General features: G+C 38.2%; 115 protein-coding genes and 3 pseudogenes (2 of these 118 only partly in view). 25 read left to right on the top strand and 93 right to left on the bottom strand.

All coding sequences use genetic code 11. The features are described from left to right. Positions 1-177, top strand: a pseudogene (locus tag ACN6NE_RS18825) (KGG domain-containing protein) (its annotated part extends 27 nt beyond the left edge of the window); the annotation flags it as partial. Between the two features lie 81 nt (positions 178-258). Here ACN6NE_RS18825 and ACN6NE_RS18820 read toward each other — a convergent pair. The 3 genes from ACN6NE_RS18820 to ACN6NE_RS18810 form a co-directional block, all read right to left on the bottom strand. Further along, on the bottom strand, positions 259-675 hold the full coding sequence (locus ACN6NE_RS18820; RefSeq protein WP_474326503.1) for a hypothetical protein: 417 nt from the start codon (positions 673-675) through the stop codon (positions 259-261). A gap of 196 nt (positions 676-871) precedes the next feature. Beyond that, positions 872-1,018, bottom strand: a complete 147-nt coding sequence (locus ACN6NE_RS18815) for a hypothetical protein (RefSeq protein ID WP_165351703.1) — start codon at positions 1,016-1,018, stop codon at positions 872-874. Between the two features lie 68 nt (positions 1,019-1,086). After that, entirely contained in the window at positions 1,087-1,227 is a 141-nt protein-coding gene (locus ACN6NE_RS18810; protein WP_013082478.1) for a hypothetical protein, read from the bottom strand. 217 nt (positions 1,228-1,444) lie between these two features. Between ACN6NE_RS18810 and ACN6NE_RS18805 the strand changes: the two genes are divergently transcribed. Together ACN6NE_RS18805 and ACN6NE_RS18800 are read left to right on the top strand one after the other, a co-directional pair. Next, positions 1,445-3,118 (top strand): ribonuclease J, encoded by a 1,674-nt coding sequence (locus tag ACN6NE_RS18805; RefSeq protein WP_129707423.1) that lies wholly within the window; start codon positions 1,445-1,447, stop codon positions 3,116-3,118. A 227-nt stretch (positions 3,119-3,345) separates the two neighbouring features. Next, complete coding sequence (locus ACN6NE_RS18800; protein ID WP_013056278.1) at positions 3,346-3,498, top strand: YpzG family protein; 153 nt, start codon at positions 3,346-3,348, stop codon at positions 3,496-3,498. A gap of 45 nt (positions 3,499-3,543) precedes the next feature. On the opposite strand, the gene ACN6NE_RS18795 is transcribed toward ACN6NE_RS18800, so the two are convergent. The 3 genes from ACN6NE_RS18795 to ACN6NE_RS18785 all read right to left on the bottom strand — a co-directional run bounded on the left by ACN6NE_RS18795 (position 3,544) and on the right by ACN6NE_RS18785 (position 5,852). Next, positions 3,544-3,684, bottom strand: a complete 141-nt coding sequence (locus ACN6NE_RS18795) for a hypothetical protein (RefSeq protein ID WP_164797559.1) — start codon at positions 3,682-3,684, stop codon at positions 3,544-3,546. Positions 3,685-3,754: 70 nt separating this feature from the next. Next, positions 3,755-5,098, bottom strand: coding sequence for an amino acid permease (locus ACN6NE_RS18790; protein WP_129707421.1), 1,344 nt, complete (start codon positions 5,096-5,098; stop codon positions 3,755-3,757). 127 nt (positions 5,099-5,225) lie between these two features. Beyond that, positions 5,226-5,852 (bottom strand): LysE family transporter, encoded by a 627-nt coding sequence (locus tag ACN6NE_RS18785; protein WP_129707419.1) that lies wholly within the window; start codon positions 5,850-5,852, stop codon positions 5,226-5,228. 171 nt (positions 5,853-6,023) lie between these two features. Between ACN6NE_RS18785 and ACN6NE_RS18780 the strand changes: the two genes are divergently transcribed. Continuing rightward, entirely contained in the window at positions 6,024-6,260 is a 237-nt protein-coding gene (locus ACN6NE_RS18780; protein WP_129707417.1) for a hypothetical protein, read from the top strand. 137 nt (positions 6,261-6,397) lie between these two features. On the opposite strand, the gene ACN6NE_RS18775 is transcribed toward ACN6NE_RS18780, so the two are convergent. The 16 genes from ACN6NE_RS18775 to ACN6NE_RS18700 all read right to left on the bottom strand — a co-directional run bounded on the left by ACN6NE_RS18775 (position 6,398) and on the right by ACN6NE_RS18700 (position 26,595). Then, a complete protein-coding gene (locus ACN6NE_RS18775) occupies positions 6,398-7,246 on the bottom strand; it encodes an MBL fold metallo-hydrolase (RefSeq protein ID WP_474326496.1) in 849 nt (282 codons plus the stop codon). A 152-nt stretch (positions 7,247-7,398) separates the two neighbouring features. After that, positions 7,399-8,838, bottom strand: coding sequence for an aldehyde dehydrogenase family protein (locus ACN6NE_RS18770; RefSeq protein ID WP_474326494.1), 1,440 nt, complete (start codon positions 8,836-8,838; stop codon positions 7,399-7,401). Positions 8,839-9,334: 496 nt separating this feature from the next. Next, a complete protein-coding gene (locus ACN6NE_RS18765) occupies positions 9,335-9,625 on the bottom strand; it encodes a putative quinol monooxygenase (RefSeq protein ID WP_474326492.1) in 291 nt (96 codons plus the stop codon). A gap of 204 nt (positions 9,626-9,829) precedes the next feature. Further along, positions 9,830-10,495, bottom strand: coding sequence for a type 1 glutamine amidotransferase domain-containing protein (locus ACN6NE_RS18760; protein ID WP_474326489.1), 666 nt, complete (start codon positions 10,493-10,495; stop codon positions 9,830-9,832). 266 nt (positions 10,496-10,761) lie between these two features. Then, positions 10,762-11,982, bottom strand: coding sequence for an MFS transporter (locus tag ACN6NE_RS18755; protein ID WP_474326486.1), 1,221 nt, complete (start codon positions 11,980-11,982; stop codon positions 10,762-10,764). Between the two features lie 354 nt (positions 11,983-12,336). Beyond that, on the bottom strand, positions 12,337-12,801 hold the full coding sequence (hutP, locus tag ACN6NE_RS18750; protein ID WP_013056267.1) for a hut operon transcriptional regulator HutP: 465 nt from the start codon (positions 12,799-12,801) through the stop codon (positions 12,337-12,339). A 210-nt stretch (positions 12,802-13,011) separates the two neighbouring features. Next, complete coding sequence (locus tag ACN6NE_RS18745) at positions 13,012-13,971, bottom strand: L-threonine 3-dehydrogenase (RefSeq protein ID WP_028408109.1); 960 nt, start codon at positions 13,969-13,971, stop codon at positions 13,012-13,014. Positions 13,972-14,008: 37 nt separating this feature from the next. Further along, positions 14,009-15,199 carry a glycine C-acetyltransferase gene (locus tag ACN6NE_RS18740; RefSeq protein ID WP_474326482.1) on the bottom strand — a complete coding sequence of 397 codons (1,191 nt, stop codon included), beginning with the start codon at positions 15,197-15,199 and terminating at the stop codon, positions 14,009-14,011. Positions 15,200-15,675: 476 nt separating this feature from the next. Next, positions 15,676-17,136, bottom strand: a complete 1,461-nt coding sequence (locus tag ACN6NE_RS18735) for an MDR family MFS transporter (RefSeq protein ID WP_129707403.1) — start codon at positions 17,134-17,136, stop codon at positions 15,676-15,678. Positions 17,137-17,437: 301 nt separating this feature from the next. Further along, positions 17,438-17,872, bottom strand: coding sequence for a ferritin-like domain-containing protein (locus ACN6NE_RS18730; protein WP_013056263.1), 435 nt, complete (start codon positions 17,870-17,872; stop codon positions 17,438-17,440). A 107-nt stretch (positions 17,873-17,979) separates the two neighbouring features. Further along, entirely contained in the window at positions 17,980-19,545 is a 1,566-nt protein-coding gene (locus ACN6NE_RS18725) for a glycoside hydrolase family 32 protein (protein ID WP_474326478.1), read from the bottom strand. A gap of 96 nt (positions 19,546-19,641) precedes the next feature. Further along, positions 19,642-21,096: a glycoside hydrolase family 68 protein gene (locus ACN6NE_RS18720; RefSeq protein WP_129707399.1), complete on the bottom strand. Its 1,455-nt coding sequence runs from the start codon at positions 21,094-21,096 to the stop codon at positions 19,642-19,644. 588 nt (positions 21,097-21,684) lie between these two features. Next, positions 21,685-23,373, bottom strand: coding sequence for a gamma-glutamyltransferase (gene ggt, locus ACN6NE_RS18715; protein WP_129707397.1), 1,689 nt, complete (start codon positions 23,371-23,373; stop codon positions 21,685-21,687). A gap of 230 nt (positions 23,374-23,603) precedes the next feature. Next, entirely contained in the window at positions 23,604-24,320 is a 717-nt protein-coding gene (locus tag ACN6NE_RS18710) for a YjjG family noncanonical pyrimidine nucleotidase (protein WP_474326475.1), read from the bottom strand. Positions 24,321-24,356: 36 nt separating this feature from the next. Continuing rightward, a complete protein-coding gene (locus ACN6NE_RS18705; protein WP_013056257.1) occupies positions 24,357-25,049 on the bottom strand; it encodes a Crp/Fnr family transcriptional regulator in 693 nt (230 codons plus the stop codon). Between the two features lie 172 nt (positions 25,050-25,221). Beyond that, on the bottom strand, positions 25,222-26,595 hold the full coding sequence (locus tag ACN6NE_RS18700; RefSeq protein WP_057238408.1) for an amino acid permease: 1,374 nt from the start codon (positions 26,593-26,595) through the stop codon (positions 25,222-25,224). 290 nt (positions 26,596-26,885) lie between these two features. Here ACN6NE_RS18700 and ACN6NE_RS18695 point away from each other — a divergent pair, with 290 nt between their 5' ends. After that, on the top strand, positions 26,886-27,500 hold the full coding sequence (locus tag ACN6NE_RS18695; protein WP_474326471.1) for a LysE family translocator: 615 nt from the start codon (positions 26,886-26,888) through the stop codon (positions 27,498-27,500). A gap of 184 nt (positions 27,501-27,684) precedes the next feature. Then, on the top strand, positions 27,685-28,827 hold the full coding sequence (locus ACN6NE_RS18690; RefSeq protein WP_013056254.1) for a SpoIIE family protein phosphatase: 1,143 nt from the start codon (positions 27,685-27,687) through the stop codon (positions 28,825-28,827). Positions 28,828-28,855: 28 nt separating this feature from the next. Here the strand turns inward: ACN6NE_RS18690 and ACN6NE_RS18685 are convergent, their stop codons facing one another. The 11 genes from ACN6NE_RS18685 to ACN6NE_RS18635 form a co-directional block, all read right to left on the bottom strand. Then, positions 28,856-29,710, bottom strand: coding sequence for a CheR family methyltransferase (locus tag ACN6NE_RS18685; protein WP_129707386.1), 855 nt, complete (start codon positions 29,708-29,710; stop codon positions 28,856-28,858). Positions 29,711-29,728: 18 nt separating this feature from the next. Then, complete coding sequence (locus ACN6NE_RS18680; RefSeq protein ID WP_474326467.1) at positions 29,729-32,482, bottom strand: CHASE3 domain-containing protein; 2,754 nt, start codon at positions 32,480-32,482, stop codon at positions 29,729-29,731. A 497-nt stretch (positions 32,483-32,979) separates the two neighbouring features. Continuing rightward, the gene (locus ACN6NE_RS18675) at positions 32,980-34,032 is read right to left on the bottom strand and encodes a pyruvate kinase (protein WP_129707382.1); all 1,053 of its coding nucleotides are present in this window, start codon (positions 34,030-34,032) and stop codon (positions 32,980-32,982) included. A 140-nt stretch (positions 34,033-34,172) separates the two neighbouring features. Then, entirely contained in the window at positions 34,173-35,054 is an 882-nt protein-coding gene (locus ACN6NE_RS18670; RefSeq protein ID WP_129707380.1) for a glycine betaine ABC transporter substrate-binding protein, read from the bottom strand. Between the two features lie 21 nt (positions 35,055-35,075). Continuing rightward, positions 35,076-35,939 (bottom strand): ABC transporter permease, encoded by an 864-nt coding sequence (locus tag ACN6NE_RS18665; RefSeq protein ID WP_474326463.1) that lies wholly within the window; start codon positions 35,937-35,939, stop codon positions 35,076-35,078. A 2-nt stretch (positions 35,940-35,941) separates the two neighbouring features. Next, positions 35,942-37,195 (bottom strand): quaternary amine ABC transporter ATP-binding protein, encoded by a 1,254-nt coding sequence (locus ACN6NE_RS18660; RefSeq protein WP_474326460.1) that lies wholly within the window; start codon positions 37,193-37,195, stop codon positions 35,942-35,944. An 80-nt stretch (positions 37,196-37,275) separates the two neighbouring features. Further along, positions 37,276-38,424, bottom strand: coding sequence for an aromatic ring-hydroxylating oxygenase subunit alpha (locus ACN6NE_RS18655; protein WP_129707374.1), 1,149 nt, complete (start codon positions 38,422-38,424; stop codon positions 37,276-37,278). A gap of 66 nt (positions 38,425-38,490) precedes the next feature. Next, positions 38,491-39,651: an N-methyl-L-tryptophan oxidase gene (gene solA, locus ACN6NE_RS18650; RefSeq protein WP_129707372.1), complete on the bottom strand. Its 1,161-nt coding sequence runs from the start codon at positions 39,649-39,651 to the stop codon at positions 38,491-38,493. Between the two features lie 30 nt (positions 39,652-39,681). Further along, positions 39,682-42,105: a GcvT family protein gene (locus ACN6NE_RS18645; RefSeq protein ID WP_474326661.1), complete on the bottom strand. Its 2,424-nt coding sequence runs from the start codon at positions 42,103-42,105 to the stop codon at positions 39,682-39,684. Positions 42,106-42,467: 362 nt separating this feature from the next. Continuing rightward, complete coding sequence (gene hxlA, locus ACN6NE_RS18640) at positions 42,468-43,109, bottom strand: 3-hexulose-6-phosphate synthase (protein WP_474326455.1); 642 nt, start codon at positions 43,107-43,109, stop codon at positions 42,468-42,470. 202 nt (positions 43,110-43,311) lie between these two features. Then, a complete protein-coding gene (locus tag ACN6NE_RS18635; RefSeq protein ID WP_129707366.1) occupies positions 43,312-43,677 on the bottom strand; it encodes a winged helix-turn-helix transcriptional regulator in 366 nt (121 codons plus the stop codon). A gap of 164 nt (positions 43,678-43,841) precedes the next feature. Here ACN6NE_RS18635 and zwf point away from each other — a divergent pair, with 164 nt between their 5' ends. Both zwf and ACN6NE_RS18625 read left to right on the top strand, forming a co-directional pair. Beyond that, positions 43,842-45,356: a glucose-6-phosphate dehydrogenase gene (gene zwf / locus ACN6NE_RS18630; RefSeq protein WP_474326452.1), complete on the top strand. Its 1,515-nt coding sequence runs from the start codon at positions 43,842-43,844 to the stop codon at positions 45,354-45,356. A 158-nt stretch (positions 45,357-45,514) separates the two neighbouring features. Then, positions 45,515-45,694, top strand: a complete 180-nt coding sequence (locus ACN6NE_RS18625) for a hypothetical protein (protein WP_474326450.1) — start codon at positions 45,515-45,517, stop codon at positions 45,692-45,694. An 83-nt stretch (positions 45,695-45,777) separates the two neighbouring features. On the opposite strand, the gene ACN6NE_RS18620 is transcribed toward ACN6NE_RS18625, so the two are convergent. From ACN6NE_RS18620 to ACN6NE_RS18595, 6 genes are all read right to left on the bottom strand, one after another. Then, complete coding sequence (locus ACN6NE_RS18620) at positions 45,778-46,026, bottom strand: group-specific protein (protein WP_129707359.1); 249 nt, start codon at positions 46,024-46,026, stop codon at positions 45,778-45,780. A 38-nt stretch (positions 46,027-46,064) separates the two neighbouring features. Further along, on the bottom strand, positions 46,065-46,550 hold the full coding sequence (locus ACN6NE_RS18615) for a PaaI family thioesterase (RefSeq protein ID WP_129707357.1): 486 nt from the start codon (positions 46,548-46,550) through the stop codon (positions 46,065-46,067). Between the two features lie 139 nt (positions 46,551-46,689). Then, positions 46,690-47,532, bottom strand: coding sequence for an aldo/keto reductase (locus ACN6NE_RS18610; protein ID WP_129707356.1), 843 nt, complete (start codon positions 47,530-47,532; stop codon positions 46,690-46,692). 117 nt (positions 47,533-47,649) lie between these two features. Then, positions 47,650-48,894, bottom strand: coding sequence for a Bcr/CflA family efflux MFS transporter (locus ACN6NE_RS18605; protein ID WP_129707354.1), 1,245 nt, complete (start codon positions 48,892-48,894; stop codon positions 47,650-47,652). Between the two features lie 205 nt (positions 48,895-49,099). Further along, positions 49,100-50,287 carry a methionine gamma-lyase gene (megL, locus tag ACN6NE_RS18600; RefSeq protein WP_474326445.1) on the bottom strand — a complete coding sequence of 396 codons (1,188 nt, stop codon included), beginning with the start codon at positions 50,285-50,287 and terminating at the stop codon, positions 49,100-49,102. Positions 50,288-50,440: 153 nt separating this feature from the next. Continuing rightward, positions 50,441-51,490, bottom strand: a complete 1,050-nt coding sequence (locus tag ACN6NE_RS18595; RefSeq protein WP_129707350.1) for an NAD(P)/FAD-dependent oxidoreductase — start codon at positions 51,488-51,490, stop codon at positions 50,441-50,443. 189 nt (positions 51,491-51,679) lie between these two features. On the opposite strand from ACN6NE_RS18595, the gene ACN6NE_RS18590 reads away from it, so the two are divergent. The 4 genes from ACN6NE_RS18590 to ACN6NE_RS18575 all read left to right on the top strand — a co-directional run bounded on the left by ACN6NE_RS18590 (position 51,680) and on the right by ACN6NE_RS18575 (position 55,494). Further along, entirely contained in the window at positions 51,680-52,474 is a 795-nt protein-coding gene (locus tag ACN6NE_RS18590; RefSeq protein WP_045291492.1) for an ABC transporter ATP-binding protein, read from the top strand. After that, entirely contained in the window at positions 52,475-53,398 is a 924-nt protein-coding gene (locus tag ACN6NE_RS18585) for an iron-hydroxamate ABC transporter substrate-binding protein (RefSeq protein WP_129707348.1), read from the top strand. Positions 53,399-53,479: 81 nt separating this feature from the next. After that, positions 53,480-54,490, top strand: coding sequence for a FecCD family ABC transporter permease (locus tag ACN6NE_RS18580; protein WP_303530256.1), 1,011 nt, complete (start codon positions 53,480-53,482; stop codon positions 54,488-54,490). Next, complete coding sequence (locus ACN6NE_RS18575) at positions 54,487-55,494, top strand: FecCD family ABC transporter permease (protein WP_474326440.1); 1,008 nt, start codon at positions 54,487-54,489, stop codon at positions 55,492-55,494. Before ACN6NE_RS18580 ends, ACN6NE_RS18575 begins: the two co-directional genes overlap by 4 nt. A 112-nt stretch (positions 55,495-55,606) precedes the next feature. On the opposite strand, the gene ACN6NE_RS18570 is transcribed toward ACN6NE_RS18575, so the two are convergent. Beyond that, on the bottom strand, positions 55,607-55,774 hold the full coding sequence (locus ACN6NE_RS18570) for a YfhD family protein (RefSeq protein ID WP_129707342.1): 168 nt from the start codon (positions 55,772-55,774) through the stop codon (positions 55,607-55,609). A 128-nt stretch (positions 55,775-55,902) separates the two neighbouring features. Between ACN6NE_RS18570 and ytzI the strand changes: the two genes are divergently transcribed. Further along, positions 55,903-56,037, top strand: a complete 135-nt coding sequence (gene ytzI, locus ACN6NE_RS18565) for a YtzI protein (protein ID WP_474326437.1) — start codon at positions 55,903-55,905, stop codon at positions 56,035-56,037. 29 nt (positions 56,038-56,066) lie between these two features. Here ytzI and ACN6NE_RS18560 read toward each other — a convergent pair whose 3' ends face one another. The 4 genes from ACN6NE_RS18560 to ACN6NE_RS18545 all read right to left on the bottom strand — a co-directional run bounded on the left by ACN6NE_RS18560 (position 56,067) and on the right by ACN6NE_RS18545 (position 59,098). Further along, complete coding sequence (locus ACN6NE_RS18560) at positions 56,067-56,264, bottom strand: helix-turn-helix domain-containing protein (protein ID WP_474326435.1); 198 nt, start codon at positions 56,262-56,264, stop codon at positions 56,067-56,069. Positions 56,265-56,309: 45 nt separating this feature from the next. Further along, on the bottom strand, positions 56,310-56,738 hold the full coding sequence (locus ACN6NE_RS18555) for a MarR family winged helix-turn-helix transcriptional regulator (RefSeq protein ID WP_129707336.1): 429 nt from the start codon (positions 56,736-56,738) through the stop codon (positions 56,310-56,312). 62 nt (positions 56,739-56,800) lie between these two features. After that, positions 56,801-58,423 (bottom strand): DHA2 family efflux MFS transporter permease subunit, encoded by a 1,623-nt coding sequence (locus tag ACN6NE_RS18550; RefSeq protein ID WP_474326432.1) that lies wholly within the window; start codon positions 58,421-58,423, stop codon positions 56,801-56,803. A 36-nt stretch (positions 58,424-58,459) separates the two neighbouring features. Beyond that, the gene (locus ACN6NE_RS18545; protein WP_474326429.1) at positions 58,460-59,098 is read right to left on the bottom strand and encodes a biotin/lipoyl-containing protein; all 639 of its coding nucleotides are present in this window, start codon (positions 59,096-59,098) and stop codon (positions 58,460-58,462) included. Positions 59,099-59,380: 282 nt separating this feature from the next. On the opposite strand from ACN6NE_RS18545, the gene ACN6NE_RS18540 reads away from it, so the two are divergent. Beyond that, the gene (locus tag ACN6NE_RS18540) at positions 59,381-59,842 is read left to right on the top strand and encodes a MarR family winged helix-turn-helix transcriptional regulator (protein ID WP_129707332.1); all 462 of its coding nucleotides are present in this window, start codon (positions 59,381-59,383) and stop codon (positions 59,840-59,842) included. A gap of 49 nt (positions 59,843-59,891) precedes the next feature. Here ACN6NE_RS18540 and ACN6NE_RS18535 read toward each other — a convergent pair whose 3' ends face one another. The 8 genes from ACN6NE_RS18535 to ACN6NE_RS18500 form a co-directional block, all read right to left on the bottom strand. After that, entirely contained in the window at positions 59,892-60,695 is an 804-nt protein-coding gene (locus ACN6NE_RS18535; protein ID WP_474326426.1) for an endonuclease I family protein, read from the bottom strand. Beyond that, positions 60,692-61,651: a S8 family peptidase gene (locus ACN6NE_RS18530; RefSeq protein ID WP_129707328.1), complete on the bottom strand. Its 960-nt coding sequence runs from the start codon at positions 61,649-61,651 to the stop codon at positions 60,692-60,694. The genes ACN6NE_RS18535 and ACN6NE_RS18530 overlap by 4 nt, the downstream gene beginning before the upstream one ends. Positions 61,652-61,853: 202 nt before the next feature. Beyond that, positions 61,854-62,594 (bottom strand): DsbA family oxidoreductase, encoded by a 741-nt coding sequence (locus tag ACN6NE_RS18525; RefSeq protein WP_474326423.1) that lies wholly within the window; start codon positions 62,592-62,594, stop codon positions 61,854-61,856. A 200-nt stretch (positions 62,595-62,794) separates the two neighbouring features. Then, on the bottom strand, positions 62,795-62,986 hold the full coding sequence (locus ACN6NE_RS18520) for a DUF3231 family protein (protein WP_474326420.1): 192 nt from the start codon (positions 62,984-62,986) through the stop codon (positions 62,795-62,797). Between the two features lie 35 nt (positions 62,987-63,021). Then, complete coding sequence (locus ACN6NE_RS18515) at positions 63,022-63,228, bottom strand: DUF3231 family protein (RefSeq protein ID WP_474326418.1); 207 nt, start codon at positions 63,226-63,228, stop codon at positions 63,022-63,024. A 66-nt stretch (positions 63,229-63,294) separates the two neighbouring features. Beyond that, complete coding sequence (locus tag ACN6NE_RS18510; RefSeq protein WP_474326415.1) at positions 63,295-63,726, bottom strand: DUF3231 family protein; 432 nt, start codon at positions 63,724-63,726, stop codon at positions 63,295-63,297. A gap of 534 nt (positions 63,727-64,260) precedes the next feature. Continuing rightward, complete coding sequence (locus ACN6NE_RS18505; protein WP_474326413.1) at positions 64,261-65,181, bottom strand: oxidoreductase; 921 nt, start codon at positions 65,179-65,181, stop codon at positions 64,261-64,263. A 154-nt stretch (positions 65,182-65,335) separates the two neighbouring features. Next, positions 65,336-65,707, bottom strand: coding sequence for a thiol-disulfide oxidoreductase DCC family protein (locus ACN6NE_RS18500; protein ID WP_014460871.1), 372 nt, complete (start codon positions 65,705-65,707; stop codon positions 65,336-65,338). A 419-nt stretch (positions 65,708-66,126) separates the two neighbouring features. Here ACN6NE_RS18500 and ACN6NE_RS18495 point away from each other — a divergent pair, with 419 nt between their 5' ends. Then, a complete protein-coding gene (locus ACN6NE_RS18495; RefSeq protein ID WP_474326410.1) occupies positions 66,127-67,350 on the top strand; it encodes an MFS transporter in 1,224 nt (407 codons plus the stop codon). 28 nt (positions 67,351-67,378) lie between these two features. On the opposite strand, the gene ACN6NE_RS18490 is transcribed toward ACN6NE_RS18495, so the two are convergent. The 11 genes from ACN6NE_RS18490 to ACN6NE_RS18440 form a co-directional block, all read right to left on the bottom strand. After that, a complete protein-coding gene (locus tag ACN6NE_RS18490; protein WP_474326407.1) occupies positions 67,379-67,558 on the bottom strand; it encodes a hypothetical protein in 180 nt (59 codons plus the stop codon). A gap of 120 nt (positions 67,559-67,678) precedes the next feature. Further along, entirely contained in the window at positions 67,679-67,801 is a 123-nt protein-coding gene (locus ACN6NE_RS18485) for a hypothetical protein (protein ID WP_474326405.1), read from the bottom strand. 150 nt (positions 67,802-67,951) lie between these two features. Continuing rightward, positions 67,952-68,875 (bottom strand): MFS transporter, encoded by a 924-nt coding sequence (locus ACN6NE_RS18480; RefSeq protein ID WP_474326402.1) that lies wholly within the window; start codon positions 68,873-68,875, stop codon positions 67,952-67,954. A gap of 103 nt (positions 68,876-68,978) precedes the next feature. Then, positions 68,979-69,887: a UTP--glucose-1-phosphate uridylyltransferase GalU gene (gene galU / locus ACN6NE_RS18475; RefSeq protein ID WP_474326399.1), complete on the bottom strand. Its 909-nt coding sequence runs from the start codon at positions 69,885-69,887 to the stop codon at positions 68,979-68,981. A 44-nt stretch (positions 69,888-69,931) separates the two neighbouring features. Further along, positions 69,932-71,134 (bottom strand): macrolide family glycosyltransferase, encoded by a 1,203-nt coding sequence (locus tag ACN6NE_RS18470; RefSeq protein ID WP_474326397.1) that lies wholly within the window; start codon positions 71,132-71,134, stop codon positions 69,932-69,934. 289 nt (positions 71,135-71,423) lie between these two features. Further along, entirely contained in the window at positions 71,424-72,869 is a 1,446-nt protein-coding gene (locus ACN6NE_RS18465; protein ID WP_474326394.1) for a LysM peptidoglycan-binding domain-containing protein, read from the bottom strand. 217 nt (positions 72,870-73,086) lie between these two features. Continuing rightward, positions 73,087-73,308: a spore germination protein gene (locus ACN6NE_RS18460; RefSeq protein WP_346254471.1), complete on the bottom strand. Its 222-nt coding sequence runs from the start codon at positions 73,306-73,308 to the stop codon at positions 73,087-73,089. 84 nt (positions 73,309-73,392) lie between these two features. Beyond that, complete coding sequence (locus ACN6NE_RS18455; protein WP_474326391.1) at positions 73,393-74,247, bottom strand: DUF1206 domain-containing protein; 855 nt, start codon at positions 74,245-74,247, stop codon at positions 73,393-73,395. 35 nt (positions 74,248-74,282) lie between these two features. Further along, the gene (cls, locus tag ACN6NE_RS18450; protein ID WP_043979361.1) at positions 74,283-75,785 is read right to left on the bottom strand and encodes a cardiolipin synthase; all 1,503 of its coding nucleotides are present in this window, start codon (positions 75,783-75,785) and stop codon (positions 74,283-74,285) included. 262 nt (positions 75,786-76,047) lie between these two features. Continuing rightward, a complete protein-coding gene (locus ACN6NE_RS18445; protein ID WP_474326388.1) occupies positions 76,048-76,602 on the bottom strand; it encodes a hypothetical protein in 555 nt (184 codons plus the stop codon). A 157-nt stretch (positions 76,603-76,759) separates the two neighbouring features. Then, complete coding sequence (locus ACN6NE_RS18440; protein ID WP_129707305.1) at positions 76,760-77,155, bottom strand: ribosomal maturation YjgA family protein; 396 nt, start codon at positions 77,153-77,155, stop codon at positions 76,760-76,762. Between the two features lie 223 nt (positions 77,156-77,378). Between ACN6NE_RS18440 and desA the strand changes: the two genes are divergently transcribed. From desA to ACN6NE_RS18425, 3 genes are all read left to right on the top strand, one after another. Then, positions 77,379-78,422 carry a Delta(5) desaturase DesA gene (desA, locus tag ACN6NE_RS18435; protein WP_129707303.1) on the top strand — a complete coding sequence of 348 codons (1,044 nt, stop codon included), beginning with the start codon at positions 77,379-77,381 and terminating at the stop codon, positions 78,420-78,422. A 112-nt stretch (positions 78,423-78,534) separates the two neighbouring features. After that, the gene (locus tag ACN6NE_RS18430) at positions 78,535-79,677 is read left to right on the top strand and encodes a sensor histidine kinase (protein WP_129707301.1); all 1,143 of its coding nucleotides are present in this window, start codon (positions 78,535-78,537) and stop codon (positions 79,675-79,677) included. After that, on the top strand, positions 79,674-80,276 hold the full coding sequence (locus ACN6NE_RS18425) for a response regulator transcription factor (RefSeq protein ID WP_013056197.1): 603 nt from the start codon (positions 79,674-79,676) through the stop codon (positions 80,274-80,276). Before ACN6NE_RS18430 ends, ACN6NE_RS18425 begins: the two co-directional genes overlap by 4 nt. A 33-nt stretch (positions 80,277-80,309) precedes the next feature. Here the strand turns inward: ACN6NE_RS18425 and ACN6NE_RS18420 are convergent, their stop codons facing one another. Both ACN6NE_RS18420 and ACN6NE_RS18415 read right to left on the bottom strand, forming a co-directional pair. After that, positions 80,310-80,834 carry a cupin domain-containing protein gene (locus tag ACN6NE_RS18420; protein WP_129707299.1) on the bottom strand — a complete coding sequence of 175 codons (525 nt, stop codon included), beginning with the start codon at positions 80,832-80,834 and terminating at the stop codon, positions 80,310-80,312. Between the two features lie 339 nt (positions 80,835-81,173). Beyond that, positions 81,174-81,491: a hypothetical protein gene (locus ACN6NE_RS18415; RefSeq protein WP_013056195.1), complete on the bottom strand. Its 318-nt coding sequence runs from the start codon at positions 81,489-81,491 to the stop codon at positions 81,174-81,176. Positions 81,492-81,985: 494 nt separating this feature from the next. Between ACN6NE_RS18415 and ACN6NE_RS18410 the strand changes: the two genes are divergently transcribed. Continuing rightward, positions 81,986-82,537: a TVP38/TMEM64 family protein gene (locus ACN6NE_RS18410; protein ID WP_116073263.1), complete on the top strand. Its 552-nt coding sequence runs from the start codon at positions 81,986-81,988 to the stop codon at positions 82,535-82,537. 88 nt (positions 82,538-82,625) lie between these two features. Beyond that, positions 82,626-82,925, top strand: a complete 300-nt coding sequence (locus ACN6NE_RS18405; RefSeq protein ID WP_129707293.1) for a transposase — start codon at positions 82,626-82,628, stop codon at positions 82,923-82,925. Between the two features lie 27 nt (positions 82,926-82,952). Here ACN6NE_RS18405 and ACN6NE_RS18400 read toward each other — a convergent pair whose 3' ends face one another. From ACN6NE_RS18400 to ACN6NE_RS18385, 4 genes are all read right to left on the bottom strand, one after another. Next, positions 82,953-83,738 carry an ABC transporter ATP-binding protein gene (locus tag ACN6NE_RS18400; RefSeq protein ID WP_129707290.1) on the bottom strand — a complete coding sequence of 262 codons (786 nt, stop codon included), beginning with the start codon at positions 83,736-83,738 and terminating at the stop codon, positions 82,953-82,955. 18 nt (positions 83,739-83,756) lie between these two features. After that, positions 83,757-84,737, bottom strand: a complete 981-nt coding sequence (locus ACN6NE_RS18395; protein ID WP_129707288.1) for a FecCD family ABC transporter permease — start codon at positions 84,735-84,737, stop codon at positions 83,757-83,759. Next, a complete protein-coding gene (locus tag ACN6NE_RS18390; protein ID WP_129707286.1) occupies positions 84,734-85,741 on the bottom strand; it encodes a FecCD family ABC transporter permease in 1,008 nt (335 codons plus the stop codon). The genes ACN6NE_RS18395 and ACN6NE_RS18390 overlap by 4 nt, the downstream gene beginning before the upstream one ends. A 90-nt stretch (positions 85,742-85,831) precedes the next feature. Then, positions 85,832-86,782 carry an ABC transporter substrate-binding protein gene (locus ACN6NE_RS18385; RefSeq protein ID WP_474326378.1) on the bottom strand — a complete coding sequence of 317 codons (951 nt, stop codon included), beginning with the start codon at positions 86,780-86,782 and terminating at the stop codon, positions 85,832-85,834. A 283-nt stretch (positions 86,783-87,065) separates the two neighbouring features. On the opposite strand from ACN6NE_RS18385, the pseudogene ACN6NE_RS18380 reads away from it, so the two are divergent. Together ACN6NE_RS18380 and ACN6NE_RS18375 are read left to right on the top strand one after the other, a co-directional pair. Further along, positions 87,066-87,265 (top strand): annotated as a pseudogene (locus ACN6NE_RS18380) (permease); the annotation flags it as partial. Then, a pseudogene (locus ACN6NE_RS18375) lies at positions 87,262-87,543 on the top strand (TIGR03943 family putative permease subunit); the annotation flags it as partial. The pseudogenes ACN6NE_RS18380 and ACN6NE_RS18375, both read left to right, overlap by 4 nt. A 38-nt stretch (positions 87,544-87,581) precedes the next feature. On the opposite strand, the gene ACN6NE_RS18370 reads toward ACN6NE_RS18375, so the two are convergent. From ACN6NE_RS18370 to ACN6NE_RS18315, 12 genes are all read right to left on the bottom strand, one after another. Then, the gene (locus tag ACN6NE_RS18370; RefSeq protein ID WP_474326375.1) at positions 87,582-90,350 is read right to left on the bottom strand and encodes a bifunctional diguanylate cyclase/phosphodiesterase; all 2,769 of its coding nucleotides are present in this window, start codon (positions 90,348-90,350) and stop codon (positions 87,582-87,584) included. Positions 90,351-90,436: 86 nt separating this feature from the next. Then, on the bottom strand, positions 90,437-90,964 hold the full coding sequence (locus tag ACN6NE_RS18365) for a GNAT family N-acetyltransferase (protein ID WP_474326373.1): 528 nt from the start codon (positions 90,962-90,964) through the stop codon (positions 90,437-90,439). A 109-nt stretch (positions 90,965-91,073) separates the two neighbouring features. Next, positions 91,074-91,625: a hypothetical protein gene (locus tag ACN6NE_RS18360; protein WP_013056190.1), complete on the bottom strand. Its 552-nt coding sequence runs from the start codon at positions 91,623-91,625 to the stop codon at positions 91,074-91,076. Positions 91,626-91,966: 341 nt separating this feature from the next. Then, on the bottom strand, positions 91,967-92,728 hold the full coding sequence (locus ACN6NE_RS18355) for a serine hydrolase (protein WP_474326371.1): 762 nt from the start codon (positions 92,726-92,728) through the stop codon (positions 91,967-91,969). Between the two features lie 14 nt (positions 92,729-92,742). Further along, positions 92,743-93,750 (bottom strand): ABC transporter ATP-binding protein, encoded by a 1,008-nt coding sequence (locus tag ACN6NE_RS18350; protein WP_474326369.1) that lies wholly within the window; start codon positions 93,748-93,750, stop codon positions 92,743-92,745. 12 nt (positions 93,751-93,762) lie between these two features. After that, positions 93,763-94,668: a C40 family peptidase gene (locus ACN6NE_RS18345; protein ID WP_164798338.1), complete on the bottom strand. Its 906-nt coding sequence runs from the start codon at positions 94,666-94,668 to the stop codon at positions 93,763-93,765. Between the two features lie 31 nt (positions 94,669-94,699). After that, positions 94,700-95,644 carry a S66 peptidase family protein gene (locus ACN6NE_RS18340; protein ID WP_474326367.1) on the bottom strand — a complete coding sequence of 315 codons (945 nt, stop codon included), beginning with the start codon at positions 95,642-95,644 and terminating at the stop codon, positions 94,700-94,702. A gap of 88 nt (positions 95,645-95,732) precedes the next feature. Next, entirely contained in the window at positions 95,733-97,376 is a 1,644-nt protein-coding gene (locus ACN6NE_RS18335) for an ABC transporter substrate-binding protein (RefSeq protein WP_474326657.1), read from the bottom strand. A gap of 23 nt (positions 97,377-97,399) precedes the next feature. Then, positions 97,400-98,398 carry an ABC transporter ATP-binding protein gene (locus ACN6NE_RS18330; RefSeq protein ID WP_474326365.1) on the bottom strand — a complete coding sequence of 333 codons (999 nt, stop codon included), beginning with the start codon at positions 98,396-98,398 and terminating at the stop codon, positions 97,400-97,402. 4 nt (positions 98,399-98,402) lie between these two features. Beyond that, positions 98,403-99,359, bottom strand: a complete 957-nt coding sequence (locus ACN6NE_RS18325; RefSeq protein ID WP_474326654.1) for an ABC transporter permease — start codon at positions 99,357-99,359, stop codon at positions 98,403-98,405. After that, entirely contained in the window at positions 99,343-100,272 is a 930-nt protein-coding gene (locus ACN6NE_RS18320; protein ID WP_129707274.1) for an ABC transporter permease, read from the bottom strand. Before ACN6NE_RS18320 ends, ACN6NE_RS18325 begins: the two co-directional genes overlap by 17 nt. A 14-nt stretch (positions 100,273-100,286) precedes the next feature. Continuing rightward, positions 100,287-101,111, bottom strand: a complete 825-nt coding sequence (locus tag ACN6NE_RS18315; protein ID WP_129707272.1) for a M55 family metallopeptidase — start codon at positions 101,109-101,111, stop codon at positions 100,287-100,289. Positions 101,112-101,363: 252 nt separating this feature from the next. Here ACN6NE_RS18315 and ACN6NE_RS18310 point away from each other — a divergent pair, with 252 nt between their 5' ends. Beyond that, positions 101,364-102,659 (top strand): purine/pyrimidine permease, encoded by a 1,296-nt coding sequence (locus tag ACN6NE_RS18310; RefSeq protein WP_129707268.1) that lies wholly within the window; start codon positions 101,364-101,366, stop codon positions 102,657-102,659. A 30-nt stretch (positions 102,660-102,689) separates the two neighbouring features. Here the strand turns inward: ACN6NE_RS18310 and ACN6NE_RS18305 are convergent, their stop codons facing one another. From ACN6NE_RS18305 to ACN6NE_RS18295, 3 genes are all read right to left on the bottom strand, one after another. Then, complete coding sequence (locus tag ACN6NE_RS18305) at positions 102,690-106,895, bottom strand: tetratricopeptide repeat protein (protein WP_474326364.1); 4,206 nt, start codon at positions 106,893-106,895, stop codon at positions 102,690-102,692. Between the two features lie 167 nt (positions 106,896-107,062). After that, complete coding sequence (locus ACN6NE_RS18300) at positions 107,063-108,304, bottom strand: MFS transporter (protein ID WP_057241841.1); 1,242 nt, start codon at positions 108,302-108,304, stop codon at positions 107,063-107,065. A 302-nt stretch (positions 108,305-108,606) separates the two neighbouring features. Then, positions 108,607-108,894: a hypothetical protein gene (locus tag ACN6NE_RS18295; RefSeq protein WP_013056176.1), complete on the bottom strand. Its 288-nt coding sequence runs from the start codon at positions 108,892-108,894 to the stop codon at positions 108,607-108,609. A 277-nt stretch (positions 108,895-109,171) separates the two neighbouring features. Here ACN6NE_RS18295 and cspD point away from each other — a divergent pair, with 277 nt between their 5' ends. Next, on the top strand, positions 109,172-109,375 hold the full coding sequence (gene cspD / locus ACN6NE_RS18290) for a cold-shock protein CspD (protein WP_013056175.1): 204 nt from the start codon (positions 109,172-109,174) through the stop codon (positions 109,373-109,375). A gap of 59 nt (positions 109,376-109,434) precedes the next feature. On the opposite strand, the gene ACN6NE_RS18285 is transcribed toward cspD, so the two are convergent. Genes ACN6NE_RS18285 through ACN6NE_RS18275 form a run of 3 tightly spaced genes read right to left on the bottom strand, consistent with a single transcriptional unit; the run spans position 109,435 to position 110,629 of the window. Beyond that, entirely contained in the window at positions 109,435-109,707 is a 273-nt protein-coding gene (locus ACN6NE_RS18285; protein ID WP_013056174.1) for a DUF2564 family protein, read from the bottom strand. 56 nt (positions 109,708-109,763) lie between these two features. After that, positions 109,764-109,946 (bottom strand): zinc-finger domain-containing protein, encoded by a 183-nt coding sequence (locus ACN6NE_RS18280; protein WP_013056173.1) that lies wholly within the window; start codon positions 109,944-109,946, stop codon positions 109,764-109,766. A gap of 29 nt (positions 109,947-109,975) precedes the next feature. After that, positions 109,976-110,629: a ribonuclease H family protein gene (locus tag ACN6NE_RS18275; RefSeq protein ID WP_057241839.1), complete on the bottom strand. Its 654-nt coding sequence runs from the start codon at positions 110,627-110,629 to the stop codon at positions 109,976-109,978. A gap of 219 nt (positions 110,630-110,848) precedes the next feature. Between ACN6NE_RS18275 and ACN6NE_RS18270 the strand changes: the two genes are divergently transcribed. Beyond that, on the top strand, positions 110,849-111,247 hold the full coding sequence (locus tag ACN6NE_RS18270; RefSeq protein ID WP_129707718.1) for a reverse transcriptase-like protein: 399 nt from the start codon (positions 110,849-110,851) through the stop codon (positions 111,245-111,247). Between the two features lie 6 nt (positions 111,248-111,253). Here ACN6NE_RS18270 and ACN6NE_RS18265 read toward each other — a convergent pair whose 3' ends face one another. From ACN6NE_RS18265 to ACN6NE_RS18240, 6 genes are all read right to left on the bottom strand, one after another. Beyond that, entirely contained in the window at positions 111,254-111,529 is a 276-nt protein-coding gene (locus tag ACN6NE_RS18265) for a DUF6123 family protein (RefSeq protein WP_129707264.1), read from the bottom strand. Between the two features lie 61 nt (positions 111,530-111,590). Continuing rightward, entirely contained in the window at positions 111,591-112,052 is a 462-nt protein-coding gene (locus ACN6NE_RS18260; RefSeq protein ID WP_057241837.1) for a divergent PAP2 family protein, read from the bottom strand. Between the two features lie 130 nt (positions 112,053-112,182). Continuing rightward, positions 112,183-112,497 carry a hypothetical protein gene (locus ACN6NE_RS18255; protein WP_013056168.1) on the bottom strand — a complete coding sequence of 105 codons (315 nt, stop codon included), beginning with the start codon at positions 112,495-112,497 and terminating at the stop codon, positions 112,183-112,185. Positions 112,498-112,602: 105 nt separating this feature from the next. Next, positions 112,603-112,860: a DUF2533 family protein gene (locus ACN6NE_RS18250; RefSeq protein ID WP_129707262.1), complete on the bottom strand. Its 258-nt coding sequence runs from the start codon at positions 112,858-112,860 to the stop codon at positions 112,603-112,605. Next, positions 112,857-113,630 (bottom strand): nucleotidyltransferase domain-containing protein, encoded by a 774-nt coding sequence (locus ACN6NE_RS18245; protein ID WP_474326359.1) that lies wholly within the window; start codon positions 113,628-113,630, stop codon positions 112,857-112,859. Before ACN6NE_RS18245 ends, ACN6NE_RS18250 begins: the two co-directional genes overlap by 4 nt. A 5-nt stretch (positions 113,631-113,635) precedes the next feature. After that, positions 113,636-115,343 carry the final stretch of a dynamin family protein gene (locus ACN6NE_RS18240; RefSeq protein ID WP_129707258.1) on the bottom strand. The gene runs 1,910 nt beyond the window's last position, so only the last 1,708 of its 3,618 coding nucleotides appear in the window; the start codon falls outside the window, past its right edge; its stop codon occupies positions 113,636-113,638.

Below are 115,343 nucleotides of genomic sequence, written 5' to 3'. Positions count from 1 at the left end.
ATGAGTCGTGAAGAAGCAGGAAGAAAAGGTGGAAAAGCTACTTCCAAAAATCATGACAAAGAGTTTTACCAAGAAATTGGTGAAAAAGGCGGAGAAGCTACTTCCAAAAATCAAGGTAAAGAATTTTACGAGGAAATTGGAAAAAAAGGCGGCAGATCCAGCAGCAGCCAGCGTAATAATTAACTAGTATTTGAAGTATATAAACAACTCGAAGAAGAAAAGTTCCTTATAGTACAAGCCACAGGAACTTTTCTTCTTCTAACTAATCTTCTCCATCTCTTCATGGTAATGGGCTAACGATTGATCTTTTATGAATGAGAATAGTTCTGAATTAATAAAAGGAATCAATTTCTTTCCTATCTCCCAAGCATTACATTCAATTTGATACAAAAAACCTATATCGTCTGTTTGATCAAACTTTGCACTCAAAGACAAAAGGTCTCCATCTAGCGCATGACCTAATTCGTGAGCTAAAATAATCCATTGATAAGATTCTAAACACTCATTTGAACCAACCAAGTGCTGACACTGTATTTTAATATCTTTTTCATATAAAAAAATAGAATGCGTGCTAGGAACGTACTTTCCGCCTACACAGCGCGTTCCAGGAAACTCATCTTCAATAACTAGCTTTATTGTTGGATCTACTCCATGAACAAAATCATGTAAATTCATAAAATCCCCCACTTCTTTTCTCCAAACTTTAACTTTTTCCCAAAAATACATGTACAGGTTTACAATTATACATACGTTTATCTAAAATAACGTATGTATGGTTTTTTTTCAATATATACACAGCTATACGTAAAAAAGCAGTGCTTCAACTTTTATATTGCCCGCTTATCCTTACAGTTTGGTATGTAAAATTGTATTAACGATATCGACTCGAATATTCTAGGATGCTGCGCAGCATTTGACGTGTACTCTGTGATTCATTTGTGCGTTCTTTATATTCAAGAGGACGACTAGGAGTTGACTTATTTTCTTCTTTATATTGAGAATTTTTGTTTTCTAGCACGTTTTTTCACTTCCCTATCTCTATTTTATCAAGAGCAGCTCAAAGCTGCTCTTTTGGTTGTCATTCTTTTACTTGTTATGACGGCTTACTTTTGCTTTTTGAAGCTCATCTGTATGAATATCGTTTGATAAAATACTTTTATTCACATTATCGACAGCAGCTGCACTGCTGCTGACTCCTTGGTTTTTGCTTTTATTTTGTTTACTCATTCCATCCACCTCCATGTGTAACGTCTATATTTTATGGAGTTATAAAAAGAAAATAAGAGGTAGTATTAGGAAAATGTTCTTCTTTTCTCTTTGCTTGCATCCTCATATTGAATAAAAAACAAAATCTCCATATTTAACAGAATGCACCAGAAATAAATGTTCATACTAAGAGTAGAAATTCTGCATATTCATTTTGAAAATATAGGAGGAAATAAGTGTGAGTACAAATAGAAACACACTATCCATTTTTGCTTTAGGCGGCATTAATGAAATAGGAAAAAATATGTATGCCGTTCAATATGATGATGACATCATTGTAATTGACTGCGGCTCTAAATTTCCTGACGAAAGTTTATTAGGAATTGATTTGATTATACCTGATATTACATACTTACAAGAGAATCGAGAAAAAGTTCGAGCACTGGTTGTTACGCATGGTCATGAAGATCATATTGGAGGTATTCCTTATCTTTTAAAACAGTTGAAACTTCCAATTTATGCAACAAGCCTTACCCTTGGATTAATTGACATTAAACTCCAGGAACATCAATTATCTGCAGAGACGGAGCTTATTGAAATCAACGAAGAGTCAGAAATTACATTAGGAAATATTCCGCTTTCTTTTTTTAAAACGAATCACAGCATTCCAGATTGTCTTGGCATTGTCTTTCATACGCCTGAAGGAGCTGTTGTGCATACCGGGGATTTTAAGTTTGATTTAACTCCTGTTAACGACCAATATCCAGATCTTCATAAAATGGCGAAAATCGGCAGTGAAGGTGTACTGGCTTTAATATCAGAAAGTACAAATGCTGAACGCCCTGGATTTACGCCTTCAGAAAAGCTAGTTGGCAAACATGTAGAAGAAGCTTTTCGTAAAGCAAAGCGAAAAGTAATTATTTCTACTTTCGCCTCGAATGTTAACCGCGTACAGCAAATTGTAGATGCAGCGATTAAAACGAACAGAAAACTTGCGCTGCTAGGAAGAAGCATGGTTAACGTTGTATCAGTTGCGTTAGAGAAAGGGTATTTAACCATTCCTGAAGGGATGCTAATTGAACCTTATGAAGTACATTCACTTGCGCCTGAACAAGTCGCTATCCTCTGCACTGGAAGCCAAGGCGAGCCGATGGCCGCTCTATCTAGATTAGCCAGCGGAAATCACCGGCAAGTAGAGATTCTTCCTGAAGACACGGTCATTTTATCAGCAGGGCCTATTCCTGGCAATGAACGTAATATTTCCCGTATTGTCGACAGTCTTTTCACACTCGGGGCTCATGTAATTTACGGTTCAGGAAGCGCAACAGGTATGCACGTATCAGGACATGGCTATCAAGAAGAACTAAAATTAATGGCTACATTGATGAAGCCAAAGTATTTTATCCCTATTCACGGTGAGTTTCGAATGCTTCATCACCACAGTTTATTAGCAGAGTCCGTCGGGGTGGAAAAAGAGAACATTTTTATTATAAATAACGGTGATATTGTTGACATCAAGGGCGGAACAGCTGTTCAAACAAGAAAAATCCCTGCAGGCAATGTATATGTAGATGGGTTTGGCATTGGGGATGTTGGCAACGCGATTTTACGTGACCGCAAACAGCTTTCAGAAGATGGTATGCTGGTTATTGTTATTACTCTGAATAAAGCGGAAGGGAAAATTGTGTCTGGTCCAGATACCATTTCACGAGGATTTGTTTATACCAGAGATTCAGAGCAGTTATTGAAAGATGTTAATCGACAAGTGACTAAAATTGTAAATCAATTACAAAAAGCTCATGTTCACCAATGGAGCATTATGAAAAAAGAAATCAAGACAACGCTTGGCCAATTTTTATATAACCAAACCAAAAGAAGACCTATGATCCTTCCCATCATTATTGAAGTTTGATTACTCAACTAAAAAACTGCCTTAGTCCCCACTAAGGCAGTTTTACTTTATAAATCCGAAGCTTAACCCAAAGTTAGAAGTTGCCCTTTATAGTTTATGAATAGGCACTCCCTTTATATGTATGGTTAAAAGTGTTAGGTGTATTTCTTCTTTTTTATCCCATTCTATAAGAGAGATATTTCACCGTAAATATCTTGTGAAAGTATCCTATCCTTGAGGTGATTATGATGAATGATAAAAATCAAGTAGATCAGCATTCAGAACTATTCCGCCACAACTGGACGAGACCGAAGCGTTCAAAGTCCCAAGTAAATGGACATACAGAGATGTCTCAAACGAATATCATCTTGCGAAGCAATGCAAAAGCTCATCGTTGGTAAGGATACACTTCAACAAAAAAAGACGCGTTCGCGTCTTTTTTTTTATTATTGGCCGTCTGCCCCGCTTTGAGTTATCTTGCGAATATGACCATCTTCATAATTATTTTCTCGTAGCGCTTTTGCTTTGTCATTTACTACTTGTTTTTGATCTACTTGTGAAGAAGGAGTCTGCTTGTTTTTTGGCATGATCATAACCACCTTTTATTTTTGTAATTGTACAACGTGCATAGTGTCCCTCATAAAGATTAAATATATGTTAGCTAGCGGCTTCTTCTTCTTTCCACTTATGGCGCAGTTTTAAAATAACAAGGCTTATAACAATTAAAAAGCCTAAGCTTGCAAAGAAACCTGGCCTGCTTGCAGATTCTAACAGCGTACCGCTTACCGCTAGCAGGATTAATAAGAGGCCAACAGCTTGTTTTACTTTATCCCAAACGGTTTGTTTGATTAAGCGATGAAAAGAAATTAAAATAAAGAACCAGTTATAAATTAGCATCAGTCCCGCTGCTGTTGTAATGTACTCGTAAATTTTCCCAGGCAATAGCAAGGAAAGAACAATAGAAACAACTAATCCCGCTGTTGTTAAAAGCAAAGCCGGTAAAGGAAACTGCAGCTTTTTCTTTTTTTGTTTTGAAAACAATGCAGGAGCATCTCCATCTTCTGAAAGAGTGACAATCATTGTTGTTACAGAAAAGAAAGACGCTGACATTGTTGAAAATCCAGCAACAATCATTGCTCCATTAAAAACATGAGGAAAAAATGGAAGATGATATGTTTCTAAAGCCGTTATAAAAGGACTTTGATTTCCATGAAAATCATGAAATGGCACAATTAAAATAGCTAAACTCAGTGAAACAATATAAATAATTCCAAGGAGAATAAGCATACTTCTTCCCGCTTTCGGTGCGTCTTCTTTTTTTTCTAAACGAACTGTCATGATCCCCATGACTTCGATGCCGCCAAAAGCATAAAAAGCATACAGCAAAGCGCCCCATAAACCTAAAAACCCGTGAGGAAATACTTCACTTAACGTTCGTGGCACTCCTTGTTTGGCACCTTGGTCAAGAAATCCAAATAAAGCGAGACTAGCTAATACAATAAACATTAAAATGGCAGCCACTTTTGTGACAGCAAATACATTTTCCATTCGTTCAAAGCCTTTTGTTCCGATTAATACAACAGCAATGCCTAAAACAGCATAAATAGAGGCAAAGACCCACAGTGGAATACCGTCAAACCAAAAACGTGTAAAAAGAGATAAAGCAGTGAGCTGACTCCCCATGATCAGCATCTCTGAACTCCAGTACACCCATCCGCTGCTAAATCCTGCCCATCTTCCATAAGCTTTTTTAGCATAGGAGCGAAACGAACCTTTTTGAGGATCTTGAGCACTCATTTTAGCAAGAGCGTCAAATACAATAAATGTACATACTGCTGCTAGTAAAAAAGCAATTAGTACAGAGGGACCCGTGGCTTTTATTGCAATACTTGATCCTAAAAAATAGCCTGTACCGATGATGCACCCTACTCCGATTAAAGACAGCTGCCACCATTTTAATTTCCCTTCAACTTGACTTCCGCAGCCTATTTTCTTTTTCATACTATCACTCCTTACACCTCGATGTAGTGTGTGATAGTTTGAAAAATTTATGCATAAAAAGAGGCAGCTTTCTACTATTTTTCAGCAGATAGAAAACGCTTTGAATTCAGTTCTGCTTTTTTCCCTTTTAAATAATGAATTGCTGTACAGCTTGCCAGCCGAAATATATACCAAATCCTATTAGAGAAAGGCCGGATATAACAGAAACTGCAGTCAAAAATGTCGCTGCTAAGTACCTTCGAAAAGTGCTTGCTAATGCTGCCATCGCAATATCCCAGCATAAAATCCCTGTAAAAATAGCACAGCTGTATAAAATGAGCTGTTCTGTTTCGTATGTATTAGCTGTTTTGGCTAAAACAGAGCCATAAATACCGAGCCAAAAAAGAATAGTAAGCGGGTTTGTTAATGAAATTAAAAAACCTGAAAAAAAACACTTTAATACCGAATCTCCTTTTGCGTTCCGATGCTGTGTAATTTTCCCTGCGCTCATTAACCCTTCAATACCGGTATAAATTAATACGAAGCATCCAAACGAGAAAAGAAACGTTTTCATAAAATCGCTGCTTAAAAAATGAACGGATCCAAAATAAACTACAAGCATATAAAGAGCGTCAACAGATGTTGCTCCTATCCCTAAGAACCAAGCATGTAAAAAACCATTTTTAATTCCTTTATCAAGCTGCGCTGCATTTATTGGACCGATTGGTGCCGCTAACGAGAGTCCTAATAATACATAGCTAAAGAAAGCCCCCACATACATCCCTTCTTCCATTAATTCTGAGATTTTATAAATTGAACTATGATAAATGTATGCAGCCTGCTTAGCTTGTACTACGTAATTTTTATTTTATTTCTAAATCCATTTGTATAGCTGCGTAAAACCAGCGCATGTTAACTGTAAATACTATACAGAAGGATGAGAGGCATGAATTCATACACCCATATTAAAGAAGCACTACAATTAGCTGAACAGGCTGTTTATCAAGGACAGATGAATTTGAATGGAGCTAATTTTCAAAATGCTCAAATGCATTTGAATATCGTTCAGCAGCAAATTAATGAACAAAAAGAAGCGACGTCTGGTGATAAAGAATTAAGACGAATGGAAGAACACTTAAGACACTTACGCGAAGCGCAGCAGGCTATTCAGCAAAATTTTTAATAAGGATAACAACAACCTTTTTTCACTTTTATACGAAAAATTAAAAAAGCTCTACGAACTCAGTGAGTTCGTAGAGCTTTTGATCTTCATCTGCAGCTTTTAAAAGCTGCGTAAAGAGTAACATTTTTTCTTTAGCCTTATACATACTTTCCGTAATCAGGACGAGCAATTTCATCGAAATTCTTCGTAAGCTTCAATAAATTAGTTGAAAGCCATTCTCCGGAAACCGGTTTTCCATGTCCGGTCACCGCCACAGACGGATGAAGTGACTGAAGCACTTCAACTGATCTTTTGGCAGATGCCCAGTCCGTAGTTAAATAACGAGGAGGACCGCTAATTTCCAATTCTTGCTCTAGTACATCCAGTAAATATTCTTGCTTAGTGGTAACAAAAGCATCTCCTGCGATAAGCGCAAGATCCTGCTTTCTAAAAAGAGAAATATGCCCTGGAGAATGACCAGGGGTGTGGATCCATTCCCATTTCGGCATATGAGGTACAGAGCCGTCGGCTGGTAAAGCTTGCACATGAGAGCCTAAATCAATGGCTTCCGTTGGAAAGAGTGGAGAAAGCTTTGCCACGAGCCCGCCTTCCACTGTACCATCTGGTGTAGGATAATTTTTTTTACCCGTCACATATGGAAGTTCAAGTGGATGTGCATATACCGGTATGTTCCACTTCTCCACTAGTTCAATAATAGATCCAATATGATCAAAATGTGCATGTGTAAGAATAATTGCTTTTGGTTTTTTTTCTTTTCCAAACCTTTCTTCTGCCTCTTTGATAATCATAGAAGCCGAATTAGGCATTCCCGCATCCACAAGTACAAAACTATTTTCTTTGTCTGGATTTCCTATAAAACATACGTTAACAATCTGTGTAGTGTAGCTGTAGATATCCGGCGCCACTTCGACTCCTTTTCCACTGGCTATAGAGCTCATGGGAATGAAACTTTCCGTTGATGAACTTCCGTGCATCTCTCTATTCAATTTATAATTCCCTCCTTTAACGTGTCACTTCATATACGTGATACACGTTTATGCTATCCACCTTTGCTTTCGTTATTCTTTCTTTAACTGGCTCTCTTTTATGTATCCATAAAAAAAGAAAGGAGAAAAACTCCTTTCTTTTTTTACATCAATTATACTTTTGCCGGAACTTTAACGCCCATGATCGCCTTTGGCTCTAGATATTCTTCAATACCAAATGCTCCCCACTCGCGTCCAATACCAGATTGCTTAAATCCACCGAATGGTGCAGCTCTGTCTTGCTCGGCATCGTTGACGATAATTTGACCAGCTCTAATATTCTTAGCAACATAGTCAAGCGTTTCTTGGTCTTTTCCGACCGCATAGCCTGCAAGTCCATAAATTGTATCATTTGCAATTTCAAGAGCTTGCTCTAGATCATCATACGTAATAATAGTTGTTACAGGTCCAAAGATTTCTTCTTGTGCAATAACCATATCATTTGAAACGTCAGTAAAGACTGTCGGTTTAACAAAGTATCCTGTCTCTAAGCCGTCTGGTTTGCCCGTTCCGCCAGTAAGAAGTTTTGCACCTTCATCCATTCCTTTTTTAATATAATCCTGTACGCGATCCCACTGCTTTTCCGCTACGAGCGGTCCAGTTACGTTGTCTTTATTTAATGGATCACCAACTGGGAATGATGGTAGAACCTTCTTCACTGCTTCTTCAAATTTTTCTTTCATAGAGGCAGGAATGATAATGCGCGTTGCTGCCGTACATACTTGCCCTGTATTCATTGCAATGTGTGAAACTGCTATTTTAGCCGCTTCTTCTACATCCGCATCCTCTAATACAACTAGCGGTGATTTCCCGCCTAGCTCAAGCGCTACTTTTTTGATGGTTTTAGCCGCGTTTTGCATAATTTTCTCGCCTACAGCACCTGATCCTGTAAATGATACAAAATCAATGTCCGGGTGAGAACTAATACCGTCACCGATTGTACTTCCCGTTCCGTTTACAAGGTTAAAGGCACCTTTTGGTACACCAGCTTCATCAATGATCTCTGCTAATATCATCGCTGCATACGGTGTAAGTTCTGATGGTTTTAATACCATTGGACTTCCTGCTGCGATAGCTCCTGCAATTTTAGTAGACGTCTGATTTGTTGGGAAGTTCCATGGTGTAATAAGTCCGCTTACTCCAATAGACTCCTTCACGACCTTGTAGCTTCCATGATCTTTTTCAAATGTATAGTCTTCAAGTGCATTAGCTGCCTCTTTAAAGTGGCTAAGTCCCATTTCATAGTGAACTTCTTCTGAAACCTTTAAAGGAGCGCCAAGCTCTTCAGTCATAACTTCAATAAGCTCCTGTTTACGCTTTTCATATCCTTTTGCAATATTGCGAAGCATTTTAATTCGCTCTTCTTTTGTTGTTCTTGAAAATGTGGGAAGAGCTGTTTTAGCTGCTGCCACGGCTTTATCTAGATCTTCTTTTGTACCTAAGCTAATTTTACCAATTGATTTTTCAGTAGCAGGATTGATCACATCTGACGTTTCGTTTCCAGTTGATTCAACCCATTTCCCGTTAATAAAATGTTTTAAATTTGTACGCATTGATTTGATCTCTCCTTTTAGTTTATTACTTTTAGTTTGTTAATTGTTGAACTATGTCATCTAGTTTTTATCTACCCCCCTGTCTGCTTCTCAAACACCGCTTCTATTATTTTTTGTTTCTTTCACTGCCTTATCTCTTTTCCAATCCGCTTTTCACAGCTGAAATTATTTTCCCCCTGAAGCTTTTTAGTTCTTTATAACAAACAGAGATTGAATCATAACGAAATCAATCCCATCTAAAGATGAACAAACTGGATAAATGAGCTAGTACGGATTATTTGTGATATCGCTGTAGATTTTTGTGCAAGCCTTCGCTTTCCGCAGGCGGTCGATGAGTCTCCTCATCACTTCTCCTTCTGCGTGGTCTCACTAAATGAAACCTACATTCACCATAACCACAAAAAAATCCGAACGAGTTTGATTCTCCATCAAGAATCTCGGTTCCTCGTTCGGATCTTCCTTTAACTAAAACACTTTTGTTTCCCCCTCTTTTGTATTAATGTACTTCTTGTAAACGATGTACCGCTCTGCTTTCAATTAACGGTCCTGTTTGCTGTCTGTATTGTTGATAGTGAGGTGTTTCAATGTGAGCCTCAATATCTTCTTTGCTTTCCCATTTCTCATAAAAAACAAATGTGCCTGCTTTTTCTGTATCCTGGTGGAGAGTGTATTGAATACATCCTTTTTCTCCTCTTGATGGTTCAATAACTTTTACTAACTCTGATCGAAGCTCTTCTTCTTTTCCTGGCTTGGCTTTCAAAATGGCGTTAATAATAATTTCTGACATCGTTTTTCCTCATTTCTTTTAAAAATATTTCCCATAAAAAGCTTCCCTCTTTTTGTATTTATTACACTGATTATCATATTTTTTGTATGATGATTGATTTCTCTAGTCCAAGACAGCAAAACATCCATGTTATCTACAGCGGTCTTTCTTGATACTGTTGATAAAAAAGCCTGTAGGCTATAAGCCTACAGGCTTTTTTACATCTTATTTCAATAATTGTTTCACGACTGCTTTTGCTACACTGATTGTTGACTGAGGATTTTGACCTGTTATTAGGTTTCCATCTGCTTGTACATTATCTGTCCAGTTTGGAGCAATTACTACATTTGCACCAAGTTCACGCAAACGTGTTTCCAAAAGAAACGGCATGAAGCGATCCAATGTTGTTTCACGTTCTTCATCATCTGTAAACGCAGCGACATCTTTTCCTTCGACCAACGGCTTTTCATCTGATAATGTAACACCTACTAAACCTGCGGGTCCGTGGCATACAGCGGCTACTACTTTGTCTCCTTCGTATAGTTCACGAATTAAAGCGTGGAGCGTTTGATTATCTGGTAGATCAAACATTGTGCCGTGACCGCCTGGTAAGAAAACAGCATCGAATTTAGCACTGTCTGTAATTGTACCAAGTTTTAGGGTATTCTCTAGATGCTTAGCTGTATTCAAGATTTCTTGAGAAGTCTCTCCTTCAAGGCTGCGAGCATCCACCGGCGCTTTTCCTCCTAGAGGACTTGCTACAGTAATCGTAAATCCAGCTTTTTCGAACTCTACGTACGCTTCACCAAATTCTGAAAGCCAAAGGCCTGTTGGATGATTTTCTTTCATTTTGTCAGCCGTTGTTACGACCATTAATATATGTTTAGACATAGTAACGTCCTCCTGTAAATAAAGATAGTATTTTCTGTTTCCGCCTTACACACCATATTGTAAGAGAGGAATTACTATAATACAAATTAGAAAATATCTACTTATCTATAAATATTTTTATAGATAATGTGGATGTCTTTGTTAATAAAGCATCTGCGAAAAAGCAACCATATAACACCTGAACTTATTTCTTTATACACTCAAAAAAACCGCCCTTTTGAGTAAGCGCGGTTTTTTTCAGAAAAGCATAGAATCTATCTTTTATTTTAAAGAGCAGATTGAGCGTTCATTTGTTTCACTTTCTTTTCTTTTGTTTTTTTAAGACTCACCATAAAAATAAACGAAATACAGTACAGCCCCGCCAAGTACGTCATTGCTACTGTCATATCATAACTTTGCAAAAGATAGCCCACAAGAATGGGGGATAACCCTCCGAGCGCTCGCCCGAAGTTAAAAATGGTGTTCGTTGCAGTACTGCGAACTTCTACTGAATAGTGGCTGCTGATCAAGGCTCCGTATCCTGCGAACATTCCGTTTGAGAAAAACCCAACTACAGCTCCTCCTATAAGCAGCCCTGCACTTCCTTCAGCATACGAGTATAAAAATACCGCACAAGCTGAAGCGAGAAGAAAGATTCCAAAAGTACGTTTCGATCCAAAACGATCCATAAATTGACCAAATGTTAGCATGCCTATAATCATTCCAACGGCTGTACTGATTGTCCAAAGAGCTGAACTTGAAACAGAGAGGCCTTGTGATTGCTGAAGCATAGACGGAAGCCATATCATGAGTCCGTTATAGCCTGCAATTTGAACGGTAGCCATCACTGCCAGCGAAATGGTTGTCATCGCCGTCTTAGGCGTAGCAAATAGTTGACGAAGCTTGCCATTGTTTTTAACAACGGCTGTTTTCTCTTTTTGAGCTTTCAGCCACTCAGGAGATTCGTTTAAATTTTTTCGTACGATAAAAGCGAAAATGACGGGTATAATTCCGACAAAGAATAAGGCTCTCCATCCGAAAATCGGTAGGATCAGAGAACTTAAAAGCGCCGCAAGGATCACTCCAAATTGTGCGCCAACACTAACATAGGATGAAGCTCGTCCTTGCTTATGTTTCGGCCACGCTTCTGCAACAAGAGCCATACCGATCCCGTACTCTCCTCCAGCCCCAATTCCGGCAATAAAACGTGCAGCATACACTTGTTCAACATTTGCTGCAAAACCCGTTAATGCAGTTCCGACTGCAAATAGAAGAACCGTGTAGGTAAAAACCCGCACTCTTCCAAATTTATCTGCTAAAATTCCGAAGATGACTCCACCTATCAGCATTCCTATATTCGTAATAGAAGAAATAAGTCCACCTGTTGCTAAATCAATATGAAATTCAGCAACAATCATTGACATAGCAAACGAGATAAACATAATGTCCATCCCTTCTAACGTCAAACCTGCTACTGATGCTACAACTGTCTTGTTACGATAATTCATGTTGTTCCACCCTCCAGTGTATTCTTTCTGTATCAACGCTCTTTCTTTTTTGAAGGAATGGATAAATAACATATCTCCATTCTCTTTTGAAGCCTCTCTGGACTTCGTTTAAAAGAGGTAAGTAACACATAAAAGCCCTTTTGTCGCAGAGGGCAAAAGGGCACAGATAGGCATAGAAGCAGTAAATAAGTGATCCGTCCTTTTCGGCCTCTCTGGACCGTCTTAAAGGCAGTTATTATATTAATCATTATGTTAACACGCCGCACAGAACCTTTCAATAAGAAAAATATCTTCTTTAAAGCAGCTATGTACATCTTTCACTTTTTACATTCATACTATTTTGTTCATTATTTTTTAAATATGGTTAAAACCAAAGCCTAATGTATCATGTTCAAAGCCTTTTTTAGGCGCACCTATCGTTCCATACACACAAACGCTAATCCATTCGTCGCTTGATCCTGAAAACTCAATTTTTCCACGTACGATTGAAAATGTGAGTCCTACCGTCCGTAAAATATCACCCAGCTGCAGCGTTCCTCGACTAACTCCTTGAATGGCTTCAAGTATAGCATGATAAAGAGCGTGAACTTCCCGGTACGACTGGGCATTAATAATTTTGTTTGTCTTGGCGCTCGTTTCAATTGCCGCCACGACTTTAGACAGCTCCATCGCTCCGACTTTTCCTACTGTGTAGCTGTATCCTCTCTCATTGATTTCCTTTTCAATACCTTCAGCTAGTTCCGTATTATGTAAAAGAACGAGTAAAGATGTTAATCTTCCCATCGAAAAATCATTGACTTGTTGAAATTTATTGCTCAACTGTCATTCCCTCCCTTCTATCCCCTTATTATTTTAACAGACGGTACCTAAAAAGGTGCTAATTATTCAACGAACGAGCGCTCACTTAAAGGTTTAGGAGATCTATGTGTACTGTCCACCACTGTTACGAAGTAGAACTTGCATAAACAAGTAACCCACCTTTCAGTAAGCGCTTACTTTACTTTCAAGGAAGAAATCATTTTTCTCTACTTACGTTAAGACAAGCTGTGATTCAACTTTTAACTTTCCCAGCATCTCTCTCGTCATTTTTTCTAGGTTATATTCTGTTTTAAATCCCCACTCTTCTATCGCACAGCTGGAATCTATATGGTTAGGCCAGCTTTCAGCAATTGCTTGTCGAACAGGATCTACTTGATAATTCAGCACAAATTCTGGAATCGTTTTTCTGATTTCAGTCGCCATTTGTTCTGGATCAAAGCTCATGGCAGAAACGTTAAATGAATTTCGGTGCTTCAGCTTAGAACCGTCTGCTTCCATTAGTTGGATAACAGCATTTAATGCATCAGGCATATACATCATATCCATATATGTTCCTTTGTCAATATAAGAGGTATATCGCTTATGCTTAACGGCTTCATAATAAATTTCAACAGCGTAGTCCGTTGTTCCTCCACCTGGAGGCGTTACGTATGAAATTAAGCCTGGAAAGCGTAGCCCTCGTGTATCTACTCCGAATTTATGGTGGTAGTAATCGCAAAGTAATTCACCCGCTACTTTATTAACACCATACATCGTGGTAGGACGTTGAATTGTATCCTGCGGCGTCCAGTCTTTTGGAGTCGTTGGACCAAATGCACCAATTGAACTTGGAGTGAAAAATTGACACTGAAGCTCGCGCGCTACTTCGAGCGCGTTTACTAATCCGCCCATATTTAGATTCCAAGCCAGAAGCGGTTTTTGCTCGGCTGTCGCTGATAACAGCGCAGCCAAGTGAATAATCGTATCAACTTTATGCTTTTTAGCGATCGTAAATAATGCAGTCTGATCCGTTACATCTAAAATCTCGAATGGACCTGAAGTCACGACATCGCTCGTCGTTTTGCGAATATCGGTGGCAATAATATTTTCCGAACCATATATCTCTCTCATTTTCGCCGTTAACTCAGAACCGATTTGCCCTAAAGAACCCGTTATTAATACTTTTTTCATGTCAATATCCTCCTCGTGTACTGCCTAGATTCAACGTTTAGATTAATTTCATTTCCTTGCCTACTTTTTTGTAGATACGAAGTGCTTCATCTAACATTTCTTTCGTATGAGCAGCCGTCGGCATATTGCGAACGCGTCCTGTCCCTCTTGGAACGGTAGGGAAAACAATTGATTTAGCGTATACCCCTTCTTCTATTAATTTCTCACTAAAAATCTGCGTTTGTTTTTCGTCTCCTATGATGCACGGAGTGATAGGCGTTTCGCTTTCTCCAATGTTAAAGCCTAGTTCTTTTAATCCTTGCTTTAAATAACGACTGTTTTCCCACATTTGCTGCTGCAGCTCTGTACTTGTGCTTAGGATTTCAATTGCTTTCATACATGCAGCAGCCGTGCCTGGTGTAATAGCAGTCGAGAACAAAAACGGACGGCTTCTTACTTTTAACCAGTCGATTAAGTCTTTTTTTCCGGCTACGTACCCACCTACAGCTCCAATCGCTTTTGATAATGTTCCAATCTGGAAGTCTACTTTTTCAGATAAGCCAAAATGTTTGACTGTGCCCATGCCGTTCCCTAATACGCCCGACCCGTGAGCATCATCTACGTATGTGATTAAGTCAAATTCCTCTGCGATTTCTACAATTTCCGGAAGCTTAGCAATGTCTCCATCCATTGAGAATACACCATCGGTAATTACCATTATTTTATTATATAAACCGGATTTTTGTGCTTCGCCTGCTTTTGCACGAAGATCTTCCATATCTGAATGCTTAAAAGGAATAATTTTTGCTTTTGATAGCCGGCATCCGTCAATAATTGAAGCGTGATTCAGCTCATCTGATAAAATCGCATCATGTTTATCCATAACCGCGGAGATGGCTGCCATATTACAGTTAAAGCCAGACTGATAAGCTATAGCTGCTTCTGTATGCTTAAACTCGGCTAGCTTTTCCTCTAGCTTAATATGAATATCTAGAGTTCCATTAATCGTTCGGACAGCTCCAGCCCCCACTCCGTATTTTTCAGTGGCTTCGTTGCACGCGTTAATAAGCCTCTCGTCTGTAGCAAGACCCAAATAATTGTTGGATGATAAATTAATTAATTGCTTTCCCTCAATTTGAATCACAGGTCCGTTTGGCCCCTCTACCGGATTAATGACATTGTATAATCCTTTATCTTTTAAATCTTCTAAATTATTATTCAAGAATTCTTTTAAACGTCTGCTTGTCATCTTCCATACCCCCTCATTGTTGTTCAACACGTCTTATAAACTTCTCTTTTCCCCATTAAAAGATTAATCTAAGCACTTACAGTATATGAGTTAAAAATCAAGTGTATTCCTGAGAAAGACAAATGTTTCTTTTGAAAGCGCTTAAAATTCAATGCTTATAGAATTCATAATAATAAACAACTAGGTAAATGTCCATACTAAAAAAACAAAAAATAAAAAATTTTCTGCATTGATAAGAACCCTTCTTATTATGAATGAGTTTACGGGAACGTTATCAGACAATATCTTTTTTATTTTCTTTCTTTGATAATTCTTTTAAGGAAGAGACTGATATATAACGAAATCAATCCAATCAACAGCTAGATATGTGAAAGCTACATTCACCATCCCTATAAAAAATCCGAACGAGTTTGATTCCTAATCAAACTCGTTCGGATTATCCTTCAACTAAACTGGTTTTGTAACAGCCTCTTTCGTTACTTTTGCATAGATATGGTCTTTATTTTTTTATGTTCGTTTTTTACTAATAAGCATGAAACAGCAAAGCTTAGTAATGCAGCTAAAAACGTTCCACTGTAAATAATGTGAACACCTGATGCAAGAATTTCATGCAGCTTTGACAGTTCTTCTGCTGGTACTCCGCCTGTCTCAAACGAAGCATTTAAATTTTCTTGCCCTAATTTCTTTGCTTGTGAAAGTGTTACTAAGTTAAAGATTGTACCAAACACCGCAGAACCTAGCGTTTGACTAAATGTATTTGTAAACGTATTAAGAGCCACCGCTACTCCTCTTTTGCTAGCCGGGACCGCTGATTGAATAACTAGCATAAAAATAGGCGTAATAATACCCATTCCTAATCCAAGGACCCCAACGGCTACATAAATTAAAAATACGGGTGAGTGGGTGGAAACTAAAAACAGCATAAAACAAGCCGTACTTACAATTGCCGTGCCCAGCGTAAGGATGGAGTGCGTTTTAAGACGCCCTACTAAATTCCCTGAAAGCAGTGAACCAATCGTCCAGCATACTGGCATAGGCATTAATACAAAACCAGCAGCGGTTGCACTTTTCCCCAGCACTCCTTGACTCCAAATTGGAAGGTAGACCGTAATACTAATAACTACTGATCCCACAAGAAGTGTTAATAAGTTTATAACAGATACACTTCGAATGGAAAACAGTTCAAGCGGGATAAGAGGTTCGGGAGATTTCTTTTCTATATAAATAAAGCCAATGAATGTTAGAACAGCTAGAACAAATAACCCCATAATGGTCGGATCTCCCCAGTTTTGATGCTGACTTCCGGTTAAAAGCGCATATAAAAACGCAATTGTTCCCACTGAAAACGTCACCGCTCCAATATAATCGATATAGCGTTTTTCTTTTACCACTTCTTCTTTATAGTTTACTAAAAGAACAGAAAAAGCCATTAGTCCAAATGGTATATTTAAAAAGAAAATATAGCGCCAAGACAGCGTATCCACTAAGAATCCCCCAAGAAGAGGCCCAAGAACTCCCGCAACTCCCCAAACTGCGCTAATCCACCCTTGCGCTTTGGCTCTTTCTTTTGCTTCTTCATACAAGTCGCCAATAATAATCATTGTAAGCGGCATAACGACCCCGGCGCCCAGCCCTTGGATAGCTCTATAGACAATTAATTGCTGCATCGAAAAGCTAAGTCCGCAAAGTATCGATCCGATTAAGAAAATAATGATTCCAACAAGCATGACTTTTTTGCGGCCGAATAGATCCGCTAACTTTCCGTATATAGGTGTAGATACAGCAGTTGTCAGCATATAAATGGCATATACCCAGCTAACTAGCTCAATGCCCGACAAATCACTTGTAATTCTTGGAACAGCCGTACTGACAATGGTTCCTTCCATTGCAGCTAAAACAGTGACAAGCAGCAGCGCTGTCATGATTCGTTTCCTCATCTTTCTCTCTCCTTGCAACTGCGGGCATACCATGGTTTTTCTTATAGAAGATAAAAGCGGTTTCAATATACGGATACCCTTTTAGCCTTTATATGTATGTGATGCCCCGCATATAGTTGCTGCCATATGCAGCCAAATAATTATTTTACTATAAATTTTTTGAAAGCGATAGATAATTTCAAAAATATGACTTTCCTCTCATTGATAGAAACATGCGTACATGATGTTTTATTTCCTTTTTAAATTGCAAAAAAGCACCCCGTAACACCTGGTACGGGATGCTTTTACGTATTTTGTATGATCAACTTAATCGGGGATCTTTTAATAAACGTTCCATTTCTTCCATATGATTTGTTTCATCTGCAATCATATCTTCAAGCTTTACAACAAGCTCTGTTAACCCTAACTCTTCTGCTTGTTTTTTACGCTCTTCATAGCGCTGGATAGTTTCTTTTTCAGCCTTGCTCGCTTCTTTAAGCATTTCCGTCACGTTTGAAACGTGCTTCACCTCAGCCGGCTTTGTTGTTGGCTCACCGCCAAGGTTTTTGATTTTTTCTGATAAATAAAGGGCGTGTCCTTGCTCGTCAGGAATTTCTCCTTCAAAGAAAGGTTTTAAAATTTGATATTCTAGGCCGGTTACTGTAGACGCATAGTAAGTGTACTGAATAACCGCCGAATATTCACCCGCTAAATCGGTATTAAGTCCCTCTATTAGTTGTCTCATTTTCTCTTCCATTTGAATAAACACCCTTTCATTTACTGTTAGTAGACATGTACCCTTTCTGCCTAGTCCTAAACCACAATAAGGCGATATTCTACTCCTTCTTTTTAAAAGTAGGGAAATTACTGAATGGAACGAAAATGTTTGATTTCTATATTTTTAAACAGAGACCTTCCTCCTTGAGAGAAAAGCGTAATTCCTCGGTCGTTGTGACGCGGAAACACCTCGCTAGAATGCACGGTTTTCCCATCATCAACAAAGACTTCAACGCTTGTTTTATCTACCAATATCTTCAAATGAACATTTTTCTTGCCTGCATCAAAGTAATCACGGCTTTCCACATACTTTTTGCTTTGATCAGGCTGATTGCTATAGCTTCTGTTCACATATGAGACGTTATCTTTTGCAAAAATACCCACATCAATGTGCCGCTTTTGATCTGCGGACTCTCGAAGTCGTAAGCCTACATTTTCTGCATCTGACCATGAAATATCTGTATCAAGCTGATAAGCTTCACCTTTTATCTTTAACTTTTTCTCTCCGTTTACTTCTACTTGTTCAAGAGAGTTTGTTGAATCAGTTAGCTGATTTAATTCTTCGACAGGCTTTGATAACAGGCTGTACTGATCGTCGTCTTGTTTTGAAAGCGTAATTTCACGGGTTACTGAATCGAAGCCGTTAAACCCTTCTTTCATCGTTGGCGTCTTATCTGGATAATCCCAGTTGTTCATCCATGCAAAAGCGTAGCGTTTTTCTAAGGAACCTTCATTTTTACCGTCTTCAAACGTGACTGCTCCGTACCAGTCGAAGCCATGATCGAGCCATTGCGGCTCGCCCATATCGGGAGTGAATGTTGTTCCATCGTAATTTCCTGTCCAGTAAGCATAGGTGTTTGGCTTTCCGCTTTTTTTTCCATTTGCACTTGTCCCGAGAACCCACTTAACTGTCCCGTCATCTGCCTTCATTTGAAAAAGATCTGGACATTCGGTAATGCCAATATCTTTAGTTATAAATCCTCCCGTATACGTCCAATCCTTTAGATTAGAAGATTCATAAAATCCGATTTTTTCACCTTCTGACATGACGAGAACCCACTTGTCATATTCATTATCCCATATGACTTTGGGATCTCTAAAATCTTTGGTGCCTGGATTAGGCATGATAGGATTTTTGCTATATGATTTAAAGGTTTTTCCTCTATCGGTACTATACCATAGATACTGTTCTTGCCTTTGTCCATCGGCAGAAGGCTGGGTCATAATCGCTACAATTGCTCCTTTACCAAATCCTGCTGTGTTCTCTTTATCCTCTACAACGGATCCGGACCATATATCGCCATTTTTATTTGTATACTTTGGAATAGCTACTCCTTCATCTTTCCAATGAACCAAATCTTTAGACGTTGCATGTCGCCATTCCGTCCCGTTCCCTTTAGGATAATCATGATTGTATAAGTAATAGTAATGATATTTCCCGTCAAAATAAATGGGCTTTTGAGGATCATTTTTCCATTTATCAGGCGTGCTAAAGTGATACACTGGGCGATAAGTGAATTCACTTTTATTCTCTTTTTCTTTTTCTTGGTCTTTTGTATCCTCTTTTTTGGATACGGCTGCTATAATGAGTCCAGCCATTACAACTAAAAGAACGGCAAGCGTTATCCATTTATAAGCACCTTTTTTCTTCAAACAAACCCCACCTTTCTCTTTTTTGTCTACATCGAATAAAACAAAAGAAAATGGTGATTACAATCACCATTTTCTTTTATTGCTATTGCAAAGCGCTCAGTCTTCATCTACTGTTAACTGACCTTGCTCAAGAACACTATCTTTTACAACAGATGTTTTTGAACCGTCAATATTTACTAAGAAGCTTGGTGCAAATGTAGAGTGGTTGTCTTCATAAAAGCCTCTATTTGTCATGTAGCTTGTAATAACGACATTATCGCCTTTTGTTTGAGGTACAGCAAAGTGAGAATACGTAAATGTTTTATCATTAGGATCTAAATCCATATGAAGAACTAATCCTGTATCATTTAAAGGCTTATATTTTCCTGTTAACGTATTTGAAACATAGCCTAGCATATACACATCATCTTGTCCGATTCCATCAATCGTCATTTTAGATCCGCGGGAATCGGTGAACAAGTACCATTTTCCATCTTTTTTGAAAATGTTTGCACGTTCAATTTCGTCTGTAACTGTGTTTGATGTAATAAGCGGCTTCATTACTTTTTTAAGCGTATAGTCATCATTTAACTCAATAATACCCAAAGCCCCGTTTGCTAAAGAAGCTTTTTCTTTATTAGATCCTTCAAGAAGCTTTTTCTTTTCAGATTGGAAGAAAGGATTATTTCCTCCGTAGTATGCTCTGTTATATAGAGAATCTTCACCTTGGTAGCCATCTTCTGTTCCAGTGTTAGCTTCGAAAACAAGGTACTTATGTCCGTTGTCTTCTATGTAATGAGGATCTCTTAGCGTATGGTTATCCCCTGTGTCATAACCGCCTTCATCAATAAACTGCTGAACCGTTTGATAAATCTTTCCGTCACCGTCAAAGATTGACTTGTAATCTTCTACTCCATCAACTTTTAACGTATTATCGTTTGGCTGAGACATGTTCACTTGAGCTGTCGTTAACGTTTGTTTTCCGTATTGTTTACCTGAATAATCCGTGTAGAATAAACGAACTTTACCATCTTTTGTTAACGTGGCAGAACCAGACCATTCTTGTGTTTGATTTTTAAGATGCGGGTCATTCGGAACGAATTTATCGCTGTCTTTAAACACTCTTCCAGCATTTTTCCAGCTGTCAATTGATTTGTCTCCAGCTTTTTTATAGAAAAGATAAACAGACGTGTCATTTGAATCTTTTGGATCACCTGCTAGGGCAAACACAATTTGATATCCCTTATAAGTCGCCACTGTTCCATCAGCATTTTGTAATGGCCAGCTGTCCCATACATCTAAGTCAATTGTATTTCCTGATGCATCTTTTCCTTTAGCAGAAGCAATGTTTTTAATAGTTGATTCATCAAAAGCAGGAACTTTAAACTGATCACTGTTTTGCTGCTGTGGAATTTTCACCATATTATCGCGAGTAATATGCGAAATGCCGTAGCTATTATTAAAGTCTTTGCTGTCATTTCCTTTAGCAAATGTTTGATATCCCCCGCCTACTAGTAGGGCTGCAGCCAATGTAGCAGCAGTTGTATGCTTAGCAACTCGTTTCATTTTCATATGTTTTCTCCTTTTGTGTTAGTAAAGAATATAAATTTATTAATTCAATTAGCTATCAAAAATCCGAAAACAGAACCGGTTCCGTTCAACCAAAAGATTACTTGGATAAATGACGAAAGTCAAACATGCCAAATGTAGCTATTTCTCATTTTCATCTTTTTCATTGAGCTGTAACTAGGACCAAAGTTTACGTGTAAGGGCCTTTTTTATGTAACCGTTTTTCCAACAAAAGTGTACGGCTTTTTTTACATTTCAAACCACGATTTCCAGCCGTTGCGTTTTATACTTTCTACATGATTAAACACTTTATCTTCCCGGCATTGAAAGCGCTATTCCGTTTTTTATACTTTCCGACCATTCTGTTTTCATCAATCTCTTGAAAAATCAGTACTTTTTTTTATTAGCCGGACATGAAAACGTTCTATTCTTTTTCCTTTTTGAAGATTAGGATGATAATAATAAAGGTCTAAAGTATGTTTTCAGAAAAAAATATTCCTTCTTTTTACCTACTCATTTTTATCTTTTTTAATGCATTATACGCTCTCCCTTTTTACAGAAGGGAGAGCGTATTAATGCATTTTTTAACTATTAAGAGTCTAAGCCAGTTGCTTTTCCTTCACGGCTGGAATCAGCTGCTCCAAATAAACGGCCGTTTTCTTTATCGATTTGAATACCTTGAACATTTCCGATTGGGAATGGCTCATCTCCAAAATTAAATCCCATGGCTTCTAGCTCTCCTTTGGCATTCATATGCACTCCGGCTTCCCAACCTATAAGTGATCCTGTACTATTAAAAATTCTTGGTTCTTCAATCGCTTCTTTTATATCCATTCCATAGTCTAAGACATTCATAAGCGTTTGAAACACAGACCCTACAATCGTTGGTCCGCCTGGAGATCCTAAAGTGAGTACAGGTTCGCTGTCTTTAAAAACGATGGTTGGACTTTTACAGCTAACCGGACGCTTTCCTGCATCCGCTTGATTTAATCCTCCAGGAATAGCATCAAAATCAGTAAGCTCGTTGTTGAGTAAAAACCCATGGTCTTTAACCATAATTCCTGTACCAAAAGGATGTTCCACAGTTGATGTACAAGCGACAATATTGCCCCAGCGGTCAACTACCGTGAAGTGAGTTGTTTCACTAAGCTCACGTTCAGGTTCATAAGGCTGACGCACAACGTTCACTTTTTGGCCTTTCTCATAATCCCACGGGTTGCCAAAATCAACTTTCTCATTTTTATGCTTCCAATTAATTAATTTTTGACGTTCCTTTATATATTCGTCATTTAAAAGCCCTTTTAATGGAATGTCACTGTAGGCTGGATCTCCAGAGAATGCAATTTTATCTGAAAATGCAATACGCATAGCTTCTGCAAACAAATAATACTTTTCCCAAGATTTCACGTCGTACTGAGACACATCAAAGTCCTCTAATAGCTTTAAGATTTGCAGTACGGTGGTTCCTCCTGCACTAGGCATGTTGGAAGAAGCAATTCGGTATCCTTTATAATCTCCCCACACGGGCTCATCGATCTTAATCTGGTATTCTTTCAAATCCGACAGTTCCATAAAACCGCCGTGCTCTTTGATCGTTGAAATAATGGCTTCTGCAATTTCACCTTCATAAAAAGCCTCAATACCTTTTTCTTGAAGAATGCGAAAGGTTTTAGCAAGATCTTTTTTATTAATCATATCTCCTTCTTGCATAGGCTTGCCGTTTGGGGAATATAGCTGCTTAGCATGTTCTCCTAGTCGGTAGGCATATGTTTTTAAAATATCTCCAAGAACCCAGTTTGTTTCCACACCTGCTTCTGCTGCTTTGGCAGCCGGTTCAATCAATTCAGCAAGGGGTTTTGTTCCATACTCTTTACGAGCTGCTTCCATCGCCTTTAAAATCCCTGGAATTCCAATTGCCGTTGCATGAGTAGAACGCTTTCTAAACGGAATAACTTCTTTATTTTCATCAAGAAACATTTCAGGATAAGCTGCTTTAGGAGCCTGAGAATGCCCGTCAAAAATTTTAGTTGTTTTGCTTTCATTGTGGTATACCATAAAAAAGCCGCTGCCTCCAATACCGGTCATCATCGGCTCTCCAACGTTGAGCCCAAACTGAACGGCAATTGCTGCATCAATTGCATTGCCACCAGCTCTTAGCACCTGTTCTCCGGCGTCTGTTGCAATTGGATGAGCACTGGCTACCATTCCTGTTTTTCCAACCGCTGTTTCTCTTCTGTATGAACTCTTTCCTGAACGAGATAAACTTTTGCCATTAATCATCTTTTACGACCTCCTAGTTACTTACTTTATCTGGGATATTGGTAAAATACCCTATTGCTTTTGGGATAAAACTGTTTAAATTTGTATTGATTACTTTAGCCATCCTATTTATAGACCAATATCCCTAGAGTATTTTAAGCCTTTGAAAGCCGTAAAATAGAAAAAGCGCCAACCCTTTTTGTTTTTAAAAAAGGTTAGCACTTTTTGCGTTCTCTAACGTTTATACACTTTTACACTTGTACCGAAGCTACTTCATTATTTACGTTCAGCAGGTCATAAAGCTCTAGAAGCCTTCCTATTTCATAGGTTGAATTCCAATTTGTATCATTCTTTTTTCTCTGAGGATTAAACCAGCACGTGTCAATACCCGCTAGCTGCCCGCCTTGAATGTCTGCACTTAAAGAATCTCCAATAATTAATGTTTCATGTACGGATAACTCTGTTATACGTGAAAAAACATAATCAAAATATTCCTTCATAGGTTTTTGAAAGTCCGTATCTTCTGAAACAAATACTTCTTTAAAATAAGGATATAGACCTGAGTCCTGAAGGCGCTTATATTGCGTAGCCGATACGCCATTTGTAACAACATATAACTCATAGTGACAGCTCAGGTTTTTAATTACCTCAATTGCTCCGTCAATTAGCTGATGGCCATTATTCAAATACATTCGGTACTCCGCTTCAAGTAGCTTTCCGTCCTTCTCTATTCCATATTCTTTACATAGAGTAGAAAAGCGAGTATTTACAACTTGCTCACGGCTTATTTTATTTTCTTCAAAAGCTGTCCATAACCCCTGGTTTATCAAACTATAACGTTTTTTGCTTTCCTCAGTCAGTGGAATATCGTGGTTAGCAAAAAGAAGCTGTAAAGCCTGCTCTTCGGCTGCGTTAAAATCTAAAAGCGTATTATCAATGTCAAATAGCAGCGTTCGGTATGTTTTCATTCTTCTCTCTCCCCTTCAACTAATCTATTACTTTTTCTACTCGTATATATTATCGTTTGCTAGACAGCTCAGTTTTTCCTTATCTTTGAGAATAATGGAGCCTTTCTTTTTTTCAATAACTCCTTGCGCTACAAATTTCTGAAGAACACGATTTAAATGCCGGTAAGTCGTTCCGATTAAATTAGCTATATCTTTTAAGCTTTCTGTTTTTTGATTCATAACCAAATGCGATTCTTCACAAAAAATAGAGAGTAAGTAACTAGCCAGCCGCACTTCAACTGGGTACATTAAATTAAAGCTTAGCGAGTTCGATTTTGCGCAAAACTTTTTTGTGAGCATTTCCAGTAAAAACGTCAGCAGCTGTGGATCATTGCTCGCATGCTGTTTTAATCGTTTGTATGGTATACCGATAACAACTAAAGGTGAAACGGCTTCAACCGTATTCATAATATCAACATCTTGTACATACTCAATATCGCCTATTACTTCAAGGGGCTGTTTAAAGGAAAGAACAAGCGTCTTGCCTTCGGGCGATATGGTATAAACTTTAACCTTGCCTTTCATCAATATGTACAAACAATGAGACGCATCTCCTTGAGAACAAAGACGTTCCCCTGCCTCCACATCATACAGTGACAAATGCGGTAGTAACTCTTTTTTGAAAACCGACTCTAATTTATAAGTATTTATATACTCCATCAGCTGTTTCTCACTCGTAATTTCCCTCATGTTTTCCTCTCCATCATAACGGTTTCTTTTATTAAACAATAACATTTCCTAAAATAAAAAGGACATATGTCTCAAATAAATTTTTAATTTTTACGTTATGTTCATAGCTCACTTTCAAGATAAATATATACACAAAAAAGACTCTAGCTTGTTCGCTTAGAGTCTTTTTTTGCTAAACGCTCTTTTTATTTCTACCGTATCCAACGTAAATAAAGACGCCAATCAGCATCCAGCCGATTGAATACATCCACGTTTTCATTGATAAGTTGAACATAAGAAAGATACAGCAAAGAATAGCAATAATCGGAATAAATGGTACAAAAGGTACTTTGAAACCGCGCTTTAGGTTAGGCTGAGTTTTTCGCAGAGCCAAAATCGAAAATGAAACGGCAGCAAACGTGACAATCGCTAGCATATTCGCTAAATCTGCCAGCTGTTTTAAATCAACAAAACCAGCTACAACAGCGCCTAACGCGCCCACAAGCCATGTGGATATGACAGGTTCGCTGTTTTTTCGGTTTACTTTCGCAAAAAGAGACGGCAATAATCCATCATGGCTCATTGACATCAGTATGCGAGGCACGACAAACAAATAAGCAAATACGACGGCCATAATACCAATAACCGCTCCTATAGATACAATGAGCGCTGCCCATTCTTGTCCTACACTATTGAGCGCATATGACAACGCATCGCCTACGTTTAGCTCTTTATAAGAAACCATTCCTGTTAATACTAATGCAATTACTACGTAAATGACTGCACAAACACTTAGTGCAATCAAAATGCCTAGCGGCAAGTTTCTTTGCGGATTTTTCACTTCTTCTGCCGAAGTAGAAATGGCATCAAATCCGTTATAAGCAAAAAAGACGGAAGCTGCGCCTGCAAAGATTCCTTTCACACCAAAAGGGGTAAATGGGTGCCAGTTATTTGTATGAATAAAAAAGACGCCGACGGCTACAAATAAAAGAACAATACCTATCTTGATTAAAACCATTAAGTTATTTATTTTTTTACTTTCTTTTACCCCTCTTGTTAATAAAAACGACATGCACAGCACAATAAATACTGCCGGAAGATTAATAATACCTCCATCGCTTGGTATGGCCGTGAACGATTCAGGAAGTCTAATACCAAATTCAGTAAGCACATTATTCACATAAGATGACCATCCGCCCGCTACAGATGCTAAAGATACCGTATAACAGCCCACGATGGACCACCCTATTAAATGCGCTACAAATTTTCCTAGTGAAACATATATGTATGTATATGCGCCTCCCGAACTTGGAATAGCTGAACCAAATTCTGCATAACACAGCGCTACAAGAATACAGGCTACTGCAGAAATAACAAAGGAAATGGAGACCGAGGGCCCTGCATCCCTGGCGGCAACTAACCCTGCTATAACCAGAACTCCTGTCCCAATAGTTGCTCCTACTCCCATCAAAATCACATCAAATAACCCTAGTGTCTTAGTTGATTCTTTTGCTGCATTTTCCTCTAACAGCTTGTTAACATCTTTTTTTGCAAACAGATTACTCATGATGACTAACCTCTCTTTATCGCATTACGAATGACTACTTTTTAGTGGTAGATCTTTCTATATATGTAACAGTGAATTATTTTACTACATTTAATTTTCTGTGTAAAATAATTTAGTTTTTTAACTTTTTAATGATTAAAATAAATTTACTAGTGATGTTTTTTTATAACACCATCATGATGTACCCGAACAGACTAAAAACATGTGTTAACAACTTTCTCAAAATTGGCTTCATTCATGATTGCTTCTGTACTATACTAAAGAAAAACTTCATAGGAGCAACGTAAAAGATGAACTTATTTTATTTTCTAAAGGGGTTAGTGATCGGTTTTTCCGTTGCTGCTCCCGTCGGTCCCATTGGTATTTTATGTATTAATCGCACGTTATCTAAAGGGCGATTACACGGATTTGTATCCGGGCTGGGAGCAGCTACAGCAGATGCTCTTTATGGATGCATCGCTGCGTTTGGCCTAACGTTCATTACAACCTTTTTACTAACCCAAAAGATTTGGCTTCAGCTGATTGGGGGATTATTTTTATGTTATTTAGGTGTACAAACCTTTCGTTCTCAACCTGCAGAGCACGCTGCCGCTGCTAAAGGAGGGGGTTTGCTTCGTTCTTATACATCCGTTCTTTTTTTAACGGTTACAAATCCAATGACGATCTTATTTTTTATGGGCGTATTTTCTGGTGTAGGCATTAGTAAATCAGCATTTGATGTTGCTTCTGCTTTGACAATGGTTGCAGGCGTATTTTTAGGATCGGCCTGCTGGTGGCTTTCGCTCAGTTTTGCTATTAGTCTTGCATGGTCGAAGTTTACGAATAACAGCTTGATCTGGGTAAATCGTATTTCGGGAGCGGTTGTACTGACTTTCGGGATATTTACGTTATACAAGCTGCTATAAAAAGCAATTCGTTTCCTTTTATGGTGTATAATTACTTTTTAATAGAAAAGAATAATCTTAAAAAATACCCTAAACGCTGTCTTTTCTGTATAATAGATAAATAGAAAAACAGAAAAAGTATAAAAATGCTTGAAAACTACATACTCAATGATTAGTCTTCAAACATAATAAGGGGAAATAAAGCATGACCATTCTTCTAGTAGATGACAATCAAGTCAATCTATTTGTGATTGAAAAAATTTTAAAAGGCGCTGGCTACGATAACTGTGTGTCTCTTACGTCTGCCCATGCCCTTTTCGACTATCTTAACCTGGACGATGAGAACTCAAAAACGAATTCGGTCGATTTGATCTTACTTGATATTATGATGCCCGAAATTGATGGAATCGAAGCCTGCAGGCGAATTCAACAGGTAGAACGCTTAAAACATATTCCAATTATCTTTGTCACAGCTCTAGAAGACAGCAGCAAATTAGTAGAAGCTCTAGACGCTGGCGGAACAGATTACGTCACAAAGCCGATCAATAAAGTGGAACTGCTGGCTCGTATGCGGGTAGCTTTACGCCTTAAAGCAGAAATTGACTGGCACACGGAACATGAAAAGAAAATTCAAACTGAGTTAGATTTAGCTACGCACGTACAGCAAAACTTACTCAGTCCCCCTTTACGAGAGAAAGATATTCAAATGGAAGTTTCATATTATCCTTCTTTTAAATTAGCGGGTGATATGTACTATTGGCACAAAATTGACGAGCATCGGTACGGAATTATTCTTTTTGATATGATGGGGCACGGCATCTCTGCCTCGCTTGTTTGTATGTTTATTTCGTCTGTGCTCAGAGAAGCTATCAAGTCTCTCATAGACCCTGAGCAGGTTATTACAGAGTTGAATCGCTACATGGAATTATTGCACAGCGAAAAAGATGAAATCCCTTACTATTTCACTGCTATTTATTTAGTGATTGATACGGAAGCTAAGACAGTAGAATATGTGAATGCCGGGCATCCAGAAGGTTATATGTTAGTGGATGAGCATACGCTCGTTCCTCTTCAACGAGGAAGCTGCCCTGTAGGGTTTTTTGAAGAAATGGACGTTCAGAAATCTGTTGTCAGCTTTGAGAACGATGTGCAAATTTTGCTATTTACAGACGGAGCTCTTGAATCAATGGGCCCTTGCGAAAATGAATCTGCTCTTCGTCTTCAAAAGCTTACTGAACAAAAATGGACAAATCCGCAGACATTTATGAATGAAATTTTTTCAGAAGAACAAAAGTTAAATCAGCCTGATGACATGTGCGTGCTTATGATTCAAGCACAAGCAGAATAAAAAAAGACCTCACAAATGAGGTCTTTTTTTATTGTTTTTGATAGATGCGCTCGTTCCCTGCAAACTCGTTATAAGAAGCTGCTCCTTCAGCAAAGCGAAGCGTTTCTTTATCACCAAGCCCAAGAAATCCTTTTGCACACAGGCTTTCTGAAAATAAATTATACACTTGATTTTGCAGCTGAGCTGTAAAATAAATAAGGACGTTTCGGCAAATGATGACGTGAAATTCATTAAATGACTGATCCGTGACTAAATTATGCTGAGCAAAGATAATATTTTTTAACAGCGACGGATGAAAATATGCATAGTGATGGTCCGTCTGATAATATTCCGAGAAGGCGTTCTTTCCACCGGCTTGAATATAATTTTTTGTATATGACTTCATTTTACGCAAAGAAAAGGCACCTTGTTTTGCTTTTTCTAATACATCTTCGTTCATATCAGTTGCGTAAATGACCGTTTTATCCATTAACCCTTCTTCTTCTAAAAGAATCGCCATAGAAAATACCTCTTCGCCCGTTGCACAGCCAGCATGCCAAATGCGAATTTCCGGATAATCCTTTAATACCGGAATCACTTTTGTGCGAAATGCTTTAAAAAAGCTTGGATCGCGAAACATCTCTGTTACATTTATCGAAAAATCATTTAAAAGCTGATTCATAAATTCTTCTTCATGAATCGCTTTTTCTAATAATCTAGACACGGTTGGAATACGTTCAATTTTCATTCGATTATAGACCCGGCGACAGATAGAAGATTTAGCGTACTGTCTGAAATCGAATCCTGTTAATCGATAAATAGCCGTCAGCAGTAAATCAATCTCTAAATCTGTTTTTTTATTCATAACTAAGTCTTCACTTAAATCTAGGTGCTTCATATCCATTTATGTTTCATACCCCGCTTAATTTACTAGCCATACACGCATAACGGAGAACAGCTGATTTAAATCTAAAGGTTTGCTGATATAATCTGATGCTCCAGCTTCCAAGCATTTTTCACGATCATTTTTCATCGCTTTAGCAGTTAGTGCAATAATAGGCAAATCAACAAGCTTTAGCTCTCCTCTAATTTTCTGCATCGCTTCATATCCGTCCATTTGCGGCATCATAATATCCATTAAAATGAGATCAAATGGTTCACTATTTTTCATCATTTCAAGACACTCTATTCCGTTATGAGCTGTCATAATGGTCATACCTTGTTTAGCTAGCGCAGTTTTTAAGGCAAAAATGTTGCGCTGGTCATCATCCACGATGAGCACTCGCTTATCCTGAAACACATTTTCATCATCTTGCAATGAAGGTTCAACTGGTTGTACAGGATGGTCAATTTCAGTTATTTCTGCTTCAGGTTCAGCTTCTTCTACAGATACTGCTACTTCTTCATATGCAAAATTCACTTTTTCATAGTCAACAAGGCCGTTAGAGAGACTAGGAAGATAGAATGTAAACGTACTTCCTTTTCCTACTTCACTGCTTAGGGAAATCCAGCCGCCCAATAATTTTGCAAACTCACTGCAAATAGATAAACCAAGCCCCGTTCCTCCGTACTTGCGAACCGTAGCTCCATCCGCCTGCTGAAACGCTTCAAAAATAAGCTGATGCTTTTCTTTTGGTATACCAATCCCTGTATCAGCTACAGCTATTTCTAGCCAGCAATCCGTATCCACTGTACGCATAGCTGTTGTAAGACGATGGTCAGCTACTCGTTGAATGGATACTGTGACAGATCCCGATTCCGTAAATTTAAATGCATTTGATAAAAGATTTTTCACAATTTGCTGGAATCTCTTTTCATCTGTGTGAATGATGTCCGGTACATCTTGTGCTTTATTAATTTTTAATTGTACTTTTTTCTGTTCAGCAACGTGGCTGAAATTACGTTCAATTTGATCTGGAAGCTCACTCATATTCATCTCAGCAAGCAAGACATCTAGTTTTCCAGACTCTACTTTTGATAAATCCAAGATGTCGTTGATTAATGCCAACAAGTCTTTTCCTGAAGAATGGATAATACGAGCATATTCTTCTTCATCTTCAGATAGCGTTTTAGCCGCGTTTTCTTCAAGCATTTCAGACAGAATAAGAATGCTGTTAAGCGGTGTTCGAAGCTCGTGCGACATATTAGCAAGGAATTCAGATTTGTATTGAGAATTTAATTCCAGCTGATGCGCTTTTTCTTCTAAATCTTCTTTTGCAGCCTCTAATTCAAACGATTTTTCTTCTGCATCTTTTGTTCTTTCTTCTAGCTGTTCATTAATCATACGCAGCTCTTCAGACTGCATTTGCAGTTCTTCTGATTGTGTTTGAAGTTCTTCAGACTGAGCCTGGAGCTCTTCTGTCATCGCCTGAGATTCTTTTAATAGACGAGCAATTTCCATACGTCTGATTACTCCATTAATAGTGAGACCAAACGTTTCAATCACTTGACTAATAAGTTCTTGCTCTAAAACTGTAAATTCGTGCAGCGATGCCAGCTCGATAACAGCAATTACTTCATCTTCAAACAAGACGGGTACAATAAAAATACTCTTAGGTTTTACGTATCCTAATCCTGAAGTAATGAGCTGGTACGTGTCAGGTACATCGTTTATGACAAGGGTTCTTTTTTCTAAAGCAGCTTGTCCAATAAGCCCTTCGCCTATCAAAAAGCTTTCTCTTCCCGCGTCGCCTTTTCTATCTGCAAAAGCAGCTTGTTTGACGAATAGGTTTCCTTTATCATTTTCCTCTCGAACATAAAATGCTCCGAAAGAAGCTCCTGTCATTTCTGAGACCGTAAAGAGAAATTTTTCCGCAAGCTTGTCTACGGATGCTATGCCTTGGTACATCGTTACAGCATGAGCAATGTTCGTTTGAAGCCAGTTTCGCTCTTCAATATTTTCTAACAGCGCGTTCGTGGCTAGCCCTAAATCTTTAATTTCATCGTTAGATCGAACTTTAATTCTTCCTTTTAACTCGCCTTTTGAAGCCGTAATTCGTTTGATCGTTTGCGTAACTTCTTTAATCGTATTCACAATGGAATTGGACAAAACAATAGCGATAGCAAGTGAAATAAGCGTAACAAATAACAGCAAACCGTAAAGTCCGATTTTAATTTTTTGATTTTTCTCGTCCAACTCTGTTGCTCTTGTTTCAGTCGATTTTTTCTCTACATTTCTAAAAGAAGTAAACTGGCTGCGTATATCGTCCATATACTGGCGCCCAGGATCTTTCTCAAAAAATTGCTGAAGCTCTTTTGTATTATTTTCTTTTTTTAATGCAATGGTCGGTTCACCAGCAGCTTCAATCCAGTCTTGAATGCTTCCTTTAACCTTCTCCAGTTTCTCCTGCTGATTTGGATTATTATTTAGAAGCTGATACAGTGCATTATAATCTTTTTCCCAACTTGATGCTGCGCTGTTATAAGGTTCTAAGTAACTCGCTTCTCCTGTAATAATATAGCCTCTTTGTCCGGTTTCCATATCGAGCAGGTGTTTTTCAATTCGATTGGTCAGATCATGCACTTCAATATCATGATCAATGATAAAATTTCGTTCTTTTTGCAAAGATGAAATTTGACTGTTTAAAACAATAAATGCAATAAATAAACAGACAATAACAATTAAATATCCAATAATAATTTTGGATTTGATGCCAAACCTCATTTTCTTTTCCATAATGTTCCTACTTTCATTCTAGATATTCTTCTAGAAGCATTCGAAAAACATGTTTATTTTTGCCGCTGGACAATTTTACTTTCAGTACACACTCTCCACTCCATCTTCCTTTACTTGATAGGGCTTCTCTCTTTTTCCTATCAATTCAACATTCCTATTATACACTCTATTTTTGTACAGAAGAATATTTATTGTACAAGAGGGAAAGATTAATTTTCCAGTTTGCAAATATCTATTTTCAAGCTGTCTATAAAAATAGGCCCATGCTGTTAAAAGCATGAGCCTATCTTACAATATTTTTGTACACAATAAGGTAATGAAAAGTAATTTATGCTTTGGGGAATCACATAAATTATGACAACATAGGTATAAATAAATACTTACATGCGAAACGTAAAGCATTCATTATTTAAATTGTACTTGGATAATAGAAAACAATGCCACTTTTTTTAATTTAAATATATTTTTTAAACTTACATATCTACTTGCTGTACTTTTTATCTCGAGCTCTTTAACATTGCCAAAATCTCTGAGAGACTCGCGACGTTTTTATTTTGAAGCGTTTCAGCAAAATGTGATATTTTATAAAGCGTTTCCATGCTTTCAATCGGATATTTTCCAGCAGCAGTTTCAGCAGAAAGCATCACTGCATTCGTGCCATCAAGTACTGCCTGAAACACATCTGTCACCTCAGCCCTTGTAGGAATTGCGCTGCTCACCATTGATTGAAGCATTTGTGTCGCTGTGATCACATACTTGTTTTGCATCCGGCATTTATGAATTAATATTTTTTGGAGCAAAGGAATCCATTCATAAGGCAGCTCTACTCCTAAATCTCCTCGCGCAATCATAATTCCATCGCCTTCTTCACATATTTTCTTGAAATTTTCTATAGCTTCCATTGTTTCCACTTTCGCAATTAGCTTTGGTGTATTTAGATGTTTTAAATGGATAAAATCTTTAATGTTTTTTAAATGTTCAGGGGTTCTTACGAACGAACAAGCAAGAAAATCTACTTTTTCTTTCAATAAGAATACGATGTCTTTTTTATCTTTTTCAGTAATGGCTGGCAAGCGGACGCGAGCACCTGGCAAATTTACTCCTTTATGAGACGAAATAGATCCGCCTTTTTTTACCTTTGTGACAAGTGTATCTTCTTTTACTCTTTCAACAACCAGTTCTACTTGACCGTCATTCATTAAGATTTTGCTTCCTGTTTGCACATCCTTTACGATACCCTTATAGTCAACGCTGGCTCCTTTTTCATTTCCTGACATCTGCTCTGTATATAAAATAAACGATTCGTCTTCTTTTAACACTACTTCTTTTGACTTTATCACTCCAAGTCTAATTTTAGGACCTTGTAAATCTCCTAAAATTTGAATAGAGGAATTTAAAGACCTTAACGTATCTATAATTGTTTTATGACTTTCATGCGACCCATGAGATAAATTCAGCCGAGCAATTGTCATTCCTTTTTCCAACAGCCTCTCTAGTACATCTTTTTTATTACTAGCAGGTCCAATTGTACAGATTTTATCGATTGCCACTGCCTTTCACCATCCTTTTAATGTAGGATGCCCATTTCCATCAAAGAGATAAGCTTTATACAAAAATAGGTATATCACCACAAAAAAATGCCTCTTAGTCAATAACTTGCCTAAGAGGCAGCCCTTTTATTTCCCTTCTATTATTTTACCCAGCTTTCCGTCACTTTTTTATTTTTAGAAATCCAGTTTTTCACACCTTTTGTTTCGTCTTTTGCACTGTTAATTTCTGATTCTAATGATGCCAATTGATCAGCACTAATCGAAAAATCTTTCAGCCACTTTGCTGCTTCCGGATAATCTTCCTTAAAAGCTTTTTTACTGATTGACTGTATTTTCTCAGGTCCAGTCGGATTCATCGTATTTTTCGGATCTTTTAAGTATCTGAGATTATACTTTTCAAAAGCCCAGTGCGGGCGCCATAACGTAACAACAATAGGCTCTTTATTAGAAATTGCTTTATCCAATTCCGATAGCATCGCAGCTGTGCTGCTTTCTATTAAATGCCAGTCTGTTAAACCATAACTTGGCATGGCATGATCTTTCGTAAGACCGTTGATTCCAGATCCCGGTTCAATACTAATAATCTTTCCGTTAAACTCACCTTTCTTATTTTTTAAATCACCTATTGACTTCGCATCTACGTAGTCGGGAACAGCCAATCCGCTGTCTGCTTGATTGTACCAAGTACCGAGAACATCTACTTGTTTTCCGAACCTTTTCATATAAGAACTATGGGTAGTAGGCATCCATACATCCAAAAATAAATCAATATTTCCTTGAGCAACTCCTGAGAAAAGCGGTGCTACGTCACTTTGAACTGCTTTGACTTTATAGCCTTTTCCCTCTAATAATTCCTTCCATAGAAACGTAACGGCTACAGCTTCGTCCCATGGTATGTATCCAATTGTAATTTCTTTTTTAGTCGTCGTGCTGCTTGCCGTATTGCTGTTGCCGCATGCAGAGACAAGCAGCATAATGATAATTGTTAGCATAATAAAAAGAACTTTTTTTGATTGTTTCATATACTCCCACCTTTATTCATTTTATTTGCTTGATTGAACACCTCTGCTTTTTCGAGTAGAAAGATGCGTCAAACGATCTAAAATAACAGCAATAATGACAACGGCAATCCCACCGATAAACCCTAGACCTACATCCAGCATACTGATGCTTCGTAATACCTCTGCACCCAAGCCTCCTGCACCGACCATTGAAGAAATAACTACCATCGAAAGAGATAACATAATAACTTGGTTTACACCCGACATGATCATTGGCAAAGCCAGCGGCAGCTGTACTTTAATTAATTTTTGCCATTCCGTCGCTCCAAAAGCTTCCGCCGCTTCTAAAGTGGTTTGCGGAACTTGCTGAAGCCCAAGCAGCGTCAGACGGACGGCGGGCGGCATTGCGAAAATAAACGTAGCAATAAGAGCTGTAACATTCCCTAATCCAAATAAAAGCACGGACGGAATTAAATAAACAAAAGCAGGCATTGTTTGCATAATATCAAGAATCGGCTTTATCACTGCTCCAACTTTGTTAAAGCGGTGTGATAATGTGCCTAAAGGAACGCCGAATAGAAGTGAGATAATAGTAGAAGCTAAAACGAGAGATAAGGTCAGCATAGATGCTTCCCATAAATTCAAGCTAATAATAAGAAGTAAACCAAAACACGTAAATACAGCTATCTTCCAATCTGTTAACCATAGCGCTAATAGAACAAAAACAACGACCGTTACTAGCGGAGGAGAAGCGGTCAATACCCATTCGAGACTGCTTATTAAGCTGGTCATTATCTGGTTGATTCCAGTAAATATGCCTGAAAAACTATCAATCATGTAATCAACAAATGAGTTTGCCCATTTATCTAAAGGGATACGAGGAATCGTCTTGGAATTTACCATCATATTTATCGGACCTCCATTTGATATGACTTAAATTCTTGTTGCTCGGTCACTGCAGTACGTTCAGTGAGATTTGCAATAAGAGTGTTTGGGGAAATCATACCTTGTAGGCGATGATGATTATCAACAATGACTACAGGCGAATGACTGTCTGTAAATAAAGGGATAATTTCTTGTAAAGACATATCAGGATTAACACAATGCGGCTGTATCATTTCTTTTCCTTTTAAATCATGCTTATGAGCTTCTATCAGCTCCATCACTGTATAAATGCTCATTAAGCCCAATAAGCGGTCAGCGCTATCAAGAACAAAAATAGTAGATAAATGATTGGTTCTCATTCTTCTTAATACGACTTGCGGTGATTCATACTCATAGGCAGCCGTTTCTACCGGAACCACCGCGTCTTTAGCAAGGCGAATTTTGCCGTAATTAACGTCTTGTACAAGCAGCTTTACATAATCAGTTGCCGGTTGACTTAAAATATCTTCAGCGGTTCCAAGCTGTACAATTTCCCCGTCTTTCATCACGGCAGCCCGGTGGCCTAAAGTTAATGCTTCATCCAAATCATGCGTCACAAAAATAACCGTTTTTTGTACTTCTCCCTGAATATCAAGAAATAGCTTTTGCATATCTCTTCGAATAAGAGGATCTAAAGCTGAAAAAGGCTCATCCATCAGCAAAATCTCCTGTTCAGAAGCAAGAGCTCTCGCTAGTCCAACCCGCTGCTGCATACCTCCTGATAATTCATAAATTCTTTTATAAGCTTGTCCATTTAAGCCCACCATTTCAAGCGCCTTTTTCCCTCGCTTTTCTCTTTCGTTTGCTGATACGCCTTGTATCTCTAGACCGAACGTAATGTTGTCAATCACGGTGCGGTTTGGAAGGAGGCCCACATTTTGAAAGACCATCCCAATTTTATTTCTCCGGACTTCCTGAAGCTGTCTTTTTGGCATATGAGAAATATCTTTGTTTTCTAGATATACCGTCCCTTCTGTTGGTTCTACAAGCCCGTTCAAGCATCGAAGTAAAGTAGATTTCCCGCTTCCTGATAATCCAATTAACACAAAGGTTTCTCCCTTTTTCACTTCGAAATGAGCATTGTAAATAGCAACGGTTGTCTTAGTAGCTTGTTCGACTTCATATTTACTTTCTCCAGCTTCTCGTAGCTTAAGAGCCTGTTCTTTTTGGCGACCAAATACTTTTGAAACATCGGTAACGCGGATAATGGGTTCTGTTAGTTTAGAGCTTGTACTCAATTTATTTCCCCCTTATTTTAAAGTAGATTGTTAGAGGTGGTCTGACACCTCAAGGTAACGTGTCAGACCACTTCTACTTACTATTCGACCTTCATACCGATTGCTTCCAATACATAATTGTAAAAATGAGAAACGTGCTGTTCGATAGGTACTAAAATACCTCCTTCTTTATAAGATTTTGAGCTCATATTTTCTTGACACCACTCACACGCTTCAAAGTCTTGTAAATTAACGCGGTGAAATAATTCCACGGCATCTTTTGGGTCAAAATCAGGCTTAGCCATTTCTTCCGGGTCGAATAACCATTCACAAATCACTTTAGACTTTTCCGCACTAATTGGAATAATACGATGAATAATAACGTGATCCGGTGTTAAATTGATAAATACAAGCGGCAGAACGGTAATGCCAAAATACGTGCGGTCATCTTCAGGAAGCAATCCTTTTAGCATAGGACGGCTTCCTTTCCCGCTGATTGAAAAAGCTTCTAATTCATTCCCAAACTTAGCTCCGCCTCCCACGGAACTTTGAGTGCCGACTCCCGAACGAAATTCAGGCAGCGTTGCCGTAAGTTCAGGATGAATAGAGGAACAGTGATAGCACTCTTGAAAGTTTTCTACAATAAGCTTCCAGTTTGCCTCGACTTCATATTCTTCACGGTGAGCGGATTTCAAGTTTTGAATTTCATATCTAGCAAACGTATAAAGTTCTCCAAAACGATCAAAAATTTGTGTGTCTAGCTGATATTCAACAGACATAGGATTGTCTGATAAATTAACCCAAACCATGCCGTGCCACACTTCAATGTGAACGGATGTTAGCCCGTAATTTTCGTTATGCACGAGTTCTTCTCGACAGTGGCTTGTGTTAGGAACACCTACCAAATCACCATCTAAGCTATAGCTCCACGAATGATATGGACAGCGAATGACACCTGCTTTACCGGATGCTTGGCTGCACAGCTTAGCTCCTCGATGCCGACATACGTTCAAGAATCCACGCAGCACGTGATCTTTTCCTCTAGTAATTAAAATATTTTCGCCTTCAACTCTCGTCGTAATATATTGTCCTGGTTCTGCTATTTCGTATTCAAATGCAACTAAACTCCATGATTTAGAAAATATATGGTCTTTTTCTAACTTAAAAATGTCCGAAGATGTATACAGCTCTCCTTTCAACGTGGGCTCAAGTCTCCCCTTATCATTCACTAAACCATGTTCCATAACCATCTACTATTCCTCCTTCGCTTCTTTAGAAACATTTAAATAGAACCATTCGTAAGAACTGACAACGATTTATACTATTTTATTCGCCGCAAATCGCTGCGGAGTAAACAAATCAATTGGGTGGTTGGTTTTTCCCTCTATCACTAAATCTGCTAAAATCTCTCCTACTACGCTCGCAAACTTAAAACCATGTCCAGAAAATCCCGCTGCAATCGCTACTTGAGGATATTCAGGATGCAGTGAAATGACAAAATGTTCATCTGGTGTATTGGTATACATGCACGTTTTCCCTTGTAAAAATCGACCGTTAAGCTGCGGAATACCTTGAGCTAGATAGTGCCGCATCATGTTCACTTCGTCTTCATATATATTTCGATCAATCGTTTCCGGCGTACACGCTGTTCCTTTTCGAAAAAACGCCACTTTTGCTCCTTCAGCCTTTAATCCAAAAGAAGGGAAACCATACAACTGTACATAATCATCTGCTTCCCAAATATAAATCGGCTGTTTTCCCACTGAAAAAACATCTATTCCTTGTGTTGGTTCAAAAAACATTTGCACATGACGCTCTACTTGTAAGCTAACACCTAAATCCTGTAATAAATCGGGTGCCCAAGCGCCTGCAGAAATAATGATTTTTCCAGCTTCATATATTCCATTAGCTGTTACAACGCGCACGCCTTCACCAGAGGGATGAGCTTCCCACGACACCACTTCCTCAAAAAAATGAAGCTCAGCTCCGTACTTTTCTGCTTGAAGAAGGTGAGTATATACGCTCGCTTCCGGCCTAACGAATCCAGCTCTTTCTTCATATAGAGCAACCGTAGCAGGTGAAGGTGTAAACGCCGGAAACCGTTTGTAAATATCCTTTGCTTCTAGAATCTCATACGCAAGATTCCAATGTTTAGAGCTTTCGATGCTTCCAGAAACCGTCAAGCTATCAGGAGGTCCCATCATAAGTCCACCGGTAACCGTAAGAATTTCTTGACCGCTTTCTCTTTCAATTTCATTCCATAATTCGTAGGCGCGAAGCAATAATGGAACGTAAGCAGGGTCTTCAAAATACGACTGTCGAATGATTCTAGAACCGCCGTGACTCGATCCTAGGTCATGAGCGGGACCGTATTGTTCTAACCCCAATACCCGCTGACCTTTTTTGGCGAGCTGATAAGCAGCCGTACTCCCCATAGCTCCTAATCCGATAATAATCACATCATAATGTGTTGACATCTGCATTCCTCCTGTCTTTCGATTGATCAATTAAACTACCGCTGGGGAGTGTGTCATCATTGTTGCTTTATAACGCTGACCAAAGTATTCAACTTCTAAAACCATTTCTTCATGTACGGCTTGAGATAATAAAGTGTGTACAATTCCTTTTCCTAAGCTGTATGAATAGCCGGCACTTGTCACAAATCCGAGGGCTGTTTCTCCATAAAAGACCGGTTCATATCCCATTACTATTGCTGAAGGATCATCTAATATCAGCGTCGCTAATACTGTTTCAGAATCTTTTCGCTGACGATCAAGCAATGCCTCTTTTCCAATAAAAACTGGTTTTGTTAAATCAACCATTTCATGAAGGTTAACTTCATATGGATGATGCTCGCTCCAAAAGTCTTTCCCGCTTTTTAACGAAAAAGATTCAATTCGAAGGTTTTCAAGAGCTCGGTCTCCCGCGGCAATCAGCTGATAAGGCTGTCCTTGTTCAATTAATAAATCCCATAAATTCAGGCCTTGATCAGAAGTCGTAATCAACTCCCAGCTCTCCATTCCCCCGTAGGAATCACGCAGAGCAAGAACTGAACTATTTTCAATAAACAGGGTTTTCGCTTGCCCTTGAATCCAAGTGCTGCTAAGGTCTGAGCGTTGAACCACGGAATTCATTACTCCTGTAGATTTAGGACCAATTAATGCTATACTGCATGTCCCTGACGTTACATCTTGAAAAACAACTTGACCGTCTTGAGGCACGTGTTTTTGAATCCAGCTTGCTTCTACAGCTCCCGTGCAAACAATCAAGAAAGTGGATATATTTTTGCGAATAACCGTTATTTGATCTTTTATGCCGCCTAGCTCATGCAACATACACGTACGTATGCTTTGACCTACTGTAATGTCTATATTTCCTGTCGTTAGCTTCTGTAAAAACTGGAGGGATCCTTCTCCTTTAATTTCTAACCTTTTCTTTGCTGCCGTTGTATCGTAAAGCGCTGCGTACTGACGAGTATGCAAATGTTCAGCCTCAATAATCGGTGACCAATATTCAGCGGACCACCCATCCCTTATTGCCATTACCTTTTCATAAGTAGATATAAGGGAAGAGTTAGCTTCATACCACTGCGGCTGCTCCCAACCTGCTTTTTCGTTAAAATACGCTTTTAGTTCTTGCTGACGCATATAAAATGGACTTACGCGCATGTTTCGCGATACTTTTCGCTGCATAAATGGATGATGAATGCTATAAACTTCTTCGTACTCTTCAATGGACCTCTGTTTATAATAAGCAGGGCTACATGCATACGTATCAAAACGATTAATATCGCATAGCTCTAAATCCACAGTCGGTGCACCATTCATCATCCATTCAGCCATTTGCCTAGCGATACCTGCAGAGTGAGTTACCCATATGGCTTCTGCTACCCAAAATCCCTTTACCTCTTGTGATTCTCCAAGCACCGGCATCCCATCGGGTGTGAAGGAAAAGATACCGTTCATTCCTTTTTTTATCCCCGCTTGTTTTAATGCCGGAATTAACTCCACTGCATCTTCCCATGGCTTTTCAAAATCCTTCGACGTAAAAGGTTTGATAGAAGGCATTTCTTTTGTTTCTCCGTATTTTGTAATGTCACTGAGTTCGACTGGAAACGGCTCATGCTGATATGATCCAATCCCAAGCCCTTTCTCTACCTGACGAAAATAAATTGCATTATCCTGATCTCGAATAAGAGGAGTCGCGGCTTCTTCCGTTTCTCCGTTTAATTCAAGTAAATCATTTGTAAACACATATTGATGAGCCATTGGCTGAAGAGGAATCTTTACACCGACCATTTCTCCGATGCGAGGTCCCCAAAATCCGGCACAGCACACGATTACATCTGCTTCAAATTTTCCAGTGCTCGTGTACACTGCTTTTACTTGACCATTTTTCACTTCAATATTCGTCACTTCTGTATGACCGTAAAATTCTACTCCGCACTCTTTAGAAAAACGAGTCATTTTATCAACGGCATGCAAAGGTTTGGCAATACCGTCTGACGGAACATAGAGACCTCCGCAAATACGCTCAGGACAAATCAGCGAATTTTTTTCCGCGCATTCCTGCGGTGAAAGAAGAAAAGCTTCGATGCCCCATGATCTGGCAACACCAGCCTTTCTCTTTAGATCTTCTAATCGCTCGGATGTACGGGCAACTTCTAAACTACCGACCGGGTAAAAAGAGCGCTGTGCATCTGTACTCAATTCTTTAAAGGTCTCGACTGTTTGAGAAGCTAGTGTTGTCAGGATTTTTGAAAAGCTAAGCTGAAATACAAGCCCTGGAGCGTGAGAAGTAGATCCTCCCGTTTCAAACAAAGGGCCTTGCTCAATCACTGTTATGTTTCTTTGCCCCATTTTACTTAAATAATAGGCAATGCTGCACCCGACAATTCCAGCGCCTATTACTACTATCCTCTTATGTTCCATCACTACATATCTCCCTCCTTTTTTAATTCAAAGATGTTAAATATTGTCGATAGTCAATTATATTTTTAATTTTCCTAATTTTCAAAGTATTTTGTTAAAAAGTGTGACATAGATTTTTTTGGACTTTCGTCCGCTAATGTTCGGATAACGCTTTCTTAACTTTAAAATCCCAGAAAAACCGCCGTCTTTTTCTTTCGAATAACGAATTTTAAAGAAACTATCTATCTGTCAAAATGACTCTTATCAATAAATGGTTATACTAAAAATGACGGAAAGAAGATAGCTAAAATAACTTAGCTATCTTCTTTTTAAACCATTTACCGATTAATTGATTTTGAAGGCTTAAATACTTTTGTTTATTTTTAGACCAAAGTTGCTTGTTTGACTACTTTTTTCATTTCTTCTGCAACGTTTCTTTTGTCTTTTTCACTTGTAATCCCCCCGCCTACAATCACAAGATCAGGCTGTGACTGCACAACTTCAGGAAGTGTATTCAGTTTAATGCCCCCTGCCACCGCTGTTTTTGCATTTTTCACAACTCGTTTAATCGTTTGAAGCTGATCGAACGGGGTTTCTCCTTCAGCTTGAAGATCATATCCTGTGTGTACACAAATATAGTCAACACCGAGTGCATCGACTTCTTTTGCACGTTGTTCAAGGTTTTTTACATTAATCATATCAACAAGAATTTGTGTTCCTTGTTTTTTGGCCTCTTCTACAGCGCCTTTTATAGTCGAATCATCAGTAGCGCCAAGAATGGTAATAATACTAGCACCCGCTTCAGAAGCTTTCATTACTTCATAAGCACCTGCATCCATAATTTTCAAATCAGCTAATACCTTTAAAGATGGAAAGGCTTCCTTGATTTCTTTGACTGCTTTTAGCCCTTCGTTAATCACAACTGGAGTTCCAATTTCTACAATATCGATATACTCTTGAACCTCCTGCACTACTTCTTTTGCCTCTGAAATATTTACAAGATCCAATGCTAATTGAAGTTCCATACCTACTTCACTCCTTCATTAAATGGGGTTGTCTAGCATGAATTCATTGTAAAACCGTTACTTTCAAAAAAAAAGTAGGCACTTTCAAAACATATAGTCACTAAAAATATACTGTGAACACTTCAGCGCAGCTTATTATTTATATTTATTTTTGAAAATTCTGAATATAGATAGCAACTTATAGCCTTCTCAGGAAAAGATTTTATCCCATATGTGTGGAATTATCCATTTCAGGCTCCATAAAGGTTTCCATATAATTTTTCCCCCACTCGTCCATGCTCTCAAGAATTGGCATCAGACTTCTTCCGGGTTCAGTCAGGGAATATTCAACTTTGGGAGGTACAACCGGATAGACTTTTCGGTGAACGATTTGATCTTCTTCTAATTCTCGCAGCTGACTTACTAACATTCGCTGAGTAATTCCCGGCATCATGGACTTTAACTCACCAAATCGTTTCGTCCCTTCTTTTCCCAGGTGCCACATAATCAACATTTTCCACTTGCCTCCAATAATCGTTAACGTTAATTCCTTTTCACAGTTAAACGTTTTGCTAAAAAGTCTGCTCAATCCTTTTTCCTCCCTTTTTATGCGTAATAGTATAGTTTTAGACACTATATGAAAATAAAGTGTCTACTTATAAAGGAAAATTGTACCTGCTATACTTTAATATGTAAAGGTGGTGAAAGACTATATTCACTGCAATAGACTGTTAAAATAAAGGAGGAGATCAATTGGGCAGTGTAGCTCGTTCACGTGATAATTGTCTCAAGTCTCATTCACCACAAGCGTTAGAAGTGGATTCCATGACCTTTATCTTATTTGGAGCCACAGGAGATTTAGCTAAAAGAAAAATTTTTCCTGCCTTATATAATTTATTTTTAGATAAAAAGCTGCCTTCTTCCTTTTCTATTGTTGGTACAGGTAGAAGCAACTGGTCTGATGATGCCTTTCAAATATATGTAGAAGAATCAGTAAAGACTTTTTCAAGGCGCTTTAGACAAGGTGAATCCAGGATAAAAGAATTTCTTAAGACAGTTCGCTATCATAAAATGGATGTTACCAATAGTGATGGATATGACCAGTTGCTGCATGCTATTCAAGAAGGCGAAGCAGAATTAACTATTCCTGAAAATCGTCTTTTCTATTTATCAGTGGCTCCTGAATTTGTAGACGTTATTGCTTCAAATATAAATAGCGGCGGATTAGGATCTACAAAAGGCTGGAAACGTCTTATTATCGAAAAGCCTTTCGGACACGATTTACAATCTGCTCAAGTGTTAAATCAAAAGCTTACTGAAACGTTCAAAGAGGAAGAGATTTATCGTATCGACCATTATCTTGGAAAACCAATGATTCAAAACTTGGAAGCTTTAGCATCTGCAAACCCTATTTTACAAGCATTATGGAATCATCACTACGTTGCAAACGTTCAAATTACAGCTAGTGAAACAGTTGGTGTAGAAGAAAGAGCGCATTACTATGATCAGGCCGGTGCGATTAGGGATATGTTCCAAAACCATATGCTTCAAATGCTTATGATGACTGCTATGCAGCTGCCAAAGACGCTTAATATCGCAAAAATCCGACGGGAAAAGATAAAAATTATGAAAAGCCTTCGTCCTCTGCAAAAAGAGTTTATCCATTCGAACGTCATAAGAGGTCAATACGAAGCGGGGAAAATCCAAGATCATTCAGTTATAGGATATAGAGAAGAGCCCGGCATCAATGCTTCTTCCGTTAATGACACATTTATAGCAGTCCGGGTATGGATTGATCATGAGCTTTGGAAAGGAGTGCCTTTCTATCTTCGCACAGGAAAAAGAATGAGTAAAAAATGCACGCGTATCATCATTGAATTTAAAAATCCTTTAAAGGATTTTTATACAGACGAAGAAGCCGTTCCTAACCTTTTGGTTGTCGAAATCAGCCCAAATGAAGGTATTTCGCTGCAATTAAACAGCAAAAACCCTTTGAATGACAATAAAATCGAACCCATTTTTATCAATTTCTCAACAAATCAAAGAGAAGTACCCGAAGCTTATGAACTGCTGTTATTTGATGCTTTACAGGGAGACTCCACATTTTTTGCTCATTGGGAAGAAGTTGAATTATCTTGGAAATGGGTGCAACCTATTTTAGAAGTTTTTAATGATGAACGCTTTCCTCTTCATTTTTATCCTGCGGGTACGATGGGACCAGCAGCTTCAAATCATTTGTTAGAAGACGACGGGTTTAAGTGGTGGTGATTACTTTTAATCTCGTTAAAAAGAGGCTGGGATAAAAGTATTTTATTTGAAGAAGGACCCGAACGATGGAGTGAGATTCTTGATGGAGAATCCAACTCGTTCGGATCTTTCATTGTGGTCGTAAACGTAGATTTACTGTATGTAGTTGCTTCTAGTTGTTGATTGGAGGGCAAGACGAAGACTCCCGCGGGAAAAGCGGAACAGGTGAGACCCCGCAGGAGCGTATGCGAGGAAGAGACTCAGCGGTCGCCCGCGGAAAGCGAAGTCTTGCAGGGAAATCAACTGCGGTGCCACAAGCTGTTCAGCTCATGTATATTAGTTGTTCGTCTTTAGATTGAATTCATTTCGTTATGTTTTAACCTCTTTTAAAATATTAAAAATTTATTATTAAAACCTAGTAATGTCACTCATTGATAAAAAATTAAGCTTTCGTATCTTCTTTATTTAATATCAGCCATTTGATTTTTCGATCTCGCTCTTTTCTTTCTTGTTCATCAACCAAATCATATTTCTTCAGCAAATGAAACATCTCGTTTAATGTTGTTTGCGAAGGATTTCGTACGAGAAACTCATCAAATAACGAGCGAATATCTTCTGGCAGCCATTGTGACTGGGAGTTAAACTTCTGCTGTACATCTTCTACCGAGTGGTCTAAATTACACTTACCCATGCCTTTTCCTCCTCTTTTATGTAACTGTTTTTTATTTTTTAGTCTTCTTTGCGTTTAAACGCACTTGGCATCACAACTGCCACAACTTCTCCGGTAGCGACAACGATGTCATTCGCGTATACTTCTGTTTTAACTTTCCACTTCTTCGGGTGAATTTCTTCAACCGTTCCTATCGCTTTTAGTACTTCCCCCTGTGGCGTTGGTTTTTTAAAATCTACGTGAAGAGAACCGGTAACAAACCGCGGCGGCTCTGCTGAATCTCCTATTTCGTAGCCATTTTTACGGTATAGAGCAAGAGATGCAGAGCCTGTTCCGTGGCAATCAATCAGTGATGCAAGAAGTCCCCCATAAACAAATCCTGGTATGGCTGTATGTTCAGCCTTAGGTGTATAAAGGGTAATGGTTTTTTCACCTAGCCATCCTGTCCGAAACTGATAGCCGTCTTGATTTAATCGACCGCAGCCGTAACACCATGCAAAATCATCCGGATATTCGTCTTGAATCGCTTTTACTACTTTTTCCATGGTTCATCACTCCTTTTTTCGGAATATTTTAACACACTTTTTCCTACAATCGTTAGAACTAAACGGACTATTTTCAAGCTTAAATAACTAAAAATCATGGAAGAAAGGCCTCACTTAAAAAATAAGTGAGGCCTTATAGTTAAAATTCTTCATAAGCAGCGGGGTCTTGATTATTAAGTCTTCCATCCTCGCGGTTCAATTCTGAAATCATATTTATCTCAGTTTCATCTAGAGAAAACGAAAAAATGGATATGTTTTCAAGCTGCCGCTTGCGAGATGACGATTTTGGAATTGAAATGGCGCCTAGCTGATAATGCCATCGCAAAATTACTTGTGAAACTGTCTTATTATGACGGTCAGCAATTTGTTTAATTGTTTCATTTTCTAAAACAGCACTTGCCCGCCCTAGTGGACTCCAAGATTCAATTTGAATGTTTTTCTCTTGATACCAATTTCGATATTGATGTTGATTAAAAAAAGGATGCAGTTCTATTTGATTGATACTTGGTAAGATGCCCGTCTCTTTTTCCAAGCGCTCAATATGCTCGGGAAGAAAATTACAAACACCAATTGAACGAATCAAGCCCCAGCGCTTCGCATCAATCAATGCTTGCCAAGCTTCTACATAATGATCTTGTTTAGGATTAGGCCAATGAATAAGATACAAATCGTAATAGTCTAAATTCGCGCGATATAAAGATTCTTGAATGGTAGGAATTGCTTTGTCATACGTATGGTATCGCCCTGGGAGTTTAGACGTAACGAATAGTTCTTGTCTAGAAACCGGTGTTCTTCGGAGAGCTTGTCCCACAGTGCCTTCATTTTCGTAATTATAAGCCGTATCGATTAGACGATACCCTACATCAATCGCACTCGTTATAGCGTTGACTCCTTCATTTCCGTTAAGCTTGTATGTACCAAAGCCTATAGCAGGCAAGGTTACCCCGTCATTAAGGGTTATTTCAGGAATTACTTTACTCATTATTATCCACTCCTTTCGATCATGTCCTAAGGGTAGCATATATTATCCAATACTTGAATAAATTTGCACCACTCATTTTTCCAAAGGAGTGATGCTTTCAACCAATCAAAAAAGTTATTACGGAGAAACCTCCGTTTTAAACTCGTTAACTTCGCACTTTTCTGCTTCTTTCTTGTTTTTAGTTAACGTAAAGAAAGCTACAAAACCTAAAAGCGCCGTACTAAATAAAATAGCAGCCATCGGAATCGCTGTAGTTTCGTTAATACCTACTAAAGGAGAAACAATGGACCCTAAAGTTAATGGAAGCATCCCTAGCACGGCACTCGCACTTCCTGCTCTATGTCCTTGATTTTTCATTGCCAATGTCACGGAGCCTGTGATCGTCATTCCTATAGAGATCATGTAAATAAAAATAGGAATAACGATCGTAGCAAGCGGCCCTTTAAGTATTGTCATGATAAGAAGTACGACAGTAGCACTTACAGCCGTAATTACGGCAATGCGAAGCAGGCTTCTTTCATGAAGAATTCCGCTAAAGCGTCCAATAATAAAGCTTCCTGTCACAATTGCTAAACCGTTAATGCCAAACAAAATGCTAAAAACTTGCGGAGAAACATGGTATATTCCCTGATAGACAAATGGAGTGCCTGATACATAAGCAAAGCTTCCTCCATGGACAAGCCCGACAATTAAGGCATATCCAATAAAAGAACGATCTTGTAATAAACTGCCCATCGTACGAACAGAATGAACAATTGAACTTGGCGTTCTATTTTCAATTGGCAAGGTTTCTTTTAAACGCATTGAAATTGTTAATACAATTAAAAGACCTATTAAGCTTAAAAACAAGAAAATAGTATGCCAGCTGGCAAAAGGCAGAAGTAAAATAGCACCTCCGGCCATTGGTGCTATCATTGGCGCAAAGGCATTGATAACCATTAACAGAGCAAAAAACTTCGTAAGCTCTCTTCCACTAAAAACGTCTCTGACAATCGCGCGAGAAAGAACAACTCCTGCCGAAGCCGTAAACCCTTGTAAAAAGCGTGCGATGACTAAAGCTGTAATAGTAGGAGCCAAAGCACAGAGCAAAGACGATATCATAAATAAAGAGATGGAGATAAGTAAAGGTCGTTTTCGTCCCTTCGCATCACTGATTGGACCGATCACGATTTGACCAATGGCAAGGCCTAGTAAACACGATGTTAAACTAAGCTGAACAAGTGAAGCTCGCGCATCTAAATGATCAGCAATAGCAGGGAAACTTGGCAAATACATATCGATATTAAGCGGACCTAATATCGCAAGCGTGCTAAGAAGAAACGCCAATCCTAGACGTTTTTTTCCAGTTGGGTTATGAAGCATAATAGCAGAGCACCTTCCTTACCTAAATATTGTATTTTCACAGATAACCTTTAGTCTATTGAAAGGCATCTCTTCTGTCTAGGACATTTGTCTAAAGATGTAGGTAAAGTTCCACTCGCAAAGAAGAAGGTATGAGTAATGATATATGGTTAACATAAAAAAACAGCGCTTGAAATATCCTTAAGATCCTTAAAGCGCTGTTTTTTTATATACTATCTAATGCCTGCTGTAAATCTCTCATAATATCTTCCCAAGCTTCCAGTCCAACTGATAAGCGAAGGAGTTCATTTGAGATTCCCATTTCTTTTCGAGCTTCTTCCGGCACAACTGCATGCGTCATCGAGGCAGGATGCTGAATAAGTGTTTCAGCATCTCCAAGACTCACCGCAATGGAAATGAGCTTAAGCTGATTAACCACTTTTACGGTTTCTTCATAACCGCCTTCCACTTCAAAAGAGAGAAGCCCCCCTCCTTTTTTCATTTGCTTTTGCATAAGAGAATAAGCAGTGCTATTTTTATCACCTGGATAATAAACTGCTTTCACCTTGGGGTGGAGACTTAATTGTTTTGCGATATGTTCAGCATTTTCACAGTGACGATCCATTCGAACGGCCAGCGTTTTTAAGCCCCGAAGCAACAGCCAAGCATCAAAAGGTGAAAGAATGCCTCCTATATCTTTTTGCGTCGTTTTGCGCAGTCCGGAAATAATATCTTCGTTCCCCACTACAATTCCTGCGACAACATCTCCGTGTCCACCAATAAATTTAGTTGCACTGTGGATAACTAAGTCGCATCCAAGCTTCAGCGGCTGTTGCAAATAAGGAGTCGAAAACGTATTGTCTACTACCACGGGAATTCCTTTTTGCTTAGCGATAGAAGCAACTAACTCTAAATCTACTAACGTCATAGTTGGGTTAATGGGTGTTTCAATATAAATACATGCTGTATTTTCTCCTATAGCAGCAAGAATTTCGTCTTCTGTTTCCAAGTTGGAAAATGAGTGGTGGATGCGATATTTTTCCTCAAGCATTTCTAGAAGACCAAACGTGCATCCATACACTCCTTTGGAACATAAAATATGATCGCCTGCTTTTGTAATTCCAATCAATGCAGCTGATACGGCAGCCATTCCGGATCCAAAGGCCAAAGCGGCTTCTCCTTCTTCGAGCTGTGCCATACGCTCTTCTAAAATGGTGACCGTTGGATTAGATAACCGGGAATATACATAACCATTTTCTGCTCCGCTAAACCGGTTTGCACCTTGTTCAAGCGATGAAAATGTAAATGTGGAGGTTTGGTAAATAGGCGGAGCTAAACTGTCAAAATGATGTTTAGACTCATACCCTGCGTGAATGGCTTTTGTTTCAAACTGATATTTCTTTTTTTCTTTCATACGGCTTCCCCCTTATGCAAACAAGCGCTGTGCTATTTATATGATGTAAGCGTTTTCTTTTATTATATTTCTCTTTCCTTTTTTCGTTCCCTGCCTTGCCGTTGAGATAAGTCTTCTGCAGACAAAAAAGCGACATGCACACTGCACCTCGCTTTACTTCATCATTTGTTTAATTAATGCTGAATTACGTTTTTTAAATACTTCATTATGAGAAGAAACCATAGCCGCCTTAGCAGCAGAAGGCTGAACGAATTGTTTTGCTTTGTTCACGGCATTGGCAGCATCTTGAAAAGCACCAGTAATCAAATGGACTTTTCCTTCGTGCATGAGAATATCTCCAGCTGCATACACGCCTTCTACGGACGTTTCGCTTGCTGCATTACCTGCGATGTAATAGTCATCAATAGTTTTGATATGTAGTTCACTGCCCTTTAACAGCTCTGTGTCTCTTTCATAGCCGTGATTAATAATAACTTCGTCAATCGGCAAGTAAGCAATTTCACCGGTTTGATGATTAGTCAGTTCAACTTTTTCTATAAATTCATGCGTAGCATCAGCCACTAATTTTGTAATAGATGTATTAAGCAGACACTGCGCTGAACTGTTCGTTAATTGCCTCACTTGTGCTTCATGACCATTTAGTTCACTGTTTCGGTACGCAATATACACTTTTTTAGCAACGGGCTCTAGCTCATTTGCCCAATCAATGGCTGAATTGCCTCCGCCTGAAACAATCACCGTTTTATTTTTAAAATGCTGCAGAGATTTAACCGTATAGTTTAGGTTTGTTACTTCAAATCGTTCTGCTCCTTCAATTTTGAGCTTTTGCGGGTTTAAAATACCTCCTCCGACAGCAAGGATAATGGTTTTAGAGTAATGATGTTCACCTGAAGAACTCGTTAGCTGGAAAATACCATCTTCTAAGCGAGAAATCAATTCAATCTTCTCATTTAAAACAACAGTTGGATCAAACGTCAGCCCTTGTTCGACAAGCTGTTCAATAAGCTTTGCACCAGCAACAGGAGTTTGTCCGCCCACATCCCAAATCATTTTTTCTGGATAAACGTGAAGCTTCCCGCCTAGCTTTGGCTGGTATTCAATCAGCTTTGTTTTCATTTCTCTTAGTCCACTGTAAAAGGCCGAGTAAAGGCCAGCCGGTCCCCCACCGATAATTGTCACATCAAAAAGTTCATGTTGTGTCATGCACGTTCACTCCTTATAATCAACCGTTATTGATTATCATTCTCATTTAAATATACATCTTCTTCAACGTTTTGACAATAAAAATAGCTATTGACATACGAAAACGTTCGAATTATAGTATGTAAAGAAAACGATATTGATAATCATTATCATATATTTGTTGTATTAAACATAAACGGAGGTTCAGATATGGTTCGCCTATATACAGAAGAATTACATATTAGTTATGGTGAACGTCTAATAGTAAAAGATTTAAGCGTTAACATTCCAGACAAAAAGATTACAACGATTATTGGTTCAAACGGATGCGGCAAATCAACGCTTTTAAAAGCCATTACCCGCATTATTTCTCATCAATCTGGTTCCGTTATTTTAGATGGGGAAAACATTTCAAAAGAACATACAAAATCACTCGCTAAAAAAATGGCCATTCTCCCTCAAACGCCAGAAAGTGCCAGCGGCTTAACTGTGGGAGAACTTGTATCTTATGGGCGTTTTCCCTATCAAAAAGGTTTTGGGCGCCTATCAAAAGAAGACTATCACACGATTGACTGGGCACTTGAAGTAACCGGAACAAAAGACTACAAGTTTCGTCCCGTTGACTCTCTTTCAGGCGGTCAGCGTCAGCGAGTGTGGATTGCGATGGCTTTAGCTCAAGAAACCGATATTATATTTCTCGATGAGCCTACTACCTACTTGGATATGGCACATCAGTTAGAAGTGCTAGAACTCCTGCAAAAACTAAACAAAGAGCAGGAGCGTACAGTTGTAATGGTGCTTCATGATTTAAATCAAGCCGCTCGGTTCGCGGATTATATCATTGCTTTAAAAGATGGAGAAATTGTCAAAGCCGGAACGTGTGAACAAGTCATTACACATGACGTTCTAAAAAAAGTTTTTCATATTGATGCTGAAATTGGACGAGATCCGAGAACAAATAAACCGATGTGTATCACGTATAATTTATTAAGAGGAGATAACTAAATGAAAAAACTACTACTTCCATTCATGCTCATATTCGTACTACTTATCAGTGCCTGCGGCAACGGTTCAACTGAAAGCAAAAACGATTCTAGTAAAAGAAACAGCGAATCCAAAACGATTACATATCAATCTGAAGACGGCCCTGTAAAAGTTCCGTCTAATCCGAAACGTGTTGTTGTGTTAGGTTCCTATGCAGGTAACGTACTTTCTTTAGGTGTTAACATTGTAGGAGTGGACTCATGGTCTAAAATGAATCCCCGCTTTGAAAAAAAATTAAAAGGCGTTGAAGAAGTATCAGACGAAAATTTAGAAAAGATCATTGAATTAAAGCCTGACTTAATTATTGGCTTATCCAATACAAAAAACATTGATAAATTGAAAAAAATTGCCCCTACTGTGACGTATACATACAATAAAGTAGATTACCTTACTCAGCATGTAGAAATCGGAAAGCTCTTAAATAAAGAAAAAGAAGCACAATCATGGGTAGACGACTTTAAAAAGCGTGCGGCAAAAGCTGGATCTGACATCAAAGCTAAAATTGGCGAAGATACCACGGTTTCGGTTATTGAGAACTTTGACAAGCAGCTTTATGTGTTTGGCGATAACTGGGGACGCGGAACTGAAATTCTTTATCAAGAAATGAAATTAAAGATGCCGGAGAAAGTAAAGGAAATGGCTTTGAAAGATGGGTACTATGCGATTTCACCGGAGGTTCTTCCTGAATATGCCGGAGATTATTTAATCTTTAGCAAAAACCAAGATGGAGATACATCATTTGAGAAAACAAATACGTACAAGAATATTCCTGCTGTAAAGAATAATCACGTATTTGAAGCGAATGCAAAAGAATTTTATTTTAATGATCCAATCACATTAGATTATCAATTAGATTTCTTTACTCAAAAATTTCTTGGTAAGTAATTCATTCAAGAGGAATTCTTTTTAGAATTCCTCTTGCTTTGTTTTACTAAATTTATTCTTACATGAAAAGATGGGTGTTATATGAAAAAAGACAATCAGCGTTTCATTCCTTTTTTATATAAATTAATAGGTATGCTGCTCGTATTCATCATAATGTTTGTTTCTTCAATGGTTTTTGGCGCTGCTGATATATCAATAAAAGATGTGTGGCTAGCACTTTCATCAAGCAGTGTAAACGAACAGATTTCGATCATCCGAGATATTCGTTTACCTCGTGAAATTGCCGCTGTTTTTGTTGGCGCTGCTTTATCAGTATCAGGGGCGATTATGCAAGGTATGACAAGAAATCCTCTTGCAGATCCAGGACTTTTAGGCTTAACTTCTGGTGCAAATGCAGCTTTAGCTGTAACAATTGCCTTTATCCCTTCTGTAAATTATTTAGGTATTACGATTGCTTGCTTTATCGGAGCTGCGGTTGGCGCAATTTTGGTATTTGGAATTGCTGCTATAAAAAGAGGCGGTTTTTCTCCGCTTCGAATTGTACTAGCCGGGGCTGCCGTTTCAGCGTTTCTTTATGCGATCGGAGAAGGCGTCGGTATTTACTTTAAAATTTCAAAAGATGTATCAATGTGGACAGCTGGCGGAATGGTAGGCACTTCTTGGGAACAGCTTCAAATCATTGTTCCTTTTATTGTTGGAGGTATATTCATTGCCCTTCTACTTTCTAGGCAGCTTACTATTTTAAGCTTAAATGAAGAAGTCGCTGTAGGATTAGGGCAGCAAACGTCAAAAGTCAAAACCATTTTATTTATCGTCATGATTCTTCTTGCCGGCGCTTCTGTGGCGCTAGTCGGAAACATGGTATTTATCGGCTTGATGATTCCTCATATTGTACGAGGAGTAGTAGGAACCGACTATCGTTATATTATCCCTATGTCCGCTATCACTGGCGCAGCGTTCATGCTGCTGGCGGATACATTGGCCCGAACAGTAAGTGCTCCTTATGAAACACCGATAGCAGCAATTGTATCGATGATTGGTTTACCTTTCTTTTTAGTCATTGTTCGTAAAGGAGGAAAAGCATTCTCATGATTCACCCAGCGCTTATTAGAAAACAACGAATAATTATGACTCTGCTCACTGCTTTGATTCTTGTAACGATTGTGATAGGAATGGGGCTCGGTGATGCACCGCTTGCTTATAATAAAGTGTTTCCTACTCTTTTTGGTAAAGGGAATTTTACAGATGAGTTCGTTCTTTTTTCAATTCGACTTCCGCGAATTCTCATTACCCTTTTAGCCGGAATGGCTCTTGCTTTGTCAGGAGCTATCTTACAAGGGGTTACGCGCAATGATTTAGCGGAACCTGGAATTATAGGAATTAATTCAGGGGCAGGTGTCGCAATTGCTGTATTCTTTTTATTTTTCCCAATTGAAGCTGGCTCTTTCGTCTATGCCCTTCCGTTAGTAGGATTCATTGGCGCCTTATTTACAGCTGGTCTTATCTATCTTTGCGCATATAGTAAAAGCCAAGGGCTGCAGCCTGTAAAGCTTATTTTAACAGGCGTAGGTTTTTCCATGGCTCTTTCTGGAATGATGGTTGTGATTATGTCATCAGCTGATCGTGCCAAAGTTGATTTTATTGCTAAATGGATTGCAGGAAACATTTGGGGAACAGACTGGCCTTTTATATGGGCTCTTCTACCTTGGCTTCTTGTATTAATTCCTTTTATATTGTATAAAGCGAATTCATTAAATATTTTTAACTTAAATGAAGCTGCAGCTATTGGAGTAGGTATCTCTATGGAGAAAGAGCGTGTAACATTGCTTTTAGCAGCGGTTGCATTAGCGGCAGCAGCAGTTTCAGTTACAGGCGGCGTAGCTTTCATTGGGCTTCTTGCTCCTCATATTGCAAAGGGCTTAGTTGGACCGAGAAACCAGCTTTTTATTCCCGTTGCTATTTTACTTGGCGGCTGGCTTTTGTTAATTGCAGATACAATAGGACATAACATTGCCGATCCTAACGGCGTACCAGCAGGAATTATCGCCGCCGTAATCGGTGCTCCTTATTTTGTTTATTTGCTTTTAAAAAAATAACAAACGAGGCTGAGAGATAACAACAGCAATCCACTCTAAAAACGAACCACTAATCAAACATTTTGATTAGTGGTTCGTTTTTCACTTCAGCTAAAATACTTTTATCCCAGCCTCAGTTTTTATTTTTTTGTCGTTCATCTGCAGCATTCGCTCTAGCCTGTGCTTCTAAATCATCTTGGTCTGCTAATTCACGAGAAAACTCTTCGTCCACTCCATCTGCTTTAGATGCAGGATAATCCGCTACCTTTTTTAATTGTTTTTTAAACTCTTTTTCATTCATAATGAACACTCCTTTATTCTAGACTGTTATTAGTATGCGTTTGTCATTTCTGCACTATGTGGAGAAAGAAGGAATTTCTCCAATAAGAACGAAAGCATACGTAACGAGAAAAAGAAAGGATGTTTTATATGATCATCATTATTACGCTCTCTATTATCGTTGTATTTGTTGTGTTACTGCTGTGCGTAGTTACTACTTTAAAAGCTTATGATTACAAACATACCGTAGATCCTCTTACAAAAAAACAAGATGAAAAAAAGTAGGTGCGCTCGTTTCACACCTACTTTTTGCATTAGCCATGCAGTGATTTTAAATCACGATCGTTTAATTGAAATGCTTGCTTAATTTTGTCTTCCAAGTTTTTCGTTACTCTTCGCTTCCCCACTTCAACCAATGCAATTAAAGAAAAACTGCAGTTCACTGCTTGAGCAAAGCTGCGCTGATTCATATTGTAGTTTTTCCGAATGTTTTTTACCATTTCTTTATCCATTTACACTCACTCCGCTTAACTGAATATACTCGTTTCTACTTCAATTCAAGTTACATGTTCATCTAGCTGCCGACAGAGCATGAGAAATTGCTGCTGTTCTTCTTCTTCATAGCATGCAAACAATTTTTCAACCCCTTGCTGCATGTCTTTCTCCGCAGCTTGAATCACTTCTTTTCCTTTGTTGGTAAGTTCAACCATAACTTTACGTCGATCTCTTTTTGAATGGTAGCGCTCCACAAGATTCAGTTCATACAAACGTGTAATCGATGCTGTAATAACGCTTGGGCTCGCCTTTATCTCGTCTGCCACTTTGGTGACAGGCATTGTATGTGCACGTTCAACAATCAGTAAAATATGATATTGAAAAGGGGTAATTCCGTAATGCTGTAAAAGGCTTTTTACATTTGTCATTACTTTTTTGTTTAAAGATATTGAAATTCTTTGAATTTCTTCACCAAATATCAATGGATCCATCCACCTCACTGCCCCTTTCTCTCCAACATGTTTTATGATGAACTTTAGATTTCTATAGCTTCTTATGAATTTATACTTTTTGGAGCTGGAAGCATACGAATATCTTCCTCTTGAGCTTCTGATTTCTTTTCTTCGACTACTTTATCTTTACGTACGTCACGAAGGAAGAAACTTAAAATTAAACCGATAACAGAAATCGCTGTTGCCCAGTAAAAAGCGTCATTAATACCTTGAATCGTACCTTGCTGCGTCATTTTTCCAGATAAGATCGTCAGAGCTTGCTGCTGAGCTTGATCTTGTGATAAATGCAAAGTAGCTGCCACTTTTTGAACAAATAAATGAAAGCTATTCATAAACAATGGATCTGACGTATTCATGGAACTGCTGATTTCATTTACGTGATACGTTGTACGGTTAGTAAAAATAGTTGTCATTAAACTAATACCAATTGAACCACTTACTTGACGAAGCGTATTAGACATCGACGTCCCGTGACTGCTTAGTCGCTGTGGAAGCTGATTCAAACCGGCTGTCATAATTGGCATCATTAAAAGTGACATACCGAACGAGCGGATAATATAAATCGCTAAAATATGATTAAACGGTGTATCCATCGTCAGCTTCGTAAATTCAAACGTTGAAATAGATGTAATGAGCATACCCACGATCGCTAGCGGACGAGGTCCCACTTTATCGAATAACGTACCTGAAATCGGCGACATAACCAGCATAACAAGTGCGCCAGGAAGCAGCAGGAGTCCTGAATCAAAAGCAGAATAGCCGCGGATATTTTGCAAGTAAATTGGAAGCAAGAACATACCTGCGTACATACTGATTGTAATTGCAATACTAATGATATTTGATAATGAAAAAATATTATATTTAAACACGCGCATATCCAATAGCGGCTTTTCAGATTTAATTTGCTGAAGAACAAATATAATTAAAAGCACTGCTCCGCCAATGATTGTAGAAAGAACAACTGAATCCGTCCAGCCGTCATTTCCAGCTTCACTAAATCCGTAAAGCAATAATCCCATCCCTGCAAGTGATGTCACAACAGAAGGCATGTGAACTTTTACATCCTTTGGAGGCTGAATGTCTTTTAATTGAAAGAAAGCAATAATTAATACAATGGCACCTAATGGAACCATTCCGTTAAAAAGGATGTGCCAATCATAGTTTTGGATAACCCATCCAGATAACGTTGGTCCAATAGCCGGTGCGAACATCATGGCTAAACCAAAAATCCCCATCCCTTTTCCTCGCATATGAGGAGGGAAAATAAACACAATAATGGTCATAACAAGAGGCGATAAGACACCTCCGCCAATTGCTTGAATTAAACGGCCGGTAAGCATAATCGAAAATGTAGGTGCAATTCCGCAAATCAATGACCCTACTGTAAAACAAAACATTGCGAATAAGAACAAGCGACGCACACCAAAACGTTCAATTAAAAATGCAGAAAGCGGAATTAACGCTCCGTTCACAAGCATATATCCTGTTAACAACCACTGAGCTGTATTTGCTGTTACGCCAAACTCAGTAATCAAATGCGGGATGGCTACGTTTAATAACGTTTGGTTCAATATCGCAAGAAACAAACCAAGCATTAAAACAATTAATAGCGGAATATGCTTTTTGATGGATCCATCACTTGTGTTCTCTATACTGGCTGTCATCGTATTTCCTCCCTTCTTGAACTTTTGTAGTAACAATTAGTCTTTTGAAATTTTTACTTCAGCGTTCATACCTGGCAGTACATGCTCTGAATAATTAGAAATAGAAATTTTTACAGGAACCGTTTGAGACACTTTTGTGTAGTTTCCATCTGAGCTTGAGTTAGATGTTAAAGATGAAAGTGAATTAGTTGCATATCCAATTTCTTCGACTTTGCCGTCAATTTTTGCACTGCTGTCTCCGTCTACCGTTACATCCACATCGTCGCCTTCTTTAATATCTTTAAGCTGATCTTCTTTGATGTTGGCTACGATAAATAGGTCTTTCATATCTACTTCAGTTGCAATTTGCTGTCCAGCTTGAACCATTTGATTTTCTTTTACATTTGTTTGAATAATCTTTCCATCTGCTGGTACTGTGGCAGCTACAGATCCTTTTTCAGCTTGAATCTTTGCAATTTCAGCATCTTTTGAGACCTCATTTCCTTCTTCTACTGTCCAGCTTGCTACTTTACCTGCTGCAGGTGCAACTACGTTGTATACATCTCCAGATACTTTAGCGTTATCAGTTGTAATATAGTTCGATTTTTGAACGTAATAATATCCTCCTCCAATTAATAAAGCTAAAATAACGATGATACCAATAAAATTTGTTACCATTAAGCGACTTCTAGACATTCATTACTCCTCCTTAATATTTCAATAACAAAAATACTTTTTTATATAGCTTTTTCACAAAGTTATTATCCTCATCTATTTAAGAGGAAATATATCTTTATGATCATCTATTTGGTTAACCACCTAAATAACTTTATCACAAAGATATTTTTTTCGTAAAGATATTAATTTAAAAATAATCATGGTAGCTAAAGATAATCATTGCCATCCTTTACAATTGTTTCATTTTATTTTAGAGTTAATTTATATATGTCCGTAGTGTACAAGGAGATGGAAGCTAGCATGGATAACAATTTAGAGTCAAAAATTGAACACCTTTATCAAATTAACACATCTTTTTTTCAATATATGCGACATTTAGTCGAAGAAACATTAAAAACACAGCCTTATCACCTAACACCCACTAAATTTTATATCTTAAACTACATTGCCAGCGGCACAAAGTATATGGTAGCAGATATTTCAAATAAACTTCACTTAACCTCAGGCGCTACAACTAGCTTATTAAATCAATTGGAAGAAGAATCTCTCATTCAGCGCGTGCGAGATGAAAAAGACCGGAGAGTCGTGTGGGTTTCATTGACCGATGAATCAAAAAAACTTGTTTCAATGATTACAGAGAAGCGAAATGGATTTTTAAAAGATATGCTAGCAGCTCTAACTGTAGAAGAACAAGAAGAATATTTTCGCTTATTAAATAAAATGGACGCCCTTTTAAGTGATAAATATGGATTTTCATATTAGATTATCCAAAAGAGCTCCGCTTCGAATTGAAGCGAAGCTCTTTGCTATTTTAGAAAGCCGAACTCATTAACACACCTGCTTTATCAGGAAAATCAATAAAAGGATTTCGGTTGCCTTGCAACTCAAAGATTGCTGCATTGCGATGTTTTTCATAAAGTGTAACAGTAAATTCTTCATGCCATTTTAGTAAAAGAGGAAGATCCACTCGTGAAGAGTCAATTTTATTATGATAGCGAATTAAAAAATAAAGCGTAGCCCGAGCCACAATTCCTTTTCCATATTCGGGTTCAAACTTACCTTTTTCTGCTTTGCCGCACCCTTCTTTCACATCTGATTGCTTTACTTCTGGTGTATAATCCGGGAAGTCAATATAAGAAGAATTACCTCTTCGACTGTTACAAGAAGGTTCACACGCAAATAAATGATGCAAATCGCCTCTCATAGGCTCTTGTTTTCCAAACCAAGATTGCGGGACAACGTGCTCACAGTTTAGCAGTATATCATTGCTTAAAAGAGATGAGTTACTAAGCGAATGAAGTTGATCAATATCTTGCTGTATGGTTTCTAACGGATCCATCCCTTTCCCTGAGTATAGACTTTTCAGCTCCCCATTCTCCTGTAGATCCACCCATGGATATACATATTTATGCGGCGAATAACTTAGCAAATGCTGATGCGTTTCCGTTAACAAAGTTTGCATAGCTTCTCTTTCAAAGAGTGTATCATGATAATAAAGATTTTTATTTTCTTCATCCGTCTTTTCATTATAATAACTTCGGTTGTTTACGTATTCGTGATAAAGAGCTTGTGCCTGCTGCTTTTCCATCATTAACATATCTAAACTGCTTCTCATCCGATCACCTCTGAAGTCATTTGACGTTGAATTTCACGCAACAGCTTTTCAACAACGGTCAAGTGCACAAATCCGTTTCCTACTTCTCTTGGTGATTCATTTAATGGAAGTGTTCTTCTGATTAACTGTGCATAAAGCTCTGGTTCCGTAAGCTCTCTTCCAAACATTTCATTTGAAAGAACTTTTATCAATGCTAAGGCCCCTGCTACGTGAGGTGTTGCCATAGAGGTTCCGCTCAGTGCGGCATACTTTCCATTCAAGTAAGTTGATACGATCTTCTCTCCCGGAGCCACTACATCTACTTCGTTGTTTGAGTTGGAAAATACCGAAGATCGTTTCTCTAAATCAACAGCTCCTACGCTAATCACTTCATTATATGACCCTGGGTACGCAAACTCATCTGTGGAGCCTTCTCCATCTCCTTCATTTCCCGCTGCGCAGACAACTAAAATATTCTGATCAACAGCAGCTTGAATCGCTTCATGTAGCTCAGGCACGTCTGCCGGACCTCCAAGCGACATCGAAATGATATCTACTTTTTGCTTAATGGCGTAGGTAATACCTTCAATAATCCACTCATATTGACCTGAACCATTTCCATCAAGTACTTTCAGAATAAGTAAATTCACTTCAGGAGCCACTCCTACAACACCCGTTCCATTATGCGCTGCTGCAATTGTGCCTGCTACGTGAGTACCGTGACCATTATAATCTTGAAAAATATCTGGATTTTGTTGATCATCATGCGTGAAATTTCTTCCTCCAATAATTCGTTCCTGTAAATCTGGATGTGTAATATCACAGCCGGTATCCAAAACCGCTATGGTTATTCCCCGTCCCTTTGTTTGCTTCCATACTTGCTCTGCTCCAATTAGAGCGACTCCTTGCGGGACTTCATTAAATTGATTCAATTGTTCAACTACTTGAAATGGGATAATGCGCACTTTGCTCTTCATTCAGATTCCCCCTGCAGGATTAAATGGAAGTTAGTTCATGGTGGGATCACTTTTAATCGCTTATTTTGGAGCTTACTCATCGAGGTTTGTTGCTTCTAAACTTATTATAACATAAAATAAGAACACACGTTTGTGTTTTTTGTGAATTTTTTTGCAAATAAATAAAAAAGCAGAAGCGAAATTTCCGCCTCTGCTTTTTTATTTATTGTTGGTTTTTAGAGGAATCAGGAACGGCACATTGACCATCTGCACAAAAGGCATCATCTGCACCTTCTGGAGACAGGCTCTTCAAAGCGGGAGTCGGATTTTCTTCTTCCCACACTTGTTGGAGAGCTCCTACGAATGTTTCAGCTGGCTGTGCGCCTGAAATTGCATATTTTTGATTGATAACAAAATACGGAACGCCGCTAATGCCATATTGCTGAGCCGTTGCTTCATCACTGCGCACTTCATTTGCATATGCGTTTTTATCCGCGAGAACTTGACTTGCTTCTTCTCGATCAAGACCCGCATCTTCAGCAAGGGCAATCAGCGTCTCTTCTTCACCTAAATGTTTTGATTCAGTAAAGTATGCGTAAAGCAGCTTTTCTGTTATGGCTGCTTCTTTTCCTTGAGCTTTTGCAAATTTAGCTAAGCGGTGAGCATCAAATGTATTAGTTGGCTTCATATCGTCAAAATTAAAGGATAAGCCCACACTGGCTGCCTGCTGTCCAATACCTTCATTTGCTTGTTTCGCTTGTTCAATCGTCATTCCATATTTAGCAGCCAGAGCTTCATTAATCGTTTTACCAGTATTAACTGGGGCATTTGGATCTAGCTCGAAGCTTTTAAATTCAACCTGCACATCATCTTTGTGTGCAAATTGCTGAAGCGCTTGCTCTAATCGGCGCTTTCCAATATAACAAAAAGGACAGACAAAATCTGACCAAACTTCTATTTTCATCGTGACACCTCTTCAATTCAAGATAATTCTTATCGTAGCATACCTTTGAAGAAACTCCATCATAACTTGCTCAAACAAAGCAAAAAACAGGGTGTGGATTTACATACTAAGTATATTAAATCAACTTAAATAAAAGGTTAAAGGTGTGTAAAGATATATAAACTTCCATTTACAATGCATGAAAGAGGCTTTCCTCTTAGCTAATTAGTGCTTGGCGGAACTTCAAGCCAGCCTTTTTTGATCATAATTTCTGTTGCTTCGCTTGCATATTGAAACGCATCTTCTCCTATCAGCATCATTTTAGCCACAATATCTCTTCGAAAACTAAATGCTGCTCCAAATGCCTGACTTCCAATACTAAAATTATTTAGTAAAATATCGCATGTCAGCATCAAACGATCGGAAAAAGCAGGCGTTTCAGAAGTCGTTATGCTTCCTGTTGAGGCAACAGAAGGTGAATATCGTCTTGTATAATTACTTCTTCTAGACGCGTAATAATCTTTTTACTGAGCTCTTTTCCTTTCAAAAAATGCTTTTTCACTTCGGCATCTTTAGCCGTTTGAGAAAAAGCCTTCATTAACTTCACCCCGACAATGTTTGTTTCGACTCCATGATAAATCTGCGCTAGCTCCATCGTATTTAATACTCTTTTGTCCGCAAATACATTTAAGCCGCTTAGATATTTTCTATCAGAAACAAACTAAACGGTAGTTGGCATTGGAATATAGGGTGGGCGTGATAAAATTCCTTTTCTCAATAAGTACTGCGTACAGGAATCGTAACACTCTTGCGTAATTTTTGTTAAACCTTGATAAAATTTCACCACATCTTCTCTGTAGGCCTTGCCTAAACTTAATGTATACATCCCCATGCTAATTTCTTTAATAACACGAAGAAATATAATATCAAACCCGTTAGTAAATAGTTTTGGGGCTTGTACATTTACGTCTTGAGATGAAAGCCCCGTTGGCACTACGGCCCCTTCTTTTTCAAATATTGTTTTTATTTTTCGTATGTATATGATAAGCTGCTCACGCAAGTCCGTCATAATTGTTTTAGCATCTTCATCATCCGCATGTTCAATCATATAATCCAACAAGCAAATAATTAACGTTTTCTGCTGATATGTCATCCACAGCGTCCCAATTTCGCTTGAGGTAATACTAGGTTTGTCAGCACTGTTACTTCCCTCCGCTTCTTCAGCTTTGTTGAGTACGTCTGCTTCTTTTAAAAGAGAGCATACTCATTGTACATTTACTTATCATTATGCTATCCAACATTCTTTTTTTTATTTAAGCCTTTGACAAACAGCTTTTGAGCAACAAAAAAGAGGCTAGGACAAAAGAATTTTAGACGAAATAAAAAACGAACCATTAATCAAGATGTTTGATTCGTGGTTCGTTTTGTTGGTTATGGTAAACGTAGGTTTAATGTGTGTAAGTCTTTCTAGCAGTTGATTGAAGGGAAAGACGAAGACTCCTGCAGGAAAAGCGGAACAGGTGAGACCCCTCAGGAGCGTATGCGACGAGGAAGCTCAGCGGCCGCCCGCGGAAAGCGAAGTCTTGCACGGAAATCAACTGCGGTGTCACAAGCGGTTCAGCTTATGTATCCCATTTGTTCGTCTTTCAATTGGAGTTATTTCGTTATGTCTCAACCTCTTTTTACCTTACGCACGGAACGAATACATAACACCTGTCAATTTCTCAGATACGCTCCATAGTTTTTCCGCTACGTCCGGTTTAAATAAAACATCTCCCATCCTATCTTTTACAGGATATCCTTTTTTAGCATCTTTTCCGTCTGGCCCAATATATGTACCGCCTTCTATTGATTCAGTGGCTGCATAAAGAGTAGGTAGCGCTCCCATTTCTGCAGATTGACTAAATAGCTTGACTAAAAATTTCAGCAAGCCGTTTGGCTCTTTACCTGAACCGCGTGATAATAGGTTAGTATTCGAAATACCTGGATGGACAGCGGCACTAATTGTCGTTGATCCGGCTGCTTCTAAGCGGTTTTGCAGTTCTTTAGCAAACAATAGGTTGGCGAGTTTACTTTGCCTATAGAACTTCATTGGACTGTAGCCTTTTTCCCCGTCTAGATTATCAAAATTGATTTCTCCAGAATTAGCAGCTATACTGCTTACCGTTACGACTCTTGAATGTGGAGTTGTCATTAGTAAAGGAAGCAGCAAACCCGTAAGCGCAAAATGCCCTAAATGATTACAGCCAAACTGCAGTTCAAATCCGTCTTTCGTTTTGCTGTGAGGCGGAACCATCACGCCTGCATTATTAATGAGAAGATCCAAAGACGAGTATTGTTGAAAAAATTGATTGGCAAAATGCCGAATAGAGCTCAAGTCACTGAGATCTAATGACATAATAGTCACTTTAGCATTTCCGTTATCCGCTTTAATTCTCTTCTTAGCTTCTTTCCCTTTTTCCTCATTACGCACAGCAAGAATGATTTCTGCTCCGCGAGCTGCTAGAGCCCTTGCTGCTTCAAACCCAATACCGCTGTTCCCTCCCGTTATAAGGGCTGTTTTTCCCGTTACATCGGGCATTCGTTCAGCTGTCCATTTTGTTATCATATAAGTTCTCCCTTTCAGCTATAGCTGTTTTTCTAGAATTTACGCGTCTCAGTCACACTAAATTAACGTTTTTTTAAAATTAAGGTATGTATAAAGTATAATGTCTTCAAAACAAAAGGGACAAGCTTTTTCAAAGCTTGTCCCTTTTATATGTTTATGTGGTTCGCGGGGAATCGTAGCGTCCAAACCAGTCGTATCGGTTTGTGGAGATCCATTTGTACAGAGGACTAAACGCTTTTTTCATCAATGGTAAATGCAGTAGCACACCTATTGGGAATGTAAGAGGCAAAACAGCTAAAAGCCGTCTGACCGTTTCAAATCCTGCTAGAACTTCCCCTTTTTTGGTCACCATATGAATTTGATCATATAAGTCTCTTCCCTCTTCTTTTAAATAACTATACTCCGTTCGTTCAATGTATTGAACTGGAATCCACTGGATTTGGTTCGTCCAGTCCAAAGCTTTAATTATTTTTTTTACGTTGTAACATAAAGGACATTCCGCATCAAAAAATACTTTGTGCTTCATTGTTTCCACCTTTCTTCCTTTGTTTCTTTTTCCTTAGTTTATAAATACCCTTTTCTCCTTTTTAATAACCACCATTAAGAGGCACTTCTTGTGTAGCCTGGCTTTAAAGCGAACATTTTTTGTGGGGTTTCTTTTGTGAAGCCGCGAAAGAAGACAGGATTTTTTTATAAAATATCACTTTTTTGGTTTAAAGCGCTAAAAACATGTTAGAATAGATTTCATATTGATTTGAAGCACTAGGTGCACGCATTTAGTCACATACTAAAAAGGACTAAATAAATTTAATGATAAAAGGTAAAGGTAATGTCTTCATAAACTTATCATGGAAGTAGGTTTATAAATAACGAATAAAAAAGGAGGAATGGGTGATTACTTTTATCCAGTTCATATAAGCTTTTTTACGTAAGGATGTGTAAACGATGAAAAACAAGTACATGCTGTCAGCTTCAGGTATGTATATTAACTACTTTCTACTTGGCATGGTCAATATCATGCTTGCATCAAATATGTCATTTTTGACAAAACAATTAAATACCGACGGTGCTGGAATCAGCTATATCATTTCTGCTATCGGAATTGGAAAATTGCTTTCGTATTCTCTATCAGGCATCTTGTCTGATAAATTCGGACGAAAGCCTTTGATTATTGTTTCGTCTCTGACGATGGTGATTTTTTTAATTGGTATTCCATTATCGCCAAATTATCAAACAGCCTTTATCTTTGCCATTATTGCTGGTATTGCAAACTCTGCTATGGATGCTGGAACGTACCCTGCTTTGATTGAGGTCTTTCCTAAATCTTCAGGTTCAGCCAGTGTTCTTGTAAAAGCATTTATCTCAGCAGGAGCAGCGCTTCTGCCGTTTATGATTGCCTTTTTTGCAGATCGTGATTTGTTTTATGGGTATGCTTTTTTTCTTCCTGCTCTTATTTATTTACTAAATATGATCTTTATGTTCAAACTGCCTTTTCCCAATCATAAACGCGAACAGAGTACAGTTCAACAACAAAATACAGCAGAGAATAAATTTATCTCTGCTCCTAAAATGAAACAAGAAGGAATTGCTCTTATTGTGATTGGATTTACTTCTACAGCGCTTTTTACGGTGGCTCAAATTTGGCTCCCTACTTATGGTCAACAAGTATTAGATATGGCTGAAAGCAGCTCGGTCCGCCTTTTAAGCTACTACAGCATCGGAGCTTTAATCTCTGTTTTAGTATTAGCTGTATTATTAAGCAAAGTGCTTCGTCCTGTAACGGTTATTCTCGTTTACCCGATGATTACCCTTATAGCCGTACTTACACTTCTGTTTGTTAAAGTACCTGCTATTGCAATTGCAGCTGCTTTTTTCATGGGATTTTCTACGGCTGGGGTCTTTCAATTAGCGATTACTGTTATGACCGAGCTTTTCTGGAACAAAAAAGGAACGGTTACTGGAATTGTCGCGACGGCTGCTGGATTAGCTGCTATTTTATTGCCTTTAGCAACAGGGCTCATGTCTAAAACAGGACATATTTCAATCATCTTTATTTTTGATGCGATGCTTTCAGTAGTAGGCATGGTGGCTGCTGCTTTTGTTAATTACCGCTATCGAAAAATTTTAAATAAAAACCGTAGCGAACAAATTCAAGAAACAGCATCATAAAAAAGAGGCTGGGCATACTGAAATGAATCTACCCCAAAGACGAACAATCTGGATACATGATCTGGACTGCTTGCTCGACCGCTGTTGCTTTCCGTGCAAGGCTTCGCTTTCCGCGGGCGGCCGATGAGCCTCCTCGTCGCTTGCGCTCCTGCGGGGTCTCATCTGTTCCGCTGTTTCCGCAGGAGTCTTCGCCTTGCCCTCCAACCAACAGCTAAAAGCACCTGCGTTCATCATGATTATAAAAAACACGAACTATTTATCCATTTTTGATAGATAGTTCGTGTTTTAATTTAATGAAACTACTTTTTTTCACCCTCTTCTTAACTTTTCAACTCATTTCCTCAGCTGATTTTTGCTTCATAAACAGAAACATCACACCTGAAATAACTGCAAAAACAGCTAAAATGTAAAAAGTAGAAGGCAACGGAATCACGCTAACTAGTGACCCCATAGCTAAGCTGCTGAAGTTTGTATAGCGGTCATATACGCAGTCGTGGCTAGTCCAATTTGACGTGGGGCCAGTGATTGAGCATACACCATTCCAACTCCCATCGTAGCGGATAGAATAAAGGCATAAAATATCTGAAGCGCAATTAATCCACTAAGCGGTAAATGAAGGCTTGTTAAAATAAAGCACTTGGCAAGCAATTCCAATGATAAAGAATCGTTTAACTCCGATCTTATCAGAAAAATAGCCCCCTAATGGCATAAATACTAGCTCAAAAACAGATGTTACGGTAAAGAGAATACCTACAATTGAAACGGATTGCTTTAACGTATCTGTTACATACAGCGGCAAATACATAGAACGACCGGAATCCCCCGCACAAATGAAAAGAGCTGCTACGAATACAGCTATTAATACAGAAGGTATACCGGCTGGCGCTTTTGAAGATGCATGAGCTGAAGTTTGAGGCATACTCTCTTCTTTAAGCGCAAAAAGAACCCACACTAAAGTTGCTAGCGATAACAGCCCCGATAGTAAAAATAAAAGAGTATACCCTCCGTGGTCAATGATTAAAGCGCCAAGCATAGGTCCAAAAATATAGCCTTGTGAAAAAGCCATTCGCACGGTACCAGTAATCGTACCTGCCTGCGATTTGCTTTCTTCCTTTTTAACAATAAAATCATTCAGCAGGGCAAAGAAAAAAGAAAACGCATTAAACCCTCCTATAGCAAGTAAAATAAGTGCTATTGTATAGGAATGCGTAAATGCTAACGGAACTCTTGAAATGGTTCCGATCAATAACGCCCAAATAATAAATGGCTTTCGTTTACCCCATTTGTCTGATAAAGAAGCTAAATAAAACGAGACCATCAAACCAATAATGCTCATCGGGACAAATAAAAACCCTGCTTGAAACGAAGTGGCATGCAATTTATTGGTTGCCCAAAACGTTAAATACGGCATAAAGCCGCCAACAGACAATCCGATAATAAATAATGAAATAAAAATTGTTCGAAAATCCCGGTCTGTAAATACAATCTTTATGCCTGATACAAACGAATTTTCTGCTTTCGACATAAACTCATTTCAACCCTTTCTATCCAGCTGTTAAACGTTCAATTTCCGCAATAAAATGCACCTTTCTTCAAGAAAAATTAGAAGAAAGGTGTGTAAATGAAGGTTATTTTCCAATTTGTACAGCAATTTTTTCTTTTTGTTCTTCCTTGTTGATCAGCTCTTTGAATTTAGTTAAAAGAGGTGCTTTTAATTCTTCATCTTTTAACGCAAAAGCAAGGGTCGTAAAAATAAAATCTAATTTTTCCCCTGCATCATAACGCTCGCCTTCGAATTCGTAAGCATAAATAGAACGGTCTATATTCATGCGTTGAATAGCATCCGTTAGCTGAATTTCCCCGCCTTTTCCAGCTTCCTGCGTTTCAAGATAATCAAAAATGTCAGGTGTAAATACATAGCGTCCAATAATTCCTAAATTAGACGGAGCTTCTTCGACTGATGGTTTTTCTACAAAACCATTCACTTCGTATAATCGGTTTTTATTTGCTTTTGGATCTATAATCCCGTAACGATGAACGGATTCTTCCTCTACGCGCTGCACGCCGATAACTGATGATTCCGTTTGGTTATACTGGTCAACCAGCTGTTTTAAGCAAGGCTGGTCTGGATCTGTTAAGTCATCTCCAAGTAAAACTGCAAACGGTTCGTTTCCAATAAACTGTCGAGCACAGCCAATCGCATGGCCAAGGCCCTTCATTTCTTTTTGACGAACGTAATGAATATTCGCTAGTTCAGAAATATGCTCCATTTCTTCTAATAGTTCGGTCTTTCCTTTTTGATGAAGCAAGTGTTCTAGTTGAATATTATGGTCAAAGTGATTTTCAATTGCTTGTTTCCCGTTTCCTGTAACAATTAAAATATCTTCGATTCCTGATTTTAAGGCTTCTTCTACAATAAATTGAATGACGGGCTTATTTACAATTGGAAGCATTTCTTTTGGGATAGATTTTGTAACGGGTAAAAAACGAGTACCTAACCCTGCTGCTGGTATAACTGCTTTTTTTATAGTCTGCATATTAGTTACTCCTCTCTTTTAGTTATCTAGCTGCCTTACATCTATTACGCTTTAACAGGCAGCATCTTGAAAATTTCTTTCACTCCTTGCTTGTATCCTCCCGCTGAGCGAAGTGATTCTCCAATTTGTTGTGCATGCTGTTTATATGTGTGAGTAGTTAAAACGTCGTTAACTGTATTTTTGATTAGCTCAGCAGATACATTATTTTTATCTAATTTTACACCTGCTCCTAACTTCTGTACGCGATCGCCAACCATAAATTGATCCACTGCCATTGGAATAACGACAAGCGGCGTATCGTAGTATAAACCTTCACTGCTGCTGTTCATTCCGCCATGAGTAATAAATAAATCCGCACGTTTTAAAATTTCTAGCTGCGGTACGTATTGTTTCACAACGAAGTTTTCTGGAATATGTGCTAATCCTTCAGGTTTTGTATTTTTACCAATAGATAAAATAACTTTACCCTCAAAATCTTTTAATGCTTCTACACATAAGTTATAGATTTCTAGCTGCTGATTAAAGATAGTTCCCATAGAAACAAAAATAATTTTTTCATTTTCATTCTGTAAGTAAGAAGGATCTTCTATGTCTAGTCGTTTAACAATTGAAGGACCAATAAACTTGTACTCACTCGTAAATTCAGATACGTCTGGCTGAAAGAATTCTGACGTAAATACTAGCGTAATATCCCCAGGATTCGACATAATGTCCATGGAATCTTTTAACTCAGTATTATATTGGTTGTTGAACTTATTTAATGATTTTTCGAATTGAGGATAAAAGGAAGATTGGTCAGCTTCTGTTTGATCAATTGGCATCATACAAGTTGCTAACTCTTTATTTAACGCAAATGTCGTACAAAGAGAAACCTTCGGAAGCTGAAGAAGGTCGGCCACAGCGGAACCTGCTAAAAGGTGATAATCATAAAGTACATAATCATATGTTTCATGTTTCGTTTCACTCATAATTTTAGTAATAATATTTTCAGATTCATTTAAAAACAAATTCATTATTTCATAGCGGTCATAAGACTCTTCTTTGGTCATCCGGTTGCTCATATCAAGACTTGGACGAAAATCTTCGTATTCACGAAATTCCGCGCCTGATTTTCGAATTTTTTCAGCATAGTCTTCAATGCCGTAATAGACGACCTTTTCCCCTTGAGCCATCAATTCTTTTACAATTCCTAAAGAAGGGTTCACATGCCCTTCACCTGGAAAGCCTATTACTAATACATTTCCCATAACGTTCATTCCTTTCACTTAGTTAATAATTAAATTACTTAATTGTTCATTTAGTAAATTTATTGTATAGAAACTGAATTTACTATAAATTATCTTTATCGTAAAGTCATTAAGCGTTTTCAACTAAAAAAAGGTTAAATAGGTTCATTTTGGAGTATAGTTATAAATTAACTCAAGAAAAACAAATATTGTAAAATTTATCTCGTTTGTAAATAGATGTATGCGCTTCATTATGATACAAATAAAAAAACACACCTCGCTAAAATCAAGCAAGAGGTGTGTTTTTGATTTAAAAGTTGTATAACTCCCATATATCTGAGGTTTCTGAACCGATATACCAAGCTGCCGCCCCACCTAAATGATAGTCATTAATTAATTTAACCCGGCGCTGCATAGATGCTTTGTCTTCGAGCCATATTTGATGCTTCGTACCATTTTCCGTGTATTCTACATAGTACTGTGAGGCTTGGCTATCCCATTTTTTAGTTAACTTTTTAGAAGAGATAACCGCTTCGGCTTCTTTCATCGTTAAGTCTTTTGTGACAACTTTTTTGGTCGATAGGTCCGTTTTCCATTCTCGCGTATAAAAAGGAACTCCCAGCAGGATTTTGTGTGCAGGTACATCTTTCATAAGAAGTTGTGTGCCTTCTTTCACCCAAGGCAGTGAAGCAACAGATCCTGGAACTTGACTTCCTCCCCAGTGTTCTTCATATCCCATCATAATGACATAGTCTGCCACTTGACCAATCTGTTTCCTATCAAAGCTTCCCGACCAAAACGGATCATTATTTTCTCTTGTTACGTCTACTGAAATAGTCATACCATGAGGTTTTAACGCTACTTTTAATTCTTTAATAAATAAAACAAAATCTTGTTTGTTTTTGATATTAATATTTTCAAAGTCAACATTGATCCCATCGCTGTTTGTTTTTACTAGCGAACTTTCTATTGACGATACAAGCTTTTGCCGCTTTGCTTTGTTACTTAGCACATCACTTGTAAGCACATCATCAAAATTGTTACCAATAAGCGGCCAGACTTTTTTGCCGTTTTTATGAGCCGTTTGAACATATGATTCATTTATAGAAGATGAAACAACTTTGTCATTCCACGTTAGCGTAAACCAACGAGGTGAAACAACGTCTAAATTCTTTTGCTTCATCGATTCTGTGTAGCCTGCTGTTTTTTCATTAAAGCTCCAACCCATAACTACAGGCTGATGCTTCTTTTGCGCTAAATCAGATTTTTTGATCCAGCCCTTTTTCCCTTCCAAAAGCTGTACTTGTACATAGTAATCAGGAATAATAAGCATTTGTCCGGGCTTAATATTTGTGGAGGATAGCTGATTTAACTTTGTTAATTCATTCGCTTTTACACCGTACTTTACGCAGATTTTCCAAAGCGTATCTCCTGATACTACTTTATGTAACAAGCCTTTTGGTGGTATTTTCAGCGTTTGCCCTGGAATCAGCTCCGTCTTTTTTAGCTGATTTTGTTTTATTAGATCACTGACTGTTACACCGTATTGCTTAGCTAGTAGCCATAGTGTATTTCCCGGCACTACCGTATGAGTAGTAACTTGAGCTGCATCTCCAGCTTCAAATGAAATGACAGGAAATTCTTCTCCTTTTTTCACTGTCTGCATAACAGAAGAATGTAAGGAAGGAGAACGATATACGTTTACGTTGTCACCTTTGACAGTGCCCACTGAAGAAGCAGCGGCTCCTTTACTCATCGGGGCCAATCCTCCACTGAAAAGACAGAGAATAATCAGGCTCATATATATTTTCTTCATTTTATAATTTCGCCTCCCCACTTTTTGACATCACCTGTCTAGTTTACTACTCCTATAAGATAGAATCCTAGAGGTACATTGTGGTAAAGAAACGTCTGGGTATACGTAAAACTCAAATAAAAAAGCTTACCGTCCGATGACGATAAGCTTTCGTTTTTTATGCATTTCCCACTACATTTTGATCCTTAATATCCATATCAATTGTATTAGCGGTACTGGCACTGCTTGTAATATTCATAAAATTCCCTGTGTTCCCGCTGCCAGAACCGACTGTTGTAAAAGCTGTACTTTTTGGCTTAATAGCCAGACAATCACCAAACTCCACTGAAGATGAAGCCAATACATTCGAGATATTTACGGCTCCTACTACCGATGGCATCTGCCTCTCCTCCTGTTCATTATCTGTCTGCTATATGATATGAGCAGAAGGCCAAAAAGTAGCTTTTTCATCTTTTTAATTTTATTAAGGATCAATTCGTTTATACCTTGATTCTGTAAACATATATACTCCGTATGCCATAAGCCCGATTGATACGATAGCCAGCAGTACAGACCCAAAAGGACGCTGTGCTACTTCAGCAAGGGCTCCATCTAACCCTTTCGTTTCGTCTGGATCCGCTTGAAGAGCCGTGCGAATAAGAAAGAAACCAATAATGCCAAAGACGATACTTCGAGCAATAATACCTGCTTTTCCAATATGCCCGCTCCATCGCCACTCTTCTTTTGACATTTCGTTTTTCTTTAGTTTTTTCAGGAAGCGCCCTGAAAGAGCCCAATATACTTGTCCAATCCCAAAGATAATAACGCCGATACCTGTAAGCGCAATGATGGTTTGTCCAAAGGGATAAGATAACAACTTGGCTGATACCGTTTGATAATGCTTACCTGACGTATGAACGTGAGCATGAAGCAAAATTTTTACCGAACTCACACAAAGGCTAATATAAAACGTGGCTACAACTAAATAGCCTAAACGAGTAAAAACGCCTTTTACCCCATGCCCAACGTGGTGAGGATCAAAAATAGCAGAAATGATTTGCCAAAACGCATATCCACTTAAACCTACTGCCAAAACAATTAAAATTAAAAATCCAAACGGCTGCTTTGCAATTGTGTGTAGGGCTCCTTGAGAAGTAACTAAATCGCCTTTTAATCCGAAAGCTGTCTGAATCGCTAATATACCGATGATAAAATAGACCACACCTTGAGCCACATGACCAAACCGTGAAAAACGCACGACAAATGGCTTAGTACGTTCTTTTAAGCGATGTAACTTTCGACCAAACGTCTCTTTTTTAACAAATGGAGATTCACCCATACGTTTCCTCCTGCTTTTTGAAAACAAACTTTATTTTATAAAACACCTGAAAATAAGCGCGCAAATGACTCTTTCGAACGTTCTACTAAGCTTCGCTTGTAAAATGCTACTGGTTTGATCAAATGACTGTCTTCAATATCTTCTTCGTAATTTTTGATGAGCGTTTGAATCGTCTCTCCCTCAATTAAAAATGCATTAACTTCAAAGTTCAGATGAAAACTTCTCATATCCATATTTGCAGTACCGACCGAAGCCATATCTCCGTCTATAATCACAATTTTTTGATGCAAAAACCCTTTTCTATACGAATATACTTCAATTCCACATCGAAGAAGTTCAGCAAAATATGACCTCGTTCCATATTGAGTCAGAAAGCCATCATTAATTTCTGGTACCATAATTCGTACCTCTACACCTTTTCTAGCCGCAATACGAAGGGCGGTTCTTATGGCTTCATTTGGAACAAAATAAGGAGTTGAAATCCAGATTGATTTCGTCGCGCTTGTAATCATAGTATAGTAATAATCACTCATATTTTCCTGCGTATCCGGCCCCGTCGCCACCACTTGCACAAACCCTTCTCCTTCGACAGGATGAGGCTTTGTATATGCTTCATCGTTAATTAAGCATTCTCCAGAAACGTATTCCCAATCGAACATAAAGATCGAATGCAAGGTTTGAACAGATTCACCTTTTAGCATCAGATGAGTATCTCTCCAAAAACCAATTTTTTTGTTTTTCCCTAGATACTCATCTCCAACATTTAATCCCCCTACAAAACCTACTTCCCCATCAATTACGACTATTTTACGGTGGTTTCGAAAGTTGAATTTTTGATTGAAAAATCCATACTTAATAGGTAAGAAAGGATGCACTTTAATATTCGCTTTTTTCATTCGTTTAATATCTGAACCCGATAGTGTAAAACTTCCCATTGTATCGAATGTAAAGCGCACTTCTATACCTTCGCTTGCTTTTTTTATTAAAATATCAATGATTTCTTTTCCTAGAGAATCTGAGTGAAACATATAGTATTCCATATGAATAAACTGTTTTGCTGATTGCAAATGCTTTTTGATTTCATTAAACGTTTCTTGCCCGTTCTTAAGGACGTAGGTTTTTGTATGAACATTCATCTTCGTCAAAGATACACATTGAAGATACTGAGCAAAGTAACGCTGATGCGATTGAAGCGGGGATAGATCAGGCGTCGTTTCTTTATCTGCCATCTTTCTAAGCATCTCTCGGTTATGCATACGCTTTTTTTTGAACATATGCCCCTTTAAATAGAGCTGTCCTGAATACAAATAAAAGAAAAAGCCTGCAACAGGGAAGAAAAAGAGGACATACATCCAAACCAACGTACTTTCAGGCGTTCGATTTTCAAGCATAAGTGAATACATACAAATGAAAATGATGACACCATATAATCCAACTAAGGCATACTTCCAATGAACATCAATAGAGGTAAAAAAGAAAGCATAAATGGAAAGTAAAATAATAAATAAAAAAATAAAATCCAACCGGCGTTTTTTCATAAAAGCTCTCCTAAAAACAAACTGTATTGTATCACTTGTCTATCTTTCATATGAGGTAGTATATGGAATATACAGAATTCTTATCATGAATGCTACATAAAATGTACATATATTTGCACAAAAAGCAGTTTAGCCGCTTAAGCAACTAAACTGAACTACCTCAGACAAGCATCATTCATATACCTATACCCTGGATGGTAAAACAAAAAACCTCCTTACGGGGAGGTTTTTTCACTGGTTTTTCACGCATGACGATGACTTTTTACGAGTTGGTATAACCCGACTCTTTTTCTTTTTTAGGCCAAACGAAATTAGAAAGAGATAATAAGAAATCAATTCCTACAATAACTGTCCAAAATTCCACTACATTGTGCAGCACGTTGGTTTTTCCATTTGGTACTATATACATCATCGCCGCTAAAAGAGTTGCCCCAATAGCGTAAGCAACAAGATGCTGTATCCATGACTTAAAATAATGCTTTGCATATTCTTTTCCATAGCGCCTACGAGGTTTCTCTCCGCTTTTCATCACATAATATTGAAAGCGTTCATCTGCCCATTGAATCATACTTTTTCCAAAAGCGATCGAAATTCCAATATACACGGCTGCAATAGCGTGAGCATAGGTCGCTGTAGCACCTCCGTAAAGGTCTACGCTCGTCACAATCAGAAGAACAAAATCAACAACAGGTGTTAGAGCTAAAATAAAAAAACTGAGCTTTTGTTTTTTAAACATATACCTTGTTGCTAATCCTAAAATGATGACTATCCAAAAAGCGATTTCACATGCAATAATCATCCAGGCTATTAAATTCAAATAATCCCCTCTCTTCCTCTCGTCCAACGAATAGACAATAGGTTTTAAATAAAAAATTTTATGCGCAAGTTTATTTTTATTTACATACATCCTGCTTCATAACCCTACGGCTTATTCCATCCTCAGCTAGGTTCTAAGATTCATTGAACCGCATTTGCTAGGCGGATCTTTTAAATCGATATCTATAATACTCCCAGCTCATTCCTGCCGCGATTCCAATCGAATAGGCTAGTATATCGCTCCATAAGAAACCATATCCCAGAATGAGCCCTCCTAGCGCAGTTTTTCTTATGTCATCAATCCACCGAGCCTGATACAGCTGTGTAAATTCAATGAAGTAACAAAACACTATAGCAAACATACTAATCATTTTTGTCTTCCATGCAGGAAACAAAAAACCCGCGCTGACAAAAATCATTAAGGCCCATAACGAATCTCCCGCATATATATTTACGATGTGAGGAAGATACGCGGTAAGTTTTCTTGATAAAAGGCCTGCTCCCATGATAACAAAAGCTAGAAGAAGATATACCCATCTATTTCTTTTATTCATTTCAAACTCCTTTTTTCTTCTTAAATACTCCGTAGCAATAAGCCTTCACTGTATAATTTTATCAGAACCGCAGACTGTTAAATACCGCTTTTTTTCATTTTTTACAGCTTCCCCCTACGTATATATGACAACTGTCATAGTTTCTATATGACACGTATGTCTTAAATAGTCAGAAAAATCCCTTTATACTGAGGGTAATATACGGTGATGAAAGGAATTTCATATGACTATACAAAAACAAAAGAATTTACGAAAACAAGTTGCACCTTTTGAAAAAGCAGTAATGAAAGACAGCATAAGACAATTGATCAATACTTTTTTACCTTTTTTCACACTCTGGTTTCTCGCTTATGAGAGCCTTTCAATTTCTTATTTTTTAGCATTTCCGCTAACTGTTATCGCAGCAGGGTTTTTAGTAAGAATATTCATTATTTTTCATGACTGTTGTCACTACTCTTTCTTTAAGAGTAGACAACACAATAAAATTCTCGGAACAATTACCGGTGTCTTAACGATGTTTCCTTACAGTCAATGGGGACATAGCCATGCAATTCACCATGCAACAAGCAGCAACTTAGATAAAAGAGGTACGGGTGACATTTGGGTGTTAACCGTAACAGAATATAAAGAAGCTTCTATTTGGAAAAAAATCGCTTACCGTATCTATCGCAACCCGTTCATTATGTTCGGCGTGGGACCTATATATGTATTTTTGATTACAAACCGATTCAATCGAAAAAATGCGAAGAAAAAAGAAAGAATGAATACGTATCTTACAAATGTATTGATCGTTGCATTAGCAGCAGCGACCTGCTGGTTGGTAGGTTGGCAGGCGTTCCTATTAATTCAAGGACCGATTTTCTTCATTTCAGGTTCAATTGGAATTTGGCTGTTTTATGTACAGCATCAGTTTGAAGATTCTTATTTTGAAGAAGATGAGCACTGGGATTATGTAAAAGCAGCCGTTGAAGGAAGTTCATTTTACAAGCTTCCAAAACTATTGCAATGGCTAACAGGCAATATTGGGTTTCACCATGTACATCATTTAAGTCCAAGAGTGCCCAACTATAAGCTTGAAGCTGTTCATCAACACACAGAGCCTCTTCAAAATGTACCAACCATTACACTCGCAACAAGCCTTCGCTCTCTTCGATTCCGTTTATGGGATGAAGAAAACAAAATGTTTGTGAGCTTTAAAGAAATTAAAAAACGCTCAGCTGCACCAAAAGCAAGCAGAATTTCATCTCAAACAAAAGCAGAACTTTAATAAAACAGTCAAGCTTTCAAAAGCTTGACTGTTTTATCTATCCGCCTAAACTTATTTCATTCTACTTTGTGGTAAACTAATAGTGTATTTTAACAAGTAAACGAGGTTCTTTATGAAAAAATATACGTTTTTCCAAAAAATCACTGGGCTATCTCCTTACATATGGACGGTATTTGCCATTTTACCATTTTATTTTATCTTACAGTCTTCATCCATGAATCACATTATTGTTGGTTCGTTACTTACCATCTTATTTTTTATTTTCTATCGTTTTGCATTTGTTTCAACAGACAAGTCCGTTTACGTATGGACGGCTTTGTTAATCGTTATTTCCTTAGCCCTAACAACTATTTTTAATTATATTTACTTTGCCTTTTACTTTGCTTTCTTTATCGCTTATTTTATTGGAAATATCCAAAAACGGCTCGCTTTCTTTACTTTGTATGCTGTTCATTTAATTAGCACCGTTATTTCTGTAAACTTTAACGTTGTTATGCAAGAAGAGATCTTTTTAAAACAGCTTCCTTTCATTTTTGTAATTTCCATCAGTGTGATTGTACTGCCATTTAGCATTTATAACCGGAAGAAGCGAGACCGGCTGGAAGAACAGCTTGAAGATGCAAATAAACGTATTTCTGAGCTTGTAAAACAAGAAGAACGCCAGCGGATAGCTCGCGATCTGCACGATACGTTGGGACAAAAGCTGTCTCTTATCGGTCTAAAAAGCGATTTAGCAAGAAAACTTATTGCAAAAGATCCTGAAAAAGCAAAATCAGAATTAAAAGATGTCCAGCAAACAGCGCGTACGGCTCTTAATGAAGTGAGAAACATGGTTTCTCAAATGCGTGGAATCCGCCTTAGTGAAGAACTAAAACGCGTTCAAGAGCTTTTAGAAGCTGCCGAAATTAAGTTTGTAGGAGAAAAGGCCATTTCATTAGAGAATGTGTCGTTGCTAATTGAAAATATTCTTAGCATGTGCTTAAAAGAAGCAGTAACCAATGTGGTCAAACATAGTCAAGCCACCGTTTGCACGATTACTTTACATCAGTCTGCAAAAGAAGTAGGCATAACGGTAGAAGACAATGGAGTTGGTATTAATACGAAGAAAATCTGCTGGAAAGGAAACGGTCTTTTAGGAATGAAAGAACGGCTGGAGTTTGTAAACGGCCATCTTGATATCTCCAGTCAAGGGGGGACGATTATTCATATTACAGTTCCAAACATCGTCAAACATATTAAGGAGGAACAATTATGATTCGAATTGTCATTGCCGAAGATCAGCAAATGATGTTAGGGGCTTTAGGCTCTTTGTTAAATTTAGAGGATGACATGGAAGTTGTCGGAAAAGCTTCAAATGGGGAACAAGCCGTATCACTTGCTAAGCAGCACCAGCCAGATATATGCGTAATGGATATCGAGATGCCTCTTAAAACTGGGCTTGAAGCTGCAGAGGAACTGAAAGATTTAAACTGCAAAGTCATCATTTTGACAACGTTCGCTCGCTCCGGCTATTTTCAAAGAGCTTTGAAAGCAGGCGTAAGCGGATACTTGCTAAAAGATAGTCCAAGTGAAGAACTCGCAAATTCCATTCGAAGCGTGATGGCAGGCAGACGCCTCTATGCTCCGGAATTAGTGGATGACTTATATAGTGAATCTACCAGTCCTCTTACAGCTAGAGAGAAAGAAGTATTAGCTCTAGTAGCTGATGGAAAAAACACAAAAGAAATTGCTGACGAACTATCTATTAAGACTGGAACGGTGCGCAATTATATTTCTACCATTCTGGACAAACTCGAAGTAAAGAACCGCATTGAAGCCATTACTCGCTTTAAGGAAAAAGGCTGGTTCAAATGAAAAAAGCATGCATCAAACCGAGATGCATGCTTTTTAATCATTTGGCAATTTATCGTACCCTAATTTGTCGATGATCACAACATGCTCGGGGAATTCATCAAGCAGCTGCTGTTTTGTGAATAATTCAAAGTCACGGAAATCAAAACCTGGTGCGACCATGCATCCAACGAGAGAAAACGTATTCTCATTTGCCACAGAGGAACCAAAAATCGTATCTCTTGGAACTAAAAATTGAGGAACTTCTCCACTTTCTAAGTTTGTACCTAGTTTTACTTCTTGATAGGTTCCGTCGCGGTAAATAATATGAATGGTTAAAGGGCTTCCCCCATGATAGTACCATAGTTCATCTGATTGCAGCCGGTGGAAATGCGATACATCTTGAGACCTTAATAAAAAGTAAATACTCGTGTATAGAAATCGTTTATCATCAAACTGCGATGACACTTCTTTATCAGAAATTTCATCATTGGAGCGATAGGTTTGTTTATAAAACCCTCCTTCTGGATGAGGCTGAAGCTCAAGCTTTGAAATCCAATATTCCCACTTATGTAAATCCATTACGTTCCTTCCCTTCCTTTTTCTTTTATCATTAACTACATCATAGTAAATCATTCTTTCTAACACAACAAACGGCTTCATTATTCCATCAGGAAAAATGAAGCCGCTTACCACTGGTATCTTATCATTACATCCTACCCTTTCTGTTAGCACGGCTATATCTATACCTGCTAGAATGGCAGCAATGAAATAAATATGTCATATACAAATCTAACTGAAATCGATCTCCCTCAATGAAACATTGAAACGGCTGTTCTCTGCCTTGATCATTTTTTGCAGATGAACGCTGCTTAAACGGGACAATATTCATCTCTTTTCCCCCTCAGACAGATGTACTTTTTAGTGTAAATGCTGATGACAAACGTAATATTTTTTGATAAAAGTGAGGGCTGCCTGTGCATCTTGAATGCCAAGCTTTTTACAAACGCCAGCTAACATGAGCAGTTTGTACATAACCAGCTTTTGATTATTTGTTGCCAGTACGTAATAAACAATCGTATTAGCAACTGCCCGCGGTAATCTTATTTTTTTCAACTCATATAGCGCAGCAGACGAAGACATGCCTGCTTCAGTTAAAATCTGCTCAGTTGTGTACGTCTCCAAATAGCGAGCAAGCTTTCTTTCTTTATCGTTAAATATACCTTTAGAATCGTTCATTTTCTCTCCCTCTGTTATTTTAATAATCCATTAAATGCTGCATTAATTAGCCATAATGCGATAGCTCCCCCTGATAAATAAGTGCTGAGATAGAATAATAATTCCATATACCTCCCTCCCATTTCTATCTTACCCCTTCATTTCTCTAGCTGCAGTGATATTCATCACAGGTAAAAAGTGTATTGTTGAGCTACTGAATAGCTCCGCAAAAGAGCTCGTGAGAAAGATCTCACGAGCTGCTTAGTTAGCATTTTTATTTTCGGATAAAGCGTTTAAAAATCATAATAATTAATAATACAACTACAATAACAAGCAAAAATTTCAACATGAGTTGTCCATCCCTTCAAATCAGTAAGTCATCTTTCATTAGTAAGTAGTTACCCTGTTTCGTTTTTTATAAACTGCTTACCTACTTATTTCATGCCAAAAATTATATAATAGTAGAAAATCACCTATAATAGCCCTACAAGTAAAACATAAATGGGAGTATAACCATGACTGACTATCTTCAAACATTTCTGCTTGAACATTTAGAAGCAGCTGGGTTTATCAGCATTCTCTTGAACATCCTTATTAGCATTACGGGCGTATTTCCAAGCGCACCCCTTACGTTCGTAAACGTAAAATTATTTGGTTTTTGGAACGGATTTTTACTTTCTTTTATTGGAGAAGTTTTAGGTGCAGCTCTCTCTTTTTGGCTGTATCGAAAAGGTTTCCGTACGCTTGTTCATACAAAAACACCTTCTCACTCCAAGTGGCTAAAGCTGCTGCGCGTACAAGGGAAAGAGAGTTTTATATTGATTCTTTCTTTGCGATTACTTCCCTTTGTTCCATCAGGCCTCATTACATTCTTCAGCGCTGTAGGAAAAGGCTCCTTTGCGGTATTCATTTCTGCTAGCGCACTTGGAAAAATTCCAGCGCTTTTTATTGAAGTTTATTCGGTTTATCATATTTCACAAGGATCTATGCAAGGCAAAATCATTTTAGTGGTTTTATCCATCATTTTACTTTTTTATATAAGTAAAAAATGGAAGAAAAAAGCTTAACAGACTATAAAAAGGGAAGACTATCTAAAAATAAGCAAAAACATTATCTTATATAACTGTAATAAGATAACGTATTGGAGATGGTCCATTGATTTTTCTGTTGGTTTCTGGAAGTATTATTGTTCCTATTATCATGCTCTTTTTTTCACTCAAATGGAAAGGAGCAGAGCTGATTTTTAATACGCTAGCCCTTCTTTCAGCGCTAGTATTTGGAAATATAGCTGCTGCTTCTATCTATCGTATCTTAAAAAACCATACTGTTTTTATGACGAGCATTCATGCAATCTTTTTAAATTCAGCTTTTTTATTAACCGGTGCATACCTTGGAATCTATGTATTGTATAAACTGTTAGCTCTGACCTTAAATGTAAAACAGCGTACTATGTAAAAATAGTACGCTGTTTTAAAATACAGTTTATTTTATGATTCCAGTTGGTATGCATAAAGGTGAACCATCAACCGGATTTTGAATAATAGTTGAGGATAAATTAAACACGTCTCTTATCATTTCTTCTGTAAATACTTGAGCAGAAGAACCTTCTTTGTAAATCTGACCGTTTGAAATACTGATTAAATGGTCTGCATAGCGAGCTGCTTGGTTTAAATCGTGTAAGACCATCACAATTGTACACTTTCTCTTTTGGTTTAAGGAACGAAGAAGTTCAAGCACTTCAATCTGATGAGCTAAATCTAAATATGTAGTAGGCTCATCCAACAGCAGAAGCTCGGTACCCTGTGCCAATGCCATTGCAATCCAGGCTCTCTGACGCTGTCCTCCAGAAAGAGCATCCAGTGTACGATCACTTAAATCAGACAGTTTGGTTGCCTGTAAAGCCTCCTCTACAATTTGATGATCTTCAGCAGAATAGCGAGCAAATAAGCCCTTATGAGGGTGACGACCGTAATAGCACAGCTCTTTTACTGTTAAATCTTCTGGAGCTTCAGGAGCTTGAGGCAAAATAGCCAGTTTTTTTGCTACTTCTTTTGATGAATGACGATGAATATCTTTTCCATTTAAATATATACTTCCTTCTGTAGGCTTTAATAAACGGGCCAATGAACGAAGGATTGTTGACTTTCCGCAGCCATTTGATCCAATGATTATGCTTACCTTTCCTTCTGGAATGTGAAGGTCAATATTACGAATAACTGAAGTTGAATCATATGATAGTGAAAGTTTTTCAGCAGTTAATTTTGTCATTACTGTTTCTCCTTTCCTCTATTTTTTCTGTTCACGGCGCAGTAAATATAGAAAATAAGGGGCGCCAATAACAGCTGTTACAATTCCAGCTGGAATCTCAACGGGTGGCATAACCCCTCTTCCTAAACTGTCAGCAATTAGCAGGAATAAAGCACCTACTGCTGCTGAAACTGGTAACAAGAGCTTCGAACGGCTTCCTACTAACCTCCTACCAATATGAGGAGCAATTAAACCAATAAAACCAATTGACCCAACCACAGCTACAGATAATCCTGTCAATATCACAGCCATACTCAATAGTGTATAACGAACGTATTTCGTTCGCTCTCCTAAGCCAACTGCAATCTCATCTCCTAAGTTTAAAATGTCGAGCTTAGATGCAAATATAATAATAAAAGGCACGAGTACAACACAAGGAATTAACATCCAAAGCTCACTCCAGCCTCTTCCCCATAAACTTCCTGTGAGCCAAAGAAGAGTTGTATTCACGTCATCTGGAAACTTAATCATAAAATACTGAATTCCAGCCTGACAAATAGCTCCTAACGCTACGCCAACTAAAGCCAGCGTATGAGGTTTAGCTCCTTGAGAGTAGGAAAACACCATAAGTATAACGGCTATGGCTGCTGCTCCTAAAAAAGCTGAAAGTGGCAACAGAAGCATAGAAGCAGCTGGAAATACAATTAAGATAAAAACGGCGAATAGCCCTGCTCCTTTTGTTACACCGATAACATCGGGAGATGCCAGTGGGTTTTTTAATATTCCTTGCAAAATAGCTCCTGCTACCGCTAAAGCCGCACCTACAACAATAGCAATGAGGGTGCGTGGAATACGATAATTTGTTAAAATAAATGAACTTTCTTGAGAACTCCCAGTTATTTGTTGAAAGATTGCTGCTGGGGAAATATAAACGGCTCCTACCCCTAAGCTAATTACAACCGTGATTATTAAACATAATAATAAGATACTTAAGATTTGGTAAGGATGTTTTCTTTTCATTGCTTAATGTTCCTCCCTTTTCTAGCAAGGTATAAAAAGAAAGGCGCTCCAATAAGAGCTGTTACAATCCCTACTGGCGATTCAAAAGGATATGCAATGAAACGAGACAGTACATCAGCATAAACAAGCAAGATGGCTCCTAATAGAGCTGAAAATGGCAGAATTCGCTGGTAGTCTCCCCCTACTAATTTTCTAGCTATGTGAGGTACAATGAGACCTACAAATCCAATTGGCCCCGCAACGGCAACAGATGCACCGGCAAGCATAATGACTAGTATACCTGCAAAAAAGCGAATCCATTTTACCTTTTCTCCTAACCCTGTTGCCATATTTTCTCCTAACACTAGGATCGATATAGAACGAGATGATCCAAAAGCTAGGAGAAGACCTAGAAACGACCAAGGTAAAAGAATTTTTACATGAGTCCAGTCTTTCCCGTTAATAGAACCTACAAGCCAATACAAAACGTCCGTAGCTTGTTCATTTAACACAATTACTCCTTGAGTAAGTGACGATAAAAATAAATGTACGGCCATTCCGGCAAGTGCTAGTTTCACATGAGTTGTCTTTCCGCCCGATGCGAATAAATAAACAGTTATTCCTCCTAAAGCTGCTCCTAAAAAAGCAATATACACAGTTGATTGAGAGGTAAGGTCAGGAAATAAAATAAAAGCTATTACAATCGCTAATGAAGCACCAGCATTTACTCCAAACACTTGGGGTGAAGCAAGCGAATTTCGTGTAATGGCTTGCATTAATGCTCCAGCAGCTGCCAAGCTGGCTCCAATAAGAGCTGCCAGCACAGCTCTTGGCAGTCTAAGCGTCTGTACGATTGTTGTCTGCTTAGAGTCATCAGGCGCAAAAATTGCCTTAATTACTTCTGTAAAGCTAACAGCAGAAGATCCCACAGCCACATGCAAAATCATTCCGATGATTAACAAACAAACGCTAGCTACCAACACAATGTATTTATTCATTTTTTGCTTTTGGACAAGATTTGTCATTTCCAACACACTTTCTACAGTTTTCTTTTCTAAACAAATAGAAGCAAGAATAGAATAACTATTCTCGCCTCTTTGTCAGACTCTGTTATGTTACTGCTGCTTATTGTTTAGTAACTTAACCGTATCTTTTCCAATTGCCTCAGCTGAAATCACTCCTCGGAATCTTGTCCATAAATCACGGTCTACTACAAAAACTTTATCATTTTTAACAGCTTTTAAATTTTTCCAAAGAGGATTTGTTCTCCATTCATCCGTTACAAGTTTACCTTCGTTATTTGCTAGGATTAAAATATCTGGATTAATGTCTGACAACTGTTCTAAATTCATCTCAGCATATGCTTCTTTGTTTTGCACAGCGTTCTTCAACCCTAGCTTTTCAAGAAACTCTCCATCATAAGAAGAAGACGTATGCGTTTGGAAAGAAGTATCTCTGACAACTGCTGGTAAGACTGTCTGACCACTTTCTTCTTTTAATTCATTTTTTAATTTTGAAATTGTTTCTTCATGCTCATTTAAGCGCTGTTGTGCTTTTTTTTCTTTTCCTACTGCTTTCGCAATTGTTTTAAATGAGTCTATATTTTCTTCATATGTAGATTCACGGCTTTTCAATTCAATTGTAGGTGCAATTTTGTTTAATTCTTTATAGATTGCTTTATGACGCTGCACATCGGCAATAATTAAGTCCGGCTGCAGGGAACTAATTACTTCTAAATTTGGCTGTTGACGTGTTCCTACTGAAGTATAATTGATCTTCCCACCTACGAGTTTTTCAATCATATCTTTTTTGTTGTCGTCTGCAATTCCTACTGGCTTCATTCCTAAGCCTTGCAAAGCATCTACAAAGGATAGTTCAAGAACCACTACTTTTTTTGGATTTTTAGGAACTTTTGTTTTCCCAAGCTCATGCTGAACAGATACCTTTTGACTATTATCTGAATTTTCTTTTGATGAATTTTGAGTTGACCCGCATCCTGCTAGAACAAATAAAATAGAAACAATAGCAGCTATAGTGACAAGTCTAACCTTTTTAATTTGCTTCATTTTAACGCTTCCTCCTATGTATATACTCTTTTTGACGCTGATAATCATTATCACCAATGTTATCTGTTAATTAAAGGTGCGTCAATAGTTTTCTCGTAATATGGGACATTTTTTGAATAAATAACAGAAAAATCCTTTTAATCCCTTTCTTGAAAAAGCTTTATTCCCTTCCTGTTTTACGATACACTATCTTTAATTTGCCCACATTCTACTTTATTGCACTAATGCACTTTTAAATAATCTTAATATTGGAGTGAAGATAGTGAATTCGTTTCTATTACAAATGAATACTATATTTATTAGTATTCTCATCGAAGCCCTTCCTTTTGTATTACTGGGCGTAATCATTTCAGGAATTCTTCAAATTTTTGTAACTGATGAAATGATGGCTCAAGTTATTCCTAAAAATAAATAGGTGCTGTCCTATTAGCTAGTGTGATTGGAGCTCTTTTTCCAGCCTGTGAATGTAGAATTGTTCCTATAAAGGATTTATGTATCATACGAAGGAATTGAAAAAGAATCAGTATTTTCTCTTTCGCTTTGGTATTATTCATTGTATTGCAGATTCAGGGGTATTTGGAATGCTCATTGAGTTTCCAGATGACACTGCTTTTAAAAATGATGACTGGGCAACTGTTACAGGTGAAGTCAGTACAATGTATTATCAGCCGTTCAAAAAAACCATTCCTGTTTTGAAAGTAACAAAAGTGAAGCGTGAGCAGGCTCCAAAGGACCCTTATGTATATCGAAATAACCAATAATTAAAAGCCGTTCTTTTAAATAAGAACGGCTTTTTACATTAATGAACAAACTCCATTTTTTCTTCGATCTTATGAAATTTCTCATAAAATTCCTCCGCTGAAATCGGTTTGGAGAAATAGTATCCCTGCACTTCATCACATTTTTCTTTATGAAGAAGTTCTACTTGTTCAACTTCTTCTACACCTTCTGCTACGACGGATAGCTGCAAACTTTTGGCTAGTGTAATAATGGCTCTGACAATCGATACTTCCGTTGTATTAGGATCTAAATCTTTAATAAAAGACCGGTCAATTTTCAGTGTATGAATAGGCAGCTTCTGAATATAGCTGAACGAGGAGTATCCTGAGCCAAAATCATCAATCGAAATAAATACTCCTGCATCTTTTAAGATTTGTAGCTTTTCGATTGTTTGCTCAACGTGCTTCATCGTTACACTTTCTGTAATTTCAAGTTCTAAATATCGTGATTCTAACTCTACTTCACGCAAGACACCTAACACATAATCAACAAAATCAGTTGTGCCAAAATCAACACTTGATATGTTCACACTCATTTTTAAGGGAGGAAGTCCTTGAAGCTGCCAATACTTATTTTGATGGCACGCTTTTTTTAATACCCATTTCGTCAGTGTAACAATAACGCCTGTTTCTTCAGCAATCGGAATAAATTCTGCGGGAGAAATGACGCCCATCTCGGCATGAGTCCACCGGATCAAAGCCTCCACTCCAACAATATGGCCACTTTGAATATTGACTTTCGGCTGATAGTGAAGCTCCATTTCGCCCAGCTCAAAAGCCTTGCGTAAACCATCTTCAATTCTCATTCGTCGCGTAGTATGAACCTGCATTTCTTTTTGATAAAACAGATAATGATTACGCCCTTGTTTTTTGACTTCGTACATCGCTAAATCAGCATGGTGAACTAGCACTTCAAGCGAATTTCCATCTTTAGGAAATAAACTAACTCCGATGCTTACCCCTAAATAAACATCTCTCGAGAGCACTACAAAAGGAGTGGATAAGCAGTCATTTAATGATTGACAGATTTTTTTCACTTCTTCATCCGTCCTATCATGCAGTAAAACTAAAAACTCATCTCCTCCAAAACGCGAAAGCACATCTTGGTTTCTTAGGCAGCTCTTCATTCGATCAACAACCTGAAGCATAAGCTGATCTCCAGCATGATGACCAAGCGTGTCATTTACCTGTTTGAAACGATCTAGATCTAAAAATAAGAAATGAAGCTTTTTTCCTGAAGCTGCTGCTGAATCAATGGATTTTTCTACAATGTTTGAAAACATACTTCGATTTGGTAAATCTGTTAGCATATCGTGAAAAGCCATATATTGAAGCGATTCTTGAGCTTTTTTCTGTTCCGTTACATCTCTAGTTACTGTCTGAAAAAGCGTCTCTCCATTAATTTGAATGAGCGTAGAATTTACTTCTAAAAAGAGTTCCTTACCTAACGCATTAAACATTTTCAACTGAGCTAATGGAGGTCTTGGCTCATCTTTTCTATCCTTTACTGCCTTCAATCCTTTTTTAATATCAGGAACTTGTTCAGATGAAAAGAAATCATATAACGATTTACCAACGAGCTGGTCTTCCGTTACTCCTAAAAGCTGAATCATAGCATCATTCACAGACACGACCTCTTCTTCTCGATGGACCATAATTGCCAATGGAGAGGAGTAAAACAAGTTTTCATAGCGATTTTTTGCTTCAATCAACGTTTTTTCCGCTTCGCGCTCTTGCGTCATATTGCGGATATACAGCATATACTCAACCGTCTCTTCAATTCCTACCGCCATCACCGTTATCTCAACCGTAACTTCTCTATTACTTATCAAAAGGGAGTGCTCAGTTCGTCCGTCTTGTAGAGAAGGAAATTCATAGAAGGGCAGCAACTTAACAACATTACTCCCGATTACATCTGATGCTTTAAGAGAGAAAAGCGTTTCTGCTGCATAATTGAGCGATAAAACATGTCTTTTTTCATCGATCACCAAAATAGCATCCAGGGCGGATTCAAAAAAAGCCCATTTTAAAACTTCTTGTTTTTGTACCCGTTGATCCATAAAAATGGTTAAAAACACAGCCGTAAATAGGCAGACAATAAAAAAAACAATAACGACGGATAAATATATTGGATTTAAGGCAAAACCGTTTGAGTGTTCAGACATTGACATTCCTGAAAAAGAAGCTGCCTGCATGCCCGTATAGTGCATACCTGCAATAGCAATGCCCATAATAGTAGAACAAATAACCTTAGCAAAAACGGTAAGCTTCCCTTCATTTAGCTTTGAGTAAAAACCAAGCCACAAAGCTGTATTAGAAGCAGCAACAGCAATAAGAATAGAGAGAAAAACGATAAATGGATCATATGAAACCATAATTGGCTCCATAGCCATCATGCCCAAATAGTGCATAAAAACAATTCCAGCTCCCATAAAGCTCCCTGCAATGATAAGTGCTTTTATACTTTTCTTTTGTTTGTGAATGAGGTAGAGGCCTATATAACATCCCGTTATCGCTCCCAAGATTGAGAGAAGAACAAACCATAAATTATATGAAACATCTACGGGCAAGTGAAAAGCAAGCATGGCGATAAAATGCATTGACCAAATGCCTACTCCCAATGTAAATGCCCCGCTGATTAACCAAAACTGAATAAATTTTGCCCGGGAAATTTTCACACGATTAGCTAACCCAAAAGAAGCGTACGCCGCAGTAATAGCGATAAGGAAAGAGAGTATAACGAGTAACTCATTGTACGTCCCTTCTAGTAAATGTGTATGATGATTCATTGATGACCTTCCTTCAATTCGTTCTTTTCTTTGTTATCGGTTAAGGCCTAAAAATATTTACTATTTCAAAAGAACTTATGCTTGATTTACTTCTTACCTTTTGAACGTCCTGACAATATCGCGCTCACTTTTTCCTTGTTGACGGTGTATAAACAAGTACAATCATCTGACTCATACGCCTCTTCTAGTTGAAACGAGAATTTTTTTAAAAGAGTAATTGAATCTTTATTATTAGGATCAACTTTTGCTTCAATTTCTTGTATATGAAACTCTTCAAAAGCTTTTTCTAGCAAAAGGCAGAGCGCTTCTGTCATGAGGCCTTTTTTCCAAAAAGGTCTGCCTAAATCATACCCTATCTCTGCTTGCTTTTTAACATAATCAATACGGTTTAGACCGCAGGTTCCAATGATCTCATCGGAAGTCTTTAATCGAATAGCATAGCGTGTTGCTTTCCCTTCTTTCGTCAAACTTTGGAGAAGTGCAATCATGCTTTCCGCCTGATAAAGCATCGTAAAAGGCTCAATATTCATATATCTAGTAACCTCTTCATCCGACCAATATGCAAAAACTTTAGAAGCATCTTTTTTTTGAAGAGGAGATAAATATACCCTCATCCATGTTCTCCCTCCTTTTGGTGAATGATGGAGCAAGACATTTTCATCTGCTCCTCTTTTACCTCTTAAAAAATCTCACATGGTGCACGGAACATGTGAGATTTGACATTTAACTATTCTTTGATTGTGCATCGCGCAGCTGCGTATATAAACGATTAATTGCTACAGTCATTGACTGTTCATAGGAATGATGATCATAATAAACCGCTATATTTTTTAACATTTCATACGTTTGATGATCGAGCTGCACCTCAAGCGTAATTTTTTCGTCAATTGTTGCTGTTTGCAAATGATGAGGCAAGTCCTCTTTTGTAGATACTTGCTCTGCAATATGAATTGCTTCTTCTACTGTTTCAATTCGGCCGTACTGATGCACCCATCTTCTGCCCATTTCAATCGTATCTTTTACAAACTGACGATTGGTAATGGTATCTTTAATATTAAATTGATGATCTGCCACATATACGGATTGATACAAGATTACACTGATCACTTCGTCTTTTAAATTTAATTTTCTCAGCTCATCAATTAAATCCGCTATATATTTAGGTAATGGACTAAATGTCCCCCGCACTTCCTTAATTAAATCCATGGCAATGGATTCAGTTGAATTGCGTTTAAATGCTTTTATAATATCTATCATTACATGTTCGTTTGCCATACATACACCACCATTTATGAATCGAATAATTTCATGTTCCTTGCTGCTTTGCATAGACATTCACTATTCGTTTAAAATATATACTATTATTCTATTATATAAAAAATATGAATAAGTTGGTATAGGATGAATGATTTATCATTATTTTTTCATAAAATCTTATGAAAAAGAACATGTTTATCTATTACTAGCACAAATCTAGCACAGCAAACAATGGTCTCGCCAAAATCTGAGAAGAGAAGCATTTATTATTAGTAAATGTGAGTTTTTCTTTGATAGAAGACATTAAATAAAAGGGCCCAAACCAATCCCGCTTATTGAAGTATATGATCAAAAGATTTTTAGATGTTAGATGACAGAAGGTATCCAATATCAGCAATTAATCTCCTTCCCTGTTCATTGTCACTTAGTCCATCTATCAAAACAACGGCATAATACGTTTCGTTACCTCGCATGAGAATAGCACTATCATGTTCTGCTCCCTGTAGTTCTCCAGTCTTATTCGCAGCTTGAAACGCTGATCCTATACGTGCTGGAAGCTTATGCTGAAACTGCTGCATTTCTAACATTCTCATTATTTTTTCGCGACTAGATTTTTGCAAAAAGTTTCCTTCATATATTTCCCTTAAACACTTTACTACGTCAGAGGCACACGTATAATTATCAATCCCTTTTTCAACAGCGATTTCGTCCATCATATAGCGGTTTAAAAGGGTTTTCTTTAATCCTAGATCTTTAGCACATTCGTTAATTTTTTCAAATCCTACTAAAGAAATGAGCTCATTTGTAGCTGTGTTGTCAGAAACAATTATCATAAGGGTAAGCAGCTCTTCCACTTTAATATGTGTTAACCGCGGAAGAGCTTTAAGTACGCCTGCTCCGCCAACCGTGTTTTTTTCCATTCTTTGAATGACAGATGTTAAAGCCAAGATACCCTCATCAATTTGACGAAACGCTTCTATTGCAAGCAACAGCTTGATTGTACTTGCTGCTCGTTGTTGGATAAAAGAATTAATCTGTATGGATTCTTTTCCTTCAATATGAATACGTATAAGTCCATTATTACTCCGCTTCCATGTAGTAACTGCATCTTCTATTTTCATTCTCGCTCTTTCCATCATTTTGTCGCAGCTGTTTCAATATAGTTGTTACTGACTATCTTTTGATTGTATAAGTGACAGGCTACAAAGTGATTGTCTTCAACTTCCTGCCACTCTGGCTTTTGAGTCTTACAGGCTGCTACTGTAAGAGGACAGCGCGTATTAAACACGCAGCCAGAGGGCGGGTTAATTGGACTCGGTAATTCTCCTTTAAGAACAATTCGCTTCCGATTATCCTCAACGTCAGGATCAGGGATAGGAATAGCTGACAGTAGAACTTGAGTGTAAGGGTGAAGCGGTTTTTGATACAGCTCCGAACTTGTTGTTAATTCTACTAGATGCCCTAAATACATAACTCCAATACGATTGCTTATATGCTTTACCATCGACAAGTCATGTGCAATAAATAAATAAGTTAACCCTTTTTCTTTTTGGAGTTTTTTTAATAAATTAACTACTTGAGCCTGTACAGACACATCTAAAGCAGAAATAGGTTCGTCTGCAATAATGCATTCTGGATTTAGTGCTAAAGCTCTCGCAATCCCTATACGCTGGCGCTGCCCGCCGCTGAATTCATGAGGATAGCGATTGGCATGATCACGATTTAGCCCGACATCTTCTAGCAACTCATACACGCGGTTCAGCATCTCTTTTTTATTCGAATAAAGTCCGTGAACCTCCATTGGTTCTGAGATAATCTCCTTCACGGTAGAACGAGGGTTTAGTGAAGCATATGGATCTTGAAAAATCATTTGCATATTACGATGAAAAGCAAATTTTTCTTTCTCTGATAGCTCATGCACGTTTTTCCCTTTATAAAGCACCTCTCCTGATGTACGGTTATACAACCCAATGATTGTTCGCCCGGCAGTTGATTTTCCGCAGCCGGATTCACCAACAAGTCCAAAGGTTTCTCCTTTTGAAATGTGAAAAGACACGCCGTCTACTGCTTTCAAAACCTGCTTATTCGTAATCGGAAAATATTTGCTCAGCTGCTTTACTTCTAACAAATGCTTCGTTGTCATAACTGCCACCTCCTAATAATAGCGCCGGGCTGCGCACAGCTCTTCTTCATAAAGCGTTCCTTTTAATTCAATCAGTTCAACGGTTTTACCTGTTTTAGGTGAATGAAGCATTTTTCCTTTACCATAATAAATACCAACATGGTGGATAGACCCTTCACCTTTTTCATGAGCGAAAAACAGCAAATCCCCAGGTTGAATAGAGGCTAACCCTACTTCTTTTCCTTGCCTTGCTTGATCGGTTGCATCTCTTGGAATAAGATATCCGTTTGCTTTATGAGTAGCATAGGCAAACCCGGAACAATCATATCCCCAGGCACTCATGCCACCCCATAAATATGGAAGATTCAAAAACTGTTCTCCTGCTGCAATAATCATATCCCCAGTTCCTTTTACTTTACGGTTTCTATCCTCTACTACAACAGCATCTTGACGTTTTATTCTCCCACTGCCAACCGGCGTTTGAACTTCTAGCCATTCTTTATCTTCTTTTAAAAGAGGCAGCTGCGTTTGATAACTAATTTGCAAGGCTTTTTCCGCTAGGTGCAGGGTCGCAATCGTTGCTGATACCACTGCCGTTGGTTTATTCAATGGAAAATATTCAGCTTGAGAAATCAGTTGGTGGAAAGGAACCCACCCGGGATATCCTCTTTCATCTTTAGAAGAAAACTGAGAAGGAATAACGATTTTTGCCCATTTACCTTTCATTTCCGTTACATATACTTCTTCTCCTAGTAACAGCTGCGTTTGAACTAAATTTTTCTCACAAAGCTCCAACCGGCGTGTATACGTTAATTGTTCTAGCCATTTATCCAGTTTTACTGGGAAACTTATTGCATTGTCATCTATTTCTCTGCTAGAGTCATAGGAAGTCCAAACAGTCGCCACAGCTACACAAACGTAATACGCTTTTTTATCCATCACTTATTTATCCTCCCCGCAGGTTTAAACTTCAGCGTTCGACTTTATCTTTTGGTAATGTAATACCGGATTCAAATTCCACCATTCGTTCATAAGTCGACATCGTGGCATAGCTTCCAATCGCCACAGCTGTTTGAGGAGAGCAATGCCCGATGCGAAACCCTCTCATAACAGGCTTTTTTAAAGAAGTCAGGTAACTTGTTAATGCCTCTTCTAATGAAAGCGACTCCGTACGTTTTTTAGGATAGCAGTTATGAAAATCTCCGATAATAATTCCCGCTGAATCCTGCAGTTTATTGGCCATATACAGCTGTGTCATCATGCGGTCAATTTCATACGGCTCTTCCTCAATATCTTCAATAAATAAAATTCGATTTTTTGTATCTAGTTCAAATGGTGTGCCAAGCGTGCTTACCAGCAAAGTAAGATTTCCTCCTATCAGCTGACCAGTTGCTTCTCCTTCACAAATAGTGTCGAGCGGACTAATTTGATCCGTATAGCACAAAGAACGGTGAGAAAATAATTGATAAAAAGCTTGCTTCGTCTCTATATGAACATCTTCTTTTCCGAGATCCGACGAAAGCATTGGCCCGTGAAAGGTAACCAAACCTGTGCGCTGATGAATAGCCGTATGTAAAAACGTAATATCGCTATACCCCCAAAAAACCTTTGGGTTTCGCTTAATTAAATCGTAGTTTAATTGCGAGGCAAGCCTAGCAGTCCCGTACCCTCCGCATGCACAGATAATTGCCTTTACTTCCTTATTGGCAAACATCGCATGTATATCGGCTGCTCGCTGTTCATCAGTCCCTGCCAAGTACCCGTTTTTTTTATATAAATGCGCGCCTGTTACTACGTTTAATCCTATTTCCTTTAAATATTCTATTCCTTTTTTTAGATTGTGCTGATTAGGCGGACTAGCAGGTGCAATAACAGCTACTGTATCACCTTTTTGTAATGGTTTTGGTTTTATCATTTGTTGCACTCCTTTTGTGTAAAGAAATGAAGAAAGTGAAACTTGGGTCAGAAGGGAATTGAAATCCCCTCTGACGAAAAGTTCCACTTTACTGTTTATCTGCCCACTTCAAATCTAAATAGCCAACAGGATGACGAACAATTCCAGATACGTTATCTTTGATTAAAAACACATAGTTGTAGAAATGGATAGGAATGATCGGCATCTCATCAAATAAAATACCTTCTGCTTTATACATAAGCTCAAAACGTTTTTTATTATCCGTTTCGTTCATAGCTTGTTTAATTAACTCATCATATTCTTTATTGCTCCAAGCTGTACGGTTCATTGAATGACCCGTCTGGAAGCTCTCTAAAAAGTTAATTGGATCTGCGTAATCAGCTAAAAATGAACTTCGTGACAGCTGAAACTTTAACGCTTTTTGTTCTTCTTGAAAAACATTCCATTCCATATTGGCAAGCTTCACATCTACGCCTAGATTTTCTTTGAACATTTGCTGCAGTGCTTCTGCTATTTTTTTATGCGTATCGTCTGTACTGTATGTTAGCGTAATAGCTGGCAGCTTTTTATATCCTTCTTCTTTCATTCCTTTTTTCAGAAGTGCTTTTGCTTCTTTGCCATCTGTTTTTAATAAGCCGCCGCCCGTTTTACGGAAATCCTTTCCATCTGCATCTTTAAATCCGTAAGATACGAACCCACGAGCTGGTTTTTCTTTATTCTTTGTAACAAAATTAACAATTTGATCTTGATCTACAGCCATTGCAAATGCTTTACGGATATTTTTGTTTTGAAAGGGCTCTTTATCTAAGTTAAAGCGATAGAAGTAAGTTCCCGCTTGGTCTTCGATATGAACATCTCCATCTTTCAGCAGCTTTTCACTTAAATCCGATGGAATTTCAGAAACATCTAGTTCTCCATTTTGATACATTTGATATTCTGTGTTTGTATTTTCAACAATTGCCCATTTTACCTTGTCGAGCTTTACATTTTCAGCATCCCAATACTGATCGTTTCTTTCCATGACTAGATTATTGTTATGCTTCCATTGAGTTAATTTGAAGGGACCATTAGCAACAAACGAATCTGCTTCTGCAAACCATTTCGGATTTTTTGTTGCTACTTTTTCATTAATTGGGAAGAACGCTGGATTGGAAACTACGCTTAAGAAATAGGCTTGAGGGCTTTTAAGCGTAACTTCAAAGGTTTTGTCATCTAGCGCTTTTACCTCTACTTGATCAGCACTACCTTTACCCGTATTAAATTCTTCTCCACCTTGGATGAAATAACCTAAAAATGCCGCTGGAGAACCCGTCTTAGGATCTAACAGCCTCTTCCAAGCAAATACGAAATCACTTGCTTTCACGTCATCTCCATTTGACCATTTAGCATCTTTTCGTAAATGAAACGTATAGACCTTTTTGTCCTCAGAGATATCCCATTTCTCGGCCATTGCTCCTTCAGGCTCATCGCTTTTTCCTAAACGAGTCAGCCCTTCCATTAAGTTATTAAGCATATTCCATGAATATGAATCAAATCCAATAGGTGGATCAAAAGACGTAGGTTCTGCGCCATTATTCATATAAAGGACCTTACCGTCTTCTTTTGCTGTACTGCTTTTCTTTTCTGGCCCCGCGCCTGAATCTTTTGTGGCCGTACAGGCAGCAAGTGCAAATATAAGTACACACATCATTAGTAAAGACCCTATTTTTTTCATCATTTCCCCCTCTTTCATAAGTTCTCTATTCATCTATAAATCTAGCTTATAGTTGTTACAAATTTTTGGGCTCTCTCATCTTGAAGCCAGCAGTGCACTTGGTGACTTTCTTTCAGCTCTGTCGACGCGGGATACATGCGGTCACACACTTCCATTACGTAAGGACAGCGAGGTGCGAACGAACATCCGGATGGAGGTGCAAATAAATCGGGAGGTGATCCTGCAATAGGCACAAGTTCACTTTCGTATAAATCTAACCGAGGAACTGAACGCAGCAATCCTTTTGTATACGGATGCTGCGGCGTATAAAAGATGTCTCTTCTTGTTCCAATTTCTACAATCTTTCCTGCATACATTACGGCAACACGGTCAGCTACCTGAGCAACTACACCTAAATCATGGGTAATTAAAACAATAGAGACATCCGTTTTCTGCTGAATATCCTTAAACAATTCTAAAATCTGCGCTTGTATCGTGACGTCAAGAGCTGTGGTAGGTTCATCAGCAATTAGCACTTCGGGATTGCATACAAGAGCCATTGCAATGACAATACGCTGTCTCATTCCCCCGCTAAATTCATGAGGATATTGCTTTAGGCGTTCTTTAGGATTTGGAATTCCGACTAGCTCCAGCATTTCAAATGCTTTTTCTTTGGCTTTTTCTTTTGAAATGTTTTCATGTTGCATAATATTTTCTGCAATTTGCTCACCTACGCGAAGAGTTGGATTAAGCGCAGTCATAGGATCCTGAAAAATCATCGAAATATCAGCACCTCGAATGTCTCGCATTTTCTTTTCTGATAGTTTCGTTAAATCCTGGCCTTTAAATAAAATAGATCCGCTTGTGATCCTGCCCGGAGGTGTCGGAATTAACCTCATAATACTTTGAGATGTTACGCTTTTTCCGCACCCTGACTCTCCGACAATCGCTAGTGTTTCTCCTTTATGTAAATCAAAACTAACGCCTCTTACAGCTTGAACTCGCCCTCCGTAAGTTGAAAACTGTACGTGTAAGTTTTTGATTTGGATCATTTTTTCCATTTGCTTACCTCCTTAATTTCGGATCAAGTGCATCTTGCAGTCCGTCTCCAAGGACATTAAAAGCAAACATGGTAAGAGAAATAAAAAAAGCGGGAAAAAACAAACGCCACCAATAGCCTGATAGAATCGTTGATAAACCATCGTTTGCCATTACTCCCCAGCTGGCATAAGGAGCCTGTACACCCAGCCCTAAAAAGCTTAAAAAAGCTTCAGCAAAAATGGCAGTTGGTACGGTTAGTGTCATTTGAACGATAATCGGTCCCATCGTATTTGGAAGGAGGTTTCGCTTAATGATACGACTAGTTTTTGTTCCAAACGTTTTGGATGCAAGCACGTATTCATAGTTTTTTATTTGCAATACTTGCCCCCGTACAATTCTCGCCATCCCGATCCAACCTGTAACGGAAAGTGCCACAATAATCGTAGAAAGCCCGGGGCCCATGACTACCATTAGTAAAATCACCACTAATAAATAAGGAAGACCGTATAAAATTTCAATTACGCGCATCATAACATTATCTGTTTTTCCGCCTTTGTAGCCTGAGAATCCCCCGTAAATGACACCGATGATAAAATCAATAAGCGCTGCCATCAGTCCTACAAATAAAGAGATTCTAGCCCCATACCATGTCCGAGTGTACATATCTCTGCCTAAGTCATCCGTTCCAAACCAATGACTAGCTGAAGGAGGAAGATTTTGCTCTGTAAAAGAAGCTTTCGTTACACTGTAGGGTGAAAACATAGGACCGAATATAGCCATCACCAGGAGAATGACTAAAAAAAAGAGACCCAGCATGGCCAACTTGTTTTTTACAAGCCTGCGCCAAGCATCATGCCAATAAGAAAGACTCGGCCTTACAACTGCTTCAGCTTCAGATTTCTTTTTTTTCTTTGGCACAAACCACTCATCAGGAATTTGCTTATACTCCTGTTTTTCCAGCACGTTATCCCTCCTTCTTATACAGTTTGATTCGTGGATCAAGTATTCCGTAAGCAACGTCTACTAAAAAAAGCATAATGATGAGAATCGAACTGTAAAAGACCGTCGTGCCCATAATTACCGGGTAGTCTCTCGTATTAATACTGTCCACAAAATATTTTCCCATGCCAGGAATAGCAAAGATTTGTTCAATAACAAATGTGCCGGTTAATACGCTGGCTGCAATCGTTCCAAGAACTGTTATAACGGGCATTAAAGCATTTCTAAGCGCATGCTTAAATACAATTTTTACTGGCGAAAGCCCTTTTGCACGCGCTGTTCGAATATAATCTTGAGTTAGTACTTCTATCATACTTGAGCGAGTCAAACGTGCAATTATAGCCATAGGACCTGTGGCAAGAGCAAGAGTCGGAAGAATCATATGTAAAGGGCTTGTCCACGTAGCGGCAGGTAAAATTTTTAAATTAACTGAAAGCTGTTGAATTAACAACGTGGCCATAACAAAATTTGGAACCGATAATCCGATAACTGCTATGCTCATCGCCATGTAATCAATTATTCCATTCCTTCTAAGAGCAGCGATAATGCCTAGTGTAATACCGGAAATCACCGCAAGAATTAACGTCACCATTCCAAGTTCAAATGACACTGGAAACCCTCTTCCTAAAAGGTCGTTAACCGTTTGAGACGGCTGTTTAATGGAAGGACCAAAGTCAAAGGTAACAATGGATTTTAAATAAAGAATATATTGCACAGCTAGCGGCTCATCTAAGTGATAAAATGATTCCAGGTTTTTTTGAACTGCATCGCTTGTCGCTCGTTCTTCATTAAATGGAGATCCAGGAATCGAATGCATTAAAAAGAAGGTTAAGGTCACAATTACCCACAGCGTAACAAGCATGGATAAAAATCGTTTCAGAATATAACTTTTCACCTTTATCCCACCTTCTAACAGAATGTTGTGCGCGTAGCTAATTCAGTCATAACAAGCATGGCCTGATAAGCTTCTAAAATATCTTTTGCTTGAAACCGAACGGTCGTCGTTCCAGGCTCAATTTCTGTTCCCGGCATTAAATGCGCCCACTCTGCTTGACCGTAATTTGCAAATTCTATTCGTAAGGTTGGATGTTTAGGTGGAATTAAAGGTTTAACAAGGTGTTTGTGTTGAATAGCTGCGGCTGTTTTTTCTTGAAGTAATTGTTCTGCTTTCTTAGGGGTTAATGTTTTGGCTGCAGAACGTGAAATGGCCTGTTTGACGATAGCAGTCGTCACGTTTGGAATAAGCTGCTGTGCTTCCAGCGCCGTTTGGTCATCACCGGCTACCATTAAAACTGGCACGCCGTAATAGCCTGCGACGTATGCGTTGAAGCCTAACTCTCCAATATTCGTATCGTCTATGTACATATTGCGAGCACCAAATATCATCGAATGAGACATGACACCAGGCATGGATGCTTTAGCATGATACCCTAGAAACATAGTACCATCAAAAGTCTGATCTAATCCCTGTACCATTGAATATGGTTTTACGCTTCCTGAAATAAGCTGAGTTTCTGGATGAAGCCGTTCAACAAGGAGATTATTCATACTCGAATGACTGTCATTTACCACAACTTCTGAGCACTGTTCTCTAAATCCTGCATAAATTACTGCATTTGCTTCATCCGTCATTATTTTGCGGCTTCTCTCATAATTTTCTTTCTGTCGCAGAACATTTGTGTGATCGACGAGTCCCGTAATCCCTTCCATATCAACCGACAGATATAGTTTCATTTGTCTTATTTCTCCTCCTTCCTTGACTGTTAGTCAGTTCATTATAAATTATTCTTATGTTTATAATTTATAATTGTAAGAAAATTATAAATTATCTTTCTTCTTTTTACAACAATATATTGAATTTTTTGACACTTAACTCCTCCTCCTTTTAACAAGATATCGCTTACAAATTGGAAATCCCATGGTAAAATAGTAGAGCAGTCTGTTGGTTCATTCAGCCGCTCGTCGGCATTAATTGAGGTGTTAAGAATGTTTCGAGTTTCCATTGCTTCACTACAATGGTTTTTATTTATGATTTCTAATAGTATGATTGTTCCTATTGTAATTGCTTCTCAGTTTCATTTAAACGCAGCGGATTCTATTCAATTTTTACAGCGAACGTTATTTATTTTGGCTTTATCCGGGCTCTTGCAGGTGTTTATAGGGCATAAATACCCCATCATGGAAGGGCCAGCTGGTGTTTGGTGGGGCGTCTTTTCTCTGTATGCGAGTCTTGGAACCGTTCTGTTTGGTTCTCACTCTGAAACGCTCCGCGTGCTGCAGTTCACCCTCCTTATAAGCGGGATAATTGCTATTTTGATGAGCCTGCTTGGTCTCATTGATAAACTAGCAAAATACTTTACCCCGACAGTTACCGGTACATATTTAATTTTATTAGTGACGCAGCTCAGCGGTTCCTTTTTAAAAGGAATGTTTGGCATTACAGAAACGAATTCAGCTATTAAACTTCCAATTGCGCTGGCTTCAGCTGCGATTTTGCTGCTGACTTTTTATTTATTATCGCACCGGACATTAAATAAGCTCAGCATTATTATTAGTATTGGTGTAGGCTGGGGAGTATTTGCAATGCTAGGGTTAGCTAAACCTATCGAATTTCAGGCGCAGTTATTTTACATACCTAAAGTGTTTGTATTTGGAGCTCCTCGCGTTGAATGGAATATGGTTGTTACTGCTTTTTTTGTGACGCTCATTTTAATTACGAACATGCTCGCTTCTATTCGTGTTGTTGAGTCTGTTTATAAACACAAAGGAGAAAAAATTGAAAAAGACAATATTAAGCGTTCGGGGATGGTTTCGGGTATAAGTCAGCTGCTTGGAGGATTGTTTTCAGGTGTCGGTGCCGTGCCTATTTCAGGTTCCGGTGGATTTATTTCAGCTACAAATCTTTATAGTCGAGTTCCTTTTATTGTAGCATCGTGTCTTTTGCTTTTTCTGAGTATCTTTACTCCTTTAACGTCCATTATGTCCGCTCTTCCTCCTGCCGTCGGATACGCGGCAATCTTTCCTGTTTTTACAGGTATGATGGCTCTTGGAATTGGAGAATTCAAGCATGCCAAACAGCCCGAAAAAGCGATGAAAAAAGCCGGTATTGCGTTGCTATCGGGGATAGGGGTTATGTTTTTGCCTTCTCAAGCTTTTTCAACGCTGCCTCCTTTAGTTACTACGTTTTTAAGCAACGGATTAGTTCTTGGCACCATTATCATTCTTGTACTGGAAATTTCCGAATCCATTTCTTTGAGAAGACAAGGTGCAAAAGAGGGATAAAAAAAAGAAGCTGAAACTCAGCTTCTTTTTTTACCTTCTTACCGTTAATCCTTTTAGTTCATCGTCTTCCATAGCCATTTCATAAAATTCTCCCGTTTCATCGTGCGCTAAAACATAATCCAACTCTTCCTGAGCAGAAGCAGTTTTTCCAAGAACAGCTAGATAGCATGCCAAGTTATAGCGAATAAAAAGATCTTCGTCTCCACTTTCTACTCTGGTTATCATAAGCGAAGCTGCTGCTTCCGTTTCACCTTCTAAATGATACGCGATACCTAAATCGGTATACATCCCTTCATACTCTTGACGCTGTTCAATTGCTTTTTGAAGAAGCTGAACAGTTTCATGATAACGTTCCGTTTTATTATACAGTTTTGCTAGTCCTGCATATATGTCAGGCTGATAAATTTCCTGTTGAAGTAATTCTTGAAAAGCTGCCTCCGATTTTTCTACCTCTTCAAGGTTACTCAAAATAAATGCTCGGTATATCTGCAAATCTATATGATATGGCTGCTGTTCAAGAAGTTTTTGAACTAAGTTTAATGCTTCATGTGCAACCTGCTCATTTTCATGGATATTCACAAGTATATTAGCTAAATGATAGGCAATATCAAAATCCCAACTGTGATGCAGCGATTTTTTCAGTACGTTGATGCTATCTTCAATCAATCCTTTCTCTTCGTAAAAAGCTGCAAATGCGTGCACAGCATCTTCATTATCCCTATCCATTTTTATAGCAAGCTCATACAGTTCAATCGTTAAGCCAAGCAGCGTAACCGTTTTTGCTTTTGCTTTGAACTTTGCTAAGCTTCGTTTGAAGATAGATCCTTGCTGCTCTTCTACGATCGAATCGGCATACTCATTTAAAGCCTCGGCTGCGTTTTTAAACAGCATGCTTTTGCTTTGTTTTTCTATTTTTATCTTTTTTAAATCTGCCGTAAGCCCAGACAGTTTTTTTCCATTTGGAAAGCTAGACATGAACGTTTGAAATAAAACGTAATCTTCCGGATCCTCACTAAGTAACTCTGTAAGAATTTTTCTAGCTTCTTCATACCTCTGCTCCATGATGAGCCATTTTGCCTGATGATGGCGAATAGCAGGATTCTGTGGATCTAGTTCAAGGGCCTTCTCTAGATACGTTTCAGCCTGTGAAATATCTCCTTTTAGGCGACACACATGAGCCTGGCTGTCAGCGAGCCATTGAGGCAGCACAATTTCCTCTACGCTCTTTAATACCTCTAACAGCTCTTCATACTCTTTCTCTGTTTCACAAAGTGAAGCAGCGTGCTCAACATTTACTTCCATAGGATTCAGCTGTATCCATTGAAGCAGCCAATTCCTTTCAGCCGTTCGATTTTGTTCTTCACAAGCCATTTCGGCAAGCTTCATACAAGCAGCTTCAAATGTTTTATCAAGCGTTAAACATTTTTGAAAGGCCTCTTTTGCTTCAGTGATGCGATTCATTGATTGATATATTTCACCTAACCGATAATATGGCAAAGCATCTTGGTTGATACGAAGTGCTTGATGATAAAGTTTCTCACTTTTTGTTAGCTGCTTGGCTTGTTCGTATAATATGCCTAAATAGCACATGTACAAAATCTCATTAGGATGCTCTTGATGTTCTGCAGTTAAAAACTTAATCCCACGAGTCAGTAAAGCCGTGTCTTCTAAATAACTCGTATATGCTTCTAACACTTCATCTAACGCTGTTTGAGCAAAATGAATCCCTTCTTCATAAAGAGCAAATCCAAACTCTATCGTTTGGTTGTCTAGCTCCTTTTGTTTTGCTGCATCTAAAAGCATGCTGCCTGCATCCAACATGACGTCGCTGTTCGATGAAAACTTCTGCGCAATAAGCGTGAGCGTATCAACGGCCGTTAAATGTTCACCTGTTTCTAGATACGCATAAGATAAGCCCAAATACATAAGGGCATCTTCTTCTATTTTTAAGCCTTCTTTATACAGAGCAATAGCTTCTTCGTACCTTTGATTCGCGACGTATAAATCGCCGAGTCTTCCCCGAATTGTCATGTCGCTCGGGAGATGCTTCATGCCTTCTTTGAGATAGCTTTCAGCTTCGTCTGTTTTTTCTAGTTGATATTGTAGCAAATCAGCTATCGAAAGATATGGATAAGGAACAGTCGGTAAAAGCTGGTTAGCTACTTGAAATCCCCGGTAAGCTTTACGAAACTTTTTTAAATGTTCATCACAACGGGCTCTTTCAAACCAGCTGTGCGCATCTTTTGGGTTTTCTTTTAATAGCGCGTCGAAAAGATTTCTGGCTTCTGCGTATCTTTCTTTCTCCATTAAAATAAGTCCGTGATTGATTTGTGTATAAGATTCATCGCCATACATATTTAAGGAAATAGTCGAGCATTCAAAAGCCTTTTCAAGGTTTCCATTGTACATATATGCAAGTGCTAAATAGCTCCAGTTCAAATGCTGCTCTACGTCTAATTGCAGCGAGCTGCGCAGTTCTTCAACAGCCTCATCATATTTCTCTTCATCCAGCGCAATTCTCCCTTTAAGATAGTGATAAAAAGAGCTATGCTTTTTGTTATCTATGTGGTGTAACAAGGAAGATGCTCCCTTACTGTCGTCAAGTTTAAAAAAGGCATATGCGGCGTGAAGCTTAAGATAATCATGATTGCTATATTTCTCTAACACATGATTAATACACGTACGAATATAGGCTTCATGCTCTTTTCTGTACAAATGCTTCATACTGTAAATAGCGGCAAATGGAACATGCTCATTTGCTTTTAATAAAGAAACGAGATCGTTAATGTGGGCCTCTTCATCCGCTTCAACTAGTTCGATTAAGTCATACAGCTGACGAATAAACACATCTTGCTCTTTAGAAAGTGAAGCGAGATCCGCTGCCTCTTTAGAAGCAACAATTGATAAAAACCCCGAATTAGCGTAATGCTGATCAAAATTTTTATATTCTACATACGTTGGACTTAGAAAATTAGCATCTTGTACATGAAAAAGTTCAAGTTCATCATCATAGCCAAATACAACTTGAACGTGGGAAGCTTGTTCAAATTCCAGACTGACCAAAATAGGCAGCCCTTTGTCTAATAGTTCTTTAAACTGTTCAACTGTGCCTGTAAAAAACATCGCTGCAAAGCCAAGAGATTCAAAGTAGCTCACCGCAGTTGATAATTTGGATCCTAAGCCTCCGTAAATACGCGTTCCAATCTCATCCTGTGTTTTTTCGGTATGTAAAAGCCTTAACATCATACTCATACTGGCTGGCACGCAATAATTATCTTTTTGAACAATTGGTACAATAGGAAGCTTGATTGTACTCAATTTATCGTCTGTATGCTTTCCGATTAATTTTTGATAAGGTGAATCTTTTAAACACCGCTTAGTCGAGAGCAGATGCGTAAGCTGAGATTGCTGCTGCTGTTCAAAATAAATGTCGGCGCGCAGCAGCGTAAAAAAATCTTGATAATCATGATAGGGTAACTTTGAGTCGATAAATTCAATCGTTTCAAGCAAGAGAGAATACTCTTTTAAATCTTTTAATCGCATCACTTTATCCATATATAAAGACGGAAGCTGTGGATAGTGGACAATAGCCTCGTTAATTATTTCAAGCGATTGTTCATGCTTCCCTTCGTACGCATATAAGTCCGCGAGCATTGCATAGCAAAAATCTCCATTCTCCTTGTATGCGGTTCCTTCTTTTAAGCAGGCTTCAGCTTTCATTCTGTCGTTGAGCTGCAAATAAAAATATCCCCATCTGTCAGCCATACCCTTTTGATTATGTGACGTTACTTGTTTCATCCACTTAGAAGCTTCATCCACTTGTTTCATTTCTAAAAGAATTCTTACCTTTAAAAAATAGATTTTCTCAAGCTGTTCCTCTTTAACTGATTCCGTATCCAGCTGAGAAATTAATAAAGAAAGTCTATCATCAGCGTCGAGTATCTTGCCTTCGCGCAGGAGATCATCGCAATAAAGAGTCACCATTCGAATCGAGCCAAATCGACGATAGCCATATGTCGTTAACATTCGGCTTAAACGATTTAATAAAGCTTCATCACAAAAGCGGATAAGCTCGTACAGCTCTTCTTCCGTTTGTAAGTTTGTTAACCATTCTTTCACAACCCCCGCAAGGCTCTTTGGTTGAAGGCTTTGTACTTCTTCTGTTATATATGCTACAAGATCAAATATTTGATAATGATCCACCATGCTTTTTAATTTCTGATAATTTATACTCAATTCAAAACCACCTTATTCAATAAAATAAGAACTATTGCATCTGCTGTCTATAAATTGAAGTATAAGAAATTTCAAGGATTTTTTCTAGACACAATATAAATTTAAGCATATTGACGGGTCTTTAAATAGCAAAGAGCTGTCTTTTATCATAAGACAGCTCCGTAAAATCATACTTCAGCTTTCTTCAGTTTTACGCCGCCTTCAGGTTTTGGTTTGATAGCTTTTAAAACTAAAATGGCACCTACCGCACTAACCCCTAGAGATGTTTGAAACACAGCCATGTCCGACCACTTCATAAGCAATGTATAAAGAGGAGGTCCAGCTGCTACTCCGACAAAGCGCATCGAACTGTAAAGAGACGTAACAGTTCCTCTCTCTTCCTTTTCAATTCCTTCTGTAATAAGCGCATCAAGACTGGGAAGAGCTGCTCCGATTCCAATTCCACCAAGCACTAAAGTGAGTAAAATACTAAAAAGAGACGTATTAAAAAATAAAATGATGAAAGAACACGTTAATAATAAAAAGCCAAAAAAAGCAGCCCATTTCATAACGATTTTATTGTTTCCTACTTTTTTCCCTGCCACAAAAGAAGAAATAGATAACGCTAGCAAAGGAATAGCCATAACTAAACCTTTTTTCGTATTCACAATATGATAACGCTCCTCTAATATGGTGGATAGGTAAAATAAAACACCGAATAATACAAGCATAATAATGGCGCCTAAAATAAAAATAGCCATGAGCCATCCCATATTTTCTTTGAGCGTCTTCTTCAAATCCTTCAAAAACTGCGTAATATTTTTCTTTTTTTGTTCAGATTCAGAAGAACTATCATTTTTAGGAACTTTTACTAAAAAGATAACCAAAAGAATTGAAATAAGGCAAAGAATAGGAATGAACCAGAAAGGAAGAAACCAAATCATAGCCGCTAAAAAAGCTCCTAGTATTGGGCTTAGTACTTTCCCAAACGTATTAGCTGTTTCAATTAAACCTAGCCCTTTTGTAATTTCTTGCTCGTCTTTGAACATATCTCCTACACAAGGCATCACAACAGGCATAGCTCCTGCTGAACCTATTCCTTGAATTGCGCGGCCAATTAAAATAACCCAGAAAGGATTGGCCATTTGCCATGAAGCCCAGCCTGTTAAAGCCCCTCCTACTGCAGCAAGCAGCAAACTGGGAATAATAATTTTCTTGCGGCCAAATCGATCTGATAAATAACCGGCAATCGGGATTAAAAAAATAGCGAAAATTGAGTAGACCGTGATAATCATGGATACTTGCAGCGAGCTTATCTGTAGACGTTTTTCAATTACCGGCAATACCGGAATTAACATTGAATTTCCGAGGGTCATGATAAGTGGCACAGAAGCAAGAGCAAGTAAATCCAATTTTTTTCTGCTTTCCATAGCGTCCTCCAAACCTTACTTCTAATTAATGTCACAATCACACGTTTTTCAATTTAAGCTTTATAAAACCTCTTGTGTTTATTGATTTTAAAGCTTAACTATTTCATTACATAAGATGATGTGTATCTATATTTTTTAGCTAAAAAGGTGATTGCTATTCATGGTTTCACTGTTCTTCTTTAATTTATTGAACTTTGTTATTTATCCCTGTTAATACTTGTAAAATCACATATTTTTAATTCTATATATGAAGAAGCGTACGAGTATCTCCGTACGCTTCTTCATATATAGGTGTCATCTTGTTACACTACTTCACCTCGATGACCATCTCCATCATACATAAACTGTTTATCAATGATATGTTCGATATATATGGTTGTCAAATCACTTTTTTTCACTTGAGCTACGATTAATCCTAACGGATCGCCAATGGTGAAGCTTGTTCCATTTTGAAACATTAGCAGCTGCTCATTTAAATGCAATACTCGCTTATAAATTTGCTCTTTCTCTAGGTTGCTGCGGCTCTTTGCTGCTTCGAGCGTTGAAAATAACAAAATGATTTCTTTTCCATTTACTTGTGTACGATACATACACGACCCACTCCTTATCACCGCTTTAAAATTATGCTGACTATACTTTTATTATAAACTAAATTTTCAGTTATTTTTCATCTCATAAGAAATTTTTTTAGTTATAATTGTACTACGTCCACGTTAAATAAAAATTTAATTTTCAGAAAAGTTAAATTTTAATGTTGAAATTTTATTTCTTCTTATTATATAATATAAACAATCATTTACCTCTATTGGAAATGATAATTCGAGTTTCAGCAGCATGAGGCTGCACAGTACTAGGGGGATTCAAGTTATGCAAAATGGTAAAGTAAAATGGTTCAACAATGAAAAAGGCTATGGCTTTATTGAAGTTGAAGGCGGCAGCGACGTATTTGTACATTTTTCTGCCATCCAAAGCGAAGGTTATAAATCCTTGGAAGAAGGACAAGAGGTATCTTTTGAAATTGTAGAAGGCAATAGAGGCCCGCAAGCCGCTAATGTCACTAAGCTATCATAAATAGATCTTTTTATTTTATAGTAAAAGAGACTCTTTTCCGAGTCTCTTTTTTGTTATACCTAGCGTTTGGCCTCAGTAAGCTGCTGTTCACATGTTTGAATAGACTGCATGCACTGCTGAAGAAATTGCTCGTCTACTCCTGTGCCATGAGCTTTAGCAGATTGAAGCTGTGCTTTTGCATCATTAAGCGCATTCGTTGCCTCTTCAAGCTGCTGAGGACTCATACTCATCGTAGCTGTCCCAATCATCTTTTGAGCAGATTGAATAGACACTTCTACTTGCTTTAAATCATTATATCCTGTTGTTACTTCTTCGTTTGAAAACTTATCCATTGAAAGAACACCTCCATATGGATAGAATGAAGCTGCTGCCGGCAAATTATACACGCTTACTTTTTAGTCAGCAAATCTCCATACTGCTTAATTTTTTCTCCTACGGTACACTCTTTAATACAAAACGTCTGGGCGTATGTTTTGCCCTTTTCTTTATTAAACGTTTTTTTCACAAAACAATCACTACAGTAGTAATCCAATAACTCCGTTACTTCTTCTAATAATTGTTTACGTTCCACTCTCGTTCATCTCCATTTCGTTCTGTGTGTTACACTTGCTTCCTGCTAGCAATTGGTATCCCTTGAAGTGCTTGAGTAGCAAGCTGGTCAGCCTCTTCATTTTCCTTCCTTGAAATAGGCTCATATATCGGTCGGATACCAAGTTCCTGCATTTTATCTTCTATTCGATCTAAGTACCGATTAAACTCTTCTTCGAAACAGGGCCACTCCCCAGCCAGCTGATTTAATACAACCTGAGAGTCACCTCTAAACGTTACCGGTATATGATGAACACCAAGTTCCTCAAGCTCTTGTATTAAATAATAAAAAGCAGCATACTCTGCCTCATTATTTGATTCAATCTCCTGCAGCCTTGAGTTGCGTCGTATTCGGTAAGAGTTGTTGTTCTGTTTAAAATAAATCACAACCCCAAGCCCCGCTAAGAGCGTATCATGCTCATAGCCTCCGTCAAAATATGCCACAATATCGTGAGGCTCTGTCTGTACTTCCTGTAAGAGCTTTTTCGCTTCTTTTACAGTCCATTTTTGCTGCTGCTCATCAAGTAGAAAAATTTCCTTCGTTCGACCTGTTTTTTCTAAATCACCCACAATCATTAGCGCCTCATTCGCATCTGTGAAATCGGATGTGAAAATTAACTGTTTATGTTTCGAGGATTTATAATGCCATTCAATTTGGAAATTCATAACGAGCATTCCTTTCATCAGCAATTTTGAATTCAACACTTTTTCTGCTTTTTTGTATTTTATCTTCTATTATGTCTTTTCATGACAGTTTTCTTACCTAATAAGCGGATTTTAGCGTTTATACGTGCTAATATAAAATAGCTGAAGTACTTATGATACAATACTATTGATGAAAAAACATGGTTTAAGCTTATATTGTTTTAACAAGGAGGCTGTATGATGATTGAAGTTTATATAGACGGAGCCACTGCTGGCAACCCTGGTCCTTCTGGAGCTGGTATTTTAATTAAAGGAAATGGTGAACATCAGCGTTATGCTATTGCTCTTGGGACAATGACGAATCATGAAGCAGAGTACCATGCACTTCTTCATGCATTAAAAATTTGTTTAGAAAAAAAGTATACGAGCGTATCCTTTCGAACGGACTCTCAGCTAGTAGACCGCGCAATGAACCAAGAATACGTTAAAAATAAAGCGTTTGCTCCTTTACTGGAAGAAGCCCTCAAATTGTCCAGTCAATTTGAGTTATTTTTTATAAAGTGGATCCCTAGCTCTCAAAATGCAGGTGCTGATCAGCTGGCCAGACAAGCCATTAATCAAAAAGAAGCAGGAATGTAATCCTGCTTAAATCATACCTGATGACTTTAAATATTGAATGGCTTGTTTTTGATTGCTAATACGATTTGATGTCAAATTCTCGAGGAGCGATACAAAAAAACTGCCGTCAAATTCTTTTTGTACTTTTAGTGTCCATTCAATTGTAAATATAACCATCTCGTCAGCTGCACGCGTATACTGCTGACCAAATGAAATAAATCCACGTGCATCTTCTGCTAAGTGAAAGCCTTTTTCTTCAAGATAACGAAGATACTCTTCAGCGGTTTGAGCTGTTTTTGTCACTTTTTCGTCCCATCCTTTTGCAAAGGTTCTTCTTTATCTTAGCTTACTTTTGGCTATTTGACTATGATTTCCCTTCTAAAAAATAGCCAATTGCTCCAAGTGCTACTCCTAAAATGGCTCCGCCAATCACTTCTTCGGGCTGATGCCCAAGCATTTCTTTCAAGCGCTGTTCCGTCAAATCGTGAAAGCCTCCGTCTGGAAGACCCGCAAGCTTTTCAATTTCTTCATCTAACGTATTCACTTTAATAGTAATTTCGCCAGTCTGCCTTCGAATTCCTTGTGCATCGTACATCACAATAATTCCAAAAACAGATGCTAACGCGAAGTCAATCGTAGAAACACCTCTTTTTAACGCTACATAGGTCGCTAAAGAAGATACGCCGGCTGAATGAGAGCTTGGCATTCCACCCGACGCAGCAATCATCCGCATATCCCATTTTCCTGTTTGATACTTTTTAATTGGGATTTTTAAGGCTTGGGCTAAAACGATTGATGAAAGAGCAATGACAATTCCTTTATTCATATTGCTTCACCTCATCTATAGTTTGCGATGGATTGACATCTCGTACCCAAGCAAATATTGCCCAACAAAAAACGCCGGGCTAATCTGCTGACAGAGCAGACTAATCCCGGCGCTTTTGGAAACAGTTCTGTTATTTTTTACGCTTTTTTTGTGCAGCATTATTCATTTTGGCAGATTCAACTTCAGCATAAGAGCCGAATTCTTGGCCATATTGATTATTTGCACTTTTATTAGCTTCTAACTTCTTGTTAACAGAATTGTTTTGGTTTTGTTGCACGTTGAACTCAGAAGCAAACTCCCCAGCATAAGTGTCATTTGCACTTTTTGCACGCTTTGCTTTTTGAGCCTGATTTGCTTTAAACTCAGAAGAGAACTCTTGGTTATAATTATGCTTTGCATTGTTATTCGCTTGCGCATTTTTATTACCTAATTTTTGACGACCCATCGCTATCTCCTCCTATTTGTACCTCGTTGGTACACTATTAGTGTGGATCAAGCGGCACGTCATATCCTGTTCAAATTAAGGTAAAAACACCAGAGCTTGGCACGTTTATATTCTTGCTACGTACTCTTTAACCATTTCTTCTGTCACTACTTTACGGCCTGGAATGATGGTATATTTTTGAGACAGCTCATTAATTTCTGCTGTTACAGCGTTAATACCGTCTACAGAAAAGGGCTCTCCTTCTTTACACAAAAGCACAGCTGCTTCAATAGCTTGCTCGCGTCGAGCTTCTAAGCTGGCAAAAGCACGTACTAATTCGTGCTGTTTTTTAGAATGGGCTGAAATTTCTTTATGTACACTCATGTTCGTTCCTCCATTATATTATGCTGAGTTAGTAAAAATAAGTTAATGTCCTCATAATTGATGTGCTTTTCCGGTAATTCTTTTAAGCTTTTTTCTATCACTGCAGCTTCTTTCTTAATGCTGTCCAAAAAGTTTTTCATCTTTTCATTAAAAGCAACTTTCCCGCTTATCTTGCACTGTACAAACTGCTCAATGGTGGATTGCTGCCTATCGTCAAGGTTTGCCTGCTTACATAAATCGGCAAATAAAATGACAGGGAAACTGCGCTGCTTTACTACTACTTTTAGTGATAAAAATGCACGAATCAGTTGGAGCATCACTTTTATATCCTCTATTGTAACAGAAGATGTCAGATTTCTTTTACTATTTCTCGTTAAAATTTTAAAATAATGATATCCCAGTGCTTTTAAGCAATATGTTTGAGCCATTATTTGCCGAAGTGGCTCAGCAAACGATGGCTTCTGATAATAAACAAAAGGCGACCATAGCCACTCATAAAGCGAAGGGTTTGATTTTGTAAACAAATAAATGGTTTTGTACAAATCCCATCCTTGCATATCATAATTGCCTTCTGCTACATCAATGACCTCTGGAGGTCTATTGAGATGAAGATAGCGTGCTGCTTTATATTTGTATATAAAGCGGACGTCAAAATCACTTGCTGACGTGTCGAGTCCGTAAGCACGGCTGCCTGATTCACATGCAAACAAAATTTCCACATTATATTCTTTTTCAATTTCCTGTAAACGTTTATTTATGTGTGTAGACATAAAAATTAATGACCCTTTCTTTCCTCCAATACATGTTCTAGCACCGTCATTGTACTTACCAATTCTTGAATTGGAAATTCTTCAGACACGGCCGCTTGCAGCTGTTTGTAATAATCATACCATTCTTCAGATACAGACTGTTTATGCGCTAAAACGTACTGATTCACTAAATGGGTATAGTGTGAATGAAGAGCGGCTTCTTCTTTCGCAATGTAGTGATTAACATCCGGCTTAATACGTTCTAGTAAAGCAGCGTGAAGCTTTGCTTTCTCATTTTTTTCAAAAAAGCTTTTATTGTTTTTATACAGTGAAAGCTCTTTTTGATACGATTCATTCTCATCAAATTGATGACTTGTCACAACTTCACTGCCATTTGGAGGCTCTAACGAGTTCAACGTTGGAGTAAACGTCGGTTCATAGCGCTGTAGCTTTGTAATGATCATTCGATGCCAGTCTTCGATTAATTTTACGATGTATTTTTCGATTCGCAAAGTGGTCGCACGCACTTCTTGCGTTGCGTCGAAGGAAATAGACGTTAACAACTCCTGCAAACACAGGCGCAGCTGCTTTTGCTTTTCACCTCGATCATCCCTTAAGTTTGCCGGACTGAAGGCTTCTTTAAAGAAGTCATCGTACCTCACAAACAGACGTTTTTTTACATAAAATAAAAGCTCTTCTAATTCTCGGTCAAACTGCTGTTGTTCATATTCAAAATGAATTTCATGCAGTTTTGTTGCTACCTGCTCATTTTTTATGTGAAGAGATTGAATGTATCGCTTTTTATCCACTTCTGATTTTGTTTGCACCTGTTTCATTTCATTGGCAACTGCTAAAATTTGTTCGAAATCTGCATAAACACTTTGGATAGCCAGCTCTGGTAATTCATAATTTATGAAGCGGTAAAACGCATTTTTGAATGGCAGAAACATTTTATCCTCGTGGTTTTGCAAAGCCTGCAAGCTTGATACCGGGTATAAGCGCGGAAAGCGTATACCATACTGTTCAAGCTGCTCTTTTACATACGTCTGAACTAACTGCAGCTCTGTATCCGAACTGGCTAGGTCCGCTGCATTTACTAAGAAAAACATTTTATCAAGCGCAAATACATCTTTTACACGGCCAAGCTGAATAAGAAATTCGCGGTCAGCTTTTGAAAACGCATGATTATAATAAGTTACAAATAAAATGGCATCTGCATTTTTGATATACTCAAACGCTACTCCCGTGTGTCTCGCATTGATTGAATCAGCTCCAGGTGTATCAACGAGAGTAATGCCTAAGCGAGTAAATTCACAGTCATAATACAGGTTAATAAATTGAACAAAACACGCTTTTTCTTCTTTGGCTACATAATCATGAAATCCTTCTGTATCCACTACTACTTCTGAACCGATATGCTGCTTGACTTCGCGGTAGCCTTTTTCTACTGCCTGTAAAAACGACAAATGCAGCTGCAGCTCTTCTGTTGCCTGCAGGGTTGGAATAATTGTTAGCGCTTCGTCAATTGATTCTACTTCATGATGAAACAGCTTAAGTGCACCATTTAAATCTTGGATCATCTGCTCGTTTGTTTTCATTTGCACAACAGCCGTTTTATGCGGCCGTTTTTCTGTTGGAGGCATAATTTTATTGATGGTTGCTGTTGTTGGGTTCGGAGATACTGGAAGTAATCTTTCTCCAATCAACGCATTAGCAAAAGATGACTTACCGGCA

Source organism: Priestia sp. 53B2 (assembly GCF_056099005.1).
Note: the sequence above shows the minus strand (reverse complement) of the source record. Positions and strands in the feature narration are given on the sequence as shown.

What these genes read in the sequence shown, in the direction of transcription:
- ACN6NE_RS18505 (WP_474326413.1), bottom strand. Translation starts at nt 65,181, where the DNA reads ATGATAACAAAATGGACAGCTGAACGAATGCCCGATGTAACGGGAAAA.
- ACN6NE_RS18315 (WP_129707272.1), bottom strand. Translation starts at nt 101,111, where the DNA reads ATGAAACTATATCTGTCGGTTGATATGGAAGGGATTACGGGACTCGTC.
- ACN6NE_RS18700 (WP_057238408.1), bottom strand. Translation starts at nt 26,595, where the DNA reads ATGAGTAATCTGTTTGCAAAAAAAGATGTTAACAAGCTGTTAGAGGAA.
- ACN6NE_RS18275 (WP_057241839.1), bottom strand. Translation starts at nt 110,629, where the DNA reads ATGAATTTCCAAATTGAATGGCATTATAAATCCTCGAAACATAAACAG.
- cls (WP_043979361.1), bottom strand. Translation starts at nt 75,785, where the DNA reads ATGAAAAAACGCCGGTTGGATTTTATTTTTTTATTTATTATTTTACTT.
- ACN6NE_RS18310 (WP_129707268.1), top strand. Translation starts at nt 101,364, where the DNA reads ATGTTTCGAGTTTCCATTGCTTCACTACAATGGTTTTTATTTATGATT.
- ACN6NE_RS18680 (WP_474326467.1), bottom strand. Translation starts at nt 32,482, where the DNA reads ATGGAAAAGAAAATGAGGTTTGGCATCAAATCCAAAATTATTATTGGA.
- ACN6NE_RS18520 (WP_474326420.1), bottom strand. Translation starts at nt 62,986, where the DNA reads ATGCTGACATGCGATATTTTACTAAATAATTTTAGTATTGGAAGTCAG.
- ACN6NE_RS18740 (WP_474326482.1), bottom strand. Translation starts at nt 15,199, where the DNA reads ATGACAAGCAGACGTTTAAAAGAATTCTTGAATAATAATTTAGAAGAT.
- ACN6NE_RS18515 (WP_474326418.1), bottom strand. Translation starts at nt 63,228, where the DNA reads ATGGAGCTAGCGCAGATTTATCATGGAGTCGAAACAAACATTGTCGGG.
- ACN6NE_RS18295 (WP_013056176.1), bottom strand. Translation starts at nt 108,894, where the DNA reads ATGTATCGTACACAAGTAAATGGAAAAGAAATCATTTTGTTATTTTCA.
- ACN6NE_RS18460 (WP_346254471.1), bottom strand. Translation starts at nt 73,308, where the DNA reads ATGCCATCGGTAGTAGGAGCCGTAAATATCTCGAATGTATTGGCTTCA.
- ACN6NE_RS18770 (WP_474326494.1), bottom strand. Translation starts at nt 8,838, where the DNA reads ATGCGTACAAATTTAAAACATTTTATTAACGGGAAATGGGTTGAATCA.
- ACN6NE_RS18795 (WP_164797559.1), bottom strand. Translation starts at nt 3,684, where the DNA reads ATGCCAAAAAACAAGCAGACTCCTTCTTCACAAGTAGATCAAAAACAA.
- ACN6NE_RS18760 (WP_474326489.1), bottom strand. Translation starts at nt 10,495, where the DNA reads ATGTCTAAACATATATTAATGGTCGTAACAACGGCTGACAAAATGAAA.
- galU (WP_474326399.1), bottom strand. Translation starts at nt 69,887, where the DNA reads ATGCAGACTATAAAAAAAGCAGTTATACCAGCAGCAGGGTTAGGTACT.
- ACN6NE_RS18765 (WP_474326492.1), bottom strand. Translation starts at nt 9,625, where the DNA reads ATGTCAGAAATTATTATTAACGCCATTTTGAAAGCCAAGCCAGGAAAA.
- ACN6NE_RS18255 (WP_013056168.1), bottom strand. Translation starts at nt 112,497, where the DNA reads ATGGGTCGTCAAAAATTAGGTAATAAAAATGCGCAAGCGAATAACAAT.
- ACN6NE_RS18495 (WP_474326410.1), top strand. Translation starts at nt 66,127, where the DNA reads ATGAAAAACAAGTACATGCTGTCAGCTTCAGGTATGTATATTAACTAC.
- ACN6NE_RS18590 (WP_045291492.1), top strand. Translation starts at nt 51,680, where the DNA reads ATGGTTCGCCTATATACAGAAGAATTACATATTAGTTATGGTGAACGT.
- ACN6NE_RS18425 (WP_013056197.1), top strand. Translation starts at nt 79,674, where the DNA reads ATGATTCGAATTGTCATTGCCGAAGATCAGCAAATGATGTTAGGGGCT.
- solA (WP_129707372.1), bottom strand. Translation starts at nt 39,651, where the DNA reads ATGTCAACACATTATGATGTGATTATTATCGGATTAGGAGCTATGGGG.
- ACN6NE_RS18340 (WP_474326367.1), bottom strand. Translation starts at nt 95,644, where the DNA reads ATGATAAAACCAAAACCATTACAAAAAGGTGATACAGTAGCTGTTATT.
- ACN6NE_RS18300 (WP_057241841.1), bottom strand. Translation starts at nt 108,304, where the DNA reads ATGGAAAGCAGAAAAAAATTGGATTTACTTGCTCTTGCTTCTGTGCCA.
- ACN6NE_RS18790 (WP_129707421.1), bottom strand. Translation starts at nt 5,098, where the DNA reads ATGAAAAAGAAAATAGGCTGCGGAAGTCAAGTTGAAGGGAAATTAAAA.
- ACN6NE_RS18250 (WP_129707262.1), bottom strand. Translation starts at nt 112,860, where the DNA reads ATGAGTGTACATAAAGAAATTTCAGCCCATTCTAAAAAACAGCACGAA.
- ACN6NE_RS18720 (WP_129707399.1), bottom strand. Translation starts at nt 21,096, where the DNA reads ATGAAAATGAAACGAGTTGCTAAGCATACAACTGCTGCTACATTGGCT.
- ACN6NE_RS18395 (WP_129707288.1), bottom strand. Translation starts at nt 84,737, where the DNA reads ATGAAAAGAAAACATCCTTACCAAATCTTAAGTATCTTATTATTATGT.
- ACN6NE_RS18525 (WP_474326423.1), bottom strand. Translation starts at nt 62,594, where the DNA reads ATGAAAATAGAAGTTTGGTCAGATTTTGTCTGTCCTTTTTGTTATATT.
- ACN6NE_RS18455 (WP_474326391.1), bottom strand. Translation starts at nt 74,247, where the DNA reads ATGGGTGAATCTCCATTTGTTAAAAAAGAGACGTTTGGTCGAAAGTTA.
- ACN6NE_RS18695 (WP_474326471.1), top strand. Translation starts at nt 26,886, where the DNA reads ATGAACTTATTTTATTTTCTAAAGGGGTTAGTGATCGGTTTTTCCGTT.
- ACN6NE_RS18610 (WP_129707356.1), bottom strand. Translation starts at nt 47,532, where the DNA reads ATGAGTAAAGTAATTCCTGAAATAACCCTTAATGACGGGGTAACCTTG.
- ACN6NE_RS18465 (WP_474326394.1), bottom strand. Translation starts at nt 72,869, where the DNA reads ATGAGTAAAGGAGCCGCTGCTTCTTCAGTGGGCACTGTCAAAGGTGAC.
- ACN6NE_RS18755 (WP_474326486.1), bottom strand. Translation starts at nt 11,982, where the DNA reads ATGAATTATCGTAACAAGACAGTTGTAGCATCAGTAGCAGGTTTGACG.
- ACN6NE_RS18690 (WP_013056254.1), top strand. Translation starts at nt 27,685, where the DNA reads ATGACCATTCTTCTAGTAGATGACAATCAAGTCAATCTATTTGTGATT.
- ACN6NE_RS18400 (WP_129707290.1), bottom strand. Translation starts at nt 83,738, where the DNA reads ATGACAAAATTAACTGCTGAAAAACTTTCACTATCATATGATTCAACT.
- ACN6NE_RS18645 (WP_474326661.1), bottom strand. Translation starts at nt 42,105, where the DNA reads ATGGAACATAAGAGGATAGTAGTAATAGGCGCTGGAATTGTCGGGTGC.
- ACN6NE_RS18370 (WP_474326375.1), bottom strand. Translation starts at nt 90,350, where the DNA reads ATGAATCATCATACACATTTACTAGAAGGGACGTACAATGAGTTACTC.
- ACN6NE_RS18735 (WP_129707403.1), bottom strand. Translation starts at nt 17,136, where the DNA reads ATGAGGAAACGAATCATGACAGCGCTGCTGCTTGTCACTGTTTTAGCT.
- cspD (WP_013056175.1), top strand. Translation starts at nt 109,172, where the DNA reads ATGCAAAATGGTAAAGTAAAATGGTTCAACAATGAAAAAGGCTATGGC.
- megL (WP_474326445.1), bottom strand. Translation starts at nt 50,287, where the DNA reads ATGAAAGAAAAAAAGAAATATCAGTTTGAAACAAAAGCCATTCACGCA.
- ACN6NE_RS18355 (WP_474326371.1), bottom strand. Translation starts at nt 92,728, where the DNA reads ATGAAAATAGAAGATGCAGTTACTACATGGAAGCGGAGTAATAATGGA.
- ACN6NE_RS18780 (WP_129707417.1), top strand. Translation starts at nt 6,024, where the DNA reads ATGAATTCATACACCCATATTAAAGAAGCACTACAATTAGCTGAACAG.
- ACN6NE_RS18705 (WP_013056257.1), bottom strand. Translation starts at nt 25,049, where the DNA reads ATGAGGGAAATTACGAGTGAGAAACAGCTGATGGAGTATATAAATACT.
- ACN6NE_RS18485 (WP_474326405.1), bottom strand. Translation starts at nt 67,801, where the DNA reads ATGGGGTCACTAGTTAGCGTGATTCCGTTGCCTTCTACTTTTTACATT.
- ACN6NE_RS18670 (WP_129707380.1), bottom strand. Translation starts at nt 35,054, where the DNA reads ATGAAACAATCAAAAAAAGTTCTTTTTATTATGCTAACAATTATCATT.
- ACN6NE_RS18665 (WP_474326463.1), bottom strand. Translation starts at nt 35,939, where the DNA reads ATGATGGTAAATTCCAAGACGATTCCTCGTATCCCTTTAGATAAATGG.
- ACN6NE_RS18620 (WP_129707359.1), bottom strand. Translation starts at nt 46,026, where the DNA reads ATGGGTAAGTGTAATTTAGACCACTCGGTAGAAGATGTACAGCAGAAG.
- ACN6NE_RS18260 (WP_057241837.1), bottom strand. Translation starts at nt 112,052, where the DNA reads ATGAATAAAGGAATTGTCATTGCTCTTTCATCAATCGTTTTAGCCCAA.
- ACN6NE_RS18655 (WP_129707374.1), bottom strand. Translation starts at nt 38,424, where the DNA reads ATGGTTATGGAACATGGTTTAGTGAATGATAAGGGGAGACTTGAGCCC.
- ytzI (WP_474326437.1), top strand. Translation starts at nt 55,903, where the DNA reads ATGATCATCATTATTACGCTCTCTATTATCGTTGTATTTGTTGTGTTA.
- ACN6NE_RS18570 (WP_129707342.1), bottom strand. Translation starts at nt 55,774, where the DNA reads ATGAATGAAAAAGAGTTTAAAAAACAATTAAAAAAGGTAGCGGATTAT.
- ACN6NE_RS18285 (WP_013056174.1), bottom strand. Translation starts at nt 109,707, where the DNA reads ATGGATAAGTTTTCAAACGAAGAAGTAACAACAGGATATAATGATTTA.
- ACN6NE_RS18710 (WP_474326475.1), bottom strand. Translation starts at nt 24,320, where the DNA reads ATGAAAACATACCGAACGCTGCTATTTGACATTGATAATACGCTTTTA.
- ACN6NE_RS18595 (WP_129707350.1), bottom strand. Translation starts at nt 51,490, where the DNA reads ATGACACAACATGAACTTTTTGATGTGACAATTATCGGTGGGGGACCG.
- ACN6NE_RS18810 (WP_013082478.1), bottom strand. Translation starts at nt 1,227, where the DNA reads ATGAGTAAACAAAATAAAAGCAAAAACCAAGGAGTCAGCAGCAGTGCA.
- desA (WP_129707303.1), top strand. Translation starts at nt 77,379, where the DNA reads ATGACTATACAAAAACAAAAGAATTTACGAAAACAAGTTGCACCTTTT.
- ACN6NE_RS18580 (WP_303530256.1), top strand. Translation starts at nt 53,480, where the DNA reads ATGAAAAAAGACAATCAGCGTTTCATTCCTTTTTTATATAAATTAATA.
- ACN6NE_RS18615 (WP_129707357.1), bottom strand. Translation starts at nt 46,550, where the DNA reads ATGGAAAAAGTAGTAAAAGCGATTCAAGACGAATATCCGGATGATTTT.
- ACN6NE_RS18550 (WP_474326432.1), bottom strand. Translation starts at nt 58,423, where the DNA reads ATGACAGCCAGTATAGAGAACACAAGTGATGGATCCATCAAAAAGCAT.
- ACN6NE_RS18245 (WP_474326359.1), bottom strand. Translation starts at nt 113,630, where the DNA reads ATGTCTACACACATAAATAAACGTTTACAGGAAATTGAAAAAGAATAT.
- ACN6NE_RS18440 (WP_129707305.1), bottom strand. Translation starts at nt 77,155, where the DNA reads ATGAATAAAAGAAATAGATGGGTATATCTTCTTCTAGCTTTTGTTATC.
- ACN6NE_RS18430 (WP_129707301.1), top strand. Translation starts at nt 78,535, where the DNA reads ATGAAAAAATATACGTTTTTCCAAAAAATCACTGGGCTATCTCCTTAC.
- ACN6NE_RS18415 (WP_013056195.1), bottom strand. Translation starts at nt 81,491, where the DNA reads ATGAACGATTCTAAAGGTATATTTAACGATAAAGAAAGAAAGCTTGCT.
- ACN6NE_RS18745 (WP_028408109.1), bottom strand. Translation starts at nt 13,971, where the DNA reads ATGAAAAAAGTATTAATAACGGGTTCTTTAGGGCAAATCGGTTCTGAG.
- ACN6NE_RS18365 (WP_474326373.1), bottom strand. Translation starts at nt 90,964, where the DNA reads ATGAGGGTATATTTATCTCCTCTTCAAAAAAAAGATGCTTCTAAAGTT.
- ggt (WP_129707397.1), bottom strand. Translation starts at nt 23,373, where the DNA reads ATGATTAATGGCAAAAGTTTATCTCGTTCAGGAAAGAGTTCATACAGA.
- ACN6NE_RS18545 (WP_474326429.1), bottom strand. Translation starts at nt 59,098, where the DNA reads ATGTCTAGAAGTCGCTTAATGGTAACAAATTTTATTGGTATCATCGTT.
- ACN6NE_RS18540 (WP_129707332.1), top strand. Translation starts at nt 59,381, where the DNA reads ATGGATAACAATTTAGAGTCAAAAATTGAACACCTTTATCAAATTAAC.
- ACN6NE_RS18820 (WP_474326503.1), bottom strand. Translation starts at nt 675, where the DNA reads ATGAATTTACATGATTTTGTTCATGGAGTAGATCCAACAATAAAGCTA.
- ACN6NE_RS18575 (WP_474326440.1), top strand. Translation starts at nt 54,487, where the DNA reads ATGATTCACCCAGCGCTTATTAGAAAACAACGAATAATTATGACTCTG.
- ACN6NE_RS18535 (WP_474326426.1), bottom strand. Translation starts at nt 60,695, where the DNA reads ATGAGAAGCAGTTTAGATATGTTAATGATGGAAAAGCAGCAGGCACAA.
- ACN6NE_RS18470 (WP_474326397.1), bottom strand. Translation starts at nt 71,134, where the DNA reads ATGGGAAATGTATTAGTAATAGGCTTTCCAGGTGAAGGGCATGTGAAC.
- ACN6NE_RS18410 (WP_116073263.1), top strand. Translation starts at nt 81,986, where the DNA reads ATGACTGACTATCTTCAAACATTTCTGCTTGAACATTTAGAAGCAGCT.
- ACN6NE_RS18345 (WP_164798338.1), bottom strand. Translation starts at nt 94,668, where the DNA reads ATGGATAAAAAAGCGTATTACGTTTGTGTAGCTGTGGCGACTGTTTGG.
- ACN6NE_RS18480 (WP_474326402.1), bottom strand. Translation starts at nt 68,875, where the DNA reads ATGTCGAAAGCAGAAAATTCGTTTGTATCAGGCATAAAGATTGTATTT.
- ACN6NE_RS18555 (WP_129707336.1), bottom strand. Translation starts at nt 56,738, where the DNA reads ATGGATCCATTGATATTTGGTGAAGAAATTCAAAGAATTTCAATATCT.
- ACN6NE_RS18685 (WP_129707386.1), bottom strand. Translation starts at nt 29,710, where the DNA reads ATGGATATGAAGCACCTAGATTTAAGTGAAGACTTAGTTATGAATAAA.
- ACN6NE_RS18585 (WP_129707348.1), top strand. Translation starts at nt 52,475, where the DNA reads ATGAAAAAACTACTACTTCCATTCATGCTCATATTCGTACTACTTATC.
- ACN6NE_RS18420 (WP_129707299.1), bottom strand. Translation starts at nt 80,834, where the DNA reads ATGGATTTACATAAGTGGGAATATTGGATTTCAAAGCTTGAGCTTCAG.
- hxlA (WP_474326455.1), bottom strand. Translation starts at nt 43,109, where the DNA reads ATGGAACTTCAATTAGCATTGGATCTTGTAAATATTTCAGAGGCAAAA.
- ACN6NE_RS18350 (WP_474326369.1), bottom strand. Translation starts at nt 93,750, where the DNA reads ATGACAACGAAGCATTTGTTAGAAGTAAAGCAGCTGAGCAAATATTTT.
- ACN6NE_RS18530 (WP_129707328.1), bottom strand. Translation starts at nt 61,651, where the DNA reads ATGAAGAGCAAAGTGCGCATTATCCCATTTCAAGTAGTTGAACAATTG.
- ACN6NE_RS18605 (WP_129707354.1), bottom strand. Translation starts at nt 48,894, where the DNA reads ATGCTTCATAACCCAACTGGAAAAAAACGTCTAGGATTGGCGTTTCTT.
- ACN6NE_RS18510 (WP_474326415.1), bottom strand. Translation starts at nt 63,726, where the DNA reads ATGACATATCAGCAGAAAACGTTAATTATTTGCTTGTTGGATTATATG.
- ACN6NE_RS18330 (WP_474326365.1), bottom strand. Translation starts at nt 98,398, where the DNA reads ATGGAAAAAATGATCCAAATCAAAAACTTACACGTACAGTTTTCAACT.
- ACN6NE_RS18360 (WP_013056190.1), bottom strand. Translation starts at nt 91,625, where the DNA reads ATGGCAAACGAACATGTAATGATAGATATTATAAAAGCATTTAAACGC.
- ACN6NE_RS18500 (WP_014460871.1), bottom strand. Translation starts at nt 65,707, where the DNA reads ATGAAGCACAAAGTATTTTTTGATGCGGAATGTCCTTTATGTTACAAC.
- ACN6NE_RS18390 (WP_129707286.1), bottom strand. Translation starts at nt 85,741, where the DNA reads ATGACAAATCTTGTCCAAAAGCAAAAAATGAATAAATACATTGTGTTG.
- ACN6NE_RS18385 (WP_474326378.1), bottom strand. Translation starts at nt 86,782, where the DNA reads ATGAAGCAAATTAAAAAGGTTAGACTTGTCACTATAGCTGCTATTGTT.
- ACN6NE_RS18335 (WP_474326657.1), bottom strand. Translation starts at nt 97,376, where the DNA reads ATGAAAGAGGGGGAAATGATGAAAAAAATAGGGTCTTTACTAATGATG.
- ACN6NE_RS18560 (WP_474326435.1), bottom strand. Translation starts at nt 56,264, where the DNA reads ATGGATAAAGAAATGGTAAAAAACATTCGGAAAAACTACAATATGAAT.
- ACN6NE_RS18270 (WP_129707718.1), top strand. Translation starts at nt 110,849, where the DNA reads ATGATTGAAGTTTATATAGACGGAGCCACTGCTGGCAACCCTGGTCCT.
- ACN6NE_RS18800 (WP_013056278.1), top strand. Translation starts at nt 3,346, where the DNA reads ATGAATGATAAAAATCAAGTAGATCAGCATTCAGAACTATTCCGCCAC.
- ACN6NE_RS18730 (WP_013056263.1), bottom strand. Translation starts at nt 17,872, where the DNA reads ATGGAAGAGAAAATGAGACAACTAATAGAGGGACTTAATACCGATTTA.